Source organism: Roseibacillus persicicus, assembly GCF_014651675.1.
In the GTDB taxonomy this organism is placed as follows: Bacteria; Verrucomicrobiota; Verrucomicrobiia; order Verrucomicrobiales; family Akkermansiaceae; genus Roseibacillus; species Roseibacillus persicicus.
The window spans coordinates 1-113,812 of the sequence record NZ_BMXI01000008.1 but is presented as its reverse complement, the minus strand read 5'-3'; the positions used below and the strand labels follow the sequence as shown (position 1 = coordinate 113,812).

Below are 113,812 nucleotides of genomic sequence, written 5' to 3'. Positions count from 1 at the left end.
AGAACGAGATTGCGGAAATGAAGGACAAGGGCTTCGACATTCTCCCCCACCGCGAACGGATGGTGAAGGAAGACTTGGAAACCAAGTTCAAGGATCCAGATGACCAGTTCCGTCTCGTCTTCGTCTGCGCGATGTGGCTCACCGGATTTGATGCCCCGAGTTGTTCGACTCTTTATCTCGATAAGCCGATGCGAGGACACACCTTGATGCAAACCATCGCCCGAGCCAATCGGGTCCATGGCGAAAAGGTGAATGGGCTTATCGTGGACTACGCCAATGTCTTTGCTGAATTGGAAAAGGCGCTCGCCATTTACGGTTCAGGTAGCGGCGGCGGCGAACTGCCGGTGAAGGACAAGACGGAGTTGATCGAAGCGCTACGGATAGCTTTGGTGCAAGGGCGAGACTTTTGCCGGAAACAAAATGTCGACTTGGAAGCCCTGGTGCGCGATTCGGTCGCACACTTTGTCCCCGCTGTGAACCAGCTTTTGCGCACCGACCCCGTTAAGGATGAGTTCCTCGCACATGACCGTGATATTCAGCGGCTCTACAAGGCGGTGATGCCGGACCCCATTATTCCGACTCTTGCTCCGCTTTGTCAGGTCCTTGATCAACTGGCAAAGGCGATTCGAGCGCAGGGGGATCCGGTCGATATTTCAGCGGTGATGGCAGATATCTCTCAGGTTCTTGACGAGAGTATTGTGGCCGATTCTCCTGTCGTGGCGGGAGCGAAGGCCGCCGTGGTAGATCTTAGCAACATTGACTTTGGGGTCTTGGAAAAGAAGTTTGCGAAGAGCAAAACCAAGAACACGGAAGCCCAAAAACTCCGCGCCTTGATTGAGCGGAAGCTCGACAAGATGATTCGACTGAATGCCAGTCGCTACGACTTCCTCGACCGCTTCCAAAAGATGGTCGAGCAATACAACAGCGGAGCCCTTAGCATCGAGCAGCTCTTTGAAGAATTGGTGAACCTGTCCCAAGACCTCAATGAAGAAGAGCAGCGGCATGTACGCGAAAACGTGAATGAAGAGCAGCTTGCCATCTTCGACATCCTTACTCGTCCCGGCCCTGAATTGGACCCAAGCGAAGCAGCGGCGATCAAAAAGGTGTGCAAGGAGCTCCTTGGGAAGCTCAAAACGGAGTTGCTAGTGCTAGCCTGGCGCAACAAGCGCACCACCCGTGCTGCCGTTCGGATTGAAATTGAGAAGATGCTCGATGCCGGTCTTCCTGAAAAATACACGGCCGAGCTCTTTGAGCAAAAGTGCGGGATGCTTTTTCAACACGTTCTTGAGAAATATCCGGACGAAGGAGAGTCTATCTACAACAAGGCGGGGTAGGTCGCTCAGTTTGTCTGAACGCCGGCATCCAAATGTCGTCGGCACAGGACGATGCTCTGGGGCGGTCTAAAGTCCCGCGCTCCGTCTGAAAGCGGGCTCATTGGCCCATTTCTGAATCCCATCCATCCCATCCATCCTGGTCCCAAAACCAAAACAGAAAAAACCAACGCCCCGTCCTCCGCGACCCTCTCTGCGCCTCCGCGCCTCTGCGTCAAAAAAACCTACCGCCCGAAAGCCGCAGCGAGGTCTTGCAGATCCGCTGGTCCGGCTTTGTCGGCAGCGAGGATCGCTTCACGCTGTTTGACGACGATTTCGCTCACCCCTTTTTTGCCCAAGGCGATCATCTGCGCCATTTGCTCGTCTGTGAAGGTCGCTTCTTCGCCGGACATCTGCATTTCGACGAAGGAGAGGTTCTCGGTCATCACGAGATTGGAGTCGACGGTAGCGGCTTTGTCCTCGGGGTAATTGAGGTCGAGCACCACTTCGTCTTCATACACCCCGCAGGAAATGGCGGCGATGAGACTCTTCATCGGAAAGTCGTTGAGCTTGCCCGCGGACATGAGCTTGTTGATGGCGATGGAGATCGCGACGCAGCCTCCGGTGATGGAAGCGGTGCGCGTGCCGCCGTCGGCTTGCAGGACGTCGCAGTCGAGCCAGATGGTGCGGGAGCCGAGCTTTTTCAAATCAACCACGGCACGCAGGGAACGGCCAATGAGACGTTGAATCTCCGAGGATCGGCCATCGAGCTTGCCACTGGAGATGTCGCGGCGCTTCCGGTCGTGGGTGGAGTATGGGAGCATGGAATACTCGGCAGTGAGCCAGCCACCTTCGACCTTTTGATAACGCATCCAGCCGGGAACGGATTCCTCGATGGTGGCGGCGCAGATGACGCGGGTGTTGCCAAAGGAAACCAGCACGGACCCAGAGGCGTGGGGGGCCACGTTGGGGGTGAAGGTCAATTCGCGCATCTCGTCATTCTGGCGTCCATCAGGTCGGTTCATGCAGAGGGTTGTTCCCGAAAGTCGTCCTACTGGCCAGAAAAATGGCACATCAATCCCGGCGAATCCAAAGCGGCACAAAAATGCGCCGTGCGATTGAATGCTAGCGACAGCGGGCGGGAAGGGTTCTAGCATCAGGTCGGCACATGGAGTCTCTTCAGTTAATCGCGGTCTTTATCATTCTGGGGCTAACTTTTCTTTTCTTTGTAAAGGAGTGGTTGTCGCCGGACTTGGTTTCGCTGGCTGCGTTTGCCCTTTGCATCATTTGCCAGATGTTGAGCGCCAAGGATGTGGCGGCGGTTTTTCAGAACAGTGCGCCATTGACGATTGGGGCGATGTTCATTCTGAGTGCTTCGCTGACTCGCACGGGAATCATCAATTGGTTGGCGCAGGTGTTCCAGAGACTGGCGGGCAAGAGCGAGCTGCGCGCGCTGGTGATCCTGGCCCTCATTGTATTGCCTCTATCGGCTTGTATCAATAACACCCCGCTGGTGGTGGTGTTTCTCCCCATCGTGATTGGCTTTGCGAGATCCAGTGAGGTGAAGGCCTCGCGGCTACTGATGCCACTCTCGTTTTTTGCGATATTGGGAGGCACGATTACGCTCTTCGGAACTTCGACGAACATTTTGGTTTCCGGAGTGGCGGCGGAAAGCGGGATGAAGCCGTTTTCGATCTTCGAGATTGCACCATTGGGTCTCATCTACGCCATCATCGGCACCCTATATCTCTTCACGGTGGGGCGGCGGTTGCTGCCGGATCGCCCAACGCTCGCGACCTTGCTACCGGCTGGTGATGCGCGGGACTTTCTTTCGACCGCGAAAGTGACGGCCAAGTCTCCTCTGATTGGAAAGGCTCTGGCGGAAACGGACCTTTGGAAGAACAAGGCCTTCCGCCTCTTCTATCTGGTGCGTGCCGGGCAGCGGGTCGATACTGCCGCGCTGGGTGAGGAGGTCCTGATGGCGGGCGATACCATCGTGCTGAAGGCGAGTTCGCGCGGAGTCTCGCAGATTGCGGAGTCGGGAGGTTTGAGTTTCGAGAAAGGCAGTGATCCGGCAAAGGGCGGTCGGGTCAAAATTGCGGAGGCCATGATTGGGCCGCGCTCGAACTTTGCTGGCAAGAAGCTTGCTGACTTGCACCTGCTTCAGCAGCACGCGGTGGTGGTGGTGGCATTGCATCGCAAGGGGGTGAACCTTGGGGAAGAAGAGCTGGGGCAGATGACTCTGAACTTTGGCGACGCCTTGCTCATCGAGGCTCCCGCGGCGAACTTGGAGCGGTTCCAGGCTTTGCAAGAGGACCTCATCTTTCTCAATAGCGAGGTCGAAAGGCCCTTTCGCCAGCACAAGGCTCCACTGGCTGTTGCGATTGTGGCGGCGGTGGTAATTCTTGCTGCCTTTGGGGTGCCTATTCTGTCGGTGGCGATCGTGGGGGCGGTGGCGGCAATGGTCTTGGGTTGTGTTGATCCTCGCGAGGCCTACGACAGTGTGGAATGGCCCATTCTTTTTATTATCTTCGGAATGTTAGGACTCGGCCAAGCGATGGAAAATACCGGGGCGGCGAGGCTCGTGGCGGAGTCGACTGCGGCCTGGTTGAGTCCCTTCGGTCCGATTGCAGTCCTTGCGGTGATCTATCTGTTGGCTACCACCCTGACCGAGACCATTACAAATAACGCGGTCGCCATCTTGATGACGCCGCTTGCGATCTCGATTGCGGCCGGGATGGGAGTGGATCCGCGGCCCTTTGTGGTCGCCATCATGTTCGGGGCCAGTGCGAGCTTCGCGACCCCGATTGGTTATCAGACCAATACCTATGTCTTCACCGCCGGGGGCTATCGTTTCATGGATTTTGTCAAAGTGGGCCTGCCCTTGAATGTGGTGCTCTGGATTACGGCGGTGATTTTCATTCCGGTTTTTTGGCCGTTTTAGGGAGAATTTCTCGGGGGCCAGGTACGAAAAAGCCAACCCCGAGGGGTCGGCTTTCTCGATACGGTTAGAGTCTTTCGCACTAGCTATCGCGGAGGGACTCGAGGGTCCTTTTGTTGGTTTGGGCGCGCGGTAGCAATTCGTTGCGAATCATTTCTTTGCACTCCGGCATCACGTCGTCGTTTTCCAAGGCGGACTCGTAGTCGTTGATTCCGTGCTCTTCGCCCTGGATGAGGGCGGTAATGGCCGCGTTCTCGCCGAAGAGTCCGGCGGCCGACTGGACGGTTTTTGCAAAAGCTCCCCATGCCCCCGAGTCGGTGGACGGGGTGCCGCCCATGGAGACCACGTTGGCCTTGAGGCGTTGCACGCTCTGCTGGTGGCTTTTGCGCATCTCGGTCAGAAGGGTGACTTCGGAGACCTCATCGAATTTCTCCAGTGCTTTTTCGTAGGTCTCGACGGCTGAGATTTCGCTTCGCAGGAGACCGTTGCAGACGTCGATGCATTCTTCCTTCATTTCTGTTGTTTTCATAAATATTGGTTGGGTTGGAGTTCAGTTCCGGGCTTGCTCCCCGGGGGACAGGGAAAGAGTCGCTCGCACTGTGCCAGCACCTGGAAAGAGCCCTGAGCCTTGTAGCTGCGTTCTTTTGCCCATTTTTCGGCGGCCCGGATCGTTCGAAATGCAAGCGGGCTCCTTGCAGAATGTGGGGAAAAATGGGAGCAGAGCGCGAAACCGCCAAGGATTGACGGAGAGAAAAGCGGAGACTTTGTGAAAAATTTCACAAAGTCGGGCTTGTGAGTCCCTTCCGGGGCGGTAAAGTGCCCGCAGTTATGGTCACTAGCGAAACTTCCGGAGATTCTGCCGAAGCGCATGCCGCCTACGATTCCAAGATCGAGGGCAACATCATCTTTACCCGCGTGGATTCTGCCGTCAATTGGATGCGCAAGAACTCCCTGTGGCCGATGCCCATGGGTCTCGCCTGCTGTGCGATTGAGCTGATGGCGACGGGTGCTTCCCGTTACGACATCTCCCGTTTCGGTGCGGAGGTGATGCGCTTTTCGCCGCGTCAATCTGATGTGATGATTGTCTCGGGAACCGTGACTTACAAAATGGCGCTAGCGGTGAAGCGAATCTGGGATCAGATGCCTGAGCCCAAGTGGTGCATCGCGATGGGGGCCTGTGCTTCTTCTGGCGGAATGTATCGCAGCTATGCCGTGCTCCAGGGAATCGACAATCTTATCCCGGTCGATGTCTACATCTCCGGTTGCCCGCCCCGGCCCGAAGCTCTTTTGGAAGGCCTGATGCGCTTGCAGAAAAAGATTGAGGGCGAGTCCATCTTCAATCAGAGCAAAGAAGAAAAAACTGTCGAAGCATGAATTCCGAACTGATTTCCGCTGACGTTGATTCTCTCCGTGAGAAGCTGGGTACGGCCCTCCTTGAGACGGTTGAATTTCGCAACGAAACTACTGTTGTAGTCGAGTTGGCTTCTCTAGAAGCTGCTCTCAAAGAGGCGTTCGCACTGGGCTATGACTTTCTGATCGATGTCTCTAGCATCGACCACGACCAAGAGGAGCCTCGCTTCGAGATGGTTTACGAGTTGGCGAACGTCGATGATTCCAAGCACCTTCGCGTGCGCTCCAAGGTGGAGGAAGGCGGCAGCGTGCCGACTGCGGTGAATATTTGGAAAAGCGCCAACTGGCACGAGCGTGAGGTCTACGACATGATGGGCATCACCTTTGATGGTCACCCGGATATGCGTCGCATCCTGATGTGGGAGGGCTATCCCTACTTCCCCCTGCGGAAAGAATTTCCACTCGCCGGCAAGCCAACCGACATGCCGGATGTCGCCGCTACTGGAGTGGCCCCAATGGAAGGTGGCCCTTTCGTCACCAGCCCCGGTGGTGATCGTGTCTCCAGCGAACCACGCGCGAAGGGCGAGAGCTAACGTGTTCTCGTATTCTTTCTTTTCCCAACAAGGTAGCGCGTCAGGTCCAACAAGCCTGAGTATTTGAATTCTGGATCGGCGTAGTGATGCAGAACGTAGAAGGCGAAATAATAGAATCGGGAAAAGGACCAAATTACGATTAGGAGAAGGGCGAGGGTTTGAAGGTTTGGCGACTCGAGAAGAAGAATCGCTGCTGCAATCGATCCCAGTATGAGAAAGAGCGGACCTTTGAGTTTGAGGAGGCAAGGGCTCTTGATGTCCATAGGGATCCTTTTACTCAAATTTGATGTCATCTAGGAAGACGCGATAGGGAAATCCGCTTCCTTTGAAGACGAGCGTCAGAGGGTTTTTAATGCGACGGAGGTCTTTTCCGTCCAGAGAGAAAGTGAATTGCTTCCATTCGGTTGTTAGATTGATGGAACCGAAGTCGGCTTGAGTCGTGTTGGGATATCTGCCGGTTAGGGCCCCTCCCATATTGAGGGTGACTTGTTCGCCGCCCTTCTGACCACGCGCCCAGAGGCTCAAGGTCTTTGCTTCAGTTAGGTCGTAACCACCCGGATTGTTGTTTTCCCAATCTCCAGCAGGATGCTGCCATTGAAGACCCGACCAATCACCGCCGGAGTTGTATTGGACTTCCAGACAGTGTTCACCGCGATGAGGTTTAACTAAAGATTTAGGGTCGATACTGAGAAAGTTTTTTTCCGGCATTAGGCCCGATGGGCTCCAGAGCATCTCTCCCCCACCCTCCTGATAGACATAGGCAGGAAGACTGACTTTGGACGGGGGCTGAAAACTTTGCTTAGCATTGGATTGTAAGGTTTCGAATTTCAGTTTGCTATCATGGGATTGTTCGGAGACAGCTTCGGATTGGAAGACAAGCTTCTCGATTTCTTTCGGATTGAGAGCGTAAGGACTTTTCTTCCAGAGGTTTGTTAGGGCGAAGTAGGCCGCGCGGGGCCGGATCAGGTGGACTCCATTGTGAGTCTTGGGACTGATGGCGCAGACGCCGAACCATTCTTCATTCATGTTCTGGTCTGCGGCAGCATCGTGAGTGTATCGCGCGTGGTGCCAGCTTCCGCTGGTATTGTGTTTGGATAGCTCGTATTCCTGACCCGTCTTCCACCATTCGTCTGCCCATTGGAAGTGAAGCCCTCCGAGACAGTTGCCGCTTCCGCCGTTGTTAGAAGTGTGCCGGTAGAGGTCGACCCAGTTGTCATGAACCATGCGGGCCTGAGAGAGCTCGTCCTCCTTCTTTTCCACCGCGTGGTAGGCGTCGCAACCGGTCTCCATGAGAATGACTGGTTTACCCAATTTCGTTTTCACCTGTTCGAATAGGTCCGAGAAGTCCTTTCCTCGATAGGCATTCACTCCGAGGAAATCGATGTCGGGGCAGAGTTCGACAATCAGGTCCAGATACTGGAGGTCACCGTTGACGATTCCCACGGGATGCTTGGGGTCGAGCTTTTTCACTTCCAAGGCGATTTCGTTGAAAAGCGAGTAGAGATAGCGGGCTTTTGCTGATTGGCGTTCTCCCTCGGGGAGATTTTCCACCGCTTGCGAAACCCATTCGAGCCCGTAGTTGTTTTCGTTTCCGAGGGCATAGGCGAGCAGGCCGGGCACCTCGCGGTTTGTGATCACGAGGTCACGCCAGGTCTGCTTGATGTGTTCCCGGGTCTTGGGATCGGAGTAATTGGTTTGAGGCAGGAATTCCCCATCGATAGTGAGACCGTATCGGCCGCAATAATCGTTGGCGATGAAGTGGAGCCCGTAGTTCTCGTGAATGAACTTCATCCATTTGGCCGGGTAGACGTGTCGGAGGGTGTTTCCGCCCGCGGCCTGAATGAGGCTTAGGTCGCGCTCGAGGGCAGCCTTGATAATTTCTTCGCTCTCGGCGAAGAGGTTGTAGTCATACTTTTTTCCTACAGGAGTGTGGGACCAGGTGAAGCCTTTGATGTAAAAGGGCTTTGCATCGACGGTCATTTGCCATCCCGATGAGGTCTTCTTGATCTTGGTTTCGGCCGAGGAGGTTGAGACCAGGTAGGTGCTGAAAATAAGAAAAGGTAGAAGGATCTTCATGGTGAGGTTGCAGAAAATTACATTAGAAATCTGTCTGGTAAACGGGAAAGTTTTTATCGGCACGGATGGGGCGTGTCGGTTTGCCTTAGTTGCTGAGATGACCGGCGAATAAGAGATAGGTGAAGAGTCCGGGAAGAAAGGTCATGAGGAGATAGAGTCCAAATTTGGTCGAGCGCGCCAAGTCCTCAAAGAGTTGGCCTTTGAAGAGAGAGATAAGGTCGGGGGTGAGCGAGAAGCGGAGGCATTCACTGAAGTCCTCTTGATCCTCAAAGAAGAATCGAAAGAGAAAACGACCAGCGAAAATGGAAGCGGCAATGGCTGGGATGAGAGCGAGGATTTCCATTCCCCTTTCTTAGTCGAATGGGCGTTTGTTTTCGATGAGAAGCTCTTTTGAATTTTGGAACTCCGGGATCGGTGCATCTGCTTCTTGCTGTCGTTCGGCAAATGAGGCATGGATTCGTGGGTATGAAAGTGTGCTTACTTTTACTCCTATTGGTCAGCCAGCTGTTGGGTGAGAAGCCGACCTCATTTTATTCGACTACCGAATTGAAGTCGGTGGCGGTGATTCGGGATTCCGAACTCGAGGAAGACCCGGATATCGACCACTTCGAACATTTATGTCCAGGCTACGGTGGCTATGAACTTCTGCATCGGAGCGGTGACGCGCGCAGTTGGTTGGATGTCCGGTATGGTGAAACGACGAGTGACCTCTATCGCGAGACAATGGACAAGGCGAATGGGAGCTTCCCCTTTAAATCCAACGACGTGGTGGAATGGCGTGGGACTTTGAAGGGCAATGTCTTCACTCCTTTCGCTATTATTTATCGCCTGTGGGTTCAGGATCTTGAGAATCATGAGAAGTCCCACTCACGGTTGGTCGTGGTTGCGCTGAAGAAGGGAAAGTCCGAGATTATCGGCGTCTTCACGGGCGAAAAGGCCTCGGACGAGGCTCGCAAGAAGGCGGATTCTCTAATCGAATAGAAAGGGCTAACGAAATAGCCCGATCAAGTTCCGCGAGATCAACCAGTTGGTGACCACCTCGAAGGCGAGTAGCTGGTGAAGGCAGATGATGCTCCAGAAGATGAGCTGGTAGGAGGCTTTCTTGGTTTTGTGGCGGAGGAAGCGTTGCGCGAGAAGTGCCGCCGGCCAGCCTGCAAGGAACTCCATGAGATGGAGTGTGCTTTCCGGAATTCGCCATCCGTCTGTCTTTGCCTTTCGCTTGTCGGAGAAATAAAAGGCGAAGGTGAGGCCAGAGATGAGGGCGGCATAGGTGGCAAGGAAGCGCCAATCGATCTTTTGACTCAGTTCGATCGCCACCCAAACAGGCAGGAAAAGCAAGCCCAGAAAAATAGCGAGAGCCCAAGGCCATGAGAGTGGTGCCCGATGTTTTCGGGCTGGCGGGCCTTTAGCCGCAGGCTTCTCTTGGGGGTTGGGGTCTTCTTTCACTGAGAGGGAGAAACCGCTATGATAGGGAATTTGACAAGAGCATTTTCATCCTCGGGTATGGTCTTTGGGTCGTTTGCCAAAGCTGAGATTGGAAAGAAAAGACCCCAAGCGCTTTCGCCGTGCAGGCGGAAAACGGTTGGGGTCGAAAAAAGTATGAGGCTCTTGCCCTACGCGATCTCGAGGACTTTTTCCACCACCCGACGTGGGTTGGGAAGTTGCTCGTTCTCGATGTGCGGCGAGTAAATCGCGGGGGCATCGATGGTGCAGACGCGCTTCACGGGTGCATCGAGATAGTCGAACGCATGCTCCTGAATGAGCGTTGCAATCTGGGAAGAGACCCCATTGAAGGGCTTGGACTCGTCGACGAGAACCGCGCGATTGGTCTTCATCACTGACTTGATGATGGCTTCCTGATCGAGGGGACGGATGCTGCGGAGGTCGAGGACTTCGGCTGAGATACCGTGCTCTTTCTGCAAGGTTTCCGCCGCTTCGAGAGCGTGGAGGACACTGCGGCCGTGGGCGATGAGGGAGATGTCGCTGCCCTCGCGCTTGATATCGGCTTTTCCAAGCGGGATGGTGAAGTCGCCTTCGGATGGATCCGGCACGTGACCTTTGTTTCCATAAAGAAGGGTGTTCTCCATCACATAGACGGGGTCGTTATCGCGGATGGCAGACTTCATGAGTCCCTTGGCATCGGCGGGAGTCGCTGGGACGACTACCTTCAATCCTGGGAAAGCGGCGAAGAGTCCTTCGGGACAATGGGAGTGGGTCGCGCCGACATTGGTTCCGCCGTTAGCGGGTCCCCGCATCACGATTGGGCAGTTGATGAGACCGCCGGACATATAGCGGACGCAAGCCGCGTTGTTGACGAGTTGGTCGAAGGCTACGGAGTGGAAGGACCAGAACATGAGTTCCATCACGGGGCGGACGCCGAGCATGGAGGCGCCGATGCCCATGCCGATGAAGCCGGCTTCGGAGATGGGAGTGTCGACGACTCGCTTGTCGCCCCATTTTTCCCAGAGACCTTTGGTCACTTTATAGGCGCCGTTGTATTGCGCCACTTCTTCGCCCATCAGAACGACGCTTGAATCGCGTTCGAGTTCTTCGTCAAAGGCTTCGTTGAGGGCGTCACGGTATTCGATTTCGCGCATGAGATTTTGGAAAGGTATAATTTAGGTGGAAAGAGTTGTTCGTCTTCGCGGAATTAGTCGTTGAAGAAATGGCGGCCGATTTGGGAGGCTTCGGTTTCATTGTCGGTCTCCCAATAGACATGCTTGCTGATGTCTTCGAGGGTCGGTGGCGGCGAGCTTTCAGCAAACTCCGCAGCTTCGGTTGCTTCGGCCATGGCCTCTTTCCCGATTTGCTTGGCGTCCTCGGCAGTGAAGACTCCCTCCGCGATGAGCTTCTTCTCCCAGAGAATAATGGGGTCGTGCTCGTCCTTGTATTTTTGGATTTCCTCGGGGGAGCGATACTTCTTGGCGTTGGCGTCGGCGACACTGTGGCCATACCAGCGGTAGGTCTGGATTTCCAAAACGGTGGGCAGAGACTCTTTGCGTGCGCGCTCCATCGCGATGTGCAACTTGGCGCGAAGCTCGTAGATGTCTTCGCCATTGATGAGGTCCCAAGCCATGTCGTAGGACTCGGCGCGCTGGGCGAGGCAATCGCGGAAAGCGGAGGAACGCTTCTGGGAAGTTCCCATCGAGTAGCCGTTGTTCTCGATGATGATTACGGCGGGGAGTTCGAAGAGTGCGGCGATGTTCATGGACTCGTGGACCGAGCCTTGGTTGACCGCGCCGTCCCCCATGAAGGAGAGAGAGCATCCGACGTTCTCATTATACTTCACGCCATAGGCGAGACCGATGCCGAGAGGGATTTGGCCGCCGACGATTCCGTGTCCACCCCAGTAGTTTTTATCTGGAGCAAAGAAGTGCATCGAGCCGCCTTTACCTTGGGAGCATCCGGTGACTTTTCCATAAAGTTCGGCCATGCATTCCTTCATGCCCATGCCGACCGAGAGAGCGTGTCCGTGACAACGGTAGGCGGTGATCATGTGGTCATGGTCACCCATCAACGAGGCGCAAGAAGTGGCGATGCTTTCTTGTCCGGTGTAAAGGTGAAGGAAGCCACCCATCTTGCCGGCATTGTAGAACTTGAGGGATACCGTCTCGAAGCGACGTATACGCATCATGGTGCGATAGAGCTCTATCTTCTCAGAGTTTGAGAGAGACTTATTGATGGGAGAATCGGAGAAGTCGAGTCCGTCGACGTTCGGTTCAGGTGATGCGATCATGAGACGACATGGCCATACCTGCTTCCCGTCCTTCGCGCAAGCCGAGTTTGGTTTGGGCAGAAGGTTGGCTTATTTCGTCAGTTGCAGATCAGTTAGCAGAGTTCTCCGCATTGATAACTTTTGGAAAGCATTTTAACCCGCTTACAGAAAGCGGGTTAGCTAGTGGCGGGCACAGCATCGGAGGCGGAACTGCTAAACTTCATGCGATTTAGCACTATAATGATTCCCATAAAGAGAACCGTGGCAATCGCATCGTTCCGGAAGAAGGTCCAAGTCGGAGGAAGGCCGGGCAATCCGCTCCAAAGTGCTTGGGTGAATCCTGCGAAAGTTTTGCTGTATTGGGGAATGGTCAGCCAACTGATTGTGTTGGTGACGAAGTAAAACACTCCGGCCCCGGCAAGCGAGCCACCCAGCAAGGCCGGGGCGCTTGAGCGCTGTGAAAAGCATTTACCCAATAGGACGACTAGAGCAAAGGCAAAGAGCACAGAGAGCATCCATGGCTGGAGAGAGCCCGCAGCGAGAATGGACGAGGCCAGATAGCCTAGGGCAGGGACAAGGAGCCAGCGAGAGCTCTTGATCGCGGCGAGTCCAAAGAAGAGAGCGATGTAGGGCTGAAAGTGATAGATCTCAAAGCTGGCCGCAATCTGCCGGAAGACGAGCAGTGCGACGATGAAGCCGAGGAGGAGAGTGGGACGAGCGCCTGAGGACATGTGATTCTCTTATCAGAGTTAGTGAATTTTCCAATCGAAAACCAACTACTAGAAATCTAGTAGTTGGCTCGAGAAGTTCCACGTGGAACATTTCACGGCTTGCGGGTTTGGTCGGTGAGATTGGTTTTTGTGTTTTTGATTATTCGGGAAATCCCGCTATGGTCCCGCCCAGAAATGTTCACCTATCCCAAGCCTTATCATGTGATTGTCATTGGAGCCGGTCATGCCGGAGTGGAAGCTGCGCTCGCGGCCGCCCGCATGGGTTGTCAGGTCGCGCTTCTGACTCAGAATCTCGATACCATCGGGCAGATGAGTTGCAATCCGGCGATCGGTGGATTGGCCAAGGGGCACGTCGTTCGGGAGATTGATGCTCTGGGGGGCATCATGGCCCAGAACACGGACGCGACCGCAATACAATGGCGGATGTTGAATAGTGGGAAGGGGCCAAGCGTGAGAGCCCCCCGGGCCCAATGTGATAAAAAGGCTTACCAATTCCGCATTAAGAATATCGTCGAGTCCACGCCGAATCTGGATCTCCATCAAGGCAACGTGACGCGGCTGATTGTAGAGAATGATGCTGTCGTCGGTCTCGAAACGAACATGGGTCTTCGCTTGGATACGAAAGCGGTGATTCTCTCCGCAGGCACTTTCATGCGTGGCCTGATGCACGTTGGCAAGCAGACCGAAAAAGGAGGTCGAACTGGCGATGCCGTTTCCACAGTAAGTGATTCATTGAAAGAGCTCGGGTTTCAGGTCGAGCGTTTCAAGACCGGAACTCCTTGTCGTCTGAATGGACGGTCGATTGATTTTTCCAAATGTGAGCGCCAGGATGGTGACAATCCTCCTTCCCTCTTTTCCTATCATCCCGAGGAGTTGGAAAAGGGAGGTGATGACCTTTTCAGCCTGAATCATTATTCGGAGGAAGGAATGTTCCATGTGGAACAGTTGCCATGTTGGATCACTTGGACGAATTCGCAGACACATGATCATATCCGCGACAATCTTCACCTCTCGGCGATGTATGGGGGAATGATTGAGGGTGTTGGCCCGCGGTATTGCCCTTCGATTGAAGACAAGGTCGTCAAGTTCGCTGACAAAGAGCGCCATCAGGTTTTTCTCGAACCCGAGGGTCGCCACACGCGGGAGTTCTATATCAACGGCGTTTCAACCTCTCTCCCCTACTCAGTGCAGTTGGATTTCATCCGTTCGATTGAGGGACTCGAGAATGCTGAGATCATCCGTGCCGGTTATGCGGTGGAGTATGACTACTGTCCTCCCACCCAGCTTTACCCGACCTTGGAGACCAAGGCCGTATCCGGTCTCTACTTTGCGGGTCAGATTAACGGCACTTCAGGATACGAGGAAGCCGCGGCACAGGGTCTGATGGCCGGTACTAATGCAGCGCTCAAGATTCAAGGGAAAGACCCGTTTATCCTCGGACGAGACCAAGCCTACATTGGGGTGATGATCGACGACCTGGTGACCAAAGGCTGCACAGAGCCATACCGACTCTTCACCAGTCGGGCCGAACACCGTCTCCTTCTTCGTCAGGACACCGCCGATCAGCGAATCACCCCTCAGGCGCGCGAGGCGGGACTGATTCCGGATGACCGATGGAAGAGATTCGAGGAAAAGCGGGCTGCTCTTTCCGAAGGAGCAAAGTATATCAGAGAAACGGCCTATGACGGTGGGAAGTTGGAAGCTTGGTTCCGGCGCAACGAAAGCCAGTGGCAGGACCTCCCCGAGGAGATGCGGTCAAAGTTCCACATGGAACATTGGGGCATCCTTGAGAGCGATTTCAAATACGCCGGCCACATTCAGCGTCAGGCTCTGCAGATCGAGCGGATGGCCAAGCAGGAGAATGCTCCCCTTCCCGGTGACTTGGACTATCACGCCATCAGTGGTTTGAAGATGGAGGCCCGCCAGCGTTTCTCCGAGATCCGACCAACCACTCTCGGACAAGCGGGCCGAATCGCCGGAATCACTCCGGCAGATGTCGCGGTCTTATCCATTTGGCTGAAAAAAAGAGAGCTGGCGACAGGTCTCTAGGAGAAACCCGCGGCCAGCTCGATTGAGGGGGGCCAACTCTATTCAAACGCAGGGAACTGCTCAGCCTTCAGCAGCTCGTCTTTGGAGAGTAGCTTTCCACGTGGAGCAAAGTTCCCGATGGTCTTGCTTGCAAACTGCTCCTCCGTCGACAGGTCGTAGGTGAATACGGGGACTCGATTGAATCCATTCTCGAAGGTCTTGCTTGGAAGCATATGGCGGAAAACGAAAAGCGCCCGGTCCCCTGCCTCCCAAGGCATGAAATTCACTCCCCATTCCTTTGCTTTGCTCATCACAGCTTCCTCATTGTCGCCTATAAGAAAGTAGATGTAGCCGTCCTCGCTCACCTCCATCTTGGTATCCATCACGGTGCCGTGGGTGTAGGTCTCCTCGTCACCCTGACAGAGTGAAAAGTATCGAACTTCAGCCGCGCCAAAGTCGGAGGGCTGACTGGCTCCTTTGGGAGCCAGAAACCTGACCGCAAGGACTTCCCCTTCGTTCCGAACGACCGGCATTGTGAGATAAGCGTTGTCCCGGTTGGGGTAGGTCCCGCTCGTCTGGAAGTTAAACGATTCAACGGTCTTTCCGGGACGAAAATGGGTGAACGCTTTGGAGACAACCTGCTTCGCAATGATCTCCTTCAGGTTGAGAGGCTGGGTTCGGTCCCGCTTGTGAAGCTGAGCAAGAACGGCCTCAGGATTCTCCTCGAAGCTCAAGGCCCACTTCTTAAAGAGCGGGATGAGGTATTTCTGGGCTTCGGCTTTGCTCAAGGCTGGAATCTCATTGCTAGGTGCGGCTTCAATCGGTTCGGTTTGGCTTGGATCCAAGACGCTGATTGAAGGAAGGGCCACTCCACCTTCGATTCCTTCCTCAGGGACATAATGGCGAAGAAAGATCGAGACCTCGGTGAGATCATCTGGGAAGTAGAGGACATTCTTGTCCTTCGTCGGGGTTCCTTTGGGCAAGACGGTTAGGGTGTAGCTCTGTCCCTCGGGTTTGACTCCAGCTTTGAAGGGATTTGTTGCTTCATCGTCAGCAACGAGTTCGAAGTCCGTTATCGCTCCGAGAGAGGTCTTTGTTTGGTCGTTATAGATGTTGTAGCTGAAGTATCGGGTGGAAGGAAACTGGCCCGTAATTCGGATTCCTTTTTGATCACCCGCTTCTCGGGACCAGCCATATCGCCAGTAGACTGCATTCGAGTCCGGGAGATAAAGAACCCCAGGCTCGGATCCCACATAGGGGTCCTGCCAAAGGTGTTCGCTAGCTTGGACGGATTCAAAAAGAAGTAGGGTAGACGCAAAGAGAGAAGGTAGTTTCATTTGAGACGGCTGTTGTCGCCAGAAAAAGCCCTAGTGGATTGCCTTAAGCTCCGCAAATCGATTTTCCTCTTTGTGTGAGAAGCTCAACGATCACGAAGAGAAGAAAAAGTTCCACGTAGAACATTACCTTCACCGTCCCAGCCGAAACGGTCAATCGCGGAGAGGACCGATTGAAAGGATGGGATGGTGAGCTTTTCCTTCTGAAGTTGCTCGAGGTCCCGTTCGTACTCAGGAGCAAAAGTCTCTGCGAGATAGAAACATGCCCAAGCTCGCAGGGTGCGTATGCCACCCCGCGGACCGCTCATCCGAGTGGCCAAATGCTGATAATGGCGCACGGGATTTCCAAGAAAGCACTCCCTATCACCCCGATAGCGCTCGATAATCCAGACGACAGCCTGGTAGGCAGGTGGCCATGTTACTAAAACATCTTCGGTTTCAAGCTCGGCCATAAAGGACTTGTTGATCTGGAGAAGAGCCTGAGCAGGCTTCCCTTCTCCGAGAAGGGACTGGGCATAGGACAGCGCCGAAAGATAGAATTGAGAGTCCCGTCGTTCGCGGAAAGCTCTCATATCCCGCGCGCGCCAGACTCGGTCAGCAGGTGGAAGAAATGGGCAAAGAGAGCTCATGCCATTTCCCGCCACTTGCCTCTTTCGAGGGCGTTGGCTGCGGCGGCGACTTCAGCTGTCTTCTTACTCGCGCCTTCACCCCTCCCGAGCAAGACGTCTTGCCACTTTACTGAGGCAACAAAGACCTTGTCGTGATCGGGGCCGGAGGCGGAGAGAATCTCGTATACCGGACTGGTGGGTTGGATTGCCTGCAATACTTCCTGAAGCTCGCCCTTGGGATTGCCGGTATCGCTGCTCTTTGTGACCTCCTCTAGGGCATCGGCAACCAGATTGAGTGCAACCTCTTTGGCAGCGGAAAATCCCCCATCCAAATAGATCGCTCCCAACAAGGCCTCGATGCAGTCAGCCAAGCTCGAGGCCCGGGTGCGTCCCCCGTTCGCTTCCTCCCCTTTTCCGATCAGGATCGCGCTGCCCAGATTCAGCTTCATTCCATACTCTGCTAGCGCAGGCTTGGAAACGAGGCGCGCTCGCCATTTCGTGAGCGGACCTTCCCCTTCATTCGGAAAGCGCAGAAACAGCTCTTCCGTAACAGCCAATTGTAAAACAGCATCACCGAGATACTCAAGTCGTTGATTGTCAACGAGTTCTTCCTTGCTTTCAGCGACAATACTCGGATGCGTCAGCGCGGTTTGAAGCAAGACCGGATCATCGAATCGATAGGAAACCTTTTCCTCAATCGAACTCATTGAACTTTGGACTGCGCTTTCATTTTCAACAGTCACAACGAAAAAGAGATGGGGCGACCGACGGGACTCGAACCCGCGACAACCTGAATCACAATCAGGGGCTCTACCAACTGAGCTACGGCCACCAACTTAATAGCGGGAGGGGTTCTTACTCCCCTGCCCGGTATTATCAAGTCGAAAATTATCCGGAGTGAAACTTATTTTCCGTATTGTTCCAAATAGGATTGAACGGGTTTCTTTTTCAACAGCACCAGACATAGCACCGGATAGATAGACATCAACAAGGGCGTTCCGATTCCGGAAAGTGCCATTGTAACCTTCATCGTTGAAAGCATGGTAGCAGCTTGACTACTACCCGGCCCCTTTGAGGCCAGTTCGTCGAAGACGGCATTCATGGCTGGAAGAGTCATCGTCATCGTCAAAATGATGGTCAGAATTTTTGCTCCGATGGAAACGTATGAGTAGAGGGTCGAAGCGCTGACGGCGTCCCTTTTCTTCTTCACCAACTTCAAACCCGCTCGCATGATCATCACGGTAACGACCAAGGTAATCGCAAGTCCGATGATCGTCGTCATGAACGTCGACTCATAAAGCCGCCTCTGAATCTCCGCCATGGTAGGATCGCCGGCAGAGGATGCTTTCATCATGGCTTCCCTGAATAGCAATTGGCCACCCGACATGAGAACTCCAAAAATTCCGATCCCTCCAAAAACAAGATGAAGAATACCGAAGACTTTGATCGGAGCAGGCTCAATGACCGACACACCGCCAAGTTCTGGCTGGGGGGATTCGTAAGGATTGTCCATCCCTTCATAAACTGTTCCCCGTCCAGCGGACTTTCAAAACAAAATCCAACTCCCCTACCCTCAAATCTATAGAAAGGGCAGACAGTTGACGATCGATTTGACTTCCGTCTGGACGCAAAAGGTGTCTTAACTGACTAATCTGAAGTTGCTTGCGTGGACTCTTCGCATTCCTGGGAATTATCGAAAAGCACGATTCAGCGGAGAAAGCGACGCCGCTTGCTGCAAAAGCCCGTGATCCGAGCTCAGCTGGTAAAAAGAAAACGTGCCTCATCCGCCCTCCCATGTTTACAAACACCCCGAACATGAGCGACCAACTCAGCACCCTGATGGCCGGCACGGCCCAAGTCCTCTCTGAAAAAGAGCTTTCCGACCGTCTCAAGCTTTGCGCCAAAGAGGGCCGCCCCTTGCGCGTCAAATTGGGGGTCGACCCCACTTCGCCTGACCTGCACCTCGGTCATACCGTGGTTTTGGAGAAGCTTCGCCAGTTTCAAGCCCTTGGTCATCAGGCGGTTTTGATTATCGGAGACTTCACCGCGACCATTGGGGACCCCTCCGGGCGTTCCGCGACTCGTCCACCACTTTCCCGCGAAGAGGTTCTCATCAATGCCGAGACCTACACCAGCCAGGCTTTCAAGGTTCTCGATGAGGAAAAGACTGAGATCGTCTACAACGGGGATTGGTTCCGCAAAATGACCTTCGAGGATGTCCTCCGCCTCAATTCCCGCGTCACTATGCAGCAGATGCTTCAGCGCGAGGATTTTCGCAATCGCATCGATAGTGGACAGGAAGTTCGTCTCCACGAGATCCAGTACCCCATCGTGCAGGGCTGGGATTCGGTCGAGGTTCGTGCCGATGTCGAGATTGGAGGCTCCGATCAGCTCTTCAACATCCTGGTCGGTCGTGATTTGCAAAAGGAAGAAGGCCAGTTGCCTCAGATTGTGATGACCATGCCCTTGTTGGAAGGTCTTGATGGGGTGAAGAAGATGTCCAAAAGTTACCAGAACTACGTCGGGGTCTCCGAAGAGCCCAACGAAATGTTTGGCAAGCTGATGTCCACCTCGGACGAGCTCATGGATCGCTACTACCAGCTTCTGTTAGGCGAAAGCCGCGACGAGACTTTGCATCCCATGGAGGCCAAGAAGCAACTCGCCCACAAGTTGACCGCCCGCTACCACGACGAAGCTGCCGCCACCGAGGCGCGTGCGACTTGGGAAGCGCGCTTTTCGCAACGGGATGATTCCGCAGGCGCGGTTGAGGTGGCTTTGGCAGATTTTCCCGCTGATGGCACGGTCTTGCAGGTCGCTTCCTTCGCGTATCAAGCAGCCTTCAATTTGAAAAAGTCGAACGGCGAGTTGAAGAAGCAATCCATCCTGCCCGGAGCGGTGCAGTTGAACGGAGAAAAGCTCATCGACCCGAACGCGACCCTCGAGCTGACGGCGGGGGATATCCTGCGCCTTTCCAAGAAGCATTCGGTCAAGATTTCCTGACCGCGGTGGGATTACTAGATTTCTAGTAGCGGGGATGGGTGGGGCTTGCCCTACTCGTCCTCGCTGACAGTCACTCCGATATTGAGTGTCTGGGTGCCACCGCCGAAGACCGTTCCGCGAACAGGGGAGATGTCGAGATAGTCGCGACCCTTGGCGACATGAATATGGTCTTGGCCGGGGAGGACGTTGTTGGTGGCGTCAAATCCCGTCCACCCGATCTGCGGGGCATAGATCGAGACCCAGGCGTGGGAGGCATCGGCACCGATGAGCCTTTCTTTACCCGGAGGCGGTTCGGTGCGGAGATAACCCGAGACATACGCTGCAGCTAAACCGAGCGAGCGCAGGCACGAGATCTGGAAGTGTGAGAAATCCTGACAAACTCCCGCCCGCTTTTCGAAGACTTCTGAAACCGGGGTCGCCACGGTGGTGACCTTGGGATCGAATTTAAAGTCTTTGAAGATGCGCGAAGTGAGGTCCTTGCTCGCTTGCAGAATGGGCACGTCCTTCTGGAAAGACTGGCGCGCATAATCCGCGAGCTCCGGCATATAGGGACAGAGCGGGGAGGCAAAAGTGAACTCGGCGGCGGCCAAGTCTGGTGCCAAGTGCGAGGTGCGGAGGATGTCGCGCACCATTTCCCATGGCATGGAGAGGTCCAAGTCGATGGACTGCTGGGGTTTGACCGTGACTTGACTGTAGGAATCAATCACCAGCTTTTTGTGCGGGGTGGTGAGCCCGAAGTAGCTGCAGGCATTGCCGAAGTAGTCGATGGAATGCGATAGGCTGTCGGGCGCGGGAGTGACTTTCAGCTCGAAGCTACCCTGCGTCTGACGGGGGGTGACGCTGGGACGCAGGCGCGCCACGTGATGAGAGTAGGAGACGGAACTCTCATATTTGTAGACGGTCTGATGATGGATTCGGTAGCGCACGCGGTGGGGGAGAGATTAGGAATTCGTGAACTCGACGTGGGTGAAAAATTCCCACCCCAGCTTCTCGGTGAAGCGGGGCATCTTGTCCTGCAAGTCGGTGAGAAAGACTCTCAACTTGGCCAACTCAGCTGCTTCGGAGGTCTCGTCGTCGGTCGAAAGCAATTCCGTCTCCAGATAGTTCATCGCCCGGAGAACAATGCGATGGGCGAAACGTGGGACCTCACTTTGCGAGGCCTGATCTTCCTTCGGCAAATTGCGGAGGTCGCGATCCAGTTCCTTCAGTTGGAAAGCTAGCGAGCGGGGATTGGCTGGGTCGAACAGAATCAAGTCCAATGCAGGCAAAGGTTGGGGCGAGCCTCGGTAGCGGAAGCGGTAGGTGAGGGTGGTGTCGTTGATGGAGAGCGCGGTCTCGAGAGAGCTTGGGCTCAGTTCCGGGTCAGCCTCCATCAGGTTGTTGATCAGAGTGAGCAACCAATGAATCCGCTCCACCCGTCGTCCGATATTGAGGAAGAGCCAACCTTGATTGCGGGTGATGTTCTCGCGACAGGTGCCGTTGAAGGCCGAGTGATTGAGCAAGGCCTTTTGCAAAATCGGACGCATCGAGAGGAGAGTGTGCGGAGGGGAGGAGCTGACCAGATCTCCGTGGGCCCGAATGATGCGCCAGGATTCGTTGGAAAGGCGATCGCGGGAAAGGGAAGCCAGCCGGAAGAGGTTGCCCACGTTGGCGGGGATGGAATCTCCCGTGCTCTCTTTGCTCGCGGATTCGAAAAATACGGGACGCAGAAGATTGAGGATCTCCTGCCGGGAGGGTGAGTCCGCCAGCGCCTTGATCTGGGCACCGGTGAGGTATCCAAAGCTTCGCAGGGTGGCGAGCAGAGGAGTCAACTCCGAGGTCTTGTCGTCGGTCATCGCGAGCACGATCTCTAACAAGACTCTGGTGGCAAACTCAGTGCGCTCGGAGTAGCGGCCGATCCAAAAGAGATTGTCCGCCGAGCGGGAGGACAGAGCCCCGGTGGATCGCCGGATGGAGAGGCGGGCGGGCTGATTGGTCTGGAGTTCGTCGGGATTCTCTTTCTCACCCAGAATCCAAAGGTCTTTGGAGCCTGAATCGTGATCCAAGGAAAGACCGGGAAGAGCTTCCGTCGAGGAGGCACAACGAACGAGCGCCCCGGGCATGACCTGGTAGCTGTCGCCTTTGGCAAAAAGGAAGAAGCGGTAGGCCAGGGGGCGGGACTCCAGTTGCGATCCGGTCCAGACGGGGCCGTGCGAGAAATTCATCTGCTGCTGCACGACGTAGGACGAAGGGCTGGCGTTGACGCGTGCCACGAGTGATTCCCGTTGAATCACCGGTAGGGTGTCGAGCTGGACAGGTGGACGAAGTCGAAGACCGAAAGCCTCCTTCAATAATGCGGATTGACCCGGGAGAGACTCTAACAGGTTCTCTTCCTGACCGCCCCAAATGGTTTCGATGGAAGGGATGCTCAGGTCTTTTCCAAAGAGTCGCTGCGAGATGGCGGGGAGGAAGGGAAGCAGAGCCGGAGACTCGGCGATTCCTGTTCCGGGCGGATTGATCACCGAGACGGTGCCCGAACGAATGGCCCCCATCAGGCCGGGAACCCCTTGTTGGGAATTGGTGGGCACTTCCAGCGGATCGATCACGGTCTCGTGAACCCGTCGATAGATGACGTGGACGCGTTGGAGACCAGAAACGGTTTTTAAGTACACCCGGTCGTTTCGAACGGTGAGCTCTTCACCCACCGCCAGGGTGATGCCGAGGTAGCGGGCGAGATAGGCGTCTTCGAAGTAGGTGCGGTCGGCCGGTCCGGGTGAGAGCATGACCACCTTGGGCTCGTCATTGCCGCCGGGGGCATGGGCGAAAAGGGTGGCACGCAGAGATTGGAAGTAAGCGGCCTGCCTGATGAGGTGCAGCTTGTGAGTGGTCTCGGGAAAGACGTTGGCGAGGATGATGCGGTTCTCGAGGGCGAAGCCGGCGCCATTGGGTGCTTCGGTTCGATCGGCGACTACGGTCCAGGTGCCATCGGCCGAACGGGCGACATCGACGGCATAGGAGGTGAGGATGTTGCCGCCTCCATTGACGGGAGGAAGGAAGCGATTGAAATTCGGCTGCGAGTAGAGCAGGGCCGGCGGAAGCAAACCCTCGTTGAGCAGGGTGCGGGGCCCGTAGCAGTCTTTGAGAATCTGGTTCCAGAGGTGAGCTCTTTCCACCAGACTGGCAGAAAGTGAGGTCCATTCGCTCTCCGACATGAGGGCGGGAATGGGGTCGAGGTTCCAGGGGCGCTTGTTCTGACTTTGGTCGCCGAGAAGGTTGTAGGAAATTCCGTTTTCGCGGAGCAATTCCTCACCGCGTCGCCAGGAAAGTCCGAGGCCGTCTTTACCCAATCCACGTAGTCGTTCCGAGAAGTCCTGCCAAGTGGGCCGTGGGCTGCCATCGGGATCGAGAAACTCGTCGAAGCTGCCCTCCAAGCCTTTGTAATTGGCAAAAAGGCCGTCACCTCCGCCGGGAGTGGGGGAGGTCTGACTTTGGCTCATGGAACCAAGGGTCTGGCTTTGCGAAGGAGGCATGGATTTCGATTCGGGGCGGTTAGGCTTGCCGGTCGCGGAGTCTGGATGGCGGGGAGTTTCCATGCGAGAAGAAAGGCAGCCTTTTCGAGCCCTGATTCGATACGATTTTTCTTCAGCTCAGCTATCATCGGAGAGCCTCAACCTTAGACTTGTCGAAGCTCTCACCGTTAGGAAAAGCGCTGCAAATCGAGGGTGAGGGGATAGTCCGGATTGGGGGCGGGAATCTGCGGATTCAGCTTTCCAGCGGTCTTGCCCATGTTGAAGAAACGGGAGCGGCGACGGGACTCCGCCACCATACCGTTCAATGGGAAGTCGTCGTAGCTGCGGCCACCGGGATGGACGACGTGATACTGACAAGCTCCCAGCGATTTTTGATTCCAAGTGTCGACGAGGTCAAAGGTCAGGGGCGAGTTGATGGGCTTGGCCGGGTGCATGGCCGAGAACGGTGCCCACGCGCGGAAGCGAACTCCCGCCACGAATTCGCCCTTGCGTCCGGTGGGATGGAGCGGAACGGGGATGCCGTTGCAGGTGATCATGTGGCGCGACTCGGTGAGGTTGGAGACTTTCACCTGAACCCGCTCAACCGAGGAGTCCACGTAGCGGGCGGTGCCGCTGGAGGAGGACTCTTCGCCAAGCACGTTCCAAGGCTCGGCGGCTTGGCGAATCTCGATATCGATATTGCGCTCCTGGTGCTCGCCGATGAGAGGGAAGCGGAATTCGAGGTGAGGATCATACCAGTCCGGCTCGAAAGCGAGACCATGAGCGCGCAAGTCGCCCACCACTTCGTCGAGGTCGTCTTTCAGGAAATGAGGCAGGAGCCACTTGTCGTGGATGGAAGAGCCCCAGCGCACCAGCTTGGCGTCATAAGGTTCGTCCCAGAAGCGGGAGAGCAAACCGCGAATGAGCAGTTGCTGCGAGAGCGACATCTCGGGATGGGGTGGCATCTCGAAGCCCCGGAATTCCACCAGTCCCAAGCGACCCGTTGGCCCAGGGCCAAAGAGCTTGTCGATGCAGATCTCGGAGCGGTGGGTGTTGCCGGTGAGGTCGGTAATGTGATTGCGCATCACGCGGTCGATCAACCATTGGCAGTTGTCCAAGGTGGTGTCGCCTTTCGGCAAAGAAGTGAAGGCCGTCTCCAATTCGTAAATGGCCTCGTGCCGCGCTTCGTCCAAGCGTGGAGCTTGGGAAGTGGGCCCAATGAAGAGACCGGAGAAAAGGTAGGAGAGGGAGGGGTGATTGTTGAAGTAGGTCACCACCGACTGCAACAGGTCAGGCCTGCGCAGGAAGGGGGAGTCGAGGGGAGTCTCGCCGCCCACCACGATGTGGTTGCCGCCTCCGGTGCCGGAGTGGCGACCGTCTTGCATGAACTTTTCGGTGCCGAGACCGCACTTGCGAGCCTCGTCGTAGAGCACGCGCGTGTTTTCCACGATGCCATCCCAACTCTTCGACGGGTGGATGTTGATCTCGAGAACGCCGGGGTCCGGGGTGACCGAGAACGAATTGAGGCGGGGATCGGAGGGCGGCTTGTAACCCTCGATGCGGATCGGGGTGCCCATTTCCTTGGCGGTTTCCTCCATCGCGCCAACGAGCTCGAGGTAAGCCTCGGTCTCGGGAATGGGTGGGAAAAAGACATGCAAGCGACCGTCACGGGGTTCCACACAAAGACCGGTGCGCACCTGATCCTTGGCGGACTTGCCGGTCTCGGGCTCTCGCAAAGCGGCTTCGCGCTGGCGTTCCAGAATTTCCTCGCTGGAAAGACCGCGTCGCTCCGAACCAGTCGCTGCAGGCAAACGCAGAGAAGCTGCTTGCTGGCGCATGGATGCGGGCAAGAGGCGCTCGCCTTCCATGGCGGGACGGGGAATGGAAGGGTCGATGGGCTCGAGGTTGGGATGGTCCTCGCGCTTAGCCCAAGGCAGCCCATCCAGAGGAAGCCGGTAGCCCATGGGGTGATTCCCGGGGTGAAGGAACACTTCTTCGCCGCCTAACAGCCAAGGTCCGGTGAGCCAGTCCTTGCCATCCGGATCGTGCGTCAATGGCAGGATGTGTCCCACCGGAGTGCCCAGCCCTTGTTCAAAGATGCGTGCAATGGTCTCGCGCTCCAACTTGTCGTCCAGACGGGAGTCCTCGACCGTGACGTTGACGGGGAGACGGCGTTCTTTCCAAAGATAGTAGTAGATGTCCTCGAAGGCGGCGCGGGCGTATTTGTCACTCAAGCCCAGATTTTTCGCCAGCAGGCGGGTGAAGGCTTCCGAGGTCTTGTGGTCGTGGCCGTAGTCCTTGTCGGGGCGGCCAAAGAGGGAAGGGTCGGTCCAGATCGCCTGGCCATCTTTACGCCAGTAGGAAGTAAAGGCCCAGCGGGGAAGGGGTTCGCCGGGATACCATTTGCCCTGGCCGTGGTGGAGGAATCCACCGGGAGAAAATTTGTCGTAGAGTTTGCGCAGAAGGGTTTCGCCATAGGCTTCCTTCGTCGGCCCAAGGGCGTCGGTGTTCCACTCGGGGGTCTCCATTTCGTTGGCGGAGACAAAGGTCGGTTCGCCTCCCATGGTCAGCCGCATGTCTTGCTTCTTGAGCCGCTTGTCGAGCTCATGCCCCAGCTTCTCAATCGCTGCTTCCTGATCCTTGTCGTAGGGGAGAGTGACACGTGGGGTTTCCGCCACGCGGTCGACCTTCATGTCGAAATCGAACTCGGTCTCGATCTCATCGGCTTCTAACAGGCTACCGGTTAAGGGAGCGGCATCGCGATAGTGGGCGGTGGCGCAAAGAGGAATGTGGCCCTCGCCAGCGAGAAGACCGGAAGTGGGATCGAGCCCGACCCAACCTGCGCCCGGGAGGTAGATTTCCGTCCAAGCGTGCAGATCGGTAAAGTCTTCCGCCGGGCCTTCCGCGCCGCCATCGACGGGCTTTTGGTCGGCCTTGAGCTGGATGAGATAGCCGGAGCAAAAACGCGCGGCGATTCCCAGCCGACGCATCAAGTTGATGAGCAACCAGGCCGAGTCCCGGCAGGACCCTTTGCGCTTGAGCAAAGTCTCCTGTGGGGTTTGCACGCCGGGCTCCAGACGAATGGTGTAGCCCACCGTCTCGCTCACCGCCTGGTTGACGGTGACCATGAATTCGTTGATGCCCATGTCCTCGCGGAGCTTGAGCGTCTCTTGGAAGGCAATCAGCTCGTCACTGCGGGCGTCCTTGGCATCAATGGCGAGGAAGGGGCGCAACTCGTCACGCAACTCCTCGGGATATTCGAAGGGGTAGGTCTCGGCCTCCTTGTCGACGAAGAAGTCGAAGGGGTTGATGGGGGAAAGGTCGGCAATCAGGTTGACCTCGATCTCGAGCGACTTGACGGGCTCGGGAAAGACCAGCCGGGCAAGGAAGTTACCCTGGGTATCCTGCTGCCAATTCAGGAAATGAGTTTCGGGCGAGATCTTGAGCGAGTAGGCCGTGACCGCGGTACGCGAGTGGGGCGCAGGGCGCAAGCGAACGACCTGCGGGCCAAGCTTAACAGGGCGCTCATAGTGATAGCTGGTCTTGTGGTGGAGCGAACATTGAATCGACATGGCCTGAAAGTTGCTAAAAGGAGGGTAAGAGAGTGAACCGCAATGTTTTGTTAGCTTATTGAGGGCCAACTCTTGTAAGAATTCGAAATCTAGACAAACTTGCGTGAACGCCACCTCCGTTACCACAGATATGCTCTTTGACAACTACCAACCCGCTGAAGCCTTTGATGAAGCCTTTAAAAAATCGGGGGAATTTCGAGCCCATTATCAGGCGGTGGTGGAACGATTGGGAGACGTCACTCCGGAGGAATTTCAATCCATTCAAAGAACCCTGAGCCTCTCCTTTCTCAAGCAGGGCGTTACTTTCACCGTCTACAACGACGACGAGGGGACCGAGCGCATCTTCCCCTTTGACCCGGTCCCGAGGGTGATTCCCGGCGATGAATGGGCGCTTTTGGAAAAGGGCCTGATTCAACGGATCGAGGCTCTGAATCTTTTTCTCAAAGACATTTATTCCGATCAAAAGGTGATCAAGGACAAGATCATCCCGAAGGAAACCGTCTACACCGCCGCCCACTACCGGGACGAATTGCGGGGCGTCAAGGTGCCCAATGACAGCTATGTCCAGATCTGCGGCACAGACCTCATTCGGGATGAGAAGAACGGTTACCTCGTGCTGGAAGATAATTGCCGCTGTCCGTCCGGTGTAAGTTATTTGTTAGAGAACCGGGCCGCGATGAAGAAGGTCTACCCCTCCCTTTTCCAAGAGATGGGAGTGCGTCCGGTCGATGTCTACAGCGACTGGTTGTTAGAAGTCCTTGAAGGCCTCAGCCAGCCGGACAATCACGAGCCAGTTTGTGTGTTGCTGACTCCCGGGGTCTATAACTCGGCTTACTTCGAGCACTCCTTTCTCGCCAGCCGGATGGGGATTCAGATTGTGGAAGGGCGCGACCTCGTCGTGCAAAATGAAGTGGTCTACATGAAAACTACCCGAGGCCTCGAGCGGGTGGATGTGATTTATCGGCGCATTGATGACGACTTCCTCGACCCCGAAGTCTTTCGCAAGGATTCGCTGTTAGGCGTTCCGGGTCTCATGCGTGCCTATCGCGCCGGGAATGTGGCTCTTGCCAATACCGTTGGCACTGGGGTGGCTGACGACAAGGTGGTCTACAAGTATGTGCCGGACTTCATCAAATATTATCTCGATGAAGAGCCTATCCTTCCCAATGTGGAGACTTATCTCGCTTCGGAAGAAAAGGAGATGAGCCATATTATGGAAAACCTCGATCAGTTGGTGGTCAAGGCGGCCAACGAGTCCGGTGGCTATGGCATGCTGGTGGGACCCAAGTCGACGAAGAAGGAGATTGAAGACTTCCGCGGCAAGATTAAGGAATCACCCCGCAACTATGTGGCCCAGCCCATGATTTCCCTTTCTACCCATCCGACCTTCTGCGACGATCAGATTTCCCCTCGGCATATCGACCTGCGTCCCTATATATTAGCGGGTGAAGAGACTCGGGTGGTTCCTGGTGGATTGACTCGGGTGGCTCTCAACGAGGGCTCCATCGTAGTCAACTCCTCCCAAGGTGGTGGCAGCAAAGACACTTGGGTCCTCTACTAATCCTTTTTCCAAACGCTTTTACATTATGTTGTCCCGAGTTGCCGAATCCCTGATGTGGCTGTCGCGTTATGTCGAGCGAGCCAAGAGTCTCGCCCGAATCGTTGAAGTCGCCGATCAGCTGGCTTTGGATTATAGCCATCCCAAATTATGTTCCGCCGACTTGTTCTGGAAACCCATCCTGCGTTCCTATGGATACGGGGAAGAGGATATCGAGCAGTTGGAGAGCAAGGAGGACTTTCACCGCTTCCTGTTGGTTGATGGAGAAAATGCGGGCTCGGTGTTCCGCGCTCTCACCTTTGCCCGGGAGAATGCCCGGGGCGCGCGCGAGCAGCTTTCTTCCGAGTTGTGGGAAGTGCTCAACGAGCTCTATCTCTGGTGCAAGGATCAGTCGAACTCTTCCGCAACCCTCAATCCGGCGGTCTATGGAGCCCGCGTGCGGCAGGGTTGTCTGCAGCTGCGCGGCTTGATTGAAGAGATGATGCCGCGCGAAGAAGCGTGGTGCTTCCTTCGTTTGGGAACGATGTTGGAGCGGGCCGACCAGACCTCGCGCTTGCTCGACCTGAAGACTTTCATGCCTGGCAAGGACGATGACGAGGGGCATGCCTTTGAGCCCTATGTCTGGCTTTGCATTATGCGCGGCTGCGGAGCGGGATCGCAACGTGGTTTTGGCAATGTGGAAGCCGATTGGCCGCGCTTGAATCAAACTTTAGTCTACAATCCAGTCTTCCCGCCCTCCATCCGTTATTGCGTGAGAGAGGTGAACAATGTCCTGCACGAGCTTTCCGGTTCGGCCTTGGGTGTTTTCAACAACGAGGGCGAGCGGAATTGCGGGCGATTCTTGGCCGAGCTCGATTTGGGCGCGTTTTCGGGCGAGATCGAAGGGGACTTGCACGAATTCCTCGATGGAGTTCAGCAAAGCCTGATCGCGATCAACGAAGGAGTTCATCAGGCCTATTCCTATCCCGCCGACCCCGTTGTCGAAGACGACGAGCCGGAGGAAGAGGAGGAGCCGGAACCCGTCGTCGCGACTCAAACGCAATCGCAGAGCTAGAACTTTGCCATTGGGGCAACCGATACTTTACAGCCTCTCCTGAGCGGTAAGAATCTCGTCGAAACGATGAGAACACTTGCCATTAGCGATATTCACGGCTGCCTCGACCCTCTGCTGACTCTTTGGAAGACCCTCGATCCCCAGCCTGAGGATCACATCATTTTCTTGGGCGACTATGTGGATCGCGGACCGGACTCGAAAGGGGTGATCGACTTTCTCATCGAGCAAAGTCAAAAGTTCCGCATCGACTGCCTCTGCGGCAACCATGAGGAAAAGTTCGTCCTCTCGCGCATCGACAAGACCGATCACGCGCATTGGGTCGATGTCTGGGGTGGGCAAGAGACCCTGGATTCCTACGGACCCAATGGGATGGACGATGTTCCCGAGGAGCACTGGCAATTTCTTTTGCGCAACAAGCCCTACGTCGAAACCGATACTCACATCTTCGTCCACGCCTATCTGGAGGCGGAAGTCCCGGTCAACGAGCAGCTGCCCTACACCCTGGTGCATCAAAAGTTCAACCACCCGTTCTATGGGCCGCCCAAACCTCATTGCTCGGGCAAAGTCATGATCTGCGGACACACCGCGCAGAAATCCCATGTTCCGCTCAATATCGGACACGCCGTCTGTATCGACACCGATCCCGGGCGGGGTGGTTGGTTGACCGGGCTGCACGTGGAGACTGGTCATTACTTCCAGACCAACGTCGACGGTGAAGTCCGCGAGGGGGACTTGTAATTAGCGCTTTCTTACTTTTCAGAAGCGGCTTACTTGAACCCACCGACCTGCCGACAGCCTTCGAAAAGGACGATCCCGATGCTGGTGGAGAGGTTGAGCGATCGGATTGGGCCTTCGGCCATGGGAATCCGGATCAGTTGTGAGGGGTCGACTCCTGCGCGCACCTCGTCGGAGAGTCCGCGGGTTTCGGCTCCGAAGATGAGTTGATCGCCGGCTTGGAAGCTCGTCTCCCACAAATTGCCGGTTCCCTTGGTGCTGAGAAACCACTGCCGCGCGTTGGGATGCGCTGCTTGGAATTCGTCCCAGCTTTCCCAGACCACGAGGTCGACGTGCTTCCAGTAATCAAGGCCCGCCCGACGCACCGCCTTTTCATCAATGGAAAAGCCCAGGGGTTTGACGAGATGAAGCTGGGAACCGGTCGCCACCGCGAGACGTCCGGCAGCACCGGCGTTGTGTGGGATTTCGGGTTCGACGAGGACGATCTGGAACATGGTGGACAAGAAAAAGCGGCGACCCGAATGGGAACGCCGCTCTTTGAAAAATAGTATCTTGCCGGGGCTTAGCTCGCAACAACGGCTTCCTGGTCGGAAGCAACGTTCACGCGGCGGCCGTCACGGTCGAAGTAAACATTGCCGTCGGTGAGGGCGAAGAGGGTGTGGTCCTTGCCCATGCCGATGTTCTTACCGGGGTGCCACTTGGTGCCACGCTGGCGGATGATGATGTTGCCGGCGATGACTGCTTCGCCACCGAACTTCTTGACGCCCAAACGCTTGCTGCGTGAGTCGCGTCCGTTCTTAACCGATCCTTGTCCTTTCTTATGTGCCATTGGTCTGAGGGGGTAAAAATTATCCGTTGATGCTGGTGATTTCCAGCTTAGTCATGTGGCGGCGGAAGCCTTTGGTTTTGTGGAAACCTTTCCGGCGCTTGAATTTGAATGCAACACCCTTGGGTCCGCGGAATTGGTCGAGAACTTTAGCGGTTACTGTTGCTCCATCAACGACAGGGCTGCCGATGCGGATTGAGCTTCCGTCGTTCACCATGAGCACTTGGTCAAAGGTGGTGTCGGAATCTACCTCGAGGTCGAGCTTCTCGACGTCGATCTTGTCACCAGCAGCCACACGGTACTGCTTGCCTCCGGTTTTGATCACTGCGTATGCCATGATGTTCTTTCTGAAAAATTGAGTTTGCCCGGAGCAAGGTTCGACACACAGTTCGAACGGTCTAGTCTCGCGACGGGCGGGGAATTCACCACACCCGACCACTTGCAGCAAGGTTTTTTTGACAGAAACGAAGATGGATTTTCCAATTTTTTGCCCTAATGCCGATTCCCTCGTCGAAAGAGGGGCCGAATTCGCACACGATTTACCCGCTGGAACCGTGCTCGCTCTAGTGGGAGGGCTCGGGATGGGCAAGACCCATTGGACCAAAGGGATGCTCCGCGGCTTGGGAAGTGATGAAGTGGTGACCAGTCCGACTTTTGCTCTTTTGCAGGAATACGCGGGCGGTCGCTTGCCGGTTTTTCACTTCGATCTCTATCGTTTGGAGACCGAAGACGAGGTTTTGCGGCTGGGTTGGGATGATTATTTGGAGGAAGAGGGCATCGTGATCGCGGAATGGGCGGACCTGTTCCCGACGATCTTTCCGGTGGGAACAATTTGGCTCAAAATTACGGAGGAAAAGGAAGGCCGCCGAATCGAGCGGGCCAGCGGGCCTTTCAGCTGAACTCCACTTGCACAGTCTGCCCCACGTAGGCATTGCCGGCGCCAAAGAATTTTCCCGAAATCGGCATCACTCCGCGCGGGTGGTGGCTGGTGGCGATGACGAAATGCCGGTGATCGCAAGCCCGTCCCGCCGTGGGATCGAAGCCCAGCCAACCGCGGAAGGGAAGGTAGGCCTCCAGCCAAGCGTGGGTTGAGCCCTGCGCCGCGCGGGTGGCATCGCAATCGAGATAACCACTCACAAACCGGCTCGCGATGCCCTGATGGCGCAGGGTTTCCATCATTAGGGTCGCCATGTCGCGGCAGGAACCGCTGCCGAGGGAAACAGTGGTGGCGGGCGTCTGGGTGCCTTTTTCCTCGCGTCGTCGATAGGTGATCTCCCGATTGATGTGTTGGGTGAGCTCGAGAATGAAGGCGTAGGAGTCGGTGAAATCGAGTGCCTGGGGGAGTTTGTTGAGCCAGGGGTTGAGGAGCTGGGCCTCTTCCGGATAGGTCGGGATCAGATAGCAGGTCAGGGCCGCTTGCTCCAAGGGGTCGTAGACGATGCCGGGAAAGGTCGAATCCTCGTGCGGGTAGCTGGGGTCGAGGGCCTTGATGGGCGGGCGGGTCATGCGCAGCTTGGACTCGATGATCAGCTCGTTGGCTTGCTCGTCGCCGAAGAAGGCGTGGGTCACCGAGTTGCCGAAGACGTCTTTCGTCCAGGCCAAAGTGGCGTTGGGCGAGACGGTGAGTTCGTGGCTCTGGATCTGGAGGTCATGGCCTTCCCGGGGACGCAGCACCATGCGGTGGGTCTGGAAGGTGACCGGGAAGTTGTAGCGATAGGTCGTGCGATGAAGCACGTTCACGACTCCGGGTCCTTGGCTTTGCTGTTGTTGTTGTTGGGAAGAACTCATTTGTTTTTGCACGAAGGAATCCGTTAGGCTCCGAGCTGGATCGCTTTGCCTTCCAGCTCATCGTTGGTCGGCGCCACGAAGTCGGGGGACGTACAGCTGACCTTGCTACTTTGCAAAGTCACATCTCCATAAATGGTGGCCACCGCGCTGTCCGCAGCGTCGCGACCGGAGGAGATGCGGACCAATCCGTTGGGCGATGACAGGCGGGTGGCGTCGAAGAGATACCAGTTATTGCCGACGCAGACCTCGAAGCAGGCGTGGAAATCAGGCGGCACCATATTGCAGGCGTAGCCGGTGAAGTAGCGCGCGGGGATGGAAAGCGAACGACAGAAGGCAATCGCAAGGTGGGCAAAATCGCGGCAAACCCCGGCCCGTTGCTGATAGGTGTCGAAGGCCGAGGTCGAGGCGTCGCTGGACCCAATCTCGTAGCTGAGGTTCTGGTAAATCCACTCCGCAATCTGGGACGCTTGCTCCAGAGGATGATTGATGTGCCCGAAGAGGTTGCGGGCCTCATTGCCGAGCTTGTCGGATTCGCAATAGCGGCTGGGAAAGAGATAAGGCAGCGCATCCGGGCTCATCTCCAGAATGGGAACTTCATTGATATTCTGAATTCGGAGCGAGGAGGGATTGGTCCGGGCTTCGGCTTCGTAGATGATCAGCAGGTCGCTGACCTCGTGGGTATCGATGCGAACGAAGCGGTTCTGCCCGAAGCCGAGGTAGAAGAACTCGCAGTCGCAGCCTTCGGTCACGGTGAATTTCTCATCAACGAGAGTTTGGCTCTCGGAGGCGAGGGCGTGGATGTTCAGCAGGATCGTGCTGCGGGCACCCACCTGATAGGAAAGTTCGGAGGAGATAAAAAAGCTCATTTCGTGGCCATTCTCGTTCAGTTTTTTGGGAACGCGAAAATTATTCTTCGCGGCGGTCATTCCTCATCCCCGCCGTCGTCGCCAGGCGACATAATTGGCAACCTGGGGGTGGGTGAGGAGGAGGTCGATGGTGTTGAATTTCTTACCCATCTCGATTTCGTTCGGGATGAAGTCGTGGACTTGGCGGTGGCAGGTGTGACACAACCGGGCGAGGCGGGTCTTCATCTCTTCGCGGGAGTAGCAGTTTCGGAACCACTTCTTGGAATGGCACTTTCGCGGAATGAGATGGTGCACATTGCAGCGGTCCTCCAATCCGCAAAGCTCGCACGGGCAGGTTATCCAAGCCATGGCAAGAGGTAGACCTTGAATTGCTTTCGCGCAAATTCGCCGAGTTTAATTTTTGCGGAGAATTGTTAAAAGAAATGGCGCGCGCCTCGGGTAAGCTTTGGTTGCGTGCGTTCTTTCTTTTTCCCGTTCATCCTGACTGGCCTTCTCTCTGCGGAAGAGCCCGGGCCGCCTGTTGAGGCGGTGGTGAACTTGGTGGAGTTCTATTGCGTCGATTGCCATGGAGGCGGCATTGAGAAGGGCGGGCTGGATCTGGAGGCTTTGTTGGAAAGGCCGCTCACTGGGCACTCGGACATTTGGGAAAAGGCTCTGCTGCGTCTCGATACCCGGCAAATGCCACCGCCCGATGAAGAGCGCCCGGACGACGAGGAGTATCAAGCAATTGTCGCGGCTTTGAGCGGTCAGCTCGACAGGGCGGCAAAGAAGTCTCCCCAAGTCGGGCGAGGGGAAACCCTGCGACGCCTGACCCGGACGGAATACCGCAATGCGGTGCGCGACCTGTTGGGGCTGGAGGTCGATGTCAGTGAGCTTTTGCCGAAAGACGATTCCAGCCATGGCTTCGACAATGTGACGGTGAGCAATCTCTCTCCGACTCTCTTGAATCGCTATCTGACAGCGGCGCAAAAAATCAGTCGGCTCGCGGTGGGGAACGCGCCGGCCTCACCTGAAGGTCGGGTCTTTCGCCTGCCTCCGGATCGGACACAGGAAAAGCATGTGCCGGGATTGCCCCTGGGCACTCGCGGGGGTGTTTTGCTTCCGCATACTTTTCCGGTAGCGGGGACTTATGAAGTCTCGTTGCGCCTGACGCGGGACCGCGATGAAATGGTGGAGGGACTCTACGAAGATCATGAGGTCGAGGTGCTCGTCGATGGCGAGCGCAAGTCCCTGATGCCGGTCAGCCGACCCAAGGGACGGAAGGACTTTACCCAAGTGGATGCCAACTTGAAGTGTCTCATCGAGGTCCCAGCGGGTCCGGCGGAGTTGGGGGTCACCTTTGTGGCAAAGCCGCCCAAGCTTTTGGAAAACAAGCGCGAGCCCTACGACGCCAGCTACAATCGTCACCGCCATCCCCGACAATCGCCCGCGCTCTATCAGGTTTCCATCGTGGGACCCATGGAGCGGAGTGAGATGCAACCGTTCGGGGTCTTGGCCGAGACGGGGCTGAGTCCCGAGGATGAACGTGCGGCGGCCGAGAAAATTTTACGTCCATTGGTTCGTCGGGCCTATCGCCGGGAGGTCGACGATGAGGACCTGGTGCGCCCGCTGGAGTTCTTTGAGGAAGCGCGCGGCGAGGGTTTTCAGGCAGGCATGGAGGCGGCGCTTGCGGCCGTGCTGGTGAGTCCCCGTTTTCTCTTTCGCGTGGAAGATGATCCCGAAGGTCTGCCATCGGGGACGGTCTACCCCCTGGACGACTTCGCCATCGCGTCGCGCTTGTCCTTTTTCCTGTGGAGCAGCTTGCCCGATGACCAGTTGTTGGACTTGGCGGCCGCGGGTCAGCTTTCGCAGCCGGAAGTTCTGACTCGGGAAGCGCAGAGGATGCTCATGGATCGGCGGGCGGATTCTTTGGTCACCAATTTCGCAGACCAGTGGTTGCATCTGCGCAATCTCGATTCCATCGCTCCCGACCTGCGTCTCTTTCCGGACTTCGATGACAACTTGCGTCAATCGTTTCGGCGTGAGACGGAGTTGCTCTTCGAGACCGTGATGCGGGAAGATCGCCCGGTGGTCGACCTTTTGACTGCCGACTTCACCTTCCTCGATGAGCGCCTTGCGGTTCACTATGGCATCCCCGGGATTTACGGGAGTCGCTTTTGGCGGGTTCCTTTGGAGAAAGACAGCCAGCGCGGAGGACTCTTGCGGCAGGGGAGCTTTCTGGCGGTGTCGTCCTACGCCAACCGGACCTCGCCGGTGATTCGGGGGAACTGGGTTTTGGAAACGATTCTCGGAACTCCCACCCCACCGCCTCCCCCGGATATCCCCGCCTTGGATGACAGCGTGGTCTCGGCGAAGTTGCCCATGCGGGAAAGGCTGGCCGCTCACAGCGCGAAGCCCGCTTGCGCCACCTGCCACGACCTGATGGATCCCATCGGCTTTGCTCTCGAGAACTATGATGCCGTCGGGCGATGGCGTTCCTTCGAAGAAGCGGTGCCGGTGGATTCTCTGGGCGGGCTGCCGGATGGGCGGACTTTCCAGGGGGTGGAGCCTCTCATTGCCGGGCTCGCCGAGCGCCCTGACCTCTTTGCTCGCGCTTTGACCGAAAAGCTGTTAACTTACGCGTTGGGTCGTGGCCTCGAGGCCAGCGATCATCCCGCTGTTCGCGAGATCCTTCGTGGGGCGGCAGACAACGATTACCTCTTCTCCGAACTCGTGCTCGGCATTGTCCGGAGCCAACCCTTCACCATGAGCCAAACCCGATGATACTCACAAGAAAATCACTCTCCCGCCGCACCATGCTGCGTGGCATGGGCGCGACGGTCGCCCTGCCGCTGCTGGATGCCATGATTCCTGCCGCCACCGCCATGAGCCGGACGGCAGCGAACCCCGTCAAGCGACTGGGCTATGTCTTCATTCCCATGGGGTCGGACATCAAGCGCTGGACGCCGGAGGGGGAGGGGGCCCTGGGTCAATTGTCGCCTATTCTACAACCTCTCGAGTCGGTGAAAGATCGAGTCAGCGTGATCAGCAATCTCGAGCTGCAGCCCGCCTACCCCGGCACCCACGCGACTTCGAACGCGGCCTTTCTTTCTGCCGCCCGTGCCAAACGCACCGAGAGTTCGGACTACTTTCTCGGGGTGACCGCCGACCAGATTGCAGCCAAGCAAATCGGGCAGGGGACTTTGCTACCCTCACTGGAAATGTCCATGGACCTCATGGAGACCGTCGGGCAATGCGACAACGGATACGCTTGCGTCTATCAGAACAATCTTTCTTGGTCCTCACCGACCACCCCGCTTCCTGCCGAGGCTCATCCACGTTTGATTTTTGAAAGCCTCTTTGGCGAAGGCGGCACTTCCGAAGAGCGCGAGGCTTCCCGCCAACGTCGTTCGTCTCTTTTGGATTGGGTCAAAGAAGATATGGCGAGCCTGAAGCGCGAATTAGGTGGAGCGGATCGTTCGAAGGTGAGCGACTACCTCGACGCGGTGCGCGATGTTGAAAAGCGGATTCAAAAGGCCGAAGCCGCGAGCAAAGACAATCCAGTGCCGGACTTCGAGCGCCCCATGGGCGTGCCCGCGTCATATCTGGATCATGCCCGTCTTATGTTCGATTTGCAGGTGCTGGCTTTCCAAGGGGACATCACGCGGGTCTCGACTTTCCAATTGGCGCGCGAGACCAGCAATCGGACCTATCCCGAAGCTGGCGTGACCGATCCGCATCACCCTCTTTCTCATCACGGCAACGACCCGGAAAAGATTGAAAAGATGTCCCGCATCAACCGCTTCCATGTCTCTCTCTTTGCCGAGTTCTTGCAAAAGCTCGCGGCGACCGAAGACGGGGCGGGTAGCTTGCTCGACCATTCCCTGCTGCTCTATGGCAGCGGCATGGGGGATCCGAATCTCCATGACCACACCAACCTCCCAATCGTAGTCGCGGGTGGCGCGGCGGGTGGCATGCAGGGCGGACGTCACATTCGCTACGAGAACCCGACGCCCTTGGCCAACCTGCACTTGACTCTGTTAGATAAAGTCGGCGTCGCCTTGGGGCAATTTGGAGATAGCAATGGACAGGTCGATGATTTGTTCGAACCACTAGGAATCTAGTAGTTGATGAAGACTCATCTCGTTACCGCGTGGTTTGCGGGTTCTTCCTGTCTCTTCGGCGGGACTCTCGCTGATTTTTTGCAGGCGGTTTATCACGACGATGAAGTGAAGGTGGCTGCCCTTCTGAAGCAAGATGTCGACCTTCTCGTACCCAACGAACGGGGAGTGACCGCTCTCGGGCTGGCGTGTCAGAACGGCAACGCCCGCATGGTGAAGATGCTCTTGGAGCAAGGCGCGGATGCGGCCTCTCGATCCGGGGGAGAACCTGTTCTCACCACTGCCGCTCGTACGGGCAATGGGGATTGTGTGAGACTGCTTTTGGAAAGCGGGTCTCCTTGTGATGCCTTGTCGCGGGGAGGTCAGACCGCTCTGATGTGGGCGGCTTCGGAAGGGCATGCCGGAGTGGTGCGCCTGCTGTTAGAGAAGGGAGCGGATTCCGATATCACCTTGGCATCAGGATTTGACGCTCTCATGTTCGCGGTCCGGGCCGGACAAAGAGAGGTGGTTGCGGTTTTCTTGGAAAACGGAGCCGACATCACCAAGGCCTATCAACCCAAACGAGGCGGTGGAGCTAATATGCGAACGGGGACGTCGCCCCTGATGCTCGCGATTAAGAATGGCCATCTGGAGCTCGCTTTGGACTTGGTGAAGGCAGGAGCCGACCCTGATGATCAGCGATCCGGATTTGCCTCCCTGCACGCGATCAGCTGGGTGCGCAAAACGGTCCGTGGCGATGGCGCGGACGGAATCCCAACCCCCGTCATCGATGGCAGGATGGGAACCCTCGAGTTTGTGCGTGAGCTGGTGGTGGCTGGGGCCGATGTCAATGTGCGGGTCGAAAAGGGCGGAGGAGGCCGGGGGCGTGTGCATCGGCAGGGGATGACTCCTTTCTTTATGGCCGCCCAGTCGGGGGATTTGCTTCTGGCAAAATTGTTAGTCGAGCTCGGTGCCGATGCGACTTTGCGGAACGTGCAAGACACCACCCCATTTCTAACCGCCGTCGGTTTGGGGGTCTTGGCCCCGGGTGAGGAACAGTCATTGGAAGAGGACGCGTTGGCGATGGCGGCCTATCTCTTGGAGCTGGGCGCGGACATCAATCATGTCGATAAGAATGGCGAGACCGCCATGCACGGGGCCGCTTATAAAAGCTCGCCCGCGATGATCTCTTTTCTCGATGAGAAGGGTCACGACATCGCGATTTGGAATCAGAAGAACAAATACGGCTGGACGCCTTTGCTCATCGCGCAGGGATTTCGCCCCGGAAACTTTCGCCCCATTCAATACACCGAGGAGGCCCTGGAGAAAGTGATGCGCTCCCACGGAGTCGAGCCCACGCCCTCACCCCCACCGCCGGGTTCTCATTGAATTTGCGGTTTCCTTATCGGGTCAGATTTTTTGCTAAGTCAGCGTTCCCCTAGAATTGACGTTTTGGCAGGCCTTGCAGGTCATTGGTGGGGCCCTTCATCTGATCCTTTTCGGAATAGAATGTGTTTCCGCTCACGAATTCTTCGGGCAGCCAAGAGCCGAGGGGGACTTCTGTTACTTCCGCACTTTCGTAGGCTCCATGAATTCCATCCACTGCGGTTCCGAGGTGGCTGAGGCGGACCTGAGCCATCACCCAATTGGTGCCGCTGCGGACAACGGGATGTTCTTGGTATGCTGCCTGTAGTCGACGGTCTTCAGGTGAACCTCGTTTGGCAAAAACCCGAGCGGAATAGCTGCCATCCCAATCTTCCGCGAACCAACTGCTCCACTCCTCCTCGGGGTGAGCGGAATCGTAAATGGCGTCTGGTCTCAAGAACGCCCGCATGAGCACCGGTGTGCTGGGCTCGTCTTCGACGAACGATTTCCAAGAAATGTCGCCCACGCAGGCTCCGAATTCCCAGAAGACTTTGAAGGTCGAATCCTCCTGCAAGACGACGAGAGGCTGGGTCGCGTCCCCGCTGGTGACGTGGTAGAAGTAGACGGCGCGGTTTCCAGTGCGCTGCCTCCCCTTGAGCTCCAGCTCATAGTTGGCCGGGTCGGGGATGGGCTCATAGAAGCGGTCGAGCTTGGGTCCGATTGCATTTGCGCGGAAGATGTAGGGTCGCGCGGGGTTTAAGGCGATGGCGTTGAGAAAACCGCGGGCTTCTTTTTCCGCGTGGCTAAAGTCCGGATCGTTGGCCAACTGCTCGCCTGCCATTGCGGAGGTGGGAATGAGATTCTCATCGTCGGTGGAGAACCAGCCATTCATGAGCAAAGTGGTCATGACCACGAGCGCTATGAGGAGAGTCAGACCGCTCATCATCATGAAGATGGGATGATTGTCGACCCACTTGGCTACTGCCGTTTGGCGCGGTCCCTTGATGTCGGTAGCAGCTTGTGTTTGCCGCTGAAAGCGATGGGCTTGCGCAGCCGCTTCCCGTCGGACCAAGACAGGAGCTCCCACCGGAAGAGCGCGACCATTTTCGTCCACGTTGGTTGTTTTCCCGTTGCTAGCCTTTTCGCTAAGAACGGGGATGCCGTTTTTAGCTTCGGCGAGCGCTACCGGGTTGTGAGTGGCTTGGGGGCCTCCCTCCTCTGGCACAGGGGCATGGTTTTCAGGGATGAGAGGACTTTCGCCGCCGGATTCGATGGCATGGGCCAAGCGTTCGATTGCTTGAGCAAGAACGAGGTTGCTGTCAGCGAGAGGGTCACCTGATTTTACCGCCCGGAGGTTGCCGCTCTTTTGGTAGCGATGAATGAGCTCCTGCGAATGCTTGGGCACGCGACCGAGGTCTGCGGGCTCGAATTGCTCTGGCAGAGCCATGCTGACTGGAATCGCCATCTGGTCACCTTCCCCGCGACGACGCAGGAGCACCTCACAGCCGGGGCAGATCGCCTCGGTTGTCAAATCTCCGTCTTGGAAAGGAACTTGATGGCCACAGGCCGCGCATTTGAGATTTACAGACATCAATAGAAAGAGAGACCGCAAAGCGGGGGGACAGTTTCAAGCGAAACGCCGCCGTGTTGGCAAGGCAAAGTCCTCCGATTACGGAAAAAGGAAAGGACTAAGTTTGCAGGTTCGCATGGGAACCGTCGCACAAGGGGGCATTTTTGCTATGTTTGCAAAGACACCACGCGACGGTTTGCTCTTCTTCGATCACCATCTTGACGGGGGCTCTTTTGGTCCCCTGATGGCTTCCATCGCAGAAAGGTTGATGCGACGACTGTCCGCAGGAGCACCACCAATAGGTACCGGGCTCCATCTTTTGCACGCAAGGTTTGGTCGCGCAGATCTTAGGTGGTTCCATAGCGAAACCGTAGCACTGCTGCGCCCTTGCTCAAGTTCGTTTAGCGGCAGGCGCTATTTCGCGCTAACCAGGGACTGGTCAGCGGAATTGAACGCCATCTCGGTATTTTCGACGGCTTCAGTTTCTTCTGAGAGATATCCGTCAAGAGGAACAGCACTGAAGTAGCTAGCGGTCATCCATCCCATGAGGACGGCGGAAGAAAGTGAAAGAAAGAGACGGACGTTCATGTATTGTTGGGGAGGATGTAGTTTGGGGGAACAAGCGCCTTAGTGGAAACGCTTGCATGGGTCAAGGGTGAGTGTGCAGAAAATTGCCACCGAGGGAACCATAACTTTTTCACCCAAATTAGTTAAGAAAAATTAACAAGATTTTTAAATTTTCCGTAATCCCAAGCTCTACCGAGCGGAAAGCACGCTGGGAGCACTGGCCGTTCCGAAGCGATCCACTGCCGTAACTGCAACTGCTTGTGCCCCGGCTGGGACCGTGACCCCCGAACTTCCTCCGGAAAGCACTTTGATACACCTCCAGGTTTTTCCGTAGCGGGCTTGCACCGCATACTTGGCTCCTCCGCTGACCCGGTTCCACTGAACCTGAACCCCGCTCGAGGTCCCGGTGGCTGACACCCGGGGAGAGGGTGGTGCCTTGGTGCTCAACCACGGCATGGGTGGAACGAGCGCTGCCTCGGCATAGAAGTTGCGCTGCAAGGCACTGTTGATGCCTCCCCGATTCTCCATCAGTGACTTCATGCTCCAGTGGACGTGCCCCACCCAATTGCGACCGACCTTCCGGGTGAAGTTGAGCTGGTTGACAATTTCGCTGGCAGGTCTGCCGGGGTCTTCGCTGGAATTGATTCGTGAGGTTGCGACTCCAGGCCAGACTGGGCGCTGGCCTTGTTGGCGCCACCAGGAGAGCAGACGGGTGAAACTCTGTTCGCTATTGATTCTCCAGTAAAGTTGTGGGCTCAGGTAATCACACCAGCCGTTGGCCAGCCATTTGCGGGAGTCTGCCGAGAGGTGGCGATAGGCGTCGATTTTCGCGGTAGTCCCTGAAGGAACGCCAGGGCGCCAGATGCCGAAGGGACTGATGCCCACTCGGACCCATGGCTTTTCCCGTTTCACGGCGGAATACATGTCTTTTACGAAACCATCAACATAGGCCCGGCGTTGCGCGGGAGTCTTTCCGTCTGGGAACTTTTGCTTGGGAGTCAGGTCCTTGTTGAGGTCGGGATAGGGGTAGAAGTAGTCATCAATGTGCAAGCCATCGATGTCATATCGACGAACCACATCCATCATGACCTTGAGGGCGTGGGAGCGGGTCCAGCTGCTAGCCGGGTCCATCCAGCTGTAGGACTTGAACTTGCGAATCACTGATGGGTTGGTGCGGGTCACGTGATTGCGGGCGGTTGGCATGCTGCTGTTGGGCAGAGCGCGGAAGGGATTGAACCACGCGTGAACCTCGATTCCACGGGCGTGGGCCTCGCTGATGCAAAAGCTGAGAGGATCGTAGCCGGGGGAGCGTCCCATGGTCCCACTAATCCAAGAGCTCCAAGGCTCCAGAGAAGAATTGTAGACCGCATCCGCATTGGGCCGCACCTGGAAGATGATCGCGTTCATATTGAGCGATTGCATCCGGTTCAATATGGCCCGCAGTTCGGCTTGTTGGCTTCCGGCGCTCATCCCCTTTCGACTGGGCCAGTCAATGTTGTAGACACAGGCTGACCAAGCACCGCGGAATTCGCGGGGAACAGCTGGAGGCTGTTCGCGGCTGGGGGAAAAAGTTTGGGCGAAACAGGATTGAAACAGGCCCAGCAGGAGAATCGCGACAAATCGAAGCATACCCCACTAACGTCCCACAGCTAGCGATGGGCTCAAGTTCTAATTCGCCATGACACTTTCCGGTTGTGTCACATTTCAGGGCGCCCGTCTGCCCGATCCTGAGTTGAGGACTCGTTTCGATAGGAAATCTCGCCCACCAGCCCCCCGCCGTATCGGGCTCCCAAGCGGCTCTCGATTGGAATCATAGGAAATGTGACAGCCGCAGTATCGTCACCTCGTGAGGATTTGCGCTGAATCCACCAGATGAGCCAAGAAACGAAAGCCGCGACCAGTGCGAAGATGGCTAGGAGGGTCTTGGGAAGGCTCGGGCGTTGTTCCTCCGGGCTGGCCAGACGGGTTTCCAAGTTCTCGGCTAATTTTTCCCCCAGCTCGTAGAGGTATTCGGATTCGGAAGAACTTTTGGACTCCAGCTGGATGAACTCCTGCATGGTTTCGATGGCCTCGTAGTCCGGAAGCTTCCAGTCTTTCGCCCGAGGCTCCCTGGGCAGACCATCGACCTTGGTCAGGGCAAAGGCCATTGTCTTAAGGTCGGTGTCACAAACGAGAACGAGGCCTTCCCGTTCCCTCCCGAGCCAATGGTCACGAAAGAGTTCGGCCTTTTCCGAGACTCCACTGCCAATGATTCCAGAATAAGCCACAAAGAAAACAGAGAAGCCGTAGTTGTCCTCGATGGCCTGAAAACGGTCGGAAAGTCGCTGAAATTTATCAGGCTCATCTTTAAAGATCTCTCCGAAGTCTACCAGCTTGTGAGCGGGAGCATCACCGAGCTCCGACTGCTGTCCGGTCGCGAGATCCTCTTGCCCCACCTGCTGCGCCGCCAACGGAAAAATCAGAAGGGCCAGAGGGAAAAGAAGCTTGAGGAGGGCGGTTCTCACGTCTTGTTGCAGCTTCATTGCGTCAGCCCGAAAGAGCCAGCAGAAAGGCTGCCAGCCGCTGGAATCACGGGGTTTGCCTTCTTTTCTTATGAGGCTTGAACTCAGTCCGGACCTCCTTGAAATCGGAGTCGTAGTAGGTCCGCTCCTCTCCTTCCTCCGTGCGAAAGTATCTGTGGACTTCCAGCTTTTTGATCAGTTCGTTGACCTCCTGCTCGTCCTTGAGATTCCAGCACCATTCGGAAGAATCGCTTTCAGGGTATTCGATGAAACAACCCAGAAGCCGGGGCTTCACAATCAGGGCGAGGTTCTCCTCATCCCGAACGTTGTGACTCTGTCGGTAAACTCGGTAGGAGTGCTTCGAACTCTCGTCAAAGCGACCCTCTAGATACGCGACTTGATGATGGCGGTTGTAGGCCACCACGTGTCCGTCCCGGAAGTGATAATAGCTTCCGTTTGGATCGCAGAGGCAGCTGCCCCAACGGGTGCGATAGTTGCTCTTCAGCTCGCCAGGAATGAGAAAAGTGAGCCCGAACAATGCCGCGAGAGTGGCGGGGAGGAAGATGAGAGCGATGGCGAGTTTCGAGTCCTTTTGCGCTACCCCATCCATCCAACAACTAAACCATGGTCGTCAAATCAGGTGCGCGCCGTACGGGCCTACTTCTTCTTCGCCGCCTCCTCGCGGAAGCTCGAGATCACCAGCAGAACCGCAGCGACCGAAATGCAGGAATCGGCGACGTTGAAGGTGGGCCAGCGGTAGTTGACGAGGGGGATGGTGATATCCAAAAAGTCCACCACGTAGCCCGCCGAAAAGCGCTCCCACCAACTGCCGTCCTTGACCCGATCCAGCCAAAATCCCTGGAACAGCCGATCAGTCACGTTGCCCGCGATTCCGGCAAAGAGGAGCACGCAGGCGGTCTTCATCATGGGGGTGGCAAAGGCTCCTTTTTTCCAGAAAGTCAGAAGGAGAGTCACCGCAATGAGAGGAACGAGGAGAAAAACAATCGGCGCCCAGCTGCTGCCATTACCGAAGCCAAAGGCGACGCCCTGATTGTGAACCCGGGTGATGTTGAAGAAGTTCTCAATCAGCACGATGGGCGGATCGGCAGTCCCGAAAGAGGGGGCGAGGATGACTTCGCCATTCTTGTCCAGCTGTCTGATGATGGGAGGCTCCTCGAAGCGAAAGACAATCCACCACTTCGTAATCTGATCGATTACATAGAGCGGCAAGGAAATGAGCAGCAACAGCTTGCCGAGTGGCTTGAAGGAGGTGGACATGACGAGCGGAAGAGGGGCAATCGAGACAAGTTGATTTAGTTCGTGACCGAATGGCAGCGCTCGCAGAGGCCGGCCCCGTCGACTGCTGGTTCGTAACGACGGCAGCGCGGACACATGGGGTGCTCGCTCTTGCTGGCGCTGGCCTTGAGTTCGTCGCCTTGTTCGATTTCCATTTCGGCTACGATGAAAAACTCTTTCACGAAAACCGGATCCTCTAACAGGGAGAGGCAGGGGTGATTCGCGGGAACGGTGAGGACCACTTTGGCCTCGTTGTTCTTCTTGAATTCCTTGGCCTGCACCAGCGGTTCGATGGCAGACTGCACCAGATCGCGGATTTCGAGCAGACGGTTCACCAAGGCGGTGGACTCGCCTTTGCCGAAGCGCTCATCGGGTTCGGGGAAGAGTTGTTCGTGGACGCTGCCCTCGCGGCCCGCATGCTCCCAGGCTTCCTCCGAAGTGAAGGCAATGATGGGGGCGAGGAGGCGAACGAGGGAGTCGAAGACTTGATAGAGTGCGGTCTGGCTGGCGCGACGACGGACGTCATCCTCCGCGTCGCAGTAGAGCCGGTCCTTGGTCATGTCGATGTAGAGCGAGCTCAGGTCATGAGCGCAGAACTGATTGACGGCGGAGAAGACTTTGCGGAACTCGAAGTTCTCGTAGGCTTTCAGGGACTCGGTGACGATGACGTTGAGACGCTCCAGGATCCAGCGGTCGATGACCGTCATGTCCTCCGGCGCCACGGTGTGCTGGGTCGGGTCGAAGCCGTCCAAGTTGCCGAGGAGAATCTTGAAGGTGTTGCGCAGACGACGATAGGGATCGCCCACTTGCTGGAAGAGGTCTTCGCCGAAGGGCACCTCGTTCTGCCAGTCGACCGAGCTGACCCACAGACGAAGGATATCTGCTCCATACTTGTTGTAGAAGTGTGCGGCATCGGTGGGCTTGCCTTTCTTCTTGTCGTCACTCTTGGAAGTCTTTTTACCGGTGTCCTTATCGACCACGAAGCCGTGGGTCATGACCGTCTTGTAAGGAGCGACGTCGCGATAGCCCACGCTGAGCATGAGCGAGCTCTGGAACCAACCGCGGTGCTGGTCGGTGGCCTCGAGGTAAAGGTCGGCGGGGACTCCCACGTTCGGGTTCTTTTCCATCACTGCGACGTGACTGGAACCCGAGTCGATCCAGACGTCGAGGGTGTCTGTCGCTTTCTTCGAACCAGCCGGTAGACCCAAATCGGCTACCCACTCTTCGTCGGATTTTTCGAACCAAACGTTGGTGCCTTTTTCGGCGACGATGTCGGCGATCTTGCGCACGGTTTCGGCATCTAACAGCGCGTTGCCATCGGGGCCGAAGAAAACAGGAAGGGGAACGCCCCAGGTCCGCTGGCGCGAGATGCACCAGTCCGGCCGCGCCTCCACGGTGCCGTAGATACGGTTGCGGCCCCAGTGTGGCAGCCAGTTGACCTTGTCGATCTCCTCCATCGCCTTTTCGCGAATGCCATCCAGCGAGATGAAAAATTGTTCCACCGCCCGGAAAATGATGGGGGTCTTGGAACGCCAACAGAAAGGATACTGGTGCTCGTAGGTTTCCGAGCCCAACAGCGAGTCGCGCTCGGTAAGCATTTCCACGATGCGCTCGTTGCACTTGAAGACGTGCTGACCCACCAACTCGGGCACGCCGCATTCTTCGGTAAAGAGGCCGCCGTCGTCGACAGGCGAGAGAACTTCCAGTCCGTTCGCGAGGCCGGCCACGTAGTCATCCGCGCCATGGCCCGGTGCGATGTGGACCGCGCCGGTTCCGGTTTCCGCCGTCACGAAGCCACCAAAGATGACCTTGGAGGTGCGGTCGAGGAAGGGGTGCTGGGCCTCGAGACCTTCGAGGTCTTTGCCCGACAGCTCACGCATGTCACCGGCGGGTCTCCAGCCAGTCTTTTCGGCAAACTGATCGAGCAAATCGCGGGCGATGATGAGCTGCTTGCTGGCCCCATCCTTCTCGAAAGTTCCCACCACGTAGATGAAGCGCTCGTGGACTGCGATTCCCAGGTTGGCAGGCAAGGTCCAGGGAGTCGTGGTCCAGATGACCAGCGAGGTTCCCGACAGATCGCCGCCGATGAGGGTGAAGGGAACGTAGACCGCGGTGCTCTTCTTGTCCTGATACTCCACCTCGGCCTCGGCCAGAGCGGTGCGGGCACCATAGGACCACTGCACGGGCTTCTTGCTCAGGTAGACGCGGTCTTTTTCCACCAGCTTCGCAAAGACCCGGAGAATATCGGCCTCGTAGCTCGGGGCCATGGTGAGATAAGGATTTTCCCAATCCCCAAAGACGCCCAAACGGCGGAAGCTGGCCTTCTGGATGTCGATCCATTTGCGGGCAAATTCTTCGCAGAGAGTGCGGATTTCCGCAGGCTCCTTGTCGCGGGCATCCTGCATGACCTTGAACTCGATGGGCAGGCCATGGCAGTCCCAACCGGGCACGAAAGGCACCTCGAAACCTGCCATCGACTTCGACTTCACCACAAAGTCTTTCAGCACCTTATTGAGCGCCGTGCCCATGTGGACATCGCCGTTGGCAAAGGGAGGACCGTCGTGCATCACGAAGCGGGGGGCGCCACTTTCGCGACGCTTGGCCAGAATTCGATCGTAGATCTTGCTTTCCTCCCAGCCTTGCAGCCGCTCGGGTTCCTTGTTCACCAAATTCCCCTTCATTGGGAAAGTGGTTTTCGGTAGGCAGATCGTTTCCTTATAGTTGACCGGATTCTCGCTCATGTTGCAGGGGCGGGGACCCTAGAGACCAAACGCCGTTTTCGCAAATCTAAAGGAACAGCAGAAAATGGGGTCTCAAACCCAGTCTGGAGGGAGGGCCTATCCCCCATCCTTATCAAGCGAGAACCATCAAAGCCTGCGCGCCGCCGGGAACGAGGCTGGCGTCGATGCGCTTATCGAAGGTCGCCATTCGTCCTTGATTCTCTATTGCCAGAGCCAAGAGATACTGGTCCGTCAGGGCTTTGACCCCGCCCAATTGAGGGAACCGTTCTTCGTCCAATAGGGAAATAGAGTCCGGCCAGAACTGATGTCCCGGGGCGGCGCAGAGGGCGAACAATAGGTCACGCGAGGCTTTTGTGGAACCGGGCCCATTCTCGATGTTGGGATTTCCTAAAATCCGCACGAACCCATTTTCGGTCAATGGACAGGTCGCCCAGCCTGTTTTGAATAGACCTCTGAAAAGTGTCTTCGCTTTGAGATGAAAAGGATTTTGCTCGTAGGCGAGGGCGATCAAGACGTTGGTATCGAGGAGAGTGATCATTTGTAGATAGCCTAAAGAGGGTGGCTCAGTTGACGAGATCGTCGTGCATAGACGAAAAAGGATGCGCTCTAGAGAAACGCCCGGTTCATGTCGTCTTCGCCTTCTACATCTTTAATGTGGTCCAGAAGTGTCTGGCCGGAAGGAAACCCTTTCATCTTAGTGAGAACCGGAAGCCCAAGGTCATTGAGCTCAAACTTTTCCGGATCCAAGTTGTTGAGGGGATCATCCTGAAACTGAATCTCTCGGCGGAGGGCATGTTCAACCATGGCCTTCAGGGTCGTGCGCCTTCGGGCCGCTACCGCTTTGGCCTCCACAAGAAGAGCATCAGGTAAATCAAGCGTGGTCTTCATATGGGTCACTATATGGTTTTATGGGTCAAAGGCAAGTTTCGCTCTATTCTGCCCTGCTTGACCGTGCCTTGGCGGCAGGGCCAGAGCATTCTCGATAATTCCGTCGCCTAAATTTCCACTCCACTCAGATCCAACGGATCCCCGTGCTCTTTCAGCAATGCTTTCAGCTGTTTCAAGAGATCGGCGGCGCGCTCTTTTTGCTCGGGTTGGGTGATGAGGTCGTTCATCTCGTGGGGGTCTTTCGCGAGGTTGAAGAGGCGGAGAGTTTGGGTCGCGGGATAGACGATGAGCTTGTAGTCGCCGACGCGAATCATGCGCTGGCAATTGATGTAAGAACCCAGGACCGCTTTCCGCCCGGAAGCATTCCCAGCCTCCTTGGCCAAAGGCATGAGGCTCTCGAACTCCACAAAATCCGGTTTGGGCATCTCGGCGAGTTCCAAAGCCGTGGGCACGATATCCTGGAGGTAGACCAGAGCATCGCGACGCTCGTTGGCGGGAATGCCGGGGCCGACGAGGATGAGGGGGGGCTTCACGCTGTGCTCATACTGATTCTGTTTCCCAAGCAAGCCGTGTTCTCCGCAGGCCAGGCCGTGGTCGGCGGAGTAGATGATGATGGTGTTGTCGCGTTGGCCGGACTCGTCGAGGGCCTTGAGAATTCGACCGATTTGGGCATCCATGTGGGTGATGAGGGCATAGTATTCGCGGCGGTGAACCCGAACCGCGAGCTCGGTGCGGGGCAGGGGGGCGAGGTTTTCATCACGAAGGAGGCTGTCTTTCTTCCCCTTCAATTTCATGGCCTCCATGTGGGGATATTCCGTCTGGTAGTTGACCGGAACCTTGATTTTGTCCGCTGGATATTTGTCGAGATACTCTTGGGGTGCCTGTCTGGGGTCGTGGGGGGCGTTGAAAGCGAGATAGAAGAAGAAGGGCTCGTCCTTTTTCGCGGCTTCCTGAAAGTAAAGCTCGGCATCGTCGGCCACGACCTCGGACCAGTGCTTTCCGCCTTTCCAAAAGCCTCCAAACTTCGGATCCGCAGGGTCCCAGGTATCGCTGCCATCAGCGAGGGGGCGTTTGTAGCCGGCGGGGGTCTGGTTGGGCATGCCGGGGCGCTTGTTTCGCACTTCATCAAAGATTTTCTCCGGCTGGGCCTTGGCGTGCCACTTGCCGGTGAAGTAGGTTTGGTAACCCGCCTGTTTCATCAGCTGGGGCCATGTCTTTCCGCTTTCAATGAGATTTTTGGCTCCTTCCGGGTTGTCCAGCGCTTCGGCGTGCCAAAGGGAGCGCCCGCTCAGGATCATGGTTCGCGAGGCGATGCAGACGGCTCCATTCCAGGCACCCATATTGTAGGCGTTGGTGAAGCTCGTGCCCTGCTGGACGAGTTGGTCGAGGTTGGGGGTCTTAATTTCCTCATTCCCCAAAGCGGCAATGGAGCTGTGAGCCTGGTCATCGGCAAAGATGAAAAGAATGTTGGGCTTGGCGGGCAAAGTCACCGCGAGCCCCAAGAGGAGGAAAAGGGATTTCATGTGGAAGAAACGGAACAAATTTGCGCCAGATTACAAGCGTTCCGGATTTTGCGCGAAATGGAGGAGAGGGTCGCGGGGAGTGTTTTTCAAAGAGCCGGATTAAGAGAAATGAGGCTCCACTGCGGCTGCTTCTGGAGGAAAATTCCTCTCCCCCCTCGCCAGCTTGGGGCTCTATAAAATGGCGATTCGGACCACTGTTCTTCAAGATTTTGCCGTGTTTGGACAAGTCCGGTGGACCCTGCCTGAAGTTGAGGGTAGGGTTGGCGAGATTTTGAATTCGCGACCTTTCATCCTCTTTGTGGTCCTTTTTCTCCTTCCATGGGGAGTTTGGTTGCTCTGGGACAAGTTACCGGAAGGACGGATTCCGCTTCCCTTCGTCGAACGTGTGCCTCCGTCTCCCGAGCCGGACCCGGCGAAGTATCGGCTAATGATTGCCGAGCTTGCGGAGCAACGGGCGGGGCTGGCCAGTCGCTATTCGGCTGCCGGAGATGAGGAGGAACGCCGCAAGATAGAAGACGAAGCCCGGGTGCTGTTAGAAGGTGTGATGCCGGCCTTGATGCAATGCTGGTTGGGGACTCCGTGGGACTTCAATGGAACTTCCGAAACTCCGGGTGAGGGGACGATCGCCTGCGGCTACTTTGTCTCGACGGTTTTGCGGGATGCGGGTTTCCGGGTGGAGCGCTTTCGTCTCGCTCAGCAGGCTTCTCAGAATATCATCGCGACCTTTCTCCCTCGGAGTGAGATGCACATTCGGGTCTCCACTCCCTATCAGGATTTTCTGGAAGAAGTGGTTTCCCGCGGGGCGGGAGTGCGGATTGTGGGTTTGGACAATCACGTCGCCTTTCTGGTCGTGAGTAAGGACGGGACGGTTCGCTTCATCCATTCGTCGGGTGCCAGGCCGTGGGCTGTAGTTGATGAGGCTCAGGAACAAGCAAAGGTGTTGCAGGCCTCCAATTATCGGGTGACTGGCAACTTGACTGGGAATCGGGAGGTTTTGCGGAATTGGCTTACTGCTGTCGATTGGGAAACTCGGACCTAGAGGTCGGTTATTTTCAGACTGGCGATGCGAGAGAGGAGGCGTTAGCTTTCAGGAAGATGAAATTTTCCGGTCTTTTTGCCGCCCTTGCTTTGCCTCTCGGGGCTCAGGTCTATACGCCACCCAAGCCCCAGCCAGCTCCAGCGGTTCCCACGGATTCTGCCCCAGCATCCAACAACAATCAGAATCAAAGCCAATCCCCATTTGGGCAGGAGGTTCCTTTGCTCGATCCTTCGGCAGAGACGGTGACCGTCGCAGGCGTGACGATCCCGTTGGGTGATAGCCGGGTGATCAAGGCGCGCTTTGAAAAGTATCTGAACGAACCCGCCGAGGATGGCGAAGCCGCAAGGGAATATCGCGAGAATATCGATGAGATTCTCGACCTACTTTCTCCGCAACGCTTGGCGAGTTTGACTGGTCAGCGTGGGTCGGGTCCGAACTTGGCCGAGGCCTTCAAGCTGTTGCCCGAAGCCGCTACCTATCCGGGCGACGCACGACTTTCTTCGACTTTGGCCGAGGCCGTCTACACCGCGATGTTGGCGAAGAAAGACGGTAGCAACCTGCGCATGATCAATGAGAAAATGGACGAGGAGCGCGCCAATGTTGCCCGCAAGGCGGACGAGATGGCACGCAACGAACGCGCCAACCGCTTGGGGCAGGAAAAGAAAGTGACCGAGACCAGCGAAGGTCGTGTCGAGGAAACGCTTTCTCCCGGTGTCGGCGAGCAGTCCCTGCGCTATCAAGAACATTTGCGCCGCCTGGCTGAAATTGAAGTTTTGAAAAAGGCCAACGTGGTCCGCACCGAGATGGGGGTTGTGCAGTCGAAGACTCAATACCAGGTCACCATGGCCCAGTGGTTTCTGCAACGACGCTTCCAGCATGTGCTGATGGCTTCCCGCTTCTACAATCAGATTTGGCGAGATGGTGACCGCACGCTGCGCATTGAGGAAGATTCCGATGTCTCCAAGCTCTTCTCGGAATCCCTTGGTGCCACGCCCACGATTGCGACGCTGGATTCCTTGGCCTCCGAAGCCATTCGGGATTCGGAAAAAGCGATCAGTGCCTTCGAGTTTCTTCTGGAGCGTGGCGAAATTCACAATGCCTCACAGCGTTTGATGGAGGCTTTCGCTTTGGGTGAGTATTTGACCCCCGTGGCGACGTTACCGCGTGAGAAAAAGAGGCAGGTGCAGGGTTACATCACCGACCTGAACCTCCTCTATGGAGCGATGCAAGCGCGTGATTATGGACGGGCCCAAGAACTCATCACATCGCTCAAGGCAGCAGCAAAGGACTTTCCAGCTGCCAAAGCTGAAGGAGCAGTCGCGGGCTACACCCTCGCCTCCGATCTCGCTATCGAGGAGGCTAAAGCGAGCTTGTTGGCCAAGCAATCGGACAAGGCCGCCGAGTCCATTAAGCAAGCTGCCTCCATCTGGCCCACCAATCCCAAATTAGAAGAATTTAAAAACATGGTCGGGAGTAGCTCCGAGCTGGTGACTTCTCGGAATGACTTCGATCGCCTTTTGTCTGAGAGCAATTATCGGGAGATAGCCAAGCGCGCCGAGGAGGGTGAGTTCATTCTGGCGGTGCGCGGGGATGAGGAGCGGACGGCGGCTCTCAAGCAAATTACGAGCAATCTGCGCAAGATTGAAGGAGCCATTATGCAGGCTTCCGAGTTTTCCAAGCGAGGTGCCGACTATGCGGCCTATGAGCAGCTGGCGCGCATTCGCGAGGAGTTCCCGGATGATCCCAAGCTGGGCCGGGAGATTGAGTTGCTCGCTCCGCGCGTGGCAGATTTCACCAAAGCCATCGACAATGCCGAGAAGCTTAAGAATCGTCGCGAGCCTCAACTCGCCTCTGCCCTGGCCCATTACTTGGAGGCCCAAGCCATCTATCCCGACTCCGAATTGGCGGAAGCCAATATCGAAATGCTGCTTGAGGAGATTTTGCCGAATGGTTAGAGGCACTCAGACCCTAGAGCCAAAGCGCCAAGGGGTGAGATCTTAGAACAAGTCCTTACTCTTAAATCTTCTCCCTTCGGGTCCTTCGTGCAAAGCCTTGTTAGCTCAGGTGCTTCTTGAAGAATTCGAGCGTTCGGGTCCATGCGAGCTCCGCCTGCTTCTCATCGTAGCGACTGGTGGAGTCGTTGTGGAAGCCGTGGTTGGCCTCGGGATACATGTGCATGGTGTAGTCCACTTTCGCCTCTTTGAGATCTTCTTCGTATTCGGGCCAGCTTGCGTTCACCCGCTTGTCCAATTCCGCCAATTGAATCATGAGCGGGGCCTTGATGTTCTTGCGGATTTCCTCCGCAGCAGGAGTTCCATAGAAGGGCACCCCGGCGTTGAGTTGTTCGGGGATAGTGGCCGCTAACATGTTGACGATGTAGCCGCCAAAGCAGAAGCCAACCGCGCCCAACTTGCCATTGCTCATGTGATGTCCTTTGAGGAACTTGGCCGCCGCGATGAAGTCTTGCTCCAACTTGGCCCGGTCCATCCCGCTTTGCAGGGTCCGTCCCTGGTCATCGTTGCCGGGGTAGCCACCTACGGGATAGAGTCCATCGGGTGCGAAAGCCACGAATCCGGCTTTGGCCAAACGGCGGGCAACATCTTTGATGTAGGGATTGAGACCGCGGTTCTCGTGAATCACCAGGACGACGGGGGCCTTGTCTTCAACCTTGGTGGGAATGACGAGATAGCCTTGCCCTTCGGCATGACCTTTGGGGGAGGGGAAAGTCTCGTAGGTCGCCCGAATCTCGGGGTCATTGAAGCTAACTTGCTCGGCCGCCGCGTAATTGGGCAGGAGAGCTGACATCAGGGTGCCCATTGTGAGCGTTGCGGTGGTGATCGTGCCGAGTCTGGTGAGAAAGGTGCGTCGGTCGATCATTCCATGGGCGTATTCGTCGTACCAATCGAAGGCTTCTTGTGGAATTGGATGGGAGGTGGGGAGGGAATCGGTACTAGACATGAGCAAATCGAAGTGGACTGCTAAGCCATAACGCAAGGACCGGCAGATGACAAGGCGGCCAAGCGAACTTGCCATGGTATTTTCGATGGTGAAAAATGCAGCTGGTGCTCTATGTTGTCGCTATGAAAGTTCTCACTTCCGCTCTTCTTCTGTTAGGTTGTCTCTCCCTTAGCGCTCAAGAGGCATGGGTCTCATTGAGCAAGGTGGGAGGTTTCAGCGCCTGGAAGGGCAAAGTGGCCTTGTTCAAGGTTCAAGAAGAGGTCAGTCAGCTTCCCCTGGAGTTTCGTGGTCCGGGCGCGAACTCCTTTGCGGTTAGCAATGCGGTAAAGGAGGAGAACGGTCTATTGTTGTTAGAGATTGAATTCAAGCCCACTACCGAGCGGGGATACTTCTCGGCCGAGCTCGTGGTCGGCTCTGGAGATGGGGCTCAGGTTGTGCAGTTGCGGGGGGTGGCGACCGCTGCTTTGGAGGGAAAGAATGAGCCTCCTTTGCAAGAGCTGTTAGACGCTCTCGGCGCCAATCTGGACGCGGGGGGAAAGGATCTATCGCTCGATAGCAAGGCAACCAAAATTGGAGACTCGGTGAAGGCCAGTCAGTTCGAACCCGTGGGAGATGGGGCGGTGCGCTTGACGCCGCTAGCCCGTTATTCTCCACCGGGTGACGCGCCATTCGGTCTTGCTATCCCGAATGGCAAGGAGTTCACCTTGCAAGCGGTGGGTAGTCTTGCAGCCACGACTCCTGCTCGTCCGGATGCGCATCAAACCTTGCGCCCGCCTCTTGCAACAGGCGCTCCCAATGTCACGGTGGTCGACGCACCGAAGCGCTTTGGCCTCTTCCTGGAAGCTCACAAATACACCTCCCTGACTTTCCCTGGCAAGTCAGTCGGAGCTCCCATCAAACATACGGCTCGCATTTATCCGGTTGAAGCATTGGGAGGAAAAGCCCTGCAGAATGCCTACATCGTCGGTTTCGAGGAGGCTTCCAACGGCGACTATCAGGACGCGGTGTTCTTAATCGAAGGAGTGAAGGCGGTGAAGTAGGCAGGACTATGAGTGCGCCTATTGTCCTCTTTCCCCATCAGCCATTTTCGTCCGGAGTTCCGGATTCTGAGTTTGCGTCCGAATACGAAGCCGCCCGTTGGTTGGGATTTTCAATCGGCTTTTATAGTCATGAGGATGTTGAGGCGGGAAGCCTCACTGAGGCTCTTACTGGCCTTCCTCCCGGCAAGGGCCAGCTTTTGATTCTGCGAGGTTGGATGCTGGCGGGCGAAAGTTATGCCCTGCTGTATGCGGCATTGCTGGCCAAAGGCTATAGCCCGGCGGTGGAGCCCGTTGCCTACGAAGAGGCTCATTATCTGCCCCTGGCCTATCGTCATTTGGTTGGTGAAACATCCCGTTCAGCCTGGATTGAAGGAGAGAATCCGGAGGAAGCTTGGGAGCTCTATCAGGGGTTCAGGACAGAGGATGCCATCATCAAGGATTGGGTGAAATCGGCAAAGGCCAAGTGGAAAGACGCTTGCTATCTGCCTGCCCACACCGAGCGAGAACGCTTTCTCGAGATGTTTTCAATCTTTCGCCGCGAGCGTGGCAAACTTTTTAACCGTGGGGTTGTTATCCGCGAGTTTCTTCCAATCGTGGAGCGTGGAAGTGATGTCGGCGGACTACCTGTCATTGAGGAGGTGCGCCTTTTCTTTTGGCAAGGGAAGGTGGTCGTGCCGCCCCAAGGACGGTCACCGAATCCCATGGATGAGCGGGAGCGCTGGGAAGAAATTGCGAGGAGGTTTCAATCCCGCTTCATTACCATGGATGTGGTCTATCTAACCGATGGCACTTGGAAAATAGTGGAAGTCGGGGACGCGGGAGTATCCGGGCTTCCAATTACTCTTGATGCCGGGCGGTTCTTTGCGGCGCTCTGGAATCATCTGCAGGAAGACGCCAGCGGGTCAATTGTGGCCGGCTGATGGGTCACCGGGTAAAGGTCCAAGGGGAGACCTCGATTCTGCTTTCTCGAAAAAAACGAAGTTTTTCGTCACACTCCGTTTTCGATCGCTATTAGTAGGTAAGTGGAAAGCCCTTTGTCAGCCGAGCAAGAAGAAGAGCTCGTGAACCTCATCGCCCAGCAACAGCCCGTGTTGCGGGTCTTGATCCGCGCCATGGTTCCGGGGCGGGCGGATTGTGAGGACATCCTGCAGGAGACCAATCTGGTGCTCTGGCGCAAACGCGATTCCTACGAGATGGGCACCAATTTCAATGCCTGGGCGGGGACCATTGCCCGGTTTCAGGTGATGGCATGGCGAAAGAGGAGCCAGGCCAACCGGCTGCAAACCTTCGATGACGAGGTGCTTGAACGCCTCGTGGAATCCACCTGCGAGCGCTGGGGGAATCTACCGGATCGGCGACAGGCACTCCGGAAGTGCATGCAGGGGATCTCGGAAGACAACCGTTCCCTCATCGAGCACCGCTACTTTACAAAAAGCTCTCTCGCTGATTTTGCCAAGGCTCAGGGTCAGAGCTTTGCCTCCGTGAGAAAGAAGCTGGAGCGACTTCGCGCCAGTCTACGAGATTGCATCAACCGCCAATTGGCACAGGAAACCGACTGAAATGAAACGCACCGAACTAGAAGCGCTGATCGCCAAGTCGCTGGAAGACTCACTCTCCGATGGGGAGAAGGAGACCTTGGCCGAGTTGTTGCGGGAAGATGACGAAGCCCTCGAGCTCTTTACCGATACCCTCGGAACTCAGGTTCTGTTAGAGAATTGGCAGGAAGAGAGCAAGGTGGTGTCCTTTCCGAAAAAGAGGTGGCGTCCGCTCGCTCTGGCGATTGCCGCAGGATTGGTCCTCGCTGTTGTTTGGCAAACGCTGCTGACGAACAAGCCGGAGGAGTCAATTGCGAAGACTTCTTCCCTGCCTGTTACTTTGGTTGCTGCGGAGATGAGATCCATTGAGATGCCGAGTGGGGTTTTGGTGGAGGTCCAAGGACCCGCGGAGTATGAGATCACCGGGGATAATGAGATGATTCTCGCGAGCGGCCGGCTGACCGCGGACGTTCCTCCTGAGGCGACTGGCTTTCGGGTGATGACTCCCAATGGCGATGTCATTGATCACGGCACCCGGATTGGGGTGGCGGTTGGAGAAAGGCAGACCGAGCTGCATGTCTTCGAAGGCAAAGCCGAGGTTCTTTTGCCTGCGGAAGAAGTCTCGGCCATGGTCGGGGTGGGGGAAGCCGTGCGGGTGAATCATCCGGACAATGCTGGCTATGAGCCCATTCCCCTCAGCATGGCGAGCTTCGGTTGGCACACGATGCCGAGCAACGAACGCATCGAGTTTGACTTCGAGCCGGGCAGTCCAGAGTGGCAGATCACCATGCAGGGGAGCGAGAGTGATCGCGGTGATCGCCCTGCCACCGAGCTCACGGCGGGTCTGGCACGCTTCGCTCTGGTGGAAGGTCAGGTGGGTTTCCCAACCGCCCCAGACCAGGTGGGTGGCTTCCATGCCGCCTATCGATTCCCTCCCCACCGTGGCCAGGGACGGATCATGCCTCTGCCTTTTCACTGGCGGGACTCGATGGAGAGCCTGTGCTTGAGCTCGCCTCCGTTTCATCTTGACCGGAAGGGCGGCTCGCTGACCGCTTATCTAACAGGTGGACGTGGTCATGCCGAGAATCCGGGGCTCAGCCGGGAAGCTCTTCCGAAGGACTCGAGCGGCGAAGGCTTTCTCGGACTTGTTCTACGGCGGGTGAGCGACGGGCGCTATCTTTGCTCGGTGCGGCGTCCGGCAGGCAATTTTTACGAGTGGTCGCAAGTTGAGATCTCCCAGCGGGAGCTCGCTGAGGCGACTGCGCAGGATTCTCCCGAAGAGATCTACGTTCTCGATTTGGTTGATACCTACCGCGATCCTTCTTGGAGCTGGATCGGCCTCGACTCTGTTTCCGTGCCGGGTCGCTTGGCCTCTTCGCAAAATTGATGTTATGAAATTCATTTTCCTTTTTCCCTTGTTGGGCACCTTTGCCGGGGCCGAGGTGAACTTCAGCTATGAAGTCTTGCCGGTGCTTTCCGACACTTGTTTCCATTGCCATGGACCGGATGAAAATACCCGTGAGGCCAAGCTGCGTCTCGATACCGAAGAGGGTTTGTTCTCCGAGGTGGGAGGAACTCCTTTAGTCAAAAAGGGTGATCCCATGGGGAGCCTGCTCTATCAGCGAATCATTGCGAAAGATGAGGATGACGTCATGCCGCCTCCCGACAATCACCGGCAGTTGTCCGAATCTGAAAAAGACACCATCAAGCGCTGGATTGAAGAAGGGGCGGAGTGGGGAGATCACTGGGCCTTTGAAGCGATCAAAGCGGTTGAGCCAAAAACAGACTCTCCATGGATAAAGAACGAAATTGATTCCTTTGTCTTGGAAAAGCTCACCGAAGAGGGGCTTACCCCGTCTCCCGAGGCGGACGCCCGCACACTCCTCCGCCGGGTGTCGCTGGACCTCACGGGTCTCCCCCCAGCGCCGGAAGTGGCGGAGCGATTCTTGTCCGAATCCGAACAAGGCGACGAAGCTTATGAGCGCCTTGTCGATAGTCTGTTGGACTCGCCCGCTTATGGCGAACGGATGGCGGCGGTCTGGATGGAGGTTTCACGCTTTTCCGAGAGTGATGGCTATCAGCTCGATCAGGTCCGCTCCCAGTATCCTTGGCGGGATTGGGTGATCCGGGCCTACAATGAGAATCTCCCATACGATCAATTCATCATCGAACAGACTGCGGGTGATCTTTTGCCCAATGCCACCCCGGAACAGATCATCGCCACCGGCTTCAACCGGAATCACATGATCAATGGAGAAGGGGGAGTGGATCCGAAGGAGACCCGTATTGAAGTCGTCGCGGATCGCGCTGAAACCACTGCAACGGCTTTTCTCGGTTTGACCATGGGCTGTGCGCGTTGTCACGATCACAAGTTCGACCCCATCACGCAGAAGGATTACTTCAGCTTCTTTGCCTACTTCAACAATATCGATGAGAACGGTCAGGCGGGGCACAATGCAAATCCTTTCCTAACAGTTGAGGTGTCGGCGGAGGAGCGCAAGCAGGTCGAAGACTATCAAGCCAACACCAAGCACCATCAAATCAAGTTTCCGGAAGGGAATACGATTCAGGTGGCGGTTTTGAAGGATCGTGAAGGAGAGCCGCGCAAAACCTATCTCCTGGACCGGGGAGCCTGGGACCAACCGACTGAAGAAGTGGAACCTGCCCCTCCCGCCTTCCTGGACTTTGGACCACTTCCACCCAATCGTCTGGGTCTCGCGCAGTGGATGACCGCGGATGAGAACCCTCTGACCTCGCGGGTGGCGGTGAACCGCTTCTGGGAGCTCTTCTTTGGGAGAGGGATTGTGAAAACGCAGGAAGACTTTGGAATCCAAAGTGCGCGTCCCTCTCACCCTCAACTACTCGACTGGTTGGCGGCAGACTTTCAGGCCAACGGCTGGGATGTGAAGCGTTTGCTGAAACAGATTGTGACGTCCGCAACCTATCGACAGACCTCAAAGCGGGACGAGCTTGCTCAGAAGCGGGACCCGGAAAACATCCTCCTCGGACGGGGGGCGCGCTTTCGCCATCCTTCCTGGATGATCCGCGACCAGGCTCTGGCGGCTTCGGGTTTGCTGAACACCGAGTTGTTCGGTCCTTCCGTGCGACCTTATCAGCCGCGAAATATTTGGTTCACCCCGACTGCGGGAAAGATTCGTTATGAGAGACACCACGGTGAAAGGCTTTATCGAAAGAGTCTCTATACCTTCTGGAGGCGCACGACCGCCCCTGCCAACCTGTTCGATGCCAGTCCGCGGCGAATCTGCGAGGTCAATGTGCGGCGGACCAATACTCCCCTTCACGCTCTCGTCACCCTGAATGATGTGACCTATGTCGAGGCGGCGCGAGTGATGGCGCAATCACATCAAGGCCCAGTGGAGGAGGCGATTGCCACGATGTTTGAAAAGCTTCTTTTGCGCCAGCCAACCGATGAAGAGCAGCGGGACCTGCTCGCACTCTATCAAGATACCAAGACCCACTATGAACAAAGCCCCGATGAGGCAACCCAGCTGATTGGCTACGGAGACCATCCTTCGGATGACTCCGAGCCTGCCGCACTAGCGGCGCTGACCAATGTTGCCCTTCTCCTTGTCAATACCGACGAAGCCCTTAGCCACCAATAGAACTGATGAATCCACTCTTTGACCACCGCATGAATATGTCCCGCCGCCATCTCTTGGGAACGGCGGGTTATGGAATCGGGGCTGCCGCGTTGGCCCAGCTTTGCCAGGCTTCGGGGACTGAAAGCCTCATCACCGACCCCGTGGCGCACTATGCGCCCAAGGCCAAGAGGGTCATCCATCTGACGATGTCGGGGGCTCCCTCGCAGATTGAGACCTTTGACCACAAGCCCCAGTTGGAGCAGTTCAACGGGACGGTTTTGCCGGACTCCGTTCGAATGGGTCAGCGGGTGACGGGGATGACCGCGCAGCAAAAGCAAATTGTGCACGGAAGCCTTCACAAGTTCCAACGCTATGGAAAGTCAGGCGTGATGTTGAGCGAGCATCTGCCTCACACGGGCTCCATCATTGACGACCTTTGCCTGATCAAGTCGGTCTCGACTGATCAGATCAATCATGCGCCGGCGATGACCTTTATGCTAACTGGCCATCAGATCGCAGGGCGGCCGAGCATGGGGTCTTGGCTGACCTATGGTTTGGGGAGTCCCAACAGTGACCTGCCCGGATTTGTCGTTCTGGCGTCCAAGGTCAGCAATGCGGGGGGACAGCCGCTCTATGATTATTACTGGGGCCCGGGATTCCTCCCGGGAAAAAATCAAGGGGTGATGCTGAGGTCCGAGAAGGATGCGGTGCTTTATCTGCAGAATCCTCCCGGGGTCTCGACTGAAGTGCGCCGGACGATGTTGGATCGATTGGCGGCCTTCAACGAGCGGCAGGCAGCACAATTTGGTGATCCGGAGATCCGCACCCGCATCGCCCAGTATGAACTCGCCTATCGGATGCAGCAGTCCGTGCCCGAGTTGACGGATTTGAGCGGCGAGTCGGAGGCGACCTACAAGCTCTATGGGGAAGATGCGCGTCGTCCTGGAACTTTTGCAGCCAACTGCTTGTTAGCCCGTCGACTCGCCGAGCGGGGTGTGCGCTATATTCAGCTCTTTCACCCTGGATGGGATCACCATGACGGCATCGATAGCAAGCTGAAGCAATATTGCAAAGACACCGACCAAGCGAGTGCCGCGTTGGTGAAAGACTTGAAGCAACGGGGCATGCTGGATGATACCCTCGTAATCTGGGGAGGTGAGTTCGGACGCAGTCCGGTGATCCAAGGGAAAATCGGAGAGGCCAGTGCCGGTCGCGATCACCATCCTCGCTGTTTCAGCATGTGGATGGCGGGTGGGGGAGTGAAGCCCGGCGTCTACGGCGAGACGGATGACTTCTCATTCAACGTCGTGCAGGACAAGGTGCATGTGCACGACCTCCAGGCAACGATTCTCCACCTCCTCGGGCTGGATCACGAAAAGCTCACCTTCAGGCATCAGGGGCGGGCCTTCCGCCTGACGGATGTGCACGGCCATGTGGTGAAAAAGATTCTGGTTTAGCGGCGGTCTATCCTTCGTCACCGAAGAAGGGATTGTGGGGAGTATCCCGACTCTTGTTCCACTCGCGGCGCTTCTTCTTGGTCATGCGGCCTTGGTCGCCTTCTTGGCGGAAGAGACGTTCTTCGCGGAGGATTTTGCGCTTTTCCTCCACCTCTTTCAACACGTCGGCAGAGGTGTGGTCGATGATGGCTTCGCGGGCGAGGGGAGCGGAAACCCGCGTCTCTAACAGCTGCACGACCTCAATGTGCCGCACGTGGGTATTCTCGGGGACTGTGACGTCGAGGTGGTCTCCGATTTGGAGAGAGGCCGAGGGCTTGAGCGCCTTTTGGGCACGCTTGATCTTACCCGCCTGACAAGCCTTTGTAGCCAATGAACGCGTCTTGTAAAGACGGACTGCCCAAAGCCATTTGTCGAGTCGGCAACTTTCAGACATGGGGTTGATTCCTAGTATTCGCGGTCCAGCAGATAGTGGGCGATCTGCGAGAGGTGGGCTGCTTTTTCGCCGAAGGGCTCCAGCGCGGCCAAGGACAGGTCGGTGAGCCGCTTGGCTTCCTGACGGGATTCTTCCAGACCGAGAATCGCGGGATAGGTGGACTTGTTCACTGCTTCGTCCTTACCTGCAGTCTTGCCGAGAGTGGCAGTGTCGGCGGTGACGTCGAGGACGTCATCGATGACCTGGAAGGCGAGGCCGAGGTTGTAGCCGAAGGTGGTGAGCGCGTCCAATTGCCCGGCAGTGGCATCCGCGGTCATCGCGCCCAGTCGGATGGAGGTCGTCAGGAGAGCGGCAGTCTTTCTCTCGTGAATCGCGATCAGCTCGTCGTGGCTGAGAAGGGTGTCTTCGCCTTCTCCCTCAAGGTCCAGCACTTGGCCGCCAATCAGCTTCAGGGAACCGGCGCAAACTGCGAATTCCTTGAGGTAATCGGCAACGGTGAAGCTGGTAGCTGGTGGGGTCTGGGCAATGAAGTGGAAGGCCTCGGCCTGCAGGGCGTCGCCGGCGAGAATCGCGAGGGCTTCGCCGAAGACAACGTGCGAGGTGGGACGGCCACGGCGCAAATCGTCGTCGTCCATCGCCGGCAAGTCGTCGTGCACGAGGGAGTAAGTGTGAAGCAGTTCGGTGGCGCAGGCGGGAAAGAGCGCTGCTTCTTCGCTGCCACCACAGGCTTCCGCCGCAGCGAGGGCAAGGATGGGACGGAGTCTCTTTCCGCCGGCAAAGACCGAGTAGCGCATCGCTTCGTGGATCTTGCTGGGGGAGGTCAGGTCCGAGGGGAGGTGGGCGTCGAGGTGGCCGTCAATGAGACTGACCTTTTGGCCGAGGTAAGTTTTGAAGTCGTCGCTTGGCATCGTTCGAGTGAGATTCGGAGTTGTGGGCGCAAGAATCAAGACTGCGCTTCGTGATTTGGAATGGGTGCGCGAAGAAGTTTCTGCTTTTTTACCAGAGAGAGGACTTCGCGGCTGATCTCCTGATAGGTGGCCTCCTTGGCTCGCCAGCGGGCAATGAAGACCAAGTGGTAACCGGGGCTGATCCTTTCCCCCTGTTCGACCAGCACCGAGCGAATCAGTCGTCGGATATGATTTCGCTCGTGGGCTTTTCCGGCCTTTTTGGAAGTGATGAGAGCGTAGCGAAAGTGGTCCAATTGCGGTTGGGGCAGCGCGGCGAGGACGAGAAACCTGCCGCTCACGGATTTCCCCTTCTCCCGCACTGCCTGAAAGTCGGCGCGGTCGTTGAGGGTCAGCTTGCGGGGAAGTTTCATGACTACGAAAAAACCGGAGCGGAATCATCCGCGCCGGTTCAATGGTAAAAAATTAGAGTCGTGCGGAGGGAATCCGCCACCGGGCACTACTTGGTGTTGTGCTGGACGGTGTGACGCTTGAAGTGAATCTCGGCACCTTTCGGCAAAAGGCGCTTACGGCCCTTGCGACGACGCTTGGAAAGAATATCGCGGCCAGCCTTGGTAGCCATGCGGGCGCGGAAGCCGTGCTGACGTTTGCGGACGCGTTTGGAGGGTTGGAAGGTGCGCTTCATGATAATCTATTCTTAAAGTTGGGTGCCTTTTGGCGGGTGTCGGACTCCCGCCGGAGGGGGCGAAAGGGGCGGAAGACTAGTCATCGGGGGCGGGGTGTCAAGACAGGAGAAACACTTGCTAAAAAATATTCCTTCCCCGTCCCCGCTGGTGCGATTAGTCTCCGCCCGATTCATGGCCTCCACAAAGACATTCACGGTTAATAACAAGCTCGGGATTCACGCTCGTCCTGCCGCGCAATTCGTGAAGATTGCAAGCCGCTTTGACTGCGAGATTCGCGTCGAAAAGGATGATGAAGAGATTGATGGCAAAAGCATTATGGGACTTATGATGCTCGCCGCCGGACATGGTTCGCAACTACAAGTTACGGCTGATGGAAGCGATGAAGAGGAGGCATTGGCGGCCTTGGAAGAGCTCGTGAATCGCAACTTCGAGGAATAGTTTTTGCTGGTTTCTTTCCTGCCAAAGGGCGGATAAAATGGCCTCCAATGAGGCGTTTTTGGCTATTTTTTCTCAGCTCGGTTGTTTTTTCTTCAGCTTTCGGGAGGCCAAATCTGGTTTTTATTCTCGCCGATGACCTCGGCTGGGGCGAGTTGGGCTGCTATGGGCAGGAGAAAATCAAGACCCCGAATTTGGACCGGCTGGCTGCTGGAGGGGTCCAACTGATGCGGCACTATGCGGGAGCCCCGGTTTGCGCGCCTTCCCGCTGTGTGCTTTTGACGGGCAAGAGTCTTGCCCGGGCTGAGATTCGGAACAATGGCGACTCCAAGAACGGTCGCAAGTTCCCCGGTCAGTGGCCGATCAGCGAGGAAGCCGTAACCCTTGCTGAAGTTCTACAATCCGCGGGTTACCGCACGGGTGGGTTCGGGAAGTGGGGGTTGGGGCCCACCGATTCCAGTGGTTCTCCCCTTCGGCAAGGCTTTGATCGCTTTTATGGCTACAATTGCCAGCGCAACGCCCATTCCTTCTATCCTCCTTTCCTGGATGATGACGAGGGAGTGGAGATTCTCAACGACCCTGCGATTCCCGGCCACGCGAAGAAACTGCAGGGCGAAGTCTTGGCCGAGACCTATTGGGGTCAGGTCTATGCGCCGGACCGGATACTCGAGGAGGCGCTGGAATTTATAGAGGCTCACAAAGAAGAGCCTTTCTTTCTCTACTGCCCTTTCGTGGAGCCCCATGTCGCGATGCATCCACCCGCCGAGTGGGTGGATCGGTATCCCAGGGAGTGGGATGAGGAGAAGGGGGTCTATCGTGGAACGAGTGGATACTTGCCCCATCCCCGGCCCCGGGCGGGCTATGCCGCGATGATCTCCGATCTGGATGAGTATGTGGGGGCGGTGATGGATAGGCTGGAAGAGCTCGAGCTGGCGGAGAATACGCTTATCGTCTTCACCTCTGACAATGGGACGACCCACCGGGGAAGTGACCCTGACTTCAATATTGGCGGGGTGGACCCGGACTTCTTCAATTCCCTCCGTGGTCTGCGGGGATTCAAGGGGTCGGTGTATGAAGGGGGACTGCGCGTTCCGGCGATTGTCCGCTGGCCAGGAAGAATCGAGCCGGGTGGTCGTAGCCATACCCCCAGCTACTTTCCCGATTGGTTCCCGACATTCTGCGCCGCAGCCGGGGTGGTGCCGCCTTCGGGCATGGATGGGGTCAATCTGTTGGAGGAGCTTGTTGGAGAGAAGACTCTCGTGAGGGAGGTGCCCATGTTGTGGGAGTTTCATGGATACGGAGGGCAGGTCGCTGTCATTGATGGCGATTGGAAAGCGGTCTGGATGGGGTTTGCCCGAAAAGGAAAGCGTCCACCATGGGCTCTCTATCATCTGAAGACCGATCCGGCGGAGGCGAAGGACTTGGCTAGCAAGGAGCCAGAGAAGCTGAGGGAGCTGCAATCAGTCTGGCATGAGAACCGAAGCGACCATGAGCGCTATCGGATCGCGCCCCTGAAAGAGGAATTGAGTTCACCCTGAAAATGGGACTGGCTTGTTTTCGGTGAAGAAGTGGGGCAGGTTGCCCCGGACATGAAAGCGGTCATCTTTTTTATCATCACAGCGCTCTGCTGGATTTTCGCCATTGTCTTTGGCGTGCGGGGGTTCAAGACCATCGTGGATAATGTGAATAGCAATCTCGTCGTGATGGAGGCTCCCGGGACAGCTACTTTTACTGTGAAAGAGGCCGGGAAGGTTTCCTTGTGGCACAATTATCAGGATATTTTCGAGGGGAAGACCATCGCCAATGACTTGGCCCTGCCCGGAGGGTTTAGCTTTGAGATCCGTCCCGCAGGTTCAACATCGGTGGTCATCCCCTTGGCCCCCTCGGTTGGGAATACCACCATGAATAATGGGAGCACCCACAAGGTCGGCGTGGGGACCTTTGAGCTGCCCGCTCCGGGTGATTACACTCTCAAGGCCTCCGCTCCCGCGGGAGAGACCAGAGTGGTCTCCTTGTCGGAAGGCACTTTCATGGAAAATTTTGGCGGTGTCTTCGGGATGATTGGAGGAGCCGTCGTTCTGGGGTTGATTGGGACGCTGACCTTGATTCTCGCCATTGTCTTTTTGTTCTTGAAACCGAAATCCAAGCCCCCGACGTCACCTGCCCATGCTGCCTGAAGCTATTCTTTTCGACTTTGACGGGACCTTGATGGATACGGAGTGGGCGATTTATTCGGCCTGGCTGCGGACTTTTCGCGATGAGGGGCAGGAACTGCCCATTGAGGTCTATGTGCAGTGCATTGGCTCGGACTTTGATACCTGGTCACCCAAGCTGCATTTGGAAGAGCTGACTGGCAGATCCTTTGATTGGGAGGAAATGGATGCCAGCCGGCAGATTGAGATCGAAGCTGAACTGGCGACCCAAGGGGCCGTGGAGGGAGCGCGCGAGTTACTCGAGTCTTTGCAAGGGAAGACCCGCCTGGCGGTGGTCTCGTCTTCCTCCCATGGATGGGTGGATGGCTGGTTGGGGAGGCTTGGTTTGGCCGAATTCTTTGAGAACACCACCTGTCGCGGCGATGCGCCCCGCATCAAGCCTGCTCCTGATCTCTATCAGGCCTGCAGCGAGACTCTGGCAGTGCCTCCCTCGGGCTGTCTGGTCATCGAGGATTCTCTCAACGGAGTCCGATCCGCGAAAACGGCGGGAATGACTGCCTTTGCCATCCCCAATCGCATCACCACCGTGAGTGATTTCGCGGAGGCTGACCGTGTTTGCTCAAATTTGAGGGAACTTGGTGCCGCTCTTTTATCTGAATAAGCCTTGTAATAAGTCCGCCCTACGCGGGTAACATCCCTCAACATCATGTTTCGCAAAGTTCGCTCCCGTTTATTCCTTCTTTTACCCGCCTTGTTCCTCGTCGCTTGTGCGAACAAGGCGCCTGAAAATGAGGGTGTCGGCCCCTCCAGCGGATTGCGCGAGGCCCGGTTGACGTCCCTCGGCTACACTGCTTTGCCTTTGAAAAAGATTAGCAGGGACTCCCGCTACTCGGGTAAATTTCTGGTGAATGGGAGTCCGGTCGACCTGTTGATTGATTCCGGAGCGAATTCCACCGACCTGGACTCTCACCTGGCGCCCAAGCTGGGGCTGCGGATTGATAATAGTGCCAAAGTGGTCTCGCGGGGAGCGCTTGGTCGGCCAGTGACTTCCCGGGTTGGCTTGGGAGTGCTGTCGGCGGGTCCGGTTTCGGCTCTGCCTTTTCCTTTCATGCTCGCCAACGAGACCCTCGGGAATACTGCGACCTCCCGCTACGATGGCCAGATCGGACTCGATGCCCTTGAGGCTCTCGGAGCGTTGATTGACCTGCGCACCGGCAAGATGTGGGTTCCCAGCAAGAACGCCCAGAATGCTCGAGCTCAAAGTATCCGTCCCTTGGGAGAGATGACGGGCTTGGGTTTCAATACCCTCCACATGCGCCCTGCGAAGAATCTTCCGCACCTCATCATGGAGTCGTATTGGAATGGTCGCCTGGTCACCTGGATCGTGGATACGGGGGCGGAGGTCTCCGTGTTGTCGGCGGAAAGCGCCCGCGAATTGGGACTTGAGACCCGCGCCAGTTCTTCCCGCATCATTGATGCCTCGGGCGACAATGCGGCTGCCCGGGCGGCGACTTTTGAGAACGTGGTATTCGATCGCCTGGTAGTCACCGAGTTTCAGGTTGCGGTGATTGAGCTGCCCGTGGTGCGCAAAAACTTCAAGGACCGCAATGGACGGGTTGTCGACGGCATCATCGGGATGGACTTTCTCGAAAATACTGGTGCCTTGTTCGACGCAGGTTCTCGCCTTCTCTACGTGGGTGACCCCGCAACCAAAGGCGTTTCCGCGCCTGTGCCGACCTTGGCGAAAGAGTCCCGGCGGGAGGCTGCCCTGGGCTTGAATTGGTAAGTGGGGGACAGGTTCCGACCGCGAAAGCTTCGATAGGAGAGCGCAGGCGCTATTGCTTCGCGGGCTTTTTCACGTGCCACGCGGTCAACCAATCGTGTTGGACTTGCTCGAAGCCATCCGCGAGGAGGCGCCTTTCCATGTCGGGGAAGTGGGCCGCTCCATAGAAGATTCCGATCTTCTGGGCACCCTTCTTCCTTTGTTCGGCTAGAACCGCGAAGCATTTGTCGTTGCGGTCGGAGATCACGAGATTTTTGCCCGTGAGGGCTGCCGTCGATTCGTCGCCCTGCTCCATGAGGGTCATGTATTGCAGCTTGAGCCCGGTAGAGTCGCCGGAAAGGATCGCCCGCATAACGAGTCCCATGTCCATGCCGCCGAAGGGTTTGCCGGAGATTTCGCTCCCTTTCACGCTGGTTTGCAGGGCAAAGGCGAGGACCTCGTCACTCTTTCCCTCGGTCAACTTTTGGTATTCCGCCATCGTGAGATCGGCGTGGACGAAGTTTTCTTTGGTGTAGTCAATGAGGTCGATTTGCTCGGCGAGCTGCATCGTGCTTGCGAAAGAGCCATAGAGACCCCGCAATCCTTCCGCCGGCCGCCCGTCTGCCGCTTCTTCTTTTTCGCGGGGCTTGCCGTTCAGCGTCTTGGCGGCATTTTCTCCTCCGATGAGTTCAAAGAGGAGGACGGGATACTTCGTGAACTCCTTGTTGAGGGCTTGGAAGTAATCTTCATCGGCAATGTGGATGGCTCCGATGAGGGTAATGGAGGTGTCGCCCTTGCGATAGGTCGTGATCGAGGTCTGTAGCTGGGCCTGCTTTTCATCCTCCACAACGCGGATAAAGTCGGTCGGTTCAGCCGCAATGAGCGCGAATTGGGTGAGCAGAAGGGACAGAAGCACTTTCATCAGGAAAGCAACTAAGCAGCGAATGCCCCCCTTGGCGAGACTGGGTCCCTTTTTTTGGCGAGATCCAGCCTTCGACGCTCTTGTTTGCCGGCGCAAATCGTTTAGAGTCCGCCCTCCATGAGCGAGCTTTTGCAGTACTGTCCCGACCTCTTTTCCTATCAGCGAAGGGAGTCCCGCGAGGTGATGGTCGGCGATGTGGGGATCGGGGGCGACAATCCCATCCGCATCCAGTCGATGATTACCAGCGACACCCGCGATGTGGAGGCTAGTGTGGGCCAAGTGTTGGGCTTGGCCGAGGCAGGCTGTGAGATTGTTCGCATCACCGCGCAAACCCGGAAGTATGCCGAGTTCCTCAAGCCCATTTCCGAGCAGGTGCGAGCTGCCGGAGTGACCGTGCCCCTGGTGGCGGACATTCACTTCAAGCCCGATGCCGCGATGGAAGCCGCCAAATGGGTCGAGAAGGTGAGGGTCAATCCGGGCAACTATGCCGATAAGAAAAAGTTCGAGGTGCGCGAATACACCGACGAGCAATATGCAGAGGAGCTGGAGCGCATCCGCGAGCAGTTCGTCCCTTTGGTGGAACTTTGCAAAGAAAAGGGGCGGGCGATGCGCATTGGAACCAACCACGGATCGCTCTCCGACCGCATCATGAACCGCTATGGTGACACCCCGCTCGGGATGGTGGAGAGTGCGCTGGAGTTTGCCCGCCTGGCCCGCGAGTTTGATTACCATAACTTTGTTTTTTCGATGAAGGCCTCCAACCCGAAGGTCATGATCGAGGCTTACCGGCTCCTGGTGGCACGTCTCTATGCCGAAGGCGCGGATTGGAACTACCCGCTGCACCTTGGAGTGACCGAGGCGGGGGATGGGGAAGATGGACGGATCAAGTCTGCCATCGGGATTGGCAGCCTCCTTGCCGATGGGGTTGGCGATACGATTCGGGTCAGCCTCACCGAAGATGCCGTCCACGAGATTCCGGTAGCCAAGGCTCTGGTGAAGTCCTCAGCCCAATCTGCACAACCAGTGGGGGGGGATTACCAAGGGCTGGAGCCCAGTTGGAACCCATTCAGCTACGAGCGCCGCCGGACAGGAGTGGTCACTTGTGGTGAGGTGGCGGTGGGAAGAACCGAGTTGATGAGGGTCTTTACCTCGCGGGAAAAATATGAGGCCGTGAAGCATAAGTTGGCGGGACTGGGTGACTTCCAGCCGGAGGTCGTCTACGAAGATGCGAATGTCTTGGAAATTGATCCTCGGAACGACGAGGAGATTTCGGCTGCCGATGCTCTGACGGAACGCAGGATCGTGACGGTTCGCGACGGGATTGAGATGGAGGTGATTCCTGCCTTTCGCCTCTTGGCTTCGCGATTGCAGAAGCAGCATCCGATTTTGCTTAAGGACGTGCTCTCGCCGTCGGCGGATTCGCAGAAGGACTTTCTCGACACCCTTTTGGTGGCCTCCAAGAATTTAGGTTCACTGATTTGCGATGGAATTGGCGATGCCATTTTGGTTCAGGGTGAGGTGGCTCCGGGTCAGTCGTTGCGATTGAGCTATAATATTTTGCAGGCGGCGGGCGCACGGATCTTCAAGACTGATTACGTGGCCTGTCCGAGCTGTGGCCGGACCCTCTTTGACCTCCAGGATACCACTCAGAATATTCGCGCGGCGACAGGCCATCTCAAGGGGGTGCGCATTGCCGTCATGGGCTGTATCGTCAACGGACCGGGAGAGATGGCGGATGCGGACTTTGGATATGTGGGGGGAGCACCCGGCAAGATCAACCTCTACGTGGGCAAGCAACCGGTGAAGTTTAATATCCCCGAAGCGGAGGCTGTGGATCGGTTGGTGGATTTGATTAAGGAGCACGACCGTTGGTTCGATGCTCCCGAGCGAGTGACGGAAGAAGTATGAAAGCTGTGACAACTGACAAGCCACGCACGAAGTCGAAGACCAAGTCGCGTGAGAAGCTTGCCCAACCCTGGAAGGTGGTGGTCTACGATGATCCGGTCAATCTGATGGAATATGTGACCCGGGTTTTTCAAAAGGTCTTTGGCTATTCGCGGGAAAAGGCGGAGATGCTGATGCGGCAGGTTCACGACGCCAAGCGTTCGGTGGTGTGGACTGGCAATCGGGAAAAGGCTGAGCTCTATGTGCAGCAATTGCACGGATTTCAGCTGCATGCGGGATTGGAAAAGGACGAATGATTATTGAGGCAACGGAAGAGGGTGGGCTGTGCTTTGGCCTGCAGGAGGAACGGGATTGGGAGATTTTCGAGCTTCTGGTGTCGGACGCGCAAGGACGTGGCGAGGGCTGGCTGGCGAAGCGCTTGGGCGTGATGCTCGATGACGAGGATTGGGACGAGTTCGTCGCCCCGGGGCTGACTTCGCAATTCGAGAGCGAAGTCGCGAGGGTTCGCGCCATTCTTCGAGATGCTTTTGAGAAATCCCAGCATCAGCAAAGAGAAGCCGAACAAGTCGCTGAGCCAAAAGAAAAAAGCCCCGCCGGAGAGGAGTCCGGGGAGCTTTCATTTGAGGATTTGGATGACTTGGAAGAGGAGTCTCCTGTGATCGGCGAGGTGCCGATTACCCGCGAGGATAGCGGGACCTGGTACAGTGTCTTGAATCAGGCTCGCCTGGCGCTGGAGGGAAAGTGGAAGTTGGCTGCGCTGGAGGATGAAGAGGGCTTGGACTCTTTGGAAAAAATTGAGCCCGAGCGTGTCTCTGCCTACCTGCGCAACCGGTTCTACACCCGAATCCAGGCCATGCTGTTAGAGTTCGTTTTGGATCTCTAAGGGCGGCTATTCGGTGCCTAGAAGGAATCCCAGGAAGTCTTTCAGTTCCTTTTCGTTGAGCTGATTGATGAGCGCACCGGGCATGGGTGAGACGGGTGATGGCTTCATCTCCTTGATGTCGGCGCGGGAAATACCCTGGGTCTCGGAGAAGTCAAAGGGGTTGGTGGCGACGACCAGAATCTCGTCCTTTTCGTCGAGTACTTTGCCCATCACGGTGGAGCCATCAGTCTTCAAGATGTATTGGAAGCCGTATTGGTCTGAGATTTCACGATTGGGATCCAAGATGGCAACGGCGAGCTCCCTGGGGTTGAAGCGTCCGGCGACATTCGACAGATCGGGGCCTGCCGCGCCACCCATTCGTCCGACCCGGTGACAGGCGGCGCAGAGGCTGGCTTGGAACATTTTCTCTCCGTTTTTGACATCCGCATCCGTCAGGTCTTTGGCGAGAGCCGCGACTTCGTCGATGGTCCAGGTGCGGCCGGGGCCCTTGGCTACTGGCAAGTCGGCGAAGGGGTCGCGCTTCACCTCGAGCCCCCAGCTCTCGATCAAGGCGCGTTCTTCTTCGGTGGCATTGGCGAGGGTGTCTTCGCGCATTCTCTTCAGACCCAGACTGGCGCTCTTCTGGGCCTTTCCATTTTCCTCGCGGGCATACCAGTCCATGAGCTGACGGCGTTGCCCGGGGGTCCAGGGCCCCTTGACCACCCGCAGGCAGTAGGCGAAGTGAATCTTCCGGGGAGAGCCCAGTTCGCGCATCACTTTGGCGGCGTTGGCGCCGTAGTTGCCCTGGCTCCGTTCGATGAGACGAGTCCAATCGGGAATCTCACTTTCGCTGCGGGGTTGCGCGAGCAAGAGGAGGGTGCGCTCGACGACTTTGGGAGCCTGGAGGTAGCACAGCATGCGGCAGAGCTCGTCTTCCACCTCGCGATCGGAATTGGGATAGTGAGCATCAATCTTGGCGAGGACATCGGCGCGCTCGCTCTCGGAGGGCTCACCGGTGCGGATGAAAACGAGGCCGAGGGCGCGCAGCCAAGAGAGCTTTTCCTGCTTGGAAAGTTCGTCCCAAGGCATGCCCAGGAGCTCCTGCATGGCGGTAGAGCGGTCTTCCTTGGTGCCGACGCGGGCAAGTCCCATTACGGCGGTGATGTTTTCGGCGCGGGAACCCTTTCCGACGAGTGCGCGTACTTTTTCCGCTCCACCCATTTCGGCCTCGATGCGGCGGGCGAAGCGGGACCAGCGGTCTTCTTTCTTTCCTTCAGGCTTTTCGAGAGAGCGCCAGGCGTCTTCGGTTTTCTCGCTGCCGTCATAGCGAATACGCCAGAGGTTGGAGCCTTGTCTGCGGCCGCCGGTGGCGAAATACATGTTGCCGTCCAGTCCGACTACACCATCGGTGAGGGGCAGGGCCTTGGCCGTGAGGAACTCTTCCCACTCGCCAGTGTAGCCATGGCCTTCGGGGGTGATGTGACTGGCGTAAATGGTAGCGAAGGTCCAATCGAAGCAGTAGATGGCGCGTTGGTATTTTGCCGGGAACTTGGCACCTTGTCCGCTGGTGGTGCCCACGGGGCTGCCGGGTCCAAAGTCAACGACTCCTGGCAAGCTATCCTCATAATAGACGGGCCACTTGCCGGTTCCGTTGCGCCAGCCGAATTCCGAGCCGGGCATGGCCCAGCAAAGGCGGGTCGGGCGATACCAGGGCATGCCCATGTCCCATTCCATATCGGCGTCGTAGACAAAGAGGTCGCCGTATTCATTGAAGGCGGCATCGAAAGGGTTGCGGTAGCCGGTGCTGTAGTATTCCCACTGCGAGCCATCGGGGCGAAAGCGCAGGACCTTGCCGCCGGGGGCCATCTTGTCGCTGGCGTGGCCACGCCCATCAGGATTGCGGGGAAGGAGTTGGTCTTCGTCCCAGACCTTGGGCACCTGGCTGCCATCGAGTTCTTGTTCCTGGGTGTAGTTCCCCGCGATGAAATAGAGCCATTCGCCATCGGGGGAGGGAACGAGTGAGTGCACACCGTGTTCGCCTCCACTCTGGAAGATGCGGATGGGCTGGATGTCTTCGAAGCTGCCATTGCCATCGAGGTCGCGGGCACGGTAGACACCCTTTTCGCCTCCTTCGACCGATTCTCCCACAACGACGTAGAGCGAATTCTGGAACCAAAGAAGCCCGTGCGCGCCTTTTAGCTCAATCTCAAGTGGAGCGACCGAGATGTTCTCTCCCGAGACCTTGATCTCGTAGATGTCGCCATATTGATCCCCAGCCGCGATTCGGGTGGTTTCGCCCTCGTTTGGCAGGGCGGCGAGGGAGACCCAGCTCCCCCAGTTTTCCGGCACCTCGAAGACGTGCTCCAGCAGGAATCCATCCTGCAGGGTCGCAACGTCAGCTGCAGAAGAGATTTCGGCTTTCACCGGATCTTGTTCAGCTCCAAGGAGCCCGGCAAGGAGGAGTGTAATACTCAAATTTCGCATCAGGGTTTTTACGCAGATCATCATGGCTTGTTGCAATAGGAATCGTTAATCTTTCTCGAGGACGGGTAGTCGCTGGACCTTTCCTTCGGGCATCTTAACGAGCGCGAGGGATTGGCGGGTGGTTACCAAGAGTTCATCGTTGCGAAAAATTTCGAATTCACACCAGAAACGAGCTCTTTTCCATTCCGACAACCACCCTCGGATAAGCAGAATATCTGCCAATTGTGCAGGTTTGCAATAGTCGACTTCGATTCTTACGACTACCGGGAAGATTCCGTCTTGGCCCATCGTCTTGAGATCGAAGCCCAACTGGGCGGCGAGCCGGGTGCGGCACTTCTCGACCATTCGCAGGTAGGCCAAATTGTGAACGACCCCACCGCAGTCAGTATCATAGAACATTACTTCCTCTTCAATCTCATGGAGATACGGTCTTTTCTTGCAGTCACGCGAGCTGGACATGGTGTTCCTATAGGTAAACTTGTGGGACATGGCCAATTCTCTCTCTCGGGAATTCCCACGCGGGTGATTCTTTCGTGAGTTGTCGCTGGGGCCGCGCGATGCTATGGATTGCGCTATGAAGGTGCTCCTCCCCCTTATTGCATCCGCGGGTTCCATCCTCGGATGCTACCTTCCCCCAGTGGAAGGGGTGCAACTGTTCCGGCGCGATGTCTTGCCCCTGGACTCCAATCGGCAGATCCTGTTGGCGAAGGATCTACTGGCGTTGGCGGCGCGGCCGGACGCGCTGGAAGATGCTTCCCAACGGAGAGCGACGGCTCAACTTCTTGCCCTCGCCAGCAACCTGGATCCGTCCTCGGCGACTCCCTCCAATCTGAACCGGACTTTTGCCGCAGGTGAAGAGGACGACATTGTGGCTTCATCCGACATGGGGAGCGCGCTCGACAATCTTTCGACGGTGCTGGTCTATCTGCTGGGAGATGATGCCACCCGGGAACAAAAGATCATCGCCGAGCTCATGCTCGATCCTTTGGCTGTAGTTGCTCCGGACCTGAATATCGTGAGCGCCCGCCAATCTGGCGGGGAAAGCCCACGTTGGCACCGGGCCATCGCACCGGTGGAGAAATTCGAGGAACAGCCCGAGGTGGACTTGCCTCCACCGGTAGAGCCGGAGATGGCCAATCCCGGCGAGGAGGCAACAGAAGAGGAGGCGGTAGGAGATGAGCTCCTGCAGGTCGCGGACTTTCAAGGGGAAATCATCGTCCCAGCCATTCTTGGTGAGCGCATTTCCAACGAGGAATACCTCATCCACGAGCGATTGCAGCCGCTTACCCTCGTTGCCCGCTTGCAAAAGGAGCAGGGCAAGGTCGACTTCCCGGTGGGGCGGGATTCCAAGACCCTGCCTCCTGTGCGGGCCTTGGTGAAAGAGAATCTCGAGCGCCGATATAGCCCCGAGACCATCAAACGCATCCAAGCGAACTTTCGACTTGGTAAAGTCGACTACCTCGATCGCAACGGACTGACGTTGGCCCTTCCCATGATCATTCTGGCGGAAGGATTCCTCAGCGAACGTCAACCGTTGGGCAATCTAGTCGTGCTTGGTGCGCTGGATAGCGAAGGGCAAATCAAGGCCCCCAAATCGCCTTGGCAGTTTCTCGATTTGCTGCTGTCGAATTCGTCCGAAAGCCCGAGACGGATTCTGATTTCCCATGAGCTGGGGCCACAGATGGAAGCTCTCCTCACTCGACAGCAGGAAGACTTTTTCTTCGACAACGACGTCTTCCAGGTAAAGACCCTCGACGATGTGTTTGAGCTGGCCTTCGAGGGGGCGGAATCGGAGGCTGCGCGAAGTGCCTTGGAGCAGTTCGCCGAAATTCGAAGAGTGGGAGCCAGCAAGACGACCTCGGTCTTCGTGGCGAATCCACATGTTCTAGCGAGACTGGGTGAGGCCAGACGGACGGATCCCAGAATGCTCTCAGCTTCATTGCTGGAGATGCGGGGCTCGAGCAACCAACCCCTCAATCATTCTACGGAAGTCCTCGCCTCCCTTCTCCAGTCCGCTCTTCTACCGATGTCCAAATTGCCCTATGCGAACTCGCGTCATCTCGAGGCTTCGAAACTGGAGCAAATTCATTCCGACTGTCGCGAAGCCCTCGATCCCATCGCCCGTAATGTGTCGCTGGGAGATCGTAAGCTTTACGACAAGGGGCTGGACCTGGCCAACCGCATTCGAACGTTGGCGCGGGCCAAGGAGCGCTACGACAAAGAGGAGTTTCCCTCCAATGAGTCGTTCCACGTCTCGTTGTTCTACAGCACCTTCCAAGCAATTCAGAAGGAATACTTCGATTTCGCGAGTGAGGTGGCGATCATTCTGAAGCAAGAACCGCCCGCTGATCCCGCCCTTTCTTCCAAAAAGTAGAAGCTGGCGAAGACCCCGAATTCCCTAGAGACCGAGGTCCTGGCGGAAGTAGGAGATGGTCTTTTCCAAGCCCTCGGCCAAGGGCACCTGGGGTTCCCAAGACAGTTCGCGTTTCGCAATCGTGATGTCGGGCTGGCGTTGCTTGGGGTCGTCCTGAGGGAGATCTTGGAAGACCAGTTTGGAAGAGCCGCCCACTTGCTTCAGGACTTCCTCCGCCAGTTCCAGCATTGTGAATTCCCCGGGGTTACCGATGTTCATTGGCAGGGCATAGTCGCTTTCCATCAGTCCCATAAAGCCGCGGATGAGGTCGTCGACGTAGCAAAAGGAGCGGGTTTGAGTGCCGTCGCCATAGATCGTGATGTCCTCTCCCTTGAGCGCTTGCACAATGAAGTTGGAGACCACGCGGCCATCCTCCGCGTTCATGCGGGGGCCGTAGGTATTGAAGATGCGGACAATGCGGATATCGACTCCGTTCTGCCGATGATAGTCCATAAAGAGAGTCTCCGCGCAGCGCTTCCCTTCATCGTAGCAGGAGCGAATGCCGATGGGATTGACATTGCCCCAATAGCTTTCTGGTTGTGGGTGTAGCTCGGGGTCGCCGTAGACTTCGGAGGTGGAGGCTTGAAACACACGCGCCTGGGTGCGTTTGGCAAGGCCCAGACAATTGATGGCTCCCATCACCGAGGTCTTGATGGTCTTGATGGCATTGTATTGGTAGTGGGGAGGACTCGCGGGACAGGCCAGATTGTAGATGCGATCGACCTCTGCCTTGAAGGGCTCAATGACATCGTGGCGCATGAGCTCGAAGTTGGGATTGCCCAGATGATGTGCCACATTGGCCTTTCGTCCGGTAAAGTAGTTATCGAGGCAAATGACATCATCTCCCTGTTCCAAAAGACGGTCGATCAGATGTGATCCCAAAAATCCAGCCCCACCGGTTACCAATACTCTCATTGGGGCGGCGCTATAAGGGATGGCCAAGGATTTGACCAGTCCTATCAAACCGGCCGCGCGGCGGGGCGATCCTGCGAGGAAGACTCTTCATCCTTTTTGCGAGTCACTGGGCCCTGAATCCTAAATCGTTGCCGCAAAGAGCCTTTCCTTTTTCGGGCTTCCTAAATCGTGCGCCTTCCTAGCGGCGAAAATTCTCCCTTTCCCTCCCCCAGCTGGCTTCAGCGCCTTCGTTAGAAGTTCTACCGCCCAATAAAAAACGGCCCTTGGATTACCAAGGGCCGCTTTCACCATACACACACATTATAGCCAGGAAAACTGAATCAGGCTTGGGAGAGCTCAATGGCTCCATCGCCAGCCTTGTCGGGGTGCTTGGAGCGGCGTTCAACCGCTTCCTTCATCCGCTCGGAGGCCTCGGCCGCTGCCTTTGCGCCATCGTTGGAGCCCTTTGTGACTGAGTCTTTGACGGCCTCAGGCACGAACTCGTTGGCGAAGGTGCTTGCGAAGCTCGTGCCATATGCCAGCCCATAGGCGACGTCATGCAAAATTTCGTTCAAAGCGCCTTTTACTTTGGGCGCTGCTTCCCGGGCCTTCTTGGCGGCCTCGTCCATAGCCGACCTCACCGCGTCGTCAACCCGGTCAAAGGGACGCTTGGATTCGGGGGCCTTGTCTTCTTGATTTGATTCTTCGTTCATCGGTTTTCGTTAAGTTAAGCGTTGCCGCTTTCTGACTTTGTTCACTGCATTAAACGTCGGCCGGCGGATTTTACTCACTATAATTGATGATAAGTTTTGTAATCGGTGCCCCAAGCTTTCCAAGCCTTTCAACCGCAATGAAAAAGCTTTCTCCAAAACGAAGAGAAATTTCGGAAGCTGCTATAACTCTCGAATTCGAATGTTGCGGAAGGAGATCCGACCTTTGTTTTTCTGAAGACCAATCAGGCCAGCGGGACGGGCGGGCTTGGCATGGTATTCCATCAACTTTTCTCCATCCAGGATGACGGTCACGACTCCATCGTGCACCTTCAGTTGATACTTTCTCCACTCGTTCTTTTCCCCTTTTCCTTCGATTCGATGATGTTTGACAATACTGCCGGTTGGGTAGGCGTTCGTGGGATCGGCAATATTGATTTCGTAGCAATCGATGGCCTCATCTTTCACCTTGGGTTCAGTGTTGAGGAAGATACCGCTATTGGTCCCGATGGCGGCCTTGAACTCCAGTTCCAGCTCATAGTTCTGGTATTTTTTCTCGGTAGTCAAGAGGCAGACCGGACCTTCGCTGGCGGTAATCACTCCGTCGACAACCTCCCAGTTGGCGTCTCCTTGCTTGGTCCAGCCATTGAGGGTTTTGCCATCGAAGAGTGAGATCCAACCTTCTCCGCAAAGGGAAGAAGCAAGTGCCATCGAGAGAAAAAATATCAATTTCATCACCGGCCAATTAGCCAGAAAAGAAAGTGACCGGCAAGCGCGCGGATTGAGGGTCCAGCTTCAAGGAGAGATAGCTTTCTCTCATTCACCTGAAGCTAGCGAGCCTCTTAGTAGTACAATCGTTTCTTAACTTCTACAGCTTCGAAGGGAGTTCTGTAGATAGGGGAAGTTGGAAAAAAGGAAGGTTGCTTGCACCAGCAACCTTCCTTGCAAAGTAGAAGTCGAAGACTAAAGACGACCTTCTTCGTAATCGTAGACGTCGAACCAATGGTAAACGACCTTGTCCTTGGGGATAAACTCGGCGATATAATCCTCGAGAAAGACCTGAAGATTTGTTGGCATTTCGCTGATTCGCTTGTAGCGAAGGTCATTGTTCCAGAGCACGATCTCTTCCTTGGAGTGCTGCTTGCCGTTTTCGGAAAGCCATTTTGCAACCGCCTCATCATCGGCACCCGTTGCAACGAATTCCTTGAAATCGCTGGAGGAAATTCCGACGAACTCGAGGAACATCTGGTCGAGGGGGCAATCGTAGTGATACTCGCCGGCGGTTCCGGCAATCTCCGCGCGACACTTGTCGAGGGTGCGGGCGGCCACCACGTAGCCGCCAATGGTTTCGCGAGGACTGCGAGGGAATCCGGTGTTCAGATCAGGAGCATTGATAGAAGACATAATGTGTTTTGAATTGGGGCCCTCATCGGGAGGGCCAAATACGCTCGACTCGGTCGTCGCACTGTCAAACGGAATCAAGGCTACCGGTCTCGACCGTTCCGGTCCTTTTCAATGATCTCGCGGATCATCTGTGGAGAAATGAGGGTGAAGCGGGTGGTGGTGGTTCCAGTGAGAGCCTCACTGCGAAGACTGGTGATAATTCCGGCCAAGAGACCGTTTGCGTCCACCACCGGAGCTCCGCTCATTCCCCCTCTGCCGACAAGGGTCGAATAGTAGCTTTTGAGCTGTAACGAGTTGTTCGACGTCCGGGCCTGGGTGACCACGCCTGCTGTGGCAAAGGGCCCGTTGCCCGTTCCCTGCGCTGGCTCGCGGGCAAAGACGAGCGCTCCGCTATTGGTTCCGCTCGCGCCTGCAAAGACGGGGTCGCCGACTTTCAGAGGGGTACTGCGAAGAGGGAAGGGGGTCTTTGGGGCGAAGTCGAATTTGACTAGCGCGAGGTCAGCCTTTTGGTCCTGCCAAACCACGCGCCCTTTATGATAGTCGGTTCGGAGATAGTCAGCCGTCCGGAAGGACCCCTTCTTTGGAAAGGGCTTGAGCAGGATTTCGTCACTCAGGACGAATTCTCCATCCTTCACCACGTGCAGGGCGGTGAGATAATAGCCGTCGGGCGAGACCGGAGCGGCTCGTCCTGCCGGGATGCGTCTCTTGGGGTTGGAGATCAAGCCAACCCGATCGCGGAAGAATTCCTCCACGCTCTTTCCCGCGATGGGGTGAGGAGGGGCGGTCGCCAGGCTTTCCTTCTGCAAACGCCTCGCCTCCGGATTGTCCGAACGCCTTTCCTCCAGAGACGAACCGCTGCACCCAACGACGATTGCGCAGCACAATGCGACGGAGAGTGAGTTCTTCATGATTGGTTAGAATGGCATGCGGGGGCCGCCTTTGCCGCCCTTGCCGCCGCCAAGCATTCCGCCGAGGCCTCCCAGGCCACCGCCATCTTCGCCGCCGAGGGCTTCCATTTGCTGCATCATCTGCTTCATCTTGGATTTGGAGCCCATCATCTTTTGCATCTGCCCGAACTGTTTGATCAGTTGGTTGACTTCGATGAGGGTGCGGCCGCTGCCTTTGGCGATGCGCTTGCGGCGGGTGCCTTTGATGATTTGCGGACGCCTTCTTTCTTTGGGAGTCATGGAGAGCACGATGGCTTCCATGTGCTTGATGCGCTTGTCGTCGAGCGCTCCGCTGGGGAGCTGCTTCTTGATTTTGCTAAAGCCGGGCATCATTCCGAGAATGCCTTCGAGGGGGCCGAGATTCTGAATCATCTTCATCTGACCAAGGAAATCCTCGAAGTCGAACTTGCCTTTCGCCATGCGCTTGGCGGCCTTCTCGGCTTGCTCGTGGTCGATCTTTTCGGAGATGTTTTCCACCATGCTGACCACGTCGCCCATGCCGAGGATGCGGTCGGCCATGCGCTCGGGATGGAACTCGGCGAGGTCTTCGATCTTTTCGCCTTCGCCAATGTATTTGATGGGCTTGCCGGTGACCTGACGCATGGAAAGGGCGGCGCCGCCTCGGGCGTCACCATCCAGCTTGGTGAGGATGATGCCAGTGATGCCCACCGCGTCGTCGAAGTGTTGCGCCACTGAGACGGCCTGTTGACCGGTGGCGGCATCAGCCACGAGGAGGGTCTCCTTGGGCTTGACGAACTTGTGCAGCTTCTTGAGTTCTTCGACGAGCTTGTCGTCGATTTCCTGGCGACCGGCGGTATCGAAGATGACGACCGACGCTTCGCGTGCGGCGTCGGACTTGAGGGCTTGCTTGGCGACCCGGACCAGATCGGTTTCGCCTTGATCGGGGGTGAAGACGGGGACGTCGCATTGCTTGCCGAGCATGGCCAACTGCTCGATGGCAGCGGGACGGTAGAGGTCACAGGCGACGAGGAGGGGCTTGCGGCCTTCCTTCTTCAGGCGGCGGGCGAGCTTGGCGGCGGTGGTGGTCTTACCGGCACCGTTGAGGCCGCAAAGGAGGATGTAGGCGGGGGCGTTGAGATTGAGGGGGGATTGGTCGCCGCCGAGGAGCTCGGCCAATTCGTCGTGGAAGATTTTGACGATTTGCTCGCCGGGCTTCACTGATTTGAGGACTTCTTCGCCCTGGGCCTTTTCGCGCACGGACTCGATGAACTTCTTGGCCACCGAGAACTCCACATCGGCCTCGAGAAGGGCCAGACGGATTTCACGCAGGGCGTCGTAGATGTTCTCTTCGGTGATTTTGCCCGTTCCGGTCAGGTTGCGGAAGGACTTGTCGAGAGCGTCGGAAAGGTTGGAAAACATGATTTCGAAGGGAAGGTGCGTCTTGGAAGCGCTTTTTTCAAGAGTGGAGATTGGGGAAGGCGATCCGAGGGCGAAAGTCGATCGCGATCGAACGAAGCGTTTTTTTCTGGGGGGACGCGAGTTCTTCTTTTATCCGAAAATCATTCCGGCCGGGTGCGGTTGGTCTGGAGTGATGATGAAACCAGTTCTTCTTGTCGTTTTTAGTATGTTTCTCGTTTCCTTCGGGAACGCGGCTTTGATTGCATTCTACGAGCGAGAGACGGAGAGCACGGTGGCGAAAGTTGCCGAACTCTCGGTTGCAGGGGAAAAGTGGGTCCCGCTGGCTTTTGATTTTTCAATGAAAAGGGAGATGATTCCCCAGGCTGAGAAGCCTCTTGGCGGGCTGGGTTGGACCATCGGTCTGAGTATTGTGCAAGGCGCACTGAAGGAGTGAGGGCTGCGGCTTGACCTATTTTCTCTTTGCGCAAGCTGAGCAGCGCGGGCACTCTGTCCGTGTTCACCCTTTTCGAAAATTGAAGAAAGCTGCTCCATGAAGGCCGCCATCGCGCGACTTGTCATTCTGTTGATCGTCTTTTGCATCGCTTTCGGAGCCGTTATGCTCTGGCGCAAGTGGAAGGACGAAAATGGGGTGCCCGGATTCCTCCGTTCGCAGGAGAATGCTATGCTCGAGACGGGCAAAGGCCAGTTTCGGCCGGAAAGTTATACCCTTCGCGAGTTGCCCGCGCTGGACATCGACGACGTCAAGCTCCTCGCCCATCTCAATTCGGAATACACCAAGCTGGTTGGCAGCGTGGTGCCTTCGGTGGTCAGTATCGATACCATTGGCGAGCGTCGGGAGCGCTTGAATTATCTTGGCCGCACCTATGAGCGCACTTGGGAAACCACGGGCATCGGGAGCGGAGTCATCGTCACGCCGGAAGGTCACGTCATCACAAACGAGCATGTGATCGAGGGGTCTCTGGGGATGAAGATCACGCTGCATGATGGACGTAGCTTCCCAGCCCGTCTCATTGGAAAGGACCCGACGCTGGACGTTGCCGTATTGCGCATTGAGGGCGACGGCCCGTTCGAGGCCTTGAGCTTTGGAGACTCGGATCCGGTCCAGCCGGGGGAGATGGTCTTTGCGGTGGGTAATCCCTTCGGCCTCGGTGAGACGGTGACGCAGGGCATTATCTCGGCGAAGGAGCGCTCCATCTCCGACCGTCAGCGCGACCTTTTTCAAACCGACTCCGCGATCAATCCGGGGAATTCCGGGGGGCCGTTGGTGAACTATCTTGGGGAGATTATCGGCATCAATGTGGCGATTTATTCTCCGGACAAAGAAAATCAGGGATTTGCCGGCGTGGGTTTTTCCATTCCTTCCAATGACGTGCGGGAAAGCTTTCGCCAGATTCTCGAACGTGGTCGACCCATTCGAGGGTTCCTTGGGCTCAATGGACGCGACTTGAGCTCGCGAGTGCGATATGAGCTGGGTTATCCCCGGGGAACGGGGGTGGCAATCGATGCGGTCGTGCCGGGTAGTCCTGCTGAAGCTGCCGGTCTGCGTGCGAATGATGTGATCCAGAGCTACAATGACCAGCCTTTGCGTAGCTTGACCCAGTTCATCACCATGATTCAGCGCACCAAGGTGGGGGAAGAGGTGGAGTTGAAAGTATGGCGCCGCCGCGAGGAACTGACCGTTCAAACCAAAATTGTCGACTACGATGACTGGCGTCGGGCAACGGCGGCGAAGGAGGCAACCCGTCCTTTGGCCAATGATCAGGAAGTGCTCCGGCGCGTTGGTTTGCGGGTGCGTGATCTGTCCGTGCTCGAGCGAATGCGTGGTGAGCAGGGGATTCTGGTCGCCGAGGTGCTGGAGGGCTCGGAGGCCGCGAAGGCGGGCGTCGAACCAGGCGACCTCATTATCGCGGTGAATGGTCGTCGGGTGATCGAGGCCGGTGACTTGCTCGCTCGCATCGCCGCGTCTGCAGCGGTCCAAGAGACCCAGCTCGTTCTCAAGCGTGGCTCGGAGGACCTGGACGTGACCATGCCCCAAGTGATCGAGCGCTAAGAGTTGGGACCAATCCGGAAGCGTTTCGGCGTGGCGCACATCTTGTCAGACCGCTGGTCGTCGCGAATGGTGAGAGCGCGAAAGGACGTCGCGGAAGGGTGTCTTAGGCTTGGTCCCTCGTCGGGGAATGTCTCGTTCCTGCCGAGCTCGGAACATCCAGTCTCCAGCCCACCAGTTCCGAATGGGCCGACGTCTATGGACATAAAAAAACCCGAGGCTTTTGGCCTCGGGTGAAAGGGGGATGGGCGGCTCTCCTACGGTTGTGGCAGCAGGATCGTCTTGGCGAAGTAGTGGCTGTTCTTTTCGAGCAGCTTCAACTTGGCGGCCTCGGGGAGGGTGCCGTTGCGCAGAGTTTCCAGAGCGGAATCGTTGATGACGGTGAGTGAAAGGTCAGCGGCAACGATTCGGCCATTGGAGTAGTCGGCGTTGCTGTTGTTGTCGGCCTTGATGCCATTCCCGCTGAGGCGGAAGTCTTCCACGGACTCGCCACCACCGGAATTCACAACGAGAATGCGCTCGGTACGAGTCACGTTGTTCTCGGTGTATTCAATGACGAAGGAGAGGCTGAACTCGTAAATGTTCTCACAGACGAAGTTCTCGGGGTCGGATTCGCTGGACTCGAAGTTGCGGTATGCGGACTCGAGGTCGGTTTCTCCGAGAAGCGTCTCGAAGGTTTCGTCCGGATTGATGAGCTGGCGATAGAGGATGAAGCTGGCGTATTCTTCATCGTCTGTTCCGGCAACCGGGTCGCGGAAGAGGAGGCGGTAGGCGACGGTGGAAACATCGCCTCCCTTGTCGACCGAGGAATTCAGGTCGCCATCATAACGGTCGGTGGCGGCGGTGAAAAAGACAGCTCGGGACGCGTTGGGGCTGGGGTTGCCGCTGGGACCGGGAGGGTTGCTCTCGGTGGAGATCCAGAGCCATTCGAAGTCATTGCCGGAGCGGACGACGAGGGATTCCAAGTCACGGGCCATTTGATCAAAAGCTGCCTTCGCTTCGCGGGAAGCTTTCACCCGGTTGCGGCTGATTGAATAACCGTCCAGCGCGGTGGCTGTGATGGTGACCAGCATCGAAACGATGATGGCGGTGATGCCAAGCGCCACGAGGAGCTCCACCAGAGTGAAACCTTTCTTGCGGGCTGATGTTGCGAGAGTTGAGTTCGTTTTCATGGTTTTCGAGGACGGTAGGATTTAGCGGCGAACGGCCATGGCACGTGAGAAGAGAGGCTCTCCCAAGGTGCCTTCGAAGTCGTTGCCACCGCTTGCCAAGGGGCCACTGACGTAGTTGTAGCTATTGGCGGGAAGTAGGTAGAAGTCAGCTTGAAAGGCGATGACGGCGTCGTCGAAGCTGCTTGCGCTGGAGGCACCGCTTCCGCTGGTGCTTACGAGACCGCTGCCAGCATCCGAGGCGGTGAGGCCACCGTTGCTGTCGCGTACGAGCTGCCGCATGCGCACGACGAAGGCACGGCCTTCAACGGCTTCCATCAAGTTTTCCAAATCAGTGCTGCTGCTGCCGAGCCGGCGAACTGCAGACTGGACGAGATAGTCTTTCCCGGGGGAGCCATTGTCCTGGGTGTAAGGTTCCAGCTTGCCGTCGGTGATCTGGCCGGTATCGCCCCGATAGTTGAAGAGCAAGACCGCGCTATCGAGTGAGCTTGAGGATGAAATCCATTCGAAGGCTTTATCGAAGGCGGTGTCGTATTGACCGGCCTCATCTTCGCGCAGGGTGCTGAGCTCTTTTTCCAAAGCGGAAGCGAGACGGTCGGCGTCCTGAACGCTAATCGCGCGGCTGATGCTACTGGTGGCGGGTCCGAAGACAGCAAGGAAAGTCGTGAGAAGAACCGCTACCACCGCGATGGCAAGGAGGGTCTCCATCAGTGTGAAACCCTGGCGTGAGTGTTTGTTCATAGTCAGATTGGGAAATTGTGGTTCGAATTAGTTCATGATGAAGTCCAAGTCGCGGATAGCAGAAGTCCTGCCATTTCTCCAGACGACGAAGCCACCCACATCTTTACCGACCAATTGAGGCACGTCCGCGCCAGGTCCGGTGACACCACGGCAGAGAACGAAGGCCGCACCCGGGTCGCTCTCGCCCTCCGCAGTGCAGAGTCCTTCGGCGTTGAATTCGTAGTAATAGTAATTGGGATTGCGGGTCGACTTGTTGTCTCCGGGGAACTTGATGGCCTCATCCTTGGAGCCGTAGCTGCCCAGACCGGAAATCCGGGAAGAGGCTTCTTCGCTAAACTTGGGGTGGAAGTAGACACCGCTGGGAAGAAAGGTTCCCCGGGAATCAACACGCCACCTGCGCCCAGTTTCCTCGCCTGCGTCATTCCGTTCGATTTCCTCATAGGCCACGACCATGAAGCGGAGGTTGCGGTCCTCTTCGTTTGGTTCGGCGTGGATGCAAAGGCGGGCCCGGGTGCCGCGGCCAATCGCGAGATTTCGAGCCTCGTCCATCAGGGCTTGGGTCTGGGAAAGTCCGGAGACTGTGGCTTGTCCTTTGTCGATATTCTGTATTCCGACAGCTGCCACTGACAGCATGACGGCCATGATGCCAATGACCACGAGAAGCTCGATGAGGGTGAAGCCGCGAGATTGCGGAGTAGAATAGGGATTATTTCTCATCATTAGAAAAGAGGTTGTGCAAAAGAACTTAGAGCGTGGCCAGCGAAAAGCAAGAAATTGTATTCACATTGTATTTTCGAGGCCGCTTTTTTTTGGGAAAGGAGAATTATTTCTCAAATTGTCCCAATCGAGGCCCAGTCATCCACTGCCAGGCGGACTCGACCATATCCTTCGCATCGGTATGGGAAGCTTCCCAGTCGAGGACCTCTTTGGCCAGGGATGGGTCGGCTACCAGGCGAGCGGGATCTCCCGCCCGTCGATCACCATATTCGACTGGTACTTCCTTGCCGGTGACTTCGCGGGCGGCGTCCAAGATCTCGCGCACGGAGACCCCTAGCCCCGTTCCCAGATTGCAGCGGATGGACTCGCCACCTCCCTTGAGATGGTCCAGAGCCTTGGCGTGAGCATCGGCGAGGTCCATCACATGGATGTAGTCCCGGATGCAGGTGCCGTCGGGGGTGTCGTAATCGGTGCCGAAAACGGTCATCTTCTCGATTTTACCCTGAATCGCGAGAAGAACGTTGGGAATGAGATGGGTTTCAGGCTCATGGGCTTCACCAATCAATCCGTCGCCCCAGGACCCGGAGGCGTTGAAGTAGCGCAGGCAGGCGCTTTTCAGCCCCCATGCGGTGTCGCAATCCGCCAGAATCTGCTCCAGCATCAACTTGCTCCAACCGTAGGGATTGACGGGTTGCAAGGGATGGCTCTCCACAATCGGGACCTCAACCGGCTCGCCATAGACAGCGGCAGTGGAGGAAAGGACGAAGCCCTTCACCCCGTGGTCCCGCATGGCTTCGAGCAAAATCACCGGGTCAGCGGTGTTGTTCTGGTAATACTTCAAGGGGTCCTTCACGGACTCGCCCACGTTGATGAAGGCGGCAAAGTGAATGACGACGTCAATGTCGTTTTCGCTGAAAATTTTATCCAGTAGAGGTCGGTCGGAGAGACTTCCTTCGATGAAGCGGACGCTGTCGTCCACCAAGGCGTCCCGGTGGCCATACACCAGGTTGTCCAAGACCAGGACGTCGCGGTCCTGTGAAGCGAGAAGTCGGACCGTGTGAGAACCGATGTAGCCTGCCCCGCCAACGACGAGGGTAGTAGATTTGCTCATATTTTGAGGACACAAGCGAATGGGATTGTGGACGGGATGTCAAATACTCCTTAGGCTTCGTCCTTTGTTTGAATACAGGGATAACGTCGTGCGTCGTATGATGTGATGAAAAAATTATTCTCCCTAGGGGCAGCGGCGTTTGCCCTACTGCTATCGTCCTGTGCGGACCACTACTCCTACGCTGGTGGATATTCGACTTCGCGGGTGTCCGTGCACTCGGGCTACCATTATCCGGTGGGATACCGGAGCTATGGATATTATCCTACGCGGACGGCCTACATCCATGCTCCCCGCCAGGTGCGCTATCAGGCTCCCAATTATCGGGATCACCGCGACCACCGGAATTCCCATCAGCATCACCGATCCTCCGATCGCAGGCACAATGTCTCGCACTCTCCCAACAATTATCGCCAGAACGACCACCGGCAACGCGCTCCCCAGCGTGACCAGCGACCCGCTCAGCGGCAACCGAGACAAGAACGCCCCTCTAATCGGAGCCAGCCTCAGGCAGGGATGACCATGGCTTCCTATCGCAAAGCCGATTATGGCGGGCGGAGTTCTGCGCCTTCGCGGGATTCCGGGAAACGTGGAACCCGGGGCCGCTAGGGACGGTGGCAAGGCGAGCTGTCCCGTTAGGCGGCGCTATTTTCCTCCCGCTCCGCCCGCTCGCGCTTGAGTTGGGCGAGGGTTACGGGCTTGCGGAAATACTTGCGCATGGCCATTCCGCCGGCGAGGGCTCCTCCCAGGTGACAGCCGTGTCCGATCTGGAACAGACTTGCCCCCCCCAGGCTAATGATGAGCTCACCCAATTGGGAAAAGACCGGTATGCGTAAGGTCGGGATCATCAAAAGTAAGAGCGCGGTGGAGAGCACGACACCGTTCCGTAAATTGTGGGCACGGATCGGGAGGGGGAACATTCTGGACTCGGGCGAAATGGTCGTCAGGGCCACAAAGAGCCCCATCCCGGCACCCGATGCGCCCACCAGCGGAGTGTCTCCCTGAGCGAGAAGGTGGAAGACTCCTCCCAGCAGGGTGGACCAGGCGGCGGTACGCCACACTTCCTTTTCACCAAAGATATCATGGATGCGGCCGCCAAAATAATAGAGGAAGAAGGCGTTGGTCAGGCAATGGGAGAGATTGCCGTGCAAGAGTGGGTGGGTGAGCAGTTGCCACCAGTGGCCTTGGTCGAAAAGGCCTCCCCATGAAAGTCCGAGGAGGGAAAACCAAGGCACGAGGGGACCCTCGCCCATTATGGCACCTGTGAATTGAAAGGGCAGGAAGAGAAGTAGCAGGGTCGCGGGAGCAAGGGTATGGAAGTTCCATCCCGGACGCGGAAATCGAAATCGTTTCGGCCGAAACTGCATTAAGAGAGACCCCATATTAGCAGTTACCGATCCTCAGGAAAGGAATTTGCTTAGAATTCTCAAGCTCTGTGGTCGCAGGAGGGTGTTTTGCTTCCCGCGAAAAGGATGGCGGGGTGGCTTGTGCAGGGCGCGAGACGACACATTTGCGGACTGCTAACAAGTGTTTGATAGTCAAAAGAGAAGGCGCTCTTCCGGTGGGCCGTGACTTGGATGGGTCCCCATCGCTGGTAATGCGTTTCGGTCCTTTTTCTCCCTCGCGGCGACTTCTGCTAGGTGCCGCATAGATATCTGAAAAAGCAAACGGAATGACTCATATAATAGGGTGAAGGCATAGTCGTAAAGAATCAGTGGAATGTCTTGTTTATGGTCTGGCTGGGATTTTCGCGCGTCCTCAAGGCCGAAGAACCAACGGTTTTCTCGCCTTTCTGGCCATCGAACGTCCCGTGGCTTCCTTTTCAAGCAACACAAGGAAGCCGGCATTCAAGCACAAGACACCATGAATTATAAACATATACTACGAACGACGGCAGTGATTGCCGTTGCGACGACGGCTGCCCAAGCCGCCGAGTACGTCAAGGGATACAACAGGGGCTCCGGCAGCCAACTGCTCTTGGCGAATGGAGGAGCGGGGGCCACGACCTTTGTGGACGAAGCCGCCATCGGCGACGGCGATATGAACGCCGATGCCGGGAATCCCACCTGGGGATGGGAAATCAATGGCGGCTGGCAACTCGATGACCGCATCGAGTTTACCGGAATCGCCCTGCCCATCTGGGCAAACCAGCCGGATACCGACGCCACCAACAATACCCAGAATGCGACCCATCGCATTCGGTTCTACAGCTGTGGCGAGAATGATACCTTCGATGGAGCAGACAACGAGACCCTTCTGGGCACGGTGGATGTCAGCTTCACCTCGGCGGACGCCGGCGTGGACGAATACTATGTGAACTTCGATGCTCCATTGGTTTGGGAAGCGGCGGACTCATTCCGATTCTACTTTTACATTCAGGCCATCGAAGAGCCCGATACCCCGAGAGCATTGCGTATCAAGACCGGGGCGGCCAATGCTGCGGCGTTGATCCGCAATCGGGTAGACGGCAGCACCATGACGGTGGGAGGGTCGACGACAACCCGTTTGACGGTGGCTGGCTCGGTGAACCGAACCGTGTGGCACGGGGACGGTGGCACGGACGGGATCGCTGACTGGGATTCGGTCTCGAGCAACTGGAACGCGGGCTCGGCATCGTTCACTGACGGAGAAGCAGTCCTCTTTGACGAGGTCTTTGATGGTGATAGCAGCAGGGTGAATCTGGTCGGGGATTTGAGCCCGGCTGTGGTGAGTGTGGCCAACACTTCGGGAGGTTTGGTTCCAACGTATGAGTTCGTTGGAAGCGGTCGGCTTACCGGAGCAGGCGGCTTGGCTCGGTCTGGTGATGGTACTTTGACCATTAGCAACACGGGGATCAATGATTACACCGGGGGAACCGGGATCGGCGAGGGAACTATCAAATTGGGTATTACCGATGGACTCTCCACCGCCTCCTCACTGACCATTGGCGGTAGCACAGGCATTGCGAGCTTTGCGCTCAATGGCTTCGACCAGGCAGTTGCTGGTTTGAATAGTAGCGGCTCAAATCTAGCCGAGGTGGTCAACGGCTCCGCAACGCCCGCGACCCTGACGGTGAGCAACGGCGGTGCCTTCTCCGGGAGGATTGGAGACCCCTCCCTGGATTCCACCGATGATTTCAATAATTTGAGCGTGGTAAAGACCGGAGCCGGAACCCTCAACATGGTGGGTTCCTTCAACAATTATAGTGGAACCACAACCGTGACGGGGGGAACCTATATGATTAGTGATGACTTGGGTTTGGGGGCTCCTCCGGCCGAAGCCACTGCAGATGCAATCGTTCTCGATGGCGGAACTCTGCGAGCGCACTTGGCCTCGGGAACGGGAGGCAGCTTCGCCATCAATGCCAACCGTCTCATCACCCTAGGCAATGGTGGAGGCACCATTCAGACCACGACTCCCAGTGGGGCATGGTCGGTGACCTACAATGGGGTGATCTCCGGCCCGGGGTCGTTGACGAAGACTTCGGCGCAGACGCTGGTTTTGGGTGGAGCCAACACCTACACCGGTCCAACGACTGTTTCAGCCGGCTTTCTCCGGGTGAATGGGAGTCTGGTGTCTGAGGTCACGGTGCAAAGCTCGGGCTATTTTAGTGCCGGTTTGGGCAGCGTCGGCGGCGCAAGCATCGGCGGGCTGACTTTGGAGAGCAATGGTCGCTTGCAATACTACTTCGATAGTTTGGATCTGACGGGTGCCATCACCACCGTCACCGGCTCGGTCACCATTGGTTCGGGAGCTCTCCTGCTGACCGTTGATGCGGCCAGTACCGCCGTGGAGCGTCCTTTGGGAGAAAAGCTGACAATCATCGATTACTCCGGTGGTTCGCTGACTGGAACCTTCGAAGGTTTGCCCGAGGGTGGCACCTTGGACGTCGGGCCCAACACCTTTGCCATCTCTTACAATGATGATAGCAAGGTGACCCTGACTACGGTCATCTCCAACCCCTACGAGGCTTGGGCGACCGCCAACATCACCGGGGGAGCAGCTGCTGGCTTCGAGGACGACGCTGATAGCGATGGCTTGGAAAATGGGTTGGAATTCATTCTCGGCGGAGACCCTATGGTCGCGGATCCCGCGGTCTTGCCGACCTTCGTTCTGGATGAAGCCAATCTAACAATCGCCTACAACCGGGTGGCGGAGTCTATCGGCTCCACGACCCAGTTCGTGGAGTGGTCGGTTGACTTGGAAGAATGGACTTCGATTGAAGTTACTGGCACGGAGACTTCAGTAAGCATCGCGATCCCAGCGAGCAACGCAGTGAATGGCAAGTTGTTCGGACGGATTCGCGCGACGAATCCTTAATCCGCGCGAGTCTAACATCCCGCCCCGGCTCCCTTCGGCATCCTTCGCCGGATTGGTAGTCGGGTGCGGGATTTTTTTTTGATCTCGGAAGCTAATTTTACAGCGATAGCGAGAATAGAATTCGCAGGTCGCCTCCCCAGGGGGTGGAATATTCCAGAATTGAAGGCGGAGGCATTGTTGATCGGAAAGCTGGAAGCCCTGAAAATGAGGGGGCAATCCCTTGAATTTGTTTCACCTTGCGCCTTTGTCAGGAAAGCTGACGGGTTCTTTCTTTCTTCCGTCATAATTTGTTTGCATCCCTTCATCAGTTCCAATTACGATGTGCCCCACACCATGAAACATTTCGCACTCATCGTCACCTCGCTGGTCGCTGCATTCGTCTTCACTTCTTGCTGCGGCAGCCCATTTAGCCTTTGCGGCAAGAACGTCGAGCTCAAGAACTGCAACGATTGCGGCAAGAAGCAAACTTTCCCTCATCAGGGATGTGAAGGTCAGCGCTACGTTGAAAAGCAAGTCACCGAATACGTTGAGGAGCAAATCGTCGTCGAAGGAAAAAGCGCCAAAGGCGGTAAGGGTGGCATGACTACCGAAACCATCACCGTGCGTCGCCCAGTCGTTAAGACTATCCGCGAAGAAGTTCCTTGCGGTGACTGTGGTTCCAAGTTCTGCGCTACTCCTGACTGCTGTGGCATCGTACCAATCTCTGTTCTTAGCCGTGCCACCGCTCAAGGTGGAACTGGTGAGCCTCACTTGGGAACCATCCCAACAATGAAGGTTCTCGTCGACGGTGCTACCAGCAACAGTCAGCTTTAAGGCCAGCTCTAAGAACTTTCCTTGTGAAATTTTCACCAAAGGCCGGGCCAGTAAGGTCCGGCTTTTTCTTATCATCTGTTCTCGCCTTCTTCCTCTTGGAGTCTTGCCAAACGCAAGCGTCCAAAGAGTCTGAGCCTCAGGAAAAAGTGGCATCCCTCAACGACGGGCCCACGCGTTCGTTCTTGGGACTGACCAAAAAGGAGGCCATGAGTAAAGCCCGAGAGCTCAAGCTCAAGCCCCGCATTGTGCGCGAGGACATGGAGCGCTTCCGGATGACCAAGGACCTTCGTTCCGACCGAATCAACTTCGAGTTGGACAACGGGGAAGTGACCTCAGCGAAGATCTTCTAGTCCAATTGGGGCGCGAGCGTCCCGACTTTCATCGTTCCGAACTTTCGACGCCGGGCACCCGTAAGAATCACTGGGGCTCCGGACTACTCTGATTCAGGTTTCTGCGTGTTGAGGGGGACCACAGAGGGAAACTTGGGCGAAATCTGTTGCTGATCCTTGCTCAGGATTCGCGAGTGAATGTCGGTGGCGGCTGACAACTCGGTAAAAAAGCGAGGGTCGATGCAGGCTGCGGTAGCAAGCGGGTCGGACATCAGGCCGTTCTTGGCCACCACTGTTGCCATGAGCGAGTCCGTCACGCCGAGGCCAGTGCTCGGGTCGACGATGTGAGAGTAGCGCCGACCATCGATCTCGACGAACTGTTGAACATCTCCCGAGGTGGAGACCGCGCAATCTTCCAGCGTCATCACTTCGTTGAGTTCATTGTTGTAGTCCTTGAGCCCGACCGTCCATCCCTCCTTGTTGGGTGGGGCGAGTCCGCACCGCACATCGCCCCCGGCTACGACCAGCGCGTGTGGAAGGCCTCGTGCACGGAAGACTTCTAACATCGCATCCACAGCATAGCCTTTCGCCAACCCACCCAGATCCAGCCTCAGTCCATCAACGGTCTTGCGAATCCGGTTTTCCTTCAGGTCTGCTTCGACTTTTTCCCATCCAGCCATCGCTCGGGCTTCGTCCAATGTGGGGGTGCTGGGCAGTTGTCCGGCCTCCTTCGTGCGCCTCCACAGATGGGTCAGCGTTCCCAAGGTGGGGTCGTAGGCGCCATTGGTCAGGTCGGCGAGCTCCAGTCCGTAGGCCACCATGGTGAGGAAATCGTCGCTGGCCACGAACCATTCCTCTGCCGCAGTGCCGTTGAAGCGGGTTAGCTCGCTATCGGGGAGATAGTCCGAGGCGACTTGGTTGATAGTGGCCGCCCGGGTAAAGGCCTCGGTCATCGCGCTCTGGGCCTTTTCCGCAGTTTCCGCATAGACGGTGATGGAGAAGAGGGTACCCATCAGGGGACGCTCTGCTTGAAAGCGTTCCAGCACCACGACTCGTTCTTCTTCGATGAACTTTTCGGGATTCTTGCTCCGGTAATATTGGAAGGCGGCTCCGCCCGCGATGATGAGGAGAAGGAGAAACAGGAAGATTTTTGCTTTCTTCTTCTTTGGGCGTATAGGTGTCGGCATGAAAAGTTTTATCGCGTTCTGGTCCAGTCTAATCGCAATGTCCGGTCTCGTCCAAGCGGGAGAATTGGAAGTGGGTCAACCCATGCCCGAGATTAAGGTGAAAAACCAGAAGAACGAGCAAGTCGACCTCGCGGAAGCAGCGAAGACAGGTTGGGTTCTCGTCTATTTTTACCCCAAAGCCGACACCCCCGGTTGCACCAAGCAGGCCTGTTCCCTGCGCGATGCCTACGCCAAGTTGACCGACAAAGGGGTTAAAGTCTACGGAGTCTCCACTGACAGCGTGGCCGATCAGAAGGCTTTTGCGGAAAAATACACTCTTCCCTTTGACCTCTTGGCGGACAAATCCAAGAAGGTGGTCACCGCCTTCGGTGTTCCCGCCGGAATGGGGTTCGCCAAGCGGCAGGCTTATCTTTTTAAAGACGGCAAGTTGGTGTGGCGGGATTTGAAAGCCTCCACCGAGCAGCAAGCTGCTGATGTTTTGGCGGTTTTAGCCAAGGAGTAAAACACATCCGTCTTGCTAAACGCCAATGGCCCTTCTTCACTGGGGCGATGGAACACCATGTCTATTTCTGGCTGAACGAAGATAAGAAAAACCCCGAAGATCGCGCGGCTTTTGAGGGCGGTTTGAAGGCTCTTTTCGAGATCAAAGCAGTTGCCGGCGGCACTTGGGCGACCCCCGCTCCGACTGCGGTCCGTCCCGTGACGGAGAACACCTGGGACTATGCCTTGTCGGTGAAGTTCGACTCGTTGGCCGACCACGATGTCTATCAGGCTCATCCCGATCACGATGTCTTCGTGGATAGCTTCAAGTCCTGGTGGAGCCGCGTGCAGGTTATGGACTTACAGGAAGCCAACTAGCCCGCGTCCAGTTAGAGCAGCGCATCGCCGCTCAGCCCTTACCCTTCTCCGCCACCGCGAGGAGGGTCTGGAAGTGGGGGGGCTGCTCTTCCTTATCGACGATGGTCGTCGTGGGATTGCTGAATCCCGCACTCTCTAACAATTCTCCGAGATGAATCTCGGAGAACCCCAGGTGCAAGTCGTGATAGAGCTCCCGCGCTTGCTCGAAACTGTGCTGCAGCAGATCTAACACCACCAGCGTCCCGCCCGGCTTGAGGATGCGGTGCGCCTCCGTCAGGGCCTTGCCCGGATTCTGGGCATGATGCAGAGCCTGCGAAAGGAGCGCGAGGTCCACGCTGTTGTCCGCGATGGGAATTTCTTCAATTTCCCCCAGCCGGAATTCCAAGTTGGGCAGCTGGTGCTTCTTTGCCAGGTCCTGGCCGAACTCGACCATCTTCGGCGAGTTATCGATCGCGATCACTTGCGCCGCTCGTTGGGCAAAGAGCTGGGCCGCCGTTCCTTCGCCCGCCCCCAAGTCTGCCACTACCTCGTAGCGGTGGATTTTTAGGAGCGCTTCCGCCAAGGACTTCCATGATCGGCCCGGCACGTAGTGTTTGCCAAATTTTCCCGCCAATTGGTCGAAGTAGGCCCGCGTGGTGTCCTTTCGCTTGCGCAAAATGTGCTTCAAGGATTGCAGGTCGGACTTGTGCTCGGGGAGCTCCAGCGCGGCCTCGGTGGCGAGGGTCTCGAGCTTTTCCGGGAGGGTCGCCTGATAGATGTTGCTCTTGCCCGAGCGCGTGTCGGTGATCAGATCCGCCTTTTTCAGCTGGGCCAGCTGGGTCGAAATACGGGACTGCCCCATGGCGAGAATTTCCTGCAGTTCCGCGACCGAAAGAGCCTCGCGGGAGAGCAGGAGCAAGATGCGCAGGCGCGTGGGGTCGGCCAGGAGTTTGAGGGAGTTCAGGATTGACGACATGGGAAAAGCGGCTTAATCGTTGCATCAACGAATCACGATTCGTTGATACCAAAATCAAGAAGCTATGGCCAAGACCTTTATTTTTTCCTCCGAGTCCGTGACCGAGGGTCACCCCGACAAAGTTTGTGATACCGTCTCCGATGCGGTTCTTGACGCTTGCCTCGAGCAGGACAAGGACAGCCGCGTTGCGTGCGAAACCTTTGTGAAGGACAACGTTGTTGGTCTCGCGGGCGAAATCACTACCTCCGCCGAGTTCGACTACGGCGCAGTGGTGAAAAACACTATCAAGGAAATTGGCTACGACGAGGATTACGCCGAAGGCACTCCTTACTCCTATGACTGCAAGTTCGAGAAGGGCGCGCTCTTCATGAACCTGTTGGGCCGTCAGTCTCCCGACATCGCGCAGGGGGTTGATGCCGCTGCGGCGGAAAACAAGGACACCGACGAGCAGGGTGCCGGCGACCAGGGCATCATGTTCGGTTACGCCACCAACGACACCCCCGAGTTGATGCCCGCGGCCGTACTTTATTCGCACAAGCTCGGTTCGGCTCTGACCCAGCTTCGCAAAGACCGCGTTCACACCTGGTTGCGCCCCGACTCCAAGACTCAGGTCTCGGTTGAATACGTCGACGGCAAGCCTAACCGCATCACCGCCGTGGTGGTCTCCACCATGCACGCGGCCGAAATCACCACGCCCGAGATTCGTGAGCTCCTCAAGCGCGACCTCATCGACAAAGTTCTTCCCGGCGATCTTCTCACTGACGACACCGAGTTCCTCATCAACCCCACCGGCCTTTTCGTCATTGGCGGACCCGAAGGTGATGCTGGTCTCACCGGACGCAAAATCATCGTCGACACCTACGGTGGCATGGGACGTCACGGGGGCGGAGCTTTCTCAGGAAAAGACCCTTCCAAGGTCGACCGTTCCGCAGCCTACATGTGCCGCTGGGTCGCGAAAAACATCGTGGCCGCCGGACTTGCCACCGAGGTCGAGCTCCAGACCGCTTACGCCATTGGTTATCCGCACCCCGTCAGTCTCAACGTCAACACCTTCGGAACCAATACTGTTTCCGAAGAGGCCATCGAGAAAGCGGTGCAAGAGGTCTTCTCCTTCAAGCCCGCCGACATCATCTCCCAACTCGACCTCCTTCGCCCTATCTACGGCAAGTCCACCAACTACGGTCACTTCGGCCGCGAAGATGCGGGGCTTCCTTGGGAAGAGACGAACAAGGTGGCAGATCTCAAATCGGCAGTAGGAGCCTAAGGGCTTCGCTGGGAGAAAGACCCAAGACGGCGAGAGACAAGACACAAGAACCATGAGTCATCATCATTTTGAGGAACTCGAGGTTTGGAAACGTTCTTGCCGTCTCTCGGTCGAGGTCTTGCAGTTGGTTGAAGGGATGACGCTTTGGGCGCTGAGAGATCAAATTGCTCGTTCTTGCATCTCGGTTCCTTCGAACATAGCTGAAGGAGCAGAGCGCGAGACGGACAAAGAGTTCAGACGCTTTCTCAACATCGCAAAAGGCTCAGCCGGCGAACTCCGAACGCAACTTTTTATCGGAACCAAGGCCGGCTATTTCGACCCCGAAATCACCAAGAAACTAACAACCGAAGCCAAAGAGATCAGCAACATGATCCAAGGCCTCAGCAAAACCCTCAAAATTCCCGAATAGATACTCAGGTCTTGAGTCTTGTGTCTTGAAGTCTCGCGTCTTCTCCCCACAACACCTCCCGACCCCCTAACAATAACAGATCACAAAAAGAAAAATAATGAGCGAAGATTACAAAGTAAAAGACATCGGCCTTGCCGAGTTCGGTCGCAAGGAACTCGATATTGCCGAGCACGAGATGCCCGGCTTGATGCAGGTCGCGGCCAAGTATGGTGAAGAGAAGCCCCTCGACGGAGTTCGGGTCATGGGTTCCCTTCACATGACCATTCAGACTGCGGTTCTCATCGAGGCCCTCAAGAAAGTCGGTGCCGATGTGCGCTGGTGTTCTTGCAACATTTTCTCCACCCAGGACCACGCTGCGGCGGCCATCGCTGCCACTGGCACTCCTGTCTTTGCCTGGAAGGGCGAGACTTTGGAAGAATACTGGTGGTGCACTTGGCAGGCGCTTCAGTTCCCTGGCGGTTTGGGACCGCAGCTCATCGTCGATGACGGTGGCGACGCGACCCTTCTTTTGCACAAGGGTTACGAGATGGAAGACGGTTCCGACTGGGTGAACCAGCCCGCTTCTTCTCAGGAAGAGCAGGTCATCAAGGACCTCCTCAAGCAGATTGGCAAAGACCGCCCCGGCGTTTTCCATGAGTTCATGAAGGAGCTCAAGGGCGTTTCCGAAGAGACCACCACTGGTGTTCACCGTCTCTACAAGATGCACGAAGAGGGCAAGCTCCTCGTTCCGACCATCAACGTCAACGACTCTGTTACCAAGTCCAAGTTCGACAACCTCTACGGTTGCCGCGAGTCCCTCATCGACGGCATCAAGCGTGCCACTGACGTGATGATTTCCGGTAAAGTCGGTGTCGTCTGCGGATACGGTGATGTGGGTAAAGGTTGTGCCCAAGCTCTCCGTGCCCAGGGCGCGCAAGTGGTAGTCACTGAGGTGGATCCCATCTGTGCTCTTCAGGCGGCGATGGAAGGCTTCCGCGTCTTGACCATCGAGGACACTCTCGGCTGGGGCGACATCTACGTCACCACCACTGGCAACTTCGACATCATTCGTTTCGAGCACATGGAGAAGATGAAGGACCAGGCCATCGTTTGTAACATCGGCCACTTCGACAACGAGATCCAGATGGAGAAGCTCGACAACGCACCCGACGTCGTCCGCCTCAACATCAAGCCTCAGGTCGACAAATACACCTTCCCTGCTGGCAACAGCATCTACATGTTGGCTGAAGGCCGCCTCGTGAACCTGGGTTGCGCTACCGGCCACCCCAGCTTCGTGATGTCTAACAGCTTTACTAACCAGACCTTGGCTCAAATCGAGCTTTGGAAAACGCGCGAAACCCGCCCCATCGGCGTTGAGGTTCTTCCCAAGCACCTTGATGAAGAAGTAGCTCGTCTCCACCTCGAGAAGATTGGTTGCAAGTTGACCAAGCTTTCTCAGGAGCAGGCTGACTACATCGGGGTGAAGCCCGAAGGCCCCTTCAAAGGCGAAGCCTACCGCTACTAGGTCTCTAGTATTTCACCACACACACAATGAAGACGGCCTCTCCTCGGAGAGGCCGTTTTTATGTCAAGGAGCGTAGGCGTCTCGCCTGCGCTGGGTGGAGCGTGAGCCATGAAGTGCCAGTCGAATCGGCTGCGGACAATTTCTTGACTGGCTATAAGGAGGAACCTTCCCCACTTTGCCATCACTTTTTCAATGCCTGTCGTTGCCCAATCCACCTACCGGCCTCCCTTCTGGTTGCCGGGAGGACATCTCCAGACCATTGTGCCGGCCCTGTGCCGGAAGGCTCCGCTCATCACTCGGGAAAAGGAGCGCATCGAGCTCGCCGACGGCGATTTTCTGGACCTGCAATGGCATCGTCAGGGACGGGAGAAGCTGGTGATTCTTTGCCATGGATTGGAGGCCGATTGGCAAGCGAGCTACATTCAGGAAATGGCGGCGACCCTCGCGGCCGCAGGTTGGGATGTCTTGGCCTGGAGCTATCGCGGATGCAGTGGGGAGATGAACCGTTTGCCGCGCTTCTATCACAGCGGGGCCACGGGCGACTTGGGCGAAGTCATCGAGCACGCCTGTCGCAGCCACTCCGCCACCCGGATCGATCTGGTCGGCTTCAGCTTGGGAGGAAACATGATTCTCAAATACTTGGGCGAGCAGGGAGAAAAGCGTCCCTCCCGTCTGGGGCGGGCGGTGACCTATTCGGTTCCGTGTGACCTCGCTTGTTCATCCCGAGCGCTCGACACCGCTTTCAATCGCGAGGTCTACATGCGTCGCTTCATCAAAAGCCTGGCCGAAAAAGTCCGCGCCAAGCACGCCCTTTTTCCCGAACAAATGGATGATACCGGACTCGATCGCATTCGCACCTTCCGCGAGTTCGACGACCGCTACACCGCGCCTTTGCATGGCTTCCGAGATGCCGAAGACTACTGGGCGCAGAGCAGCTCCCGTCCCTTTCTTCCGCGGATTCGGATCCCGGCGCTCCTCATCACCGCCGACAACGATCCCTTCCTCGGGCCGAATTGCTATCCTCACCGTGAGGCCGAAAGCAGCGATCACTTCCACCTCGAGGTCACTCACGGAGGCGGCCATGTCGGCTTTGCCACTTCGAGGAGTCAGTCCCCGTGGATGGCCCGGCGGGCCTTGCAGTTCCTTTCCACTTCCTCAGACTCGCTCGCCTAGAGACCGGATAGGAAGATGCTTCCAACCAAGGCAACTGCTGGCGCGAAAAGTATCTGGATGAGCCAAAAGGAGAGCGCCTTCTTCATGATGGCTTTATTCAACAAAGTGTCAGCTCGGCCCGAGCTTCGAGCCACCTGCAGATGGGCGGCAAAGAGCCCGCAACCCAAGGTCAGAGGGAAGGGGAGAAAGGCCGCGCCAACGCCCAGCAGAAGAAGGACCTGCTCAAGAAAGGTTGTCCCTGAAAGCACCATCAATGTGGTCCCGGCGAAGGCTGCCGCGATGAGAGACAGCCCGGGAAGGAACCAGCAAAGGCCGAACAGGAAGTCGACGATGCGCTCACCTCCAACAATCTGCTCAGGGAAATGAGCGTGTGAAGTCCCAGGCATCTTAACAGGGGACAAGCTCCTTTTCATCGTCTCATATTCTCCCGTTCCCCACACCGTTCAATCCTCAGATTGATAAGAGACTCAATCTCGTTCAAACCATTGAAATCGTTCAACTGGGGACAGGCTCTCAGAATGAGATTCTTCAATTCTTCACACTTTCCAAGACCCTTTAGCGAAGTCATTCCTTTCGAGAAGGATACATTGAGATGCTGGAGATAGGGCAACTCGGTCGTTTGCTCCAAATTGAGATTGTCGGCCGAGTCGATTTCCAACTTCAGAAGCTGCCGGGGAGGCAACAAGGACCTCAACTTTGGACTGTAAGTCACTTTAAGTGATTCCAATTTGTCAAACTGGGTCAGGTCCAGCACTTCGCTATCGTGAGACATGAAGTTCAACTCCTTTAAGTTCGGGAGACCGGTTAGAAGATCCAAATCACAGTTTCCGTTTGTCTTGATAGTTAGACTCCTGACTTTTCGAAGTTCGGGATTATCGAGCAGGTATTCCAACTCCAGCAAACCAGCTCCATAGAGGGTGAGGGTATCGAGATAGGGGAGCTGACCGATTGACTTGAAAGACGTTCCGGTTCGAAAGTTCACGGTGAGTTTCTGTAAGTTTGGCAAGTCTCCGATGGGAAAGGCATTGCTCACCGTCAACTCCTGCAAGTGTCTGAATTGACCTTGAGCCATCAACTCTTCAACTAGCTCTGGCTTGACCCGGTTCGTCGTCAAGTCAAGACTACTAAGTCGCGGAAACACTCTGAGAAACTCCCCCTTCTGATAGAATTTTTCATTGATACGGAGACTGGTTAAATTGGGGCAATTGGCAAAAGCAATAGCAGGACGAACATACTTGTTTTCCGAGCTGTGAACTCCCATGTGAACCGCTTCCAATTTCGTCAGCTTGCTCAAGCAGTCAAAGATCTCTCTGGGAAACCATTCCTCAGTTCTTTCGTTGAATCCCAGGAAGCGTAAATTCTCCAAGTCGGCTAGAAAGGGGATCTCCTCTTCCTGCAAGAATGCGGTGAGGCTCAGGGTCTCAAGGCGAGGACAATTCTTCAAGGTGCTCAATCCCTGCAGTTCGCGGCAATAAATCTGAAGGTATTCCAATTGGGAAAGTCTTTCCAAACCTTCCAGATTCAAATCAGTTTGATAAGTATTCACCTGCAAAGCCTCCAAACTGTCAGGCAAGAGAGACCAGTCAAAATCGTTGGACACTGCATCGAGAACCATCGAGACCGGCTTTGTGCTTCGCAGGGATCCATCTTCCAAGTGGATGGAGTGAAGATGCACCGTCGCTCCCTGTTCTATCCAGTTTCGATATTGAGCAATGGCATCCTCGTCTTCGAAACGTGGATGCCAACGAAATCCGATTACCCGTGAGTGCTCCTCAAACCCACTGCGAAGACGGAGAACTTTCTCATCCGCAGTGAGCAACCAGTCCGAGTTGCCATCGTAGCGAACTAGCGTGTCGACTCCAAATTTCAATCCCCCACCCACTCGAACCCAAGCTCCTTTGTGCAGATAACAATCGTGCCTTTCAAATTCTTGATAGGAGGATCCTGCCGGGATCAGTCCTTCAAAACCAAAGTGGCAATCCAGCTTCGGGGCATGAATGGAAAGTCTCGTCCAATTCAAGGGATGAGAGACCAGCGGGGGAGGAAGATCTGGCTCCTGTCTTTTCTCCCAGGCAAGCAACCATTCCCGATCTTCTTCCGACAAACGGACCAATGGCAGACGAAAGATTTTTTCATCAGAGCTTCTCTTCAATTCGACCTCTGTTTCGTGAACCGCCACAACTTCGGCCTCCAACTCTTTCCCTTCGGTACTTTGAAAAGTTCGCGGTGCCGCATCCGCCCCTCCCAATATCGCCCAGAAGCAAAAGAACCCAAGGGAGGCGAAAGTCCATCTCTCAAGATACCTATCTAACATCCGCATCATCCTCGGGTCATTAAACACATATCTCCCCCTTCTAGCAAGACTGGGTGACGAGCTCTTTAAGGTAGCGCGTCTCATCGCTGAAGATGCCGTACGAAAAAGTCATCCCGATCTGTCGGCGACGACCTCCGACCGGGAAGGGTGGGGAGCAAAAGAGCAAGAGTTGCTGCGGCTCCCGAAGAACCATCAGAACCTCACCCGCAAGTTCGTGCGACTTCAAATGCAACCTTCCATGAGCGCTTTCACCGAGCAGTCGAGCCACCTTACGTTTTTCATAGAATGGAATTTCTTCAAAAAGGAACGTCCACGCACATCGAGTTTCGCAATCTCAGCAAGTTTCGCGCTCACCTCCAACAATCATCTCAGGGAAGATGGCGGGGGAGGCCTCAGACCTTGTCAGCCCTCCTCTCGATTCGGCGCAGTATTGGCTGGGAGCTTCTTCCTCTTGCTCATTCGCATTCCGAGTGTATTTGAGAGACCCATAGCGAGATGTCTGCCCCCCGAAACAACGCCATCCAGCAAATTCTTTCCAAGCGCTTTCGCATCCTGCTGACCGGCGATCCCGAGGGCGTCCCTCCTTGGCTCGCCGACGTCGCCGCCAGCGATCAGCCCGGCCTCTATCTCCCCGATGAAGCTCCCTGGATTGCCCACGGCGACATGGCCACCCTCGTCGGAGGTATCCGCGCCCTTCTCATGCAGGCTCTCCATCCCGGCAGTCTCACCGGGGTCATGCAGCACTCCCGGTATAAGGACGAGCCCCTTGGTCGCCTCTCCGGCACCATCCGCTGGCTCACCATGACCACCTTTGCCTCCACTGCCGCGGTTTCCGGCGAAGCGGATCGCGTCAACACCATGCACCAGCGCGTGAAGGGCACCTACCAAGATTCAGAGGGAAAGACCGTCCCCTACCGTGCCGCCGACCCCGACCTCCTTCGTTGGGTTCACATCGCCTTCATGGATTCCTTTCTCCGCTGCCACCAACTCTACTCCACCCGCGCCCTCCCGGGTGGGGCGGACGAATATATCCGCCTCTGGTCGCAGTCCGTCATCCCCCTGGGTCTCACCGAGGTCCCCATGTCCGAGGACGAACTCCTCGCCGAGATCGATCGCTACCGCCCCGAGCTCATCGTCAATGATGCCACCCGCGAGGTCATCAGCTTCATCAAAAATCCTCCCCTCCCGAAGACCTCACTGCCCGCCTACCACTTTCTCTTCAAAGCGGCCCTCGCTTCCCTCCCGCGCGAGTATCAAGACATGATCGGACTCGGTCATCCCTCGCTCCGCATCATCCAGCCCATCACCCGGAATCTCCTCACCCTCATCCGCCTAGCCATCGGCCCCGAGACCCCCATCGAAGAAGCCGCCATCGAACGCCTCCACCGCGCCGGAGTGATGAAGGATGGCAAGATCATCCGCCGGCCTTGCTGACCTCCATTTCATCCCTCTCATGCAGCTGGGAAAAGCACTTCGCTTCGGGAGGTTCCCTCGAGGCTTGAACAGTGCTATCACTCCAGCCGTTCCGCAAGGCCCCTCCCTCCATCGCCCCCCGTTCACCCTGATTTTCCCATGACCGCCCTCTCTCAAACTTTCTCGAAAGAACAAACTCCTACCAGGATCCACGGACTGATTCGCCTCGCCTGTCTCGGGGCCATCTTACTCGGCTTCGCGGGCCTGCTGCAGGGAGAAACCACGGGGCCGGAAAAAGGCGTGCTTCTCATTCATGGGGGAGGAAACGTGAACTATCAGGAGTTTGTGGCGCTGGCCAAAAAGGCTTCCGGCGATGAACAGCCGGTGATTCGGGTCATCACCACTCCTCAAGGGGAAAGAAGGAAGGCCGACTTCCAGAAAGGCATTCCCTATCGCACCGTGAGTGGCCTTAAGAAAATCTTCCGGCTGAAGGAGGTCACCGAGCTCTACACCTTGTCCCAAGAGGAAGCCAACACTCCCGCCTTCTATCAACAACTCGACAACGCCGATGCCGTTTACATCACTGGGGGGAATCAGTGTTTTCTAACAGATGCCTTCTTGGGGACCGAAACCCTTGCCGCTATGCAGAGGTTGCTGGATCGTGGGGGAGTGATTGCCGGCGCCTCGGCCGGGGCCCAAGTGCAGTCCTCATTCATGACCCGGGGCGACTACACCAGACGCCAAATCCTGGGCGACCAGAAGCATCAGGAGGGTTTAGCCTTTGTCAAAAACGCCGCCTTCGATGTCCACGTGGAGGAGCGGGGGAGGGAAGAGGATTTGTTGGAGTTGTTTCGCGCGAAAAAATCCCAACTGCAGGACAAGGACCTCGAACCTCTTGAATTGTTAGGAATCGGGATCGATCAAGGCACCGCCATCACCGTCACCCGGAACCAGTTTCGCGTCACCGGCAAGGGGCAGGTCTATCTCTTTGACCCCCAGAAGTGGGAGGACGACAAAGACTCCTGGACCTACCAAACCCTCCAGCCCGGCACCACCTATGACCTGAAGCTTCGCAAGGTTATTGAGGAGTGATGGGGAATAGGGGAAAGACACTCCCCATCGCATTCCAAAAGGTGTGGAGAGTGGGGGCGGAGGAAAATCTCCAGAAGTATGAACAGTTCACGGCCTTATTCTCCAAACGGATAATAAAACCATTCCCCAGCTCTCCTTATTATTCAAAAAGGCCGTTTTAGATAATAAGAGCCGATTTCTGGTCGCGTATTCTCTATGACGAGACCAAAACGCTCCCCAGAGCGAGTCCAAAACTCGACTCGGACACTTTGTCCTCCATAGGGAAGACTACCGTGCCTTCATCCCTAGCCTATACGATTAAGCTTTCGAGCGTGGTTTCCCGCGTAAAGCCAGCCTGCAGAGAACACAGCTGCTGCAAAGCCCAACGCAGCTTTGTGATATCTCTTGCTAAAATAGTCTGAAATTGGCTCTACAAGCGGCTTAAGGGGGCCCTCGAACTTCAACGAAGTGATATTGTGATTACCTATAGATACAATTGCAAAATATCCGGACGCCGCGATTACAGATAGTGAGATAAGAAAGGGGCGATGAAGGAAAATGTGCAGCCTGATTCTTAAAGGATTCATCCCTTTACTTTTAGCGTGTTCAAGTTTCGAGGCTATTCCAAAAGTGGACTGTCTTTTTACTAGGTGTTCTTAATATGGGCCGAACCCTTCTTAAATTCTTCGAAAAGATCGGAAAGCCCCATTTTGCGATAGAAAAGTGAATTTGAGAGGGAGGTAGCTCGGGACTTGTTCTCTTGGTATGTTCTGGCAGACTTTGTTCGTAAATAACTGTGTCTCTCAACGAAGCCGATACCCGAGCCAAACTCATCGACCCTGCTCTCAAAGAGCGAGGTTGGACGGAGGCTCATCTTCGGCGTGAGGAGTCAGCGGGTCGCATCGCTATTATCGAGGGGAAGCCGGTGCAGTCACGCCAAGGTCGCACCGATTACACGCTGCGTCTGCCTGGGGCGAAGGATGAGCAACCTGTCGCGGTGGCTATCGTGGAAGCTAAGGCTGAAGCCAAGTTGCCTGCTCATGGGTTGGAGCAGTCGAAAGGCTATTCTCGCTCGAAGGTTCTTCACGTGCCCTTTGTCTTTTCGACCAATGGTCATCTCTTCGTGGAGTTCGATCATTTTACCGGCAAAGAAACCGAGCCGCGGCCTCTTTCCGGATTCCCGACTCCGGGGGAGCTTTGGCAACGTTACGAGGCTGGAATGGGTTTCCAGCTCACCGACCCGGCGGCGCGGCCTCTTCTGACCCCTTATCATGGCAGCGGAGAGAGTCAGCGACGTTACTATCAGGACGCAGCGATTCGGGCAGTCTTCGAGCGGATGGCAAAGCCCAATGAATCGAATCGGGCTCTTCTTTCGTTAGCCACTGGATCAGGAAAAACCTTCCTTGCGGCCCACCTTTTACGCCGCTTGGCAGACGCCGGGGTGTTGCGGAAAGCCCTCTTCATTTGTGACCGCAAGGAATTGCGCGAACAAGGGGCAGGAACGATTCGTTCTGTTTTTGGAAGCAATGCTGCGGAGGTGAAGAGTGGACGACCTGAGAAGAATGCCCGCATCTTAATCGCCACCTATCAAACTCTTGGGGTTGATCACGATGATGACGACTCTTCTTTCCTAACCACCCACTATCCCAAAAACTACTTTTCTCACATCATTATCGACGAGTGCCATCGCTCGGCTTGGGGGAAATGGTCGGAGGTGTTAGACAGGAATCCCGACGCCTTCCAAATCGGGCTCACCGCCACTCCGCGCGAAATCAAACTTGCTAAGAAGACCAAGGACGTCGATGACGAGCAGGAGAAGAAAATCGCCGCCGATAACATCAAGCACTTCGGTGAGCCGGTCTATGAATACTCCCTCTCGCAAGCGATGGAGGATGGCTACCTAGCGGCCTGCGATATTCGCAAGCGCGATATCTTCCTGGAGCACATGCCGGATCCCGAGGAGCAAACCGGCCTGCGGCGGAGCCAGCTGCGCGGAAAGGTTCTCACCGATGCTCGCACAGGCGGCGTCATCAATGACGCTGACTTGCCGCGTGACTATCGGGCCCAATCCTTTGAGAAGTTTCTTCTTCTCCCCGAGCGCGTTCAGGAGTTGGCGGAGGATTTCTTTCGAGGCTTGCTCGCCAGTGGGGGACCGCTGCAAAAATCGGTTATTTTCTGCACCTCTGATGCTCACGCGGGAGCCATCGCGCGGGCTCTCAACAATTGCTACGCGGACTGGTGCAAAACGACGGGACAAGCTCGACGCGAGCCCTATGCCTTCAAGTGCACCAGTGCGTCTGGCGGCAATGACCAGCTCCCCGACTTCAAGGGCGCGGGCACGCATCACTTTATTGCAACTACGGTGGACCTCATTACTACCGGGGTCGATGTCCCGGCCATTCGCAATGTTGTTTTGCGCGCTATCTCCGTTCGCCCATCGCCTTCTATCAGATGGTGGGGCGGGGGACACGGATTGACCGGGCCTCGGGCAAGCTCATGTTCCATGTCTGGGATTACACCAATGCCACCCGGCTTTTTGGACAAGGGTTCATCTCTCCGCCGCCTTCCGGGGAAACGGGCGAGAGCGGCGGCGGTGGTGGCACAACCTATGTGGAAGCGCGCGGCATCTCGGTGGAGATTCGCGATGGGGGGCACTCCATCTTGACCGAGGTGGATGGGCAGGCCATGCCGGTCTCGCTGGCGGATTACAAGGCCCGCTTGGCGGCAGCGCTCTTGGCGGAAGCTCCTGATTTAGCCTCCTTTCTGGCGCAATGGATCGAACCCACGCGCCGCAGCGAACTTATCGAGCAGTTGCCGGAAGCAGGCTCGGCCCCCGAGCGGATTCGGATTGTGGAAAAGATGGACGACTTCGATCTCTTTGACGTGCTGGCGCACCTCGCCTACCAAAGCCCGGCTCTCACCCGTCAACATCGCGCCGAACTCTTCGCGGCGCGCGAGGCCGAGTGGCTCGCGGCTTTGGGTCAAAACACGGAAGCAGTCCTCCTCGCCATCGTGCATCAATTCGTGGCCAATGGCACCGAGGGTCTGGAGCTGAAAGATATTTTTGACGTCCCCGCCATCAAACAAGCCGGTGGAATTAACGCGCTGGGAGAACATCCCGGAGAGCTGGTTGCGGAAGCGAAACGGAGGTTGTTTGCAGCATGAAGTATCCCCGTGTGTCTTTAGATAGTATAGCGATTATTGAGATGGGTCATAGTCCACCAGGATCGAGTTACAACGATTTGGAAGTTGGGACCCCGTTGATAAATGGTCCCACGGAGTTTACACAAACCTCTCCTGTTGCAACACAGTGGACAACTTTGCCAACAAAGCTTTGTGAAAGTGGAGATATTCTCCTTTGCGTGCGGGGGAATACTCTTGGGAAGCAAAATATTGCTGACTCTGTTTACTGTATAGGTCGCGGTTTGGCAGCTATCCGAGCCCGTGTTGATATATCAGACCAGCGCTTTCTGATTCATACGACTCAGTATTTAGCACGAGACTTTTTAAACAATGGTGCAGGATCTACCTTTCCGAATTTGTCAGGAGAAAAACTTAGAAATTTTCAAATCCCCCTCCCACCTCTCGCCGAGCAAAAACGCATCGCCGCGGAACTCGATGAACAGCTTGCCTCTATTGAAATCGCCCGAGCTGCGGCTGAGCGACAAGTCGAAGCAGCTAAAGCACTGGAGCGCTCTCTTCTTGGGGCCGCCTTTCCTGATACTACACCTGTTCGCATTGGTTATCCGAGTGATTCGCTTCCGGAAGGTTGGCGATGGCAGCGACTTCTCGATGTCGCCCGGCTCGAATCTGGTCACACCCCCAGCCGCCGTCACCCCGAGTGGTGGGGTGGTGATATTCCATGGATTGCTCTACCTGATATTCGTAAGTTAGACGGGTTGGTCGCTCTTGATACTCGTGACCATCCGAACGAGCTAGGCATTGCAAATTCCTCTGCGCGAATTCTTCCAAAAAATACGGTTGTTCTTTCGCGCGATGTGGTGGTTGGCTTTGCCACTTTGCTTGGGCGAGACATGGCAACCAGTCAGCATTTTTTTAACTGGATTTGCGGTGACTCTCTATTGCCCAATTTTTTGCTTCATGCCTTTCGATGCTCGAAATCTTATTTGGAGTCCCAAGCATCGGGCGCGATTCATCAAACAATCTATGTGCCGGCTGCGAAGGACATGCACCTCGCTCTTCCCGACCTCGCTACCCAACAAGCCGTTGTCACTCAGCTCGACGACCAGCTAGCTGCTCAGCGGGAAACCCTGCAAGCAGCCCAAACCCAGCTCAAAGCCATCCAAGCCCTCCCTGCGGCGGTCCTCCGGGGCGTTTTTGGGTAAAAATCGAAAGAAATACACTTAATTCAGTTGATTAAGCCTAGTGTAAAAGGCTTAATTTCGGAAATTAAGCGTGGATATTCCTAAATCAGAGCTTTTTGCTGTTCTCCAAGAGTTCAATCCTTGGTGGTCAGAGCAGAGCAGTGGCGACTTACCCGACTGGGAGCGGACCGCGATGAAGCGGCTGCGGGCTTGGGCGATGAGCTCGTCCAAGCGGGCTCTCTTGCTCAGCGGAGCGCGCCAGACCGGGAAGACGACTCTCTTTCGGCAGCTGATTCGTCAGCTGGTGAGCGAGAAACAGGTGGAGCCGAGCAAGATTCTTTACGCCACTTTCGACCATCCCATCCTCAAGCTCGCAGGGCTGGAAAAGACCTTGGCGGCCTGGGCAGAGCTTTTTCCAACCAAGGCTGGGGACACGCAGTGGCTCTTTCTCGACGAAATTCAATATGTTGATGACTGGCAGGTCTGGGTGAAGCATCAGGTGGACTTCAAGAGCCACCTTCGCATCGCTTTGACGGGTTCAGCGAGCCCTCTGCGTGATGGGTCCACTGAATCGGGGGTAGGACGATGGGAGACGCTGCCGCTGCCGACGCTTTCTTTTGGCGAGTATTTGAGCCTTCGTCAGGTCGAGCTTGATCCTGTGCCGGTAGTGAGTTCTCTCATCGATTGCTTTGAGTGGTCGGCGGGCGACTTTGCACGCGCAACCCGACAGGGACAGGCCCTCGTGCCGCACTTCCATGAGTATCTTTTGCGAGGTGGTTTCCCTGAACCCGCGCTCACCGATGACCTGACGCGTTGTCAGCGGCTCTTGCGGGAGGATATTGTCGATAAGGTTCTCAAGCGAGATATGACTGCGCTCTACGGGGTGCGGCGGATTATTGAATTGGAGAAAATCTTTCTTTATCTCTGCTATCACGACGGAGGCATTCTAGATATCGCGGCGATCTCGCGCGAGTTGGATGGCATTACCCGGGAGTCGGTCTCCAAGTTTCTCGATCTGTTCGAGTCCACCCATTTGATTTACCGCTTGCGGCCCTATGGCTATGGCAAGGATATCTTGCGTGGAAAGACTAAGGTCTATCTGGCCGATGCGGCCTTGCCCGGGTCGGTTCTGTTACTCGGTCGTCGCTTGCTGAAGGAACCCAAGCGCTTGGGGGCCGCAGTCGAGACCGCATTCTTCAAGCATGTCTTCACTCGCTATTATGCCGACCAACCTACCTTCAGCTATTCGCGGGAAAAAACGAAAGAGCTGGAAGTCGATCTCGTAGCCGAAGTGGGAGCTCGCATCGTGCCCTTCGAGGTGAAGTATCAGGATGCAGCCGTGACCCCTGGGAAGCTGAAAGGCCTGTGCCAGTTTCTTGAAAAAAATGGTATCGAGCATGGTTATGTTATTACTCGTCGCTGGGAGGATTTTCGAATTCTGGATGAGTGGTCTAATAAGAACTCCCGAATTCTAGCCGTTCCAGCCGCTTTGGCTTGCTACTGGCTTTCCCTCTAATCTGTTTCTCAATGTCAAAATCTTCAAAATCCTCAAAATCGCTCTCCCTCGCTTCCTTCGACGATAAGATCTACGGCGCCTGCGATATCATGCGGCGCTCGAATTGTTCGGGAGCGATGAACTATGTCCCCGAGCTGACCTGGATTCTTTTTCTGCGCATTCTTGATGTCTTGGAAGAACAGGATGCCAAGCGGGCGGCGGTCCTAGGCTTGGAGTTTACCCCGAGCCTGCAGAGTCCCTACCGTTGGCAGGACTGGGCGGCGACTCCGGATGAGAATGAAGATATCACTGCGGGCGACGCGGGTTGGAAGCGCAAGGAACTGACTGAGGGCGAGGTCAACGAGTTCAAGCAGTGGGTCAACAATGAGCTTATCGTTCACTTGAAGGATTTGCGCAATCAGTCGGGAGCGACTTCGCGGCAGAAGATTATCAGTGAGATTCTCTCCGGAGTGGAACGGGTGCGCGTGGATACCGACCGTAACTTTTTAGATGTCTTGGATAAGATTGACGACATCAATCCTGACCAAGTGGACGACCAACACGTCTTCACGCTTTCGCAAGTTTACGAGGGACTGCTGGCAGACCTCGGCGATAAGGCGGGCGATGGTGGGCAGTTCTTTACCCCCCGCGAGATTGTTCGGGCGACTGTTAAGGTGATCGACCCCAAGATTGGGGAAACGGTCTATGATCCGGGCTGCGGAACGGGAGGGTTTTTGGCGCAGGCCTTCGAGCACATGACGGGGCCGAATCATGAGAAGGTGAGTCATGCTCGTGATATGGAGCAACTGAAGAGCCGAACCTTCTTTGGTCGTGAGAAGGAGAACTTGGTCTATCCCATCGCCCTCGCCAACCTAGTGTTGCATGGCATTGACTTTCCTCAGCTTTGGCATGGCAATACCCTGACAGGTGATGCGCAATACGAAGGCCTCTTCGCGGATGCGCCGCCTCAGTTCGACGTCATTCTTTCCAATCCGCCCTTTGGGGGTAAGGAGGGCACCGATGCTCAGGCGAACTTTGCCTTCAAGACCAAGGCGACGCAGGTTCTCTTTTTGCAGCATGTTATCGATAGCCTCGCGCCCGAAGGACGCTGTGGAATTGTGCTGGACAAGGGGCTCCTTTTTCGGACTAACGAGGAGTCTTTCGTGAAAACGAAACGTAAACTGTTAGACGAGTGTGATCTCTATTGCATCCTGTCGCTTCCGGGTGGGGCTTTCTCAGGTGCCGGTGCGGGGGTGAAGACGAACTTGCTCTTCTTTCAGAAAGGAAAGGCGACGGAGAAAATCTATTACTACGACTTGTCAGACGTCAAAGTGGGGAAGCGCACTCCCTTCACTTTGGAGCGCTTTGAGGAGTTCTTTGAGCTTTTGCCCAAGAGGGGCGAGAGCGAGCGGAGCTGGACGATAGACTTCGCAGCTAGGCGGAAAAAGGCGACAGCTGATGCGCTGCCATTTTACAAAAAGGCCGAAAAAATTCGTCAAGAAGCCGAAAAGCTCAATGAGAAAATCAAGGTTCGCAAGAAGGCTAAGGCTCCGAGGGAAGAAATCGAGTCTCTCGCGAAAGAACACAAAGAGTTGGTCAAATCAGGGCGAGAGGAATCCAAGCGGGCCGAGGCTATTGAGCTTACGGTCTATGATTTGAAAGCGGTTAACCCCAATGCTGTCTCGCAGCAAGACCAACGTTCGCCGGAAGTACTGTTGGAGGTCATTGCAAAAGAAGGGGAGAAGATTCGAGCGGCTTTGCAGGGGCTGAAGAAAGGATAGTTTGATCGTTCACAGAACAGTGAGCAGGACCAAAGGGAAGGGTCAGAAAAGCGGGCAAGCGAAACACCCAAACATTTCGACAATGGATAGGGCTAGTAGAGAGGCGTGTCTGCCTTTCGCACTTGTTCTTTTGTGGAGTCTTGCTTTTTGCATTTTCAGTAGCGCTAGGGAACTTTTTGGACGGGTTAGAACTTCAAGAGTCAACCAAGGCCTTGAGGTTGTGTTGACGAATCGGTGGAGCGGGCTGAAGACCCGCGCTCCGGACCTTGTGAGAGGTTGCTTTGGTCCAAAAAAAACGGCGGCTTCTTTCGAGGCCGCCGTTTTGGGTGTGAAGGGTTGTTGGGTGCTTACTTGCCCCAGGCTTCCATGAGCGAGCGGCCCATGTCGGCGGGGGTTTCGGCGACGACGAGTCCGCACTCGGCGAGGATGCGCTTCTTGGCTTGCGCGGTGTCGTCTTCGCCACCAACGATGGCTCCGGCGTGACCCATGCGGCGTCCGGGAGGCGCGGTCGCTCCGGCGATGAAGGCCGCGACGGGCTTTTTGCAGTTGTCTTTGATCCAACGTCCCGCTTCGACCTCGGCGTCGCCGCCGATCTCGCCAATCAAGATGATGGCTTCGGTCTCTTCGTCGTCGTTGAACATCTTAACGATGTCGAGGTGGGAGGTGCCGTTGATGGGGTCGCCACCGATGCCGACGCACGAGTGAAAGGGGTCAGTCCAGAATGGCACTGCATTAAGCCACATTTCGTTGATTTTTAGGGACGGAAAGCTGGTCACGAAAACGTAGTTTTTGTGTGAATAATAACCCGCTT

General features: G+C 56.4%; 104 protein-coding genes, 1 tRNA gene and 2 pseudogenes (1 of these 107 cut by a window edge). 50 read left to right on the top strand and 57 right to left on the bottom strand.

From position 1 onward, the window contains the following. Positions 1-1,334: the final stretch of a type I restriction endonuclease subunit R gene (locus IE099_RS10585; RefSeq protein WP_189569899.1), read on the top strand. Its footprint begins 1,801 nt before the window's first position; only the last 1,334 of its 3,135 coding nucleotides appear in the window; its start codon lies off the left edge, out of view; its stop codon occupies positions 1,332-1,334. 221 nt (positions 1,335-1,555) lie between these two features. Here IE099_RS10585 and rph read toward each other — a convergent pair whose 3' ends face one another. After that, positions 1,556-2,335 carry a ribonuclease PH gene (rph, locus tag IE099_RS10580; protein WP_189569898.1) on the bottom strand — a complete coding sequence of 260 codons (780 nt, stop codon included), beginning with the start codon at positions 2,333-2,335 and terminating at the stop codon, positions 1,556-1,558. A 143-nt stretch (positions 2,336-2,478) separates the two neighbouring features. Between rph and IE099_RS10575 the strand changes: the two genes are divergently transcribed. Further along, a complete protein-coding gene (locus IE099_RS10575) occupies positions 2,479-4,254 on the top strand; it encodes an SLC13 family permease (RefSeq protein WP_189569897.1) in 1,776 nt (591 codons plus the stop codon). Positions 4,255-4,333: 79 nt separating this feature from the next. Here IE099_RS10575 and IE099_RS10570 read toward each other — a convergent pair whose 3' ends face one another. Then, the gene (locus IE099_RS10570; RefSeq protein WP_189569896.1) at positions 4,334-4,780 is read right to left on the bottom strand and encodes a DUF2383 domain-containing protein; all 447 of its coding nucleotides are present in this window, start codon (positions 4,778-4,780) and stop codon (positions 4,334-4,336) included. A 299-nt stretch (positions 4,781-5,079) separates the two neighbouring features. Between IE099_RS10570 and nuoB the strand changes: the two genes are divergently transcribed. Both nuoB and IE099_RS10560 read left to right on the top strand, forming a co-directional pair. Next, a complete protein-coding gene (gene nuoB, locus IE099_RS10565; protein ID WP_189569895.1) occupies positions 5,080-5,625 on the top strand; it encodes an NADH-quinone oxidoreductase subunit NuoB in 546 nt (181 codons plus the stop codon). Next, on the top strand, positions 5,622-6,194 hold the full coding sequence (locus tag IE099_RS10560; RefSeq protein WP_189569894.1) for an NADH-quinone oxidoreductase subunit C: 573 nt from the start codon (positions 5,622-5,624) through the stop codon (positions 6,192-6,194). The genes nuoB and IE099_RS10560 overlap by 4 nt, the downstream gene beginning before the upstream one ends. On the opposite strand, the gene IE099_RS10555 is transcribed toward IE099_RS10560, so the two are convergent. The 3 genes from IE099_RS10555 to IE099_RS10545 form a co-directional block, all read right to left on the bottom strand. Then, a complete protein-coding gene (locus IE099_RS10555) occupies positions 6,191-6,457 on the bottom strand; it encodes a hypothetical protein (protein WP_189569893.1) in 267 nt (88 codons plus the stop codon). The genes IE099_RS10560 and IE099_RS10555 overlap by 4 nt on opposite strands. Positions 6,458-6,467: 10 nt before the next feature. Continuing rightward, complete coding sequence (locus IE099_RS10550) at positions 6,468-8,270, bottom strand: glycoside hydrolase family 2 TIM barrel-domain containing protein (RefSeq protein ID WP_189569892.1); 1,803 nt, start codon at positions 8,268-8,270, stop codon at positions 6,468-6,470. An 85-nt stretch (positions 8,271-8,355) separates the two neighbouring features. Next, positions 8,356-8,613, bottom strand: a complete 258-nt coding sequence (locus IE099_RS10545; protein ID WP_189569891.1) for a hypothetical protein — start codon at positions 8,611-8,613, stop codon at positions 8,356-8,358. A 122-nt stretch (positions 8,614-8,735) separates the two neighbouring features. On the opposite strand from IE099_RS10545, the gene IE099_RS10540 reads away from it, so the two are divergent. Then, positions 8,736-9,251, top strand: a complete 516-nt coding sequence (locus tag IE099_RS10540; protein ID WP_189569890.1) for a hypothetical protein — start codon at positions 8,736-8,738, stop codon at positions 9,249-9,251. Between the two features lie 6 nt (positions 9,252-9,257). Here the strand turns inward: IE099_RS10540 and IE099_RS10535 are convergent, their stop codons facing one another. The 4 genes from IE099_RS10535 to IE099_RS10520 form a co-directional block, all read right to left on the bottom strand. Continuing rightward, a complete protein-coding gene (locus tag IE099_RS10535) occupies positions 9,258-9,716 on the bottom strand; it encodes a DUF1294 domain-containing protein (protein WP_229809477.1) in 459 nt (152 codons plus the stop codon). 167 nt (positions 9,717-9,883) lie between these two features. Beyond that, positions 9,884-10,867, bottom strand: coding sequence for an alpha-ketoacid dehydrogenase subunit beta (locus tag IE099_RS10530; RefSeq protein WP_189569889.1), 984 nt, complete (start codon positions 10,865-10,867; stop codon positions 9,884-9,886). Between the two features lie 53 nt (positions 10,868-10,920). Continuing rightward, positions 10,921-12,006, bottom strand: coding sequence for a thiamine pyrophosphate-dependent enzyme (locus tag IE099_RS10525; RefSeq protein ID WP_189569888.1), 1,086 nt, complete (start codon positions 12,004-12,006; stop codon positions 10,921-10,923). A 155-nt stretch (positions 12,007-12,161) separates the two neighbouring features. Beyond that, on the bottom strand, positions 12,162-12,716 hold the full coding sequence (locus IE099_RS10520) for a DUF6580 family putative transport protein (RefSeq protein WP_189569887.1): 555 nt from the start codon (positions 12,714-12,716) through the stop codon (positions 12,162-12,164). A gap of 174 nt (positions 12,717-12,890) precedes the next feature. Here IE099_RS10520 and mnmG point away from each other — a divergent pair, with 174 nt between their 5' ends. Beyond that, positions 12,891-14,765 carry a tRNA uridine-5-carboxymethylaminomethyl(34) synthesis enzyme MnmG gene (gene mnmG / locus IE099_RS10515; RefSeq protein WP_189569886.1) on the top strand — a complete coding sequence of 625 codons (1,875 nt, stop codon included), beginning with the start codon at positions 12,891-12,893 and terminating at the stop codon, positions 14,763-14,765. Positions 14,766-14,803: 38 nt separating this feature from the next. Here the strand turns inward: mnmG and IE099_RS10510 are convergent, their stop codons facing one another. The 5 genes from IE099_RS10510 to IE099_RS10490 all read right to left on the bottom strand — a co-directional run bounded on the left by IE099_RS10510 (position 14,804) and on the right by IE099_RS10490 (position 18,199). Continuing rightward, positions 14,804-16,081 carry a hypothetical protein gene (locus IE099_RS10510; protein ID WP_189569885.1) on the bottom strand — a complete coding sequence of 426 codons (1,278 nt, stop codon included), beginning with the start codon at positions 16,079-16,081 and terminating at the stop codon, positions 14,804-14,806. 83 nt (positions 16,082-16,164) lie between these two features. After that, a complete protein-coding gene (locus IE099_RS10505) occupies positions 16,165-16,650 on the bottom strand; it encodes a hypothetical protein (protein WP_189569884.1) in 486 nt (161 codons plus the stop codon). A 53-nt stretch (positions 16,651-16,703) separates the two neighbouring features. Then, positions 16,704-17,393 carry a ribonuclease III gene (rnc, locus tag IE099_RS10500; protein ID WP_189569883.1) on the bottom strand — a complete coding sequence of 230 codons (690 nt, stop codon included), beginning with the start codon at positions 17,391-17,393 and terminating at the stop codon, positions 16,704-16,706. 49 nt (positions 17,394-17,442) lie between these two features. After that, positions 17,443-17,518, bottom strand: a tRNA-His gene (locus IE099_RS10495). Positions 17,519-17,590: 72 nt separating this feature from the next. Continuing rightward, the gene (locus tag IE099_RS10490) at positions 17,591-18,199 is read right to left on the bottom strand and encodes a hypothetical protein (protein WP_189569882.1); all 609 of its coding nucleotides are present in this window, start codon (positions 18,197-18,199) and stop codon (positions 17,591-17,593) included. Between the two features lie 281 nt (positions 18,200-18,480). Between IE099_RS10490 and tyrS the strand changes: the two genes are divergently transcribed. After that, entirely contained in the window at positions 18,481-19,686 is a 1,206-nt protein-coding gene (gene tyrS / locus IE099_RS10485) for a tyrosine--tRNA ligase (protein WP_229809476.1), read from the top strand. A gap of 50 nt (positions 19,687-19,736) precedes the next feature. Here the strand turns inward: tyrS and IE099_RS10480 are convergent, their stop codons facing one another. The 3 genes from IE099_RS10480 to IE099_RS10470 form a co-directional block, all read right to left on the bottom strand. Next, a complete protein-coding gene (locus tag IE099_RS10480; protein ID WP_189569881.1) occupies positions 19,737-20,612 on the bottom strand; it encodes a transglutaminase family protein in 876 nt (291 codons plus the stop codon). 15 nt (positions 20,613-20,627) lie between these two features. After that, positions 20,628-23,258, bottom strand: coding sequence for a circularly permuted type 2 ATP-grasp protein (locus IE099_RS10475; RefSeq protein WP_189569880.1), 2,631 nt, complete (start codon positions 23,256-23,258; stop codon positions 20,628-20,630). 104 nt (positions 23,259-23,362) lie between these two features. Then, entirely contained in the window at positions 23,363-26,746 is a 3,384-nt protein-coding gene (locus IE099_RS10470; RefSeq protein ID WP_189569879.1) for a transglutaminase family protein, read from the bottom strand. A 130-nt stretch (positions 26,747-26,876) separates the two neighbouring features. Here IE099_RS10470 and IE099_RS10465 point away from each other — a divergent pair, with 130 nt between their 5' ends. From IE099_RS10465 to IE099_RS10455, 3 genes are all read left to right on the top strand, one after another. Beyond that, complete coding sequence (locus tag IE099_RS10465; RefSeq protein WP_189569991.1) at positions 26,877-28,307, top strand: circularly permuted type 2 ATP-grasp protein; 1,431 nt, start codon at positions 26,877-26,879, stop codon at positions 28,305-28,307. 25 nt (positions 28,308-28,332) lie between these two features. Continuing rightward, the gene (locus tag IE099_RS10460; protein ID WP_189569878.1) at positions 28,333-29,358 is read left to right on the top strand and encodes an alpha-E domain-containing protein; all 1,026 of its coding nucleotides are present in this window, start codon (positions 28,333-28,335) and stop codon (positions 29,356-29,358) included. Positions 29,359-29,424: 66 nt separating this feature from the next. Further along, positions 29,425-30,096: a metallophosphoesterase family protein gene (locus tag IE099_RS10455; protein ID WP_189569877.1), complete on the top strand. Its 672-nt coding sequence runs from the start codon at positions 29,425-29,427 to the stop codon at positions 30,094-30,096. Between the two features lie 29 nt (positions 30,097-30,125). Here the strand turns inward: IE099_RS10455 and IE099_RS10450 are convergent, their stop codons facing one another. From IE099_RS10450 to rplU, 3 genes are all read right to left on the bottom strand, one after another. Next, positions 30,126-30,587: a tRNA (cytidine(34)-2'-O)-methyltransferase gene (locus IE099_RS10450; protein ID WP_189569876.1), complete on the bottom strand. Its 462-nt coding sequence runs from the start codon at positions 30,585-30,587 to the stop codon at positions 30,126-30,128. Between the two features lie 68 nt (positions 30,588-30,655). Then, positions 30,656-30,922, bottom strand: coding sequence for a 50S ribosomal protein L27 (rpmA, locus tag IE099_RS10445; RefSeq protein ID WP_189569875.1), 267 nt, complete (start codon positions 30,920-30,922; stop codon positions 30,656-30,658). A 19-nt stretch (positions 30,923-30,941) separates the two neighbouring features. Further along, positions 30,942-31,256: a 50S ribosomal protein L21 gene (gene rplU, locus IE099_RS10440; protein WP_189569874.1), complete on the bottom strand. Its 315-nt coding sequence runs from the start codon at positions 31,254-31,256 to the stop codon at positions 30,942-30,944. Positions 31,257-31,389: 133 nt separating this feature from the next. Between rplU and tsaE the strand changes: the two genes are divergently transcribed. Next, positions 31,390-31,818 (top strand): tRNA (adenosine(37)-N6)-threonylcarbamoyltransferase complex ATPase subunit type 1 TsaE, encoded by a 429-nt coding sequence (tsaE, locus tag IE099_RS10435; RefSeq protein WP_189569873.1) that lies wholly within the window; start codon positions 31,390-31,392, stop codon positions 31,816-31,818. Here tsaE and IE099_RS10430 read toward each other — a convergent pair. From IE099_RS10430 to IE099_RS10420, 3 genes are all read right to left on the bottom strand, one after another. Further along, on the bottom strand, positions 31,811-32,707 hold the full coding sequence (locus IE099_RS10430; protein WP_189569872.1) for a transglutaminase family protein: 897 nt from the start codon (positions 32,705-32,707) through the stop codon (positions 31,811-31,813). The genes tsaE and IE099_RS10430 overlap by 8 nt on opposite strands. Positions 32,708-32,730: 23 nt before the next feature. After that, positions 32,731-33,573 (bottom strand): transglutaminase-like domain-containing protein, encoded by an 843-nt coding sequence (locus IE099_RS10425; protein ID WP_189569871.1) that lies wholly within the window; start codon positions 33,571-33,573, stop codon positions 32,731-32,733. Between the two features lie 63 nt (positions 33,574-33,636). Further along, entirely contained in the window at positions 33,637-33,921 is a 285-nt protein-coding gene (locus IE099_RS10420) for a hypothetical protein (protein WP_189569870.1), read from the bottom strand. 105 nt (positions 33,922-34,026) lie between these two features. Between IE099_RS10420 and IE099_RS10415 the strand changes: the two genes are divergently transcribed. The 3 genes from IE099_RS10415 to IE099_RS10405 are packed head-to-tail and all read left to right on the top strand — an operon-like array spanning position 34,027 to position 39,041. After that, positions 34,027-36,336, top strand: a complete 2,310-nt coding sequence (locus IE099_RS10415) for a DUF1592 domain-containing protein (RefSeq protein ID WP_189569869.1) — start codon at positions 34,027-34,029, stop codon at positions 36,334-36,336. Beyond that, the gene (locus IE099_RS10410; RefSeq protein WP_189569868.1) at positions 36,333-37,676 is read left to right on the top strand and encodes a DUF1552 domain-containing protein; all 1,344 of its coding nucleotides are present in this window, start codon (positions 36,333-36,335) and stop codon (positions 37,674-37,676) included. Before IE099_RS10415 ends, IE099_RS10410 begins: the two co-directional genes overlap by 4 nt. 6 nt (positions 37,677-37,682) lie before the next feature. Continuing rightward, on the top strand, positions 37,683-39,041 hold the full coding sequence (locus IE099_RS10405; RefSeq protein ID WP_189569867.1) for an ankyrin repeat domain-containing protein: 1,359 nt from the start codon (positions 37,683-37,685) through the stop codon (positions 39,039-39,041). A gap of 49 nt (positions 39,042-39,090) precedes the next feature. Here IE099_RS10405 and IE099_RS10400 read toward each other — a convergent pair whose 3' ends face one another. The 10 genes from IE099_RS10400 to IE099_RS10350 form a co-directional block, all read right to left on the bottom strand. Beyond that, positions 39,091-40,608 carry a hypothetical protein gene (locus IE099_RS10400; protein ID WP_189569866.1) on the bottom strand — a complete coding sequence of 506 codons (1,518 nt, stop codon included), beginning with the start codon at positions 40,606-40,608 and terminating at the stop codon, positions 39,091-39,093. Positions 40,609-40,705: 97 nt separating this feature from the next. Next, on the bottom strand, positions 40,706-40,903 hold the full coding sequence (locus IE099_RS10395) for a CDGSH iron-sulfur domain-containing protein (RefSeq protein WP_229809488.1): 198 nt from the start codon (positions 40,901-40,903) through the stop codon (positions 40,706-40,708). Between the two features lie 440 nt (positions 40,904-41,343). Then, the gene (locus tag IE099_RS10385) at positions 41,344-42,783 is read right to left on the bottom strand and encodes a glycoside hydrolase family 10-like protein (protein WP_189569863.1); all 1,440 of its coding nucleotides are present in this window, start codon (positions 42,781-42,783) and stop codon (positions 41,344-41,346) included. Between the two features lie 68 nt (positions 42,784-42,851). Further along, the gene (locus tag IE099_RS10380) at positions 42,852-43,676 is read right to left on the bottom strand and encodes a hypothetical protein (protein ID WP_189569862.1); all 825 of its coding nucleotides are present in this window, start codon (positions 43,674-43,676) and stop codon (positions 42,852-42,854) included. Between the two features lie 46 nt (positions 43,677-43,722). After that, positions 43,723-44,265 (bottom strand): hypothetical protein, encoded by a 543-nt coding sequence (locus IE099_RS10375; RefSeq protein WP_189569861.1) that lies wholly within the window; start codon positions 44,263-44,265, stop codon positions 43,723-43,725. Positions 44,266-44,312: 47 nt separating this feature from the next. Further along, complete coding sequence (locus IE099_RS10370; RefSeq protein ID WP_189569860.1) at positions 44,313-44,933, bottom strand: signal peptidase II; 621 nt, start codon at positions 44,931-44,933, stop codon at positions 44,313-44,315. Between the two features lie 35 nt (positions 44,934-44,968). Then, a complete protein-coding gene (ileS, locus tag IE099_RS10365) occupies positions 44,969-47,632 on the bottom strand; it encodes an isoleucine--tRNA ligase (protein WP_229809474.1) in 2,664 nt (887 codons plus the stop codon). Between the two features lie 172 nt (positions 47,633-47,804). Next, positions 47,805-48,230 carry a TA system VapC family ribonuclease toxin gene (locus IE099_RS10360; RefSeq protein WP_189569858.1) on the bottom strand — a complete coding sequence of 142 codons (426 nt, stop codon included), beginning with the start codon at positions 48,228-48,230 and terminating at the stop codon, positions 47,805-47,807. Between the two features lie 68 nt (positions 48,231-48,298). After that, entirely contained in the window at positions 48,299-48,580 is a 282-nt protein-coding gene (locus IE099_RS10355) for a hypothetical protein (protein WP_189569857.1), read from the bottom strand. A gap of 107 nt (positions 48,581-48,687) precedes the next feature. Continuing rightward, entirely contained in the window at positions 48,688-50,103 is a 1,416-nt protein-coding gene (locus tag IE099_RS10350) for a sulfatase family protein (protein WP_189569856.1), read from the bottom strand. Between the two features lie 178 nt (positions 50,104-50,281). Between IE099_RS10350 and IE099_RS10345 the strand changes: the two genes are divergently transcribed. Together IE099_RS10345 and IE099_RS10340 are read left to right on the top strand one after the other, a co-directional pair. Next, positions 50,282-51,142, top strand: coding sequence for a hypothetical protein (locus tag IE099_RS10345; protein ID WP_194598384.1), 861 nt, complete (start codon positions 50,282-50,284; stop codon positions 51,140-51,142). A 56-nt stretch (positions 51,143-51,198) separates the two neighbouring features. Then, positions 51,199-53,097: a hypothetical protein gene (locus tag IE099_RS10340; RefSeq protein ID WP_189569854.1), complete on the top strand. Its 1,899-nt coding sequence runs from the start codon at positions 51,199-51,201 to the stop codon at positions 53,095-53,097. 100 nt (positions 53,098-53,197) lie between these two features. Here IE099_RS10340 and IE099_RS10335 read toward each other — a convergent pair whose 3' ends face one another. Continuing rightward, entirely contained in the window at positions 53,198-54,100 is a 903-nt protein-coding gene (locus tag IE099_RS10335; RefSeq protein WP_189569990.1) for a dienelactone hydrolase family protein, read from the bottom strand. A 122-nt stretch (positions 54,101-54,222) separates the two neighbouring features. Here IE099_RS10335 and IE099_RS10330 point away from each other — a divergent pair, with 122 nt between their 5' ends. The 6 genes from IE099_RS10330 (at position 54,223) to IE099_RS10305 (ending at position 61,734) form a co-directional block, all read left to right on the top strand. Further along, positions 54,223-55,140, top strand: coding sequence for a hypothetical protein (locus IE099_RS10330; protein ID WP_189569853.1), 918 nt, complete (start codon positions 54,223-54,225; stop codon positions 55,138-55,140). An 8-nt stretch (positions 55,141-55,148) separates the two neighbouring features. Further along, complete coding sequence (locus tag IE099_RS10325) at positions 55,149-56,060, top strand: ATP-grasp domain-containing protein (RefSeq protein WP_189569852.1); 912 nt, start codon at positions 55,149-55,151, stop codon at positions 56,058-56,060. A gap of 102 nt (positions 56,061-56,162) precedes the next feature. Next, positions 56,163-56,699 (top strand): sigma-70 family RNA polymerase sigma factor, encoded by a 537-nt coding sequence (locus IE099_RS10320; protein WP_189569851.1) that lies wholly within the window; start codon positions 56,163-56,165, stop codon positions 56,697-56,699. A gap of 1 nt (position 56,700) precedes the next feature. Beyond that, positions 56,701-58,062 carry a FecR domain-containing protein gene (locus IE099_RS10315; RefSeq protein WP_189569850.1) on the top strand — a complete coding sequence of 454 codons (1,362 nt, stop codon included), beginning with the start codon at positions 56,701-56,703 and terminating at the stop codon, positions 58,060-58,062. 4 nt (positions 58,063-58,066) lie between these two features. Further along, positions 58,067-60,298, top strand: coding sequence for a PSD1 and planctomycete cytochrome C domain-containing protein (locus tag IE099_RS10310; protein WP_189569849.1), 2,232 nt, complete (start codon positions 58,067-58,069; stop codon positions 60,296-60,298). 5 nt (positions 60,299-60,303) lie between these two features. Next, positions 60,304-61,734 (top strand): DUF1501 domain-containing protein, encoded by a 1,431-nt coding sequence (locus IE099_RS10305; RefSeq protein WP_189569848.1) that lies wholly within the window; start codon positions 60,304-60,306, stop codon positions 61,732-61,734. A 7-nt stretch (positions 61,735-61,741) separates the two neighbouring features. Here IE099_RS10305 and IE099_RS10300 read toward each other — a convergent pair whose 3' ends face one another. The 4 genes and pseudogenes from IE099_RS10300 to rpmH form a co-directional block, all read right to left on the bottom strand. Next, on the bottom strand, positions 61,742-62,167 hold the full coding sequence (locus tag IE099_RS10300; protein ID WP_189569847.1) for an RNA-binding S4 domain-containing protein: 426 nt from the start codon (positions 62,165-62,167) through the stop codon (positions 61,742-61,744). Positions 62,168-62,178: 11 nt separating this feature from the next. Then, positions 62,179-63,075 (bottom strand): polyprenyl synthetase family protein, encoded by an 897-nt coding sequence (locus IE099_RS10295; protein ID WP_189569846.1) that lies wholly within the window; start codon positions 63,073-63,075, stop codon positions 62,179-62,181. A 35-nt stretch (positions 63,076-63,110) separates the two neighbouring features. Further along, positions 63,111-63,485 carry a ribonuclease P protein component gene (gene rnpA, locus IE099_RS10290; RefSeq protein ID WP_189569845.1) on the bottom strand — a complete coding sequence of 125 codons (375 nt, stop codon included), beginning with the start codon at positions 63,483-63,485 and terminating at the stop codon, positions 63,111-63,113. A 140-nt stretch (positions 63,486-63,625) separates the two neighbouring features. After that, positions 63,626-63,757 (bottom strand): annotated as a pseudogene (gene rpmH / locus IE099_RS10285) (50S ribosomal protein L34); the annotation flags it as partial. A 172-nt stretch (positions 63,758-63,929) separates the two neighbouring features. Between rpmH and IE099_RS10280 the strand changes: the two are divergent. Genes IE099_RS10280 through IE099_RS10260 form a run of 5 tightly spaced genes read left to right on the top strand, consistent with a single transcriptional unit; the run spans position 63,930 to position 68,132 of the window. Then, entirely contained in the window at positions 63,930-64,196 is a 267-nt protein-coding gene (locus IE099_RS10280; RefSeq protein ID WP_189569843.1) for an HPr family phosphocarrier protein, read from the top strand. A gap of 47 nt (positions 64,197-64,243) precedes the next feature. After that, complete coding sequence (locus tag IE099_RS10275; RefSeq protein ID WP_189569842.1) at positions 64,244-65,731, top strand: arylsulfatase; 1,488 nt, start codon at positions 64,244-64,246, stop codon at positions 65,729-65,731. A 51-nt stretch (positions 65,732-65,782) separates the two neighbouring features. Next, positions 65,783-66,370, top strand: a complete 588-nt coding sequence (locus IE099_RS10270; RefSeq protein ID WP_189569841.1) for a hypothetical protein — start codon at positions 65,783-65,785, stop codon at positions 66,368-66,370. Further along, the gene (locus IE099_RS10265) at positions 66,360-67,007 is read left to right on the top strand and encodes an HAD family hydrolase (RefSeq protein WP_189569840.1); all 648 of its coding nucleotides are present in this window, start codon (positions 66,360-66,362) and stop codon (positions 67,005-67,007) included. Before IE099_RS10270 ends, IE099_RS10265 begins: the two co-directional genes overlap by 11 nt. Positions 67,008-67,052: 45 nt before the next feature. After that, positions 67,053-68,132, top strand: a complete 1,080-nt coding sequence (locus IE099_RS10260; RefSeq protein ID WP_189569839.1) for an aspartyl protease family protein — start codon at positions 67,053-67,055, stop codon at positions 68,130-68,132. 49 nt (positions 68,133-68,181) lie between these two features. Here the strand turns inward: IE099_RS10260 and IE099_RS10255 are convergent, their stop codons facing one another. Beyond that, on the bottom strand, positions 68,182-69,030 hold the full coding sequence (locus tag IE099_RS10255) for a hypothetical protein (RefSeq protein WP_189569838.1): 849 nt from the start codon (positions 69,028-69,030) through the stop codon (positions 68,182-68,184). A 117-nt stretch (positions 69,031-69,147) separates the two neighbouring features. Here IE099_RS10255 and ispG point away from each other — a divergent pair, with 117 nt between their 5' ends. Genes ispG through IE099_RS10240 form a run of 3 tightly spaced genes read left to right on the top strand, consistent with a single transcriptional unit; the run spans position 69,148 to position 71,818 of the window. After that, entirely contained in the window at positions 69,148-70,938 is a 1,791-nt protein-coding gene (gene ispG / locus IE099_RS10250; protein WP_189569837.1) for a (E)-4-hydroxy-3-methylbut-2-enyl-diphosphate synthase, read from the top strand. Then, positions 70,935-71,231, top strand: a complete 297-nt coding sequence (gene clpS, locus IE099_RS10245) for an ATP-dependent Clp protease adapter ClpS (RefSeq protein ID WP_189569836.1) — start codon at positions 70,935-70,937, stop codon at positions 71,229-71,231. Before ispG ends, clpS begins: the two co-directional genes overlap by 4 nt. Further along, positions 71,228-71,818 carry a hypothetical protein gene (locus tag IE099_RS10240; RefSeq protein WP_189569835.1) on the top strand — a complete coding sequence of 197 codons (591 nt, stop codon included), beginning with the start codon at positions 71,228-71,230 and terminating at the stop codon, positions 71,816-71,818. Before clpS ends, IE099_RS10240 begins: the two co-directional genes overlap by 4 nt. Before the next feature lie 6 nt (positions 71,819-71,824). Here IE099_RS10240 and IE099_RS10235 read toward each other — a convergent pair whose 3' ends face one another. Both IE099_RS10235 and IE099_RS10230 read right to left on the bottom strand, forming a co-directional pair. Then, positions 71,825-74,305: a c-type cytochrome gene (locus IE099_RS10235; protein ID WP_189569834.1), complete on the bottom strand. Its 2,481-nt coding sequence runs from the start codon at positions 74,303-74,305 to the stop codon at positions 71,825-71,827. Between the two features lie 21 nt (positions 74,306-74,326). Beyond that, a complete protein-coding gene (locus tag IE099_RS10230) occupies positions 74,327-74,740 on the bottom strand; it encodes an acyl-CoA thioesterase (RefSeq protein ID WP_189569833.1) in 414 nt (137 codons plus the stop codon). A 115-nt stretch (positions 74,741-74,855) separates the two neighbouring features. Here IE099_RS10230 and IE099_RS10225 point away from each other — a divergent pair, with 115 nt between their 5' ends. Further along, positions 74,856-76,655 (top strand): hypothetical protein, encoded by a 1,800-nt coding sequence (locus IE099_RS10225; RefSeq protein ID WP_189569832.1) that lies wholly within the window; start codon positions 74,856-74,858, stop codon positions 76,653-76,655. 24 nt (positions 76,656-76,679) lie between these two features. On the opposite strand, the gene IE099_RS10220 is transcribed toward IE099_RS10225, so the two are convergent. From IE099_RS10220 to ffh, 6 genes are all read right to left on the bottom strand, one after another. Continuing rightward, positions 76,680-77,609, bottom strand: coding sequence for a UDP-glucuronic acid decarboxylase family protein (locus tag IE099_RS10220; RefSeq protein WP_189569831.1), 930 nt, complete (start codon positions 77,607-77,609; stop codon positions 76,680-76,682). 320 nt (positions 77,610-77,929) lie between these two features. Continuing rightward, a complete protein-coding gene (locus IE099_RS10215; protein ID WP_189569830.1) occupies positions 77,930-78,301 on the bottom strand; it encodes a hypothetical protein in 372 nt (123 codons plus the stop codon). A 180-nt stretch (positions 78,302-78,481) separates the two neighbouring features. Then, positions 78,482-79,033 carry a 3-keto-disaccharide hydrolase gene (locus IE099_RS10210; protein WP_189569829.1) on the bottom strand — a complete coding sequence of 184 codons (552 nt, stop codon included), beginning with the start codon at positions 79,031-79,033 and terminating at the stop codon, positions 78,482-78,484. A gap of 228 nt (positions 79,034-79,261) precedes the next feature. After that, positions 79,262-79,702, bottom strand: a complete 441-nt coding sequence (locus tag IE099_RS10205; protein WP_189569828.1) for a DUF5069 domain-containing protein — start codon at positions 79,700-79,702, stop codon at positions 79,262-79,264. Positions 79,703-79,782: 80 nt separating this feature from the next. Next, on the bottom strand, positions 79,783-80,610 hold the full coding sequence (locus IE099_RS10200; protein ID WP_189569827.1) for a S1 family peptidase: 828 nt from the start codon (positions 80,608-80,610) through the stop codon (positions 79,783-79,785). A 6-nt stretch (positions 80,611-80,616) separates the two neighbouring features. Next, complete coding sequence (gene ffh / locus IE099_RS10195; RefSeq protein ID WP_189569826.1) at positions 80,617-82,029, bottom strand: signal recognition particle protein; 1,413 nt, start codon at positions 82,027-82,029, stop codon at positions 80,617-80,619. 172 nt (positions 82,030-82,201) lie between these two features. Between ffh and IE099_RS10190 the strand changes: the two genes are divergently transcribed. Together IE099_RS10190 and IE099_RS10185 are read left to right on the top strand one after the other, a co-directional pair. Beyond that, complete coding sequence (locus IE099_RS10190) at positions 82,202-82,462, top strand: hypothetical protein (RefSeq protein WP_189569825.1); 261 nt, start codon at positions 82,202-82,204, stop codon at positions 82,460-82,462. Positions 82,463-82,558: 96 nt separating this feature from the next. Then, positions 82,559-84,079 (top strand): trypsin-like peptidase domain-containing protein, encoded by a 1,521-nt coding sequence (locus tag IE099_RS10185; RefSeq protein ID WP_189569824.1) that lies wholly within the window; start codon positions 82,559-82,561, stop codon positions 84,077-84,079. A 254-nt stretch (positions 84,080-84,333) separates the two neighbouring features. On the opposite strand, the gene IE099_RS10180 is transcribed toward IE099_RS10185, so the two are convergent. The 4 genes from IE099_RS10180 to galE form a co-directional block, all read right to left on the bottom strand. Further along, the gene (locus IE099_RS10180) at positions 84,334-85,248 is read right to left on the bottom strand and encodes a PulJ/GspJ family protein (protein WP_189569823.1); all 915 of its coding nucleotides are present in this window, start codon (positions 85,246-85,248) and stop codon (positions 84,334-84,336) included. A 21-nt stretch (positions 85,249-85,269) separates the two neighbouring features. Further along, positions 85,270-85,986: a type II secretion system protein gene (locus tag IE099_RS10175; protein WP_189569822.1), complete on the bottom strand. Its 717-nt coding sequence runs from the start codon at positions 85,984-85,986 to the stop codon at positions 85,270-85,272. A gap of 27 nt (positions 85,987-86,013) precedes the next feature. Beyond that, the gene (locus tag IE099_RS10170) at positions 86,014-86,706 is read right to left on the bottom strand and encodes a prepilin-type N-terminal cleavage/methylation domain-containing protein (protein WP_189569821.1); all 693 of its coding nucleotides are present in this window, start codon (positions 86,704-86,706) and stop codon (positions 86,014-86,016) included. A 103-nt stretch (positions 86,707-86,809) separates the two neighbouring features. Beyond that, positions 86,810-87,814 carry a UDP-glucose 4-epimerase GalE gene (galE, locus tag IE099_RS10165; RefSeq protein ID WP_189569820.1) on the bottom strand — a complete coding sequence of 335 codons (1,005 nt, stop codon included), beginning with the start codon at positions 87,812-87,814 and terminating at the stop codon, positions 86,810-86,812. 105 nt (positions 87,815-87,919) lie between these two features. Between galE and IE099_RS10160 the strand changes: the two genes are divergently transcribed. Continuing rightward, on the top strand, positions 87,920-88,420 hold the full coding sequence (locus IE099_RS10160; protein ID WP_189569819.1) for a hypothetical protein: 501 nt from the start codon (positions 87,920-87,922) through the stop codon (positions 88,418-88,420). Positions 88,421-88,446: 26 nt separating this feature from the next. Here the strand turns inward: IE099_RS10160 and IE099_RS10155 are convergent, their stop codons facing one another. Beyond that, positions 88,447-89,064, bottom strand: coding sequence for a rhomboid family intramembrane serine protease (locus tag IE099_RS10155; RefSeq protein WP_189569818.1), 618 nt, complete (start codon positions 89,062-89,064; stop codon positions 88,447-88,449). Positions 89,065-89,674: 610 nt separating this feature from the next. Here IE099_RS10155 and IE099_RS10150 point away from each other — a divergent pair. The 3 genes from IE099_RS10150 (at position 89,675) to IE099_RS10140 (ending at position 93,273) form a co-directional block, all read left to right on the top strand. Next, complete coding sequence (locus IE099_RS10150) at positions 89,675-92,110, top strand: autotransporter-associated beta strand repeat-containing protein (RefSeq protein WP_189569817.1); 2,436 nt, start codon at positions 89,675-89,677, stop codon at positions 92,108-92,110. Between the two features lie 333 nt (positions 92,111-92,443). Continuing rightward, positions 92,444-92,923: a hypothetical protein gene (locus tag IE099_RS10145; RefSeq protein WP_189569816.1), complete on the top strand. Its 480-nt coding sequence runs from the start codon at positions 92,444-92,446 to the stop codon at positions 92,921-92,923. 206 nt (positions 92,924-93,129) lie between these two features. Beyond that, positions 93,130-93,273 carry a hypothetical protein gene (locus IE099_RS10140; protein WP_189569815.1) on the top strand — a complete coding sequence of 48 codons (144 nt, stop codon included), beginning with the start codon at positions 93,130-93,132 and terminating at the stop codon, positions 93,271-93,273. 83 nt (positions 93,274-93,356) lie between these two features. On the opposite strand, the gene IE099_RS10135 is transcribed toward IE099_RS10140, so the two are convergent. Then, entirely contained in the window at positions 93,357-94,439 is a 1,083-nt protein-coding gene (locus IE099_RS10135) for an FAD:protein FMN transferase (RefSeq protein WP_189569814.1), read from the bottom strand. On the opposite strand from IE099_RS10135, the gene IE099_RS10130 reads away from it, so the two are divergent. Together IE099_RS10130 and IE099_RS10125 are read left to right on the top strand one after the other, a co-directional pair. Beyond that, on the top strand, positions 94,438-94,941 hold the full coding sequence (locus IE099_RS10130; RefSeq protein WP_189569813.1) for a peroxiredoxin: 504 nt from the start codon (positions 94,438-94,440) through the stop codon (positions 94,939-94,941). The genes IE099_RS10135 and IE099_RS10130 overlap by 2 nt on opposite strands. Before the next feature lie 47 nt (positions 94,942-94,988). Then, a complete protein-coding gene (locus IE099_RS10125; protein WP_189569812.1) occupies positions 94,989-95,297 on the top strand; it encodes a Dabb family protein in 309 nt (102 codons plus the stop codon). A gap of 31 nt (positions 95,298-95,328) precedes the next feature. Here IE099_RS10125 and IE099_RS10120 read toward each other — a convergent pair whose 3' ends face one another. Beyond that, positions 95,329-96,252, bottom strand: a complete 924-nt coding sequence (locus IE099_RS10120; RefSeq protein ID WP_189569811.1) for a metalloregulator ArsR/SmtB family transcription factor — start codon at positions 96,250-96,252, stop codon at positions 95,329-95,331. A gap of 64 nt (positions 96,253-96,316) precedes the next feature. On the opposite strand from IE099_RS10120, the gene metK reads away from it, so the two are divergent. The 4 genes from metK (at position 96,317) to IE099_RS10100 (ending at position 100,602) form a co-directional block, all read left to right on the top strand. Then, the gene (gene metK, locus IE099_RS10115) at positions 96,317-97,516 is read left to right on the top strand and encodes a methionine adenosyltransferase (RefSeq protein WP_189569810.1); all 1,200 of its coding nucleotides are present in this window, start codon (positions 96,317-96,319) and stop codon (positions 97,514-97,516) included. 52 nt (positions 97,517-97,568) lie between these two features. Beyond that, positions 97,569-97,925, top strand: a complete 357-nt coding sequence (locus tag IE099_RS10110; RefSeq protein WP_189569809.1) for a four helix bundle protein — start codon at positions 97,569-97,571, stop codon at positions 97,923-97,925. 97 nt (positions 97,926-98,022) lie between these two features. Continuing rightward, positions 98,023-99,429, top strand: coding sequence for an adenosylhomocysteinase (gene ahcY, locus IE099_RS10105; protein WP_189569808.1), 1,407 nt, complete (start codon positions 98,023-98,025; stop codon positions 99,427-99,429). Positions 99,430-99,621: 192 nt separating this feature from the next. Beyond that, on the top strand, positions 99,622-100,602 hold the full coding sequence (locus tag IE099_RS10100) for a YheT family hydrolase (protein ID WP_189569807.1): 981 nt from the start codon (positions 99,622-99,624) through the stop codon (positions 100,600-100,602). On the opposite strand, the gene IE099_RS10095 is transcribed toward IE099_RS10100, so the two are convergent. Together IE099_RS10095 and IE099_RS10090 are read right to left on the bottom strand one after the other, a co-directional pair. Then, entirely contained in the window at positions 100,599-100,988 is a 390-nt protein-coding gene (locus tag IE099_RS10095) for a hypothetical protein (protein ID WP_189569806.1), read from the bottom strand. The genes IE099_RS10100 and IE099_RS10095 overlap by 4 nt on opposite strands. A gap of 23 nt (positions 100,989-101,011) precedes the next feature. Continuing rightward, positions 101,012-102,622 (bottom strand): leucine-rich repeat domain-containing protein, encoded by a 1,611-nt coding sequence (locus IE099_RS10090; protein ID WP_189569805.1) that lies wholly within the window; start codon positions 102,620-102,622, stop codon positions 101,012-101,014. A gap of 789 nt (positions 102,623-103,411) precedes the next feature. Between IE099_RS10090 and IE099_RS10085 the strand changes: the two genes are divergently transcribed. From IE099_RS10085 to IE099_RS10055, 7 genes are all read left to right on the top strand, one after another. Further along, on the top strand, positions 103,412-104,350 hold the full coding sequence (locus IE099_RS10085; RefSeq protein ID WP_189569804.1) for an oxygenase MpaB family protein: 939 nt from the start codon (positions 103,412-103,414) through the stop codon (positions 104,348-104,350). Between the two features lie 138 nt (positions 104,351-104,488). Continuing rightward, positions 104,489-105,421 (top strand): cyanophycinase, encoded by a 933-nt coding sequence (locus IE099_RS10080; RefSeq protein ID WP_189569803.1) that lies wholly within the window; start codon positions 104,489-104,491, stop codon positions 105,419-105,421. A gap of 775 nt (positions 105,422-106,196) precedes the next feature. Next, positions 106,197-108,065, top strand: a complete 1,869-nt coding sequence (locus IE099_RS10075) for a DEAD/DEAH box helicase family protein (protein WP_189569802.1) — start codon at positions 106,197-106,199, stop codon at positions 108,063-108,065. After that, positions 108,011-108,565, top strand: a complete 555-nt coding sequence (locus IE099_RS10070) for a type I restriction-modification enzyme R subunit C-terminal domain-containing protein (RefSeq protein WP_189569801.1) — start codon at positions 108,011-108,013, stop codon at positions 108,563-108,565. Before IE099_RS10075 ends, IE099_RS10070 begins: the two co-directional genes overlap by 55 nt. Beyond that, positions 108,562-109,746: a restriction endonuclease subunit S gene (locus IE099_RS10065; RefSeq protein WP_189569800.1), complete on the top strand. Its 1,185-nt coding sequence runs from the start codon at positions 108,562-108,564 to the stop codon at positions 109,744-109,746. Before IE099_RS10070 ends, IE099_RS10065 begins: the two co-directional genes overlap by 4 nt. A gap of 70 nt (positions 109,747-109,816) precedes the next feature. Then, entirely contained in the window at positions 109,817-111,241 is a 1,425-nt protein-coding gene (locus IE099_RS10060; RefSeq protein WP_189569799.1) for an ATP-binding protein, read from the top strand. 11 nt (positions 111,242-111,252) lie between these two features. Further along, positions 111,253-113,001 (top strand): HsdM family class I SAM-dependent methyltransferase, encoded by a 1,749-nt coding sequence (locus IE099_RS10055; RefSeq protein WP_189569798.1) that lies wholly within the window; start codon positions 111,253-111,255, stop codon positions 112,999-113,001. A gap of 347 nt (positions 113,002-113,348) precedes the next feature. Here the strand turns inward: IE099_RS10055 and IE099_RS10050 are convergent. Continuing rightward, positions 113,349-113,812: pseudogene (locus tag IE099_RS10050) on the bottom strand (hypothetical protein); the annotation flags it as partial.

Bases quoted from the DNA above. Each gene is read 5' to 3' on its own strand.
- IE099_RS10560 (WP_189569894.1), top strand. From the start codon at position 5,622: ATGAATTCCGAACTGATTTCCGCTGACGTTGATTCTCTCCGTGAGAAG.
- IE099_RS10360 (WP_189569858.1), bottom strand. From the start codon at position 48,230: ATGATCACTCTCCTCGATACCAACGTCTTGATCGCCCTCGCCTACGAG.
- rnpA (WP_189569845.1), bottom strand. From the start codon at position 63,485: ATGAAACTTCCCCGCAAGCTGACCCTCAACGACCGCGCCGACTTTCAG.
- nuoB (WP_189569895.1), top strand. From the start codon at position 5,080: ATGGTCACTAGCGAAACTTCCGGAGATTCTGCCGAAGCGCATGCCGCC.
- IE099_RS10510 (WP_189569885.1), bottom strand. From the start codon at position 16,081: ATGAAACTACCTTCTCTCTTTGCGTCTACCCTACTTCTTTTTGAATCC.
- IE099_RS10350 (WP_189569856.1), bottom strand. From the start codon at position 50,103: ATGAAATCCCTTTTCCTCCTCTTGGGGCTCGCGGTGACTTTGCCCGCC.
- IE099_RS10400 (WP_189569866.1), bottom strand. From the start codon at position 40,608: ATGTCTGTAAATCTCAAATGCGCGGCCTGTGGCCATCAAGTTCCTTTC.
- IE099_RS10095 (WP_189569806.1), bottom strand. From the start codon at position 100,988: ATGCCTGGGACTTCACACGCTCATTTCCCTGAGCAGATTGTTGGAGGT.
- IE099_RS10330 (WP_189569853.1), top strand. From the start codon at position 54,223: ATGAAAGTTCTCACTTCCGCTCTTCTTCTGTTAGGTTGTCTCTCCCTT.
- rpmA (WP_189569875.1), bottom strand. From the start codon at position 30,922: ATGGCACATAAGAAAGGACAAGGATCGGTTAAGAACGGACGCGACTCA.
- ffh (WP_189569826.1), bottom strand. From the start codon at position 82,029: ATGTTTTCCAACCTTTCCGACGCTCTCGACAAGTCCTTCCGCAACCTG.
- IE099_RS10150 (WP_189569817.1), top strand. From the start codon at position 89,675: ATGAATTATAAACATATACTACGAACGACGGCAGTGATTGCCGTTGCG.
- IE099_RS10135 (WP_189569814.1), bottom strand. From the start codon at position 94,439: ATGCCGACACCTATACGCCCAAAGAAGAAGAAAGCAAAAATCTTCCTG.
- IE099_RS10405 (WP_189569867.1), top strand. From the start codon at position 37,683: ATGAAGACTCATCTCGTTACCGCGTGGTTTGCGGGTTCTTCCTGTCTC.
- IE099_RS10475 (WP_189569880.1), bottom strand. From the start codon at position 23,258: ATGGAAACTCCCCGCCATCCAGACTCCGCGACCGGCAAGCCTAACCGC.
- IE099_RS10425 (WP_189569871.1), bottom strand. From the start codon at position 33,573: ATGAGCTTTTTTATCTCCTCCGAACTTTCCTATCAGGTGGGTGCCCGC.
- IE099_RS10255 (WP_189569838.1), bottom strand. From the start codon at position 69,030: ATGAAAGTGCTTCTGTCCCTTCTGCTCACCCAATTCGCGCTCATTGCG.
- IE099_RS10305 (WP_189569848.1), top strand. From the start codon at position 60,304: ATGAATCCACTCTTTGACCACCGCATGAATATGTCCCGCCGCCATCTC.
- IE099_RS10490 (WP_189569882.1), bottom strand. From the start codon at position 18,199: ATGGACAATCCTTACGAATCCCCCCAGCCAGAACTTGGCGGTGTGTCG.
- IE099_RS10120 (WP_189569811.1), bottom strand. From the start codon at position 96,252: ATGTCGTCAATCCTGAACTCCCTCAAACTCCTGGCCGACCCCACGCGC.
- tsaE (WP_189569873.1), top strand. From the start codon at position 31,390: ATGGATTTTCCAATTTTTTGCCCTAATGCCGATTCCCTCGTCGAAAGA.
- IE099_RS10395 (WP_229809488.1), bottom strand. From the start codon at position 40,903: ATGGAGCCCGGTACCTATTGGTGGTGCTCCTGCGGACAGTCGTCGCAT.
- IE099_RS10205 (WP_189569828.1), bottom strand. From the start codon at position 79,702: ATGTCTTCTATCAATGCTCCTGATCTGAACACCGGATTCCCTCGCAGT.
- IE099_RS10460 (WP_189569878.1), top strand. From the start codon at position 28,333: ATGTTGTCCCGAGTTGCCGAATCCCTGATGTGGCTGTCGCGTTATGTC.
- IE099_RS10280 (WP_189569843.1), top strand. From the start codon at position 63,930: ATGGCCTCCACAAAGACATTCACGGTTAATAACAAGCTCGGGATTCAC.
- IE099_RS10420 (WP_189569870.1), bottom strand. From the start codon at position 33,921: ATGGCTTGGATAACCTGCCCGTGCGAGCTTTGCGGATTGGAGGACCGC.
- IE099_RS10470 (WP_189569879.1), bottom strand. From the start codon at position 26,746: ATGTCGATTCAATGTTCGCTCCACCACAAGACCAGCTATCACTATGAG.
- ileS (WP_229809474.1), bottom strand. From the start codon at position 47,632: ATGAAGGGGAATTTGGTGAACAAGGAACCCGAGCGGCTGCAAGGCTGG.
- IE099_RS10550 (WP_189569892.1), bottom strand. From the start codon at position 8,270: ATGAAGATCCTTCTACCTTTTCTTATTTTCAGCACCTACCTGGTCTCA.
- IE099_RS10125 (WP_189569812.1), top strand. From the start codon at position 94,989: ATGGAACACCATGTCTATTTCTGGCTGAACGAAGATAAGAAAAACCCC.
- rph (WP_189569898.1), bottom strand. From the start codon at position 2,335: ATGAACCGACCTGATGGACGCCAGAATGACGAGATGCGCGAATTGACC.
- rplU (WP_189569874.1), bottom strand. From the start codon at position 31,256: ATGGCATACGCAGTGATCAAAACCGGAGGCAAGCAGTACCGTGTGGCT.
- IE099_RS10310 (WP_189569849.1), top strand. From the start codon at position 58,067: ATGAAATTCATTTTCCTTTTTCCCTTGTTGGGCACCTTTGCCGGGGCC.
- IE099_RS10230 (WP_189569833.1), bottom strand. From the start codon at position 74,740: ATGTCCAGCTCGCGTGACTGCAAGAAAAGACCGTATCTCCATGAGATT.
- IE099_RS10240 (WP_189569835.1), top strand. From the start codon at position 71,228: ATGATTATTGAGGCAACGGAAGAGGGTGGGCTGTGCTTTGGCCTGCAG.
- tyrS (WP_229809476.1), top strand. From the start codon at position 18,481: ATGTTTACAAACACCCCGAACATGAGCGACCAACTCAGCACCCTGATG.
- IE099_RS10340 (WP_189569854.1), top strand. From the start codon at position 51,199: ATGAAATTTTCCGGTCTTTTTGCCGCCCTTGCTTTGCCTCTCGGGGCT.
- clpS (WP_189569836.1), top strand. From the start codon at position 70,935: ATGAAAGCTGTGACAACTGACAAGCCACGCACGAAGTCGAAGACCAAG.
- IE099_RS10085 (WP_189569804.1), top strand. From the start codon at position 103,412: ATGTCTGCCCCCCGAAACAACGCCATCCAGCAAATTCTTTCCAAGCGC.
- IE099_RS10410 (WP_189569868.1), top strand. From the start codon at position 36,333: ATGATACTCACAAGAAAATCACTCTCCCGCCGCACCATGCTGCGTGGC.
- rnc (WP_189569883.1), bottom strand. From the start codon at position 17,393: ATGAGTTCGATTGAGGAAAAGGTTTCCTATCGATTCGATGATCCGGTC.
- IE099_RS10200 (WP_189569827.1), bottom strand. From the start codon at position 80,610: ATGAAGAACTCACTCTCCGTCGCATTGTGCTGCGCAATCGTCGTTGGG.
- IE099_RS10345 (WP_194598384.1), top strand. From the start codon at position 50,282: ATGGCGATTCGGACCACTGTTCTTCAAGATTTTGCCGTGTTTGGACAA.
- IE099_RS10175 (WP_189569822.1), bottom strand. From the start codon at position 85,986: ATGAACAAACACTCACGCCAGGGTTTCACACTGATGGAGACCCTCCTT.
- IE099_RS10355 (WP_189569857.1), bottom strand. From the start codon at position 48,580: ATGAAGACCACGCTTGATTTACCTGATGCTCTTCTTGTGGAGGCCAAA.
- mnmG (WP_189569886.1), top strand. From the start codon at position 12,891: ATGTTCACCTATCCCAAGCCTTATCATGTGATTGTCATTGGAGCCGGT.
- IE099_RS10145 (WP_189569816.1), top strand. From the start codon at position 92,444: ATGAAACATTTCGCACTCATCGTCACCTCGCTGGTCGCTGCATTCGTC.
- IE099_RS10265 (WP_189569840.1), top strand. From the start codon at position 66,360: ATGCTGCCTGAAGCTATTCTTTTCGACTTTGACGGGACCTTGATGGAT.
- IE099_RS10520 (WP_189569887.1), bottom strand. From the start codon at position 12,716: ATGTCCTCAGGCGCTCGTCCCACTCTCCTCCTCGGCTTCATCGTCGCA.
- IE099_RS10505 (WP_189569884.1), bottom strand. From the start codon at position 16,650: ATGAGAGCTTTCCGCGAACGACGGGACTCTCAATTCTATCTTTCGGCG.
- IE099_RS10055 (WP_189569798.1), top strand. From the start codon at position 111,253: ATGTCAAAATCTTCAAAATCCTCAAAATCGCTCTCCCTCGCTTCCTTC.
- IE099_RS10155 (WP_189569818.1), bottom strand. From the start codon at position 89,064: ATGGGCGAGGGTCCCCTCGTGCCTTGGTTTTCCCTCCTCGGACTTTCA.
- galE (WP_189569820.1), bottom strand. From the start codon at position 87,814: ATGAGCAAATCTACTACCCTCGTCGTTGGCGGGGCAGGCTACATCGGT.
- IE099_RS10375 (WP_189569861.1), bottom strand. From the start codon at position 44,265: ATGGATGGGGTAGCGCAAAAGGACTCGAAACTCGCCATCGCTCTCATC.
- IE099_RS10110 (WP_189569809.1), top strand. From the start codon at position 97,569: ATGAGTCATCATCATTTTGAGGAACTCGAGGTTTGGAAACGTTCTTGC.
- IE099_RS10270 (WP_189569841.1), top strand. From the start codon at position 65,783: ATGAAAGCGGTCATCTTTTTTATCATCACAGCGCTCTGCTGGATTTTC.
- IE099_RS10300 (WP_189569847.1), bottom strand. From the start codon at position 62,167: ATGTCTGAAAGTTGCCGACTCGACAAATGGCTTTGGGCAGTCCGTCTT.
- IE099_RS10190 (WP_189569825.1), top strand. From the start codon at position 82,202: ATGATGAAACCAGTTCTTCTTGTCGTTTTTAGTATGTTTCTCGTTTCC.
- IE099_RS10325 (WP_189569852.1), top strand. From the start codon at position 55,149: ATGAGTGCGCCTATTGTCCTCTTTCCCCATCAGCCATTTTCGTCCGGA.
- IE099_RS10380 (WP_189569862.1), bottom strand. From the start codon at position 43,676: ATGAAGCTGCAACAAGACGTGAGAACCGCCCTCCTCAAGCTTCTTTTC.
- IE099_RS10225 (WP_189569832.1), top strand. From the start codon at position 74,856: ATGAAGGTGCTCCTCCCCCTTATTGCATCCGCGGGTTCCATCCTCGGA.
- IE099_RS10170 (WP_189569821.1), bottom strand. From the start codon at position 86,706: ATGATGAGAAATAATCCCTATTCTACTCCGCAATCTCGCGGCTTCACC.
- IE099_RS10545 (WP_189569891.1), bottom strand. From the start codon at position 8,613: ATGGAAATCCTCGCTCTCATCCCAGCCATTGCCGCTTCCATTTTCGCT.
- IE099_RS10370 (WP_189569860.1), bottom strand. From the start codon at position 44,933: ATGTCCACCTCCTTCAAGCCACTCGGCAAGCTGTTGCTGCTCATTTCC.
- ispG (WP_189569837.1), top strand. From the start codon at position 69,148: ATGAGCGAGCTTTTGCAGTACTGTCCCGACCTCTTTTCCTATCAGCGA.
- IE099_RS10575 (WP_189569897.1), top strand. From the start codon at position 2,479: ATGGAGTCTCTTCAGTTAATCGCGGTCTTTATCATTCTGGGGCTAACT.
- IE099_RS10540 (WP_189569890.1), top strand. From the start codon at position 8,736: ATGAAAGTGTGCTTACTTTTACTCCTATTGGTCAGCCAGCTGTTGGGT.
- IE099_RS10260 (WP_189569839.1), top strand. From the start codon at position 67,053: ATGTTTCGCAAAGTTCGCTCCCGTTTATTCCTTCTTTTACCCGCCTTG.
- IE099_RS10315 (WP_189569850.1), top strand. From the start codon at position 56,701: ATGAAACGCACCGAACTAGAAGCGCTGATCGCCAAGTCGCTGGAAGAC.
- IE099_RS10180 (WP_189569823.1), bottom strand. From the start codon at position 85,248: ATGAAAACGAACTCAACTCTCGCAACATCAGCCCGCAAGAAAGGTTTC.
- IE099_RS10555 (WP_189569893.1), bottom strand. From the start codon at position 6,457: ATGGACATCAAGAGCCCTTGCCTCCTCAAACTCAAAGGTCCGCTCTTT.
- ahcY (WP_189569808.1), top strand. From the start codon at position 98,023: ATGAGCGAAGATTACAAAGTAAAAGACATCGGCCTTGCCGAGTTCGGT.
- IE099_RS10065 (WP_189569800.1), top strand. From the start codon at position 108,562: ATGAAGTATCCCCGTGTGTCTTTAGATAGTATAGCGATTATTGAGATG.
- IE099_RS10530 (WP_189569889.1), bottom strand. From the start codon at position 10,867: ATGCGCGAAATCGAATACCGTGACGCCCTCAACGAAGCCTTTGACGAA.
- IE099_RS10140 (WP_189569815.1), top strand. From the start codon at position 93,130: ATGAGTAAAGCCCGAGAGCTCAAGCTCAAGCCCCGCATTGTGCGCGAG.
- IE099_RS10215 (WP_189569830.1), bottom strand. From the start codon at position 78,301: ATGAACGAAGAATCAAATCAAGAAGACAAGGCCCCCGAATCCAAGCGT.
- IE099_RS10295 (WP_189569846.1), bottom strand. From the start codon at position 63,075: ATGCCAAGCGACGACTTCAAAACTTACCTCGGCCAAAAGGTCAGTCTC.
- IE099_RS10235 (WP_189569834.1), bottom strand. From the start codon at position 74,305: ATGATGATCTGCGTAAAAACCCTGATGCGAAATTTGAGTATTACACTC.
- IE099_RS10080 (WP_189569803.1), top strand. From the start codon at position 104,489: ATGACCGCCCTCTCTCAAACTTTCTCGAAAGAACAAACTCCTACCAGG.
- IE099_RS10220 (WP_189569831.1), bottom strand. From the start codon at position 77,609: ATGAGAGTATTGGTAACCGGTGGGGCTGGATTTTTGGGATCACATCTG.
- IE099_RS10130 (WP_189569813.1), top strand. From the start codon at position 94,438: ATGAAAAGTTTTATCGCGTTCTGGTCCAGTCTAATCGCAATGTCCGGT.
- IE099_RS10465 (WP_189569991.1), top strand. From the start codon at position 26,877: ATGCTCTTTGACAACTACCAACCCGCTGAAGCCTTTGATGAAGCCTTT.
- IE099_RS10185 (WP_189569824.1), top strand. From the start codon at position 82,559: ATGAAGGCCGCCATCGCGCGACTTGTCATTCTGTTGATCGTCTTTTGC.
- IE099_RS10160 (WP_189569819.1), top strand. From the start codon at position 87,920: ATGAAAAAATTATTCTCCCTAGGGGCAGCGGCGTTTGCCCTACTGCTA.
- IE099_RS10450 (WP_189569876.1), bottom strand. From the start codon at position 30,587: ATGTTCCAGATCGTCCTCGTCGAACCCGAAATCCCACACAACGCCGGT.
- IE099_RS10525 (WP_189569888.1), bottom strand. From the start codon at position 12,006: ATGATCGCATCACCTGAACCGAACGTCGACGGACTCGACTTCTCCGAT.
- IE099_RS10275 (WP_189569842.1), top strand. From the start codon at position 64,244: ATGAGGCGTTTTTGGCTATTTTTTCTCAGCTCGGTTGTTTTTTCTTCA.
- IE099_RS10430 (WP_189569872.1), bottom strand. From the start codon at position 32,707: ATGAGTTCTTCCCAACAACAACAACAGCAAAGCCAAGGACCCGGAGTC.
- IE099_RS10210 (WP_189569829.1), bottom strand. From the start codon at position 79,033: ATGAAATTGATATTTTTTCTCTCGATGGCACTTGCTTCTTCCCTTTGC.
- IE099_RS10455 (WP_189569877.1), top strand. From the start codon at position 29,425: ATGAGAACACTTGCCATTAGCGATATTCACGGCTGCCTCGACCCTCTG.
- IE099_RS10385 (WP_189569863.1), bottom strand. From the start codon at position 42,783: ATGCTTCGATTTGTCGCGATTCTCCTGCTGGGCCTGTTTCAATCCTGT.
- IE099_RS10335 (WP_189569990.1), bottom strand. From the start codon at position 54,100: ATGTCTAGTACCGATTCCCTCCCCACCTCCCATCCAATTCCACAAGAA.
- IE099_RS10100 (WP_189569807.1), top strand. From the start codon at position 99,622: ATGCCTGTCGTTGCCCAATCCACCTACCGGCCTCCCTTCTGGTTGCCG.
- metK (WP_189569810.1), top strand. From the start codon at position 96,317: ATGGCCAAGACCTTTATTTTTTCCTCCGAGTCCGTGACCGAGGGTCAC.
- IE099_RS10570 (WP_189569896.1), bottom strand. From the start codon at position 4,780: ATGAAAACAACAGAAATGAAGGAAGAATGCATCGACGTCTGCAACGGT.